Origin of the sequence: Chelatococcus reniformis, assembly GCF_014640075.1 — a bacterium.
In the GTDB taxonomy this organism is placed as follows: domain Bacteria; phylum Pseudomonadota; class Alphaproteobacteria; order Rhizobiales; family Beijerinckiaceae; genus Camelimonas; species Camelimonas reniformis.
In genome coordinates, this window is sequence record NZ_BMGG01000008.1 from 1 (window position 1) to 113,116 (window position 113,116).

Sequence of the window (113,116 nt, forward strand, 5' to 3'; positions counted from 1 at the left end):
CAGGTTGAGCTCGCGCTCGAACAGCCACCGCGCATCATATTCGCGAAAGCCCGTCGGCTTCACCAAAGGCCGCGTCTCATACGCATAGCTGTTGCGCGCAAGCGCGGGGGCAGCAGGGGGGAACATGGCTCTCGCTAGTCTCGCACCGCGCCAGCGGCTTGCGTGGCATCCAGGTTGAAGGCGGCGGCGAACAGTGCGCGCGTGTAGTCCGTCCGCGGCCGGGCGAAGATCTCGTCGGCGGATCCTGCCTCGACCACCTCGCCGTTCTGCATGACGATGATCGAGTTCGCCAGCGCCCGCACGACCTTGAGATCGTGGCTGATGAACAGGTAGGTGAGCTGCTTGCGCTCTTGCAGGTCGCGCAGCAGGTCGACGATCTGCGCCTGCACGGACATGTCGAGGGCGGAGGTGGGCTCGTCCAGCACGACGAAGGCCGGATCGAGCGCCATGGCCCTGGCGATGGCGATACGCTGGCGCTGGCCGCCGGAGAACTCGTGCGGGTAGCGGTCCATGGCGGCGGGGTCGAGGCCGACGTCGACCAGGGCCTGGGCGACGATCTCGCGCCGCTCCGCGTAGGTGAGCCCCCGGGCCTGCACGAGAAGCCCCTCCTCCACGATGTCGGCAACCGACAGCCGCGGCGACAGCGAGCCGTAGGGGTCCTGGAACACCACCTGCATGTTGCGCCGCAAGGGCCGCATCTCGGCCGACCGCAAGCCGTCGAGGCGCCGGCCCAGCACCACGATCGGCCCCTCCGACTTGATCAGCCGCAACAGCGCCAGACCGAGCGTGGTCTTGCCCGAGCCGGATTCGCCGACCACCCCCAGGGTCTCGCCCCGGCGCAGGCTGAGGCTGATGCCGTCCACCGCCTTGACGACGGCCACGGTGCGGCGCAGCAGGCCGCGCTTGATCGGAAACCACACCTTGATCGGGCCCGCCTCGACGACGACGGGCGCCTCCGGCGCCACCGGTCGCGGCTGCCCCTTGGGCTCGGCCGCCAGCAGCTTCTGCGTATAGGGGTGCTGCGGGGCGCCGAACACGTCCGCCACGGCGCCGCGTTCGACGATCCGGCCGTTGGTCATCACGCAGACCCTGTCGGCGATCTTGCGCACGATGCCCAGGTCGTGGGTGATGAACAGCATCGCCATGCCGAGCCGGCTCTTCAGGTCGGCCAGCAATTCCAGGATCTGCGCCTGCACCGTCACGTCGAGAGCCGTGGTGGGCTCGTCGGCGATGAACAGGTCTGGTTCGTTGGCAAGCGCCATGGCGATCATCACCCGCTGGCGCTGGCCGCCGGAGAGCTGGTGCGGCAGGGCGCCGAGGCGCTCGCCCGCGTTGCGGATGCCGACGAGGTCGAGCAATTCGAGGACGCGGGCGCGCACCGCGCTGCCGCGCAGGCCCTTGTGCAGTTCCAGGATCTCACCGATCTGCCGCTCGACCGTGTGCAGCGGGTTGAGCGAGGTCATCGGCTCCTGGAAGACCATGGTGATGTCGTTGCCGCGGATCCGGCGCAGCTCCTCCTCGGACGCCGCGAGCAGGTCCCTGTCCTTGAACAGGATGCGGCCGCTGGGGTGACTCGCGGCTGGATAGGGCAGCAGCTTCAGCACCGAGAGGGCCGAGACCGACTTGCCCGAGCCGGACTCGCCGACCAGCGCCAGGGTCTCGCCCTTGGCGACATCGAACGACACGCGGTCGACCGCAAGCACGTCCCGGCCGTCCTGACGGAAGGCCACCGAGAGGTCCTGGACGGAGAGGAAGGGCCGCGTCGCTGCGGTCGCGGGTTCCATGGGACCGGCCTGCCTCATGCGAATGTCTTGCGCGGGTCGAATGCGTCGCGGACGGCTTCTCCCACGAAGATCAGCAGCGACAGCATCAGCGCGATGACGAAGAAGCCGGCCAGCCCGAGCCACGGCGCCTGCAGGTTGGCCTTGCCTTGGGCCAGCATCTCGCCGAGCGAGGGCGAGCCCGGCGGCAGTCCGAAGCCGAGGAAATCGAGCGACGTCAGCGTGGTGATCGAGCCGTTGAGGATGAATGGCATGAAGGTGATGGTGGCGACCATGGCGTTGGGCAGCAGGTGCTTGAACATGATGGTCAGGTTGCCGAGGCCGAGCGCACGGGCCGCGCGCACATATTCGAAGTTACGGGCGCGCAGGAACTCCGCCCGCACCACGCCGACCAGCGCCACCCACGAGAACAACAGGAGGATGCCGAGCAGCACGAAGAAGCCGGGGGTGATCACCGCCGAGATGATGATCAGCAGATAGAGCGACGGCACCGACGTCCAGATCTCGATGAAGCGCTGGAACAAGAGGTCGACCCAGCCGCCGAAATAGCCTTGCAGGGCGCCGGCGGCGATGCCGACGACCGAGGAGATCGCCGCCAGGGTGAGGCCGAACAGCACCGACAGCCGGAAGCCATAGATCAGCCGGGCCAGCACGTCGCGCCCCTGATCGTCCGTGCCGAGCCAGTTCCACTCCAGATCGCGGCAGGAGGTGCCGCCGATACGCTCGGCCGCCGCCTTGCATTGCTCGCCCGTCAGCATCCATGTCGGCGGCGACGGGGCCGGCACCGGCAGGTCGAGGTTGTGGGTGTTGTAGGAGAAGCGGATGGGCGGCCACAGCGCCCAGCCGTTGGCCGCCAGCTCCTTGCGGATCACCGGGTCACGGTAATCGGTCATGGCGAGGAAGCCGCCGAACTTCTCCTCCGGATAGTCGACGAAGGCCGGGAACAGCAATTCGCCCTTGTAGACGGCGATGATCGGCCTGTCGTTGGCGACGAACTCGGCTCCCAACGTCACCGCGAAGAGAACGACGAAGATCCAGAACGAATAGTAGCCGCGCCGGTTGGCACGAAAGTTCCTGAGCCGGCGCTGGTTCAGCGGCGACAGCCGGATCGGCGCGCCGCGCTGCAGCGGCGGCGCCAGCGCGGTCTTGGGCACCGCGATGGCGCGGATGGGAGCGGCGGCGTCCATTAGATCTCCCGCGTCTCGAAGTCGATCCGCGGATCGACCCAGGTGTAGGTCAGGTCCGAGACCAGGTTCACGACGAGCCCGAGCAGCGAGAAGATGTAGAGCGTCGCGAACACGACGGGATAGTCGCGGTTGACGATCGATTCGAACGACAGAAGGCCGAGGCCGTCCAGCGAGAAGATCGTCTCGATGAGCAGCGAACCGGCGAAGAAGGCGCTGATGAAGGCGCCGGGGAAGCCGGCAATGACGATCAGCATGGCATTGCGGAAGACGTGGCCGTACAGCACGCGGCGCTCGCTGAGGCCCTTCATCCGCGCCGTCAGCACGTACTGTTTGCGGATCTCGTCCATGAACGAGTTCTTGGTCAGCAGCGTCGACGTGGCGAAGGCGCCGAGCGCCATGGCGGTGATCGGCAGCACCAGGTGCCAGAGGTAGTCGGCGAGCTTGCCGGCGAGCGACAGCTGCGCCCAGTTCTCCGACGTCAGCCCGCGCAACGGGAAGAACTGCCAGAACGACCCGCCGGCGAACAGCACGATCAGCAGGATGGCGAACAGGAAGCTCGGAATGGCGTAGCCGACGATGACCACCGCCGAGGTCCACACGTCGAAGCGCGACCCGTCGCGCATGGCCTTGGCGATGCCCAGCGGAATCGAGATGGCGTAGGACAGCACGAGCATCCACAGGCCGAGCGAGATCGACACGGGCAGCTTCTCGCCGATCAGCTGCAAGACCGGCACGTCCCGGAAATAGCTCTTGCCGAAATCGAACGTGGCATAGTCGCCGATCATCTTGAGGAAGCGCTCGGGTGCCGGCTTGTCGAAGCCGTACTGCGCCTCGAGCTGCTTGATGAAGGCGGGGTCGAGGCCCTGCGCGCCGCGATAGGTGGAGGAGCCGGCCTCCCCCCCCTGCCCCCCCTTGGGGCCGCCGCTGAAGTCGCCGCCGCCGCCCCCGCCGATACGGGCCGTGGCGCCGACGTCGGTGCCCTGAAGCTGCGCGATGACGCGCTCGACCGGCCCCCCCGGGGCGAACTGCACAATCACGAACGAGACCAGCATGATCCCCAGGATGGTCGGCACCATCAGGAGGAGGCGTCGCAGGATATAGGCGCTCATGCCACCGCGGCTCCGCTCATCGGCCGTCCCTCGTCGCGCGTGCGGCGGCCTCCTTGGACCACCAGGTGTCCGGCACGCCGCGATCGTACCTGGGCGCGGCCGGGGGGTGTCCGTAGATGTCCCAATAGGCCAGCCAGTAGCTCGGCTTGTGCCACATGGGCACCCAGTAATGCCCGGCGCGCAGGAGCCGGTCCAGCGCCCGGCAGGCGGCGACGAGCTGTCGCCGGCTCGCGGCTGCCAGCGCCGCGTCGATCATCGCGTCCACCGCCGGGCTCGCGACGCCCGAAATGTTGTTGGACCCGGGCGTGCGGGCCGCCTGCGAGCCGAACAGCACCCTCAACAGCTCACCCGGCGTGGGCGACATTCCAAACCGACGCACGATGATGTCGTAGTCGAACGCTTCCGAGCGCCGCTGGAACTGGGCGGCATCGACGATGCGGAAGGAGGCGGCGATGCCGAGCAGGCCGAGGTTGCGGATGAAGGGTTGGGTGTGCGGCTGCAATGTCGGCTGGGATTCGAGGAACTCGATGACCAGTGGCTGGCCGCTCGGCAGCAGCAGACGGCTGCCTTCGCGGCGGCAGCCCGCCGCGCGCAGCAGGTCGTCGGCCCGGCGCAGCAGCTTGCGGTCCTGGCCGGAGCCGTCGCTGCGCGGGGGCAGGTAGGGCTCGCCGAACACCGCGTCCGGCACCCGGCCTCGGAACGGGGCCAGCAGCGCCTCCTCCTCCGCGCCGGGCACCTCGGACGCAGCCAGCTCCGAGCCCACGAAATAGGAGGTCGTGCGCTCGTAGAGGCCGTACATGATGTTGGCGTTGGTCCATTCGAAATCGAAGGCCAGGCCGACCGCCTCACGCACACGAGAGTCGGCGAAGATCTCGCGGCGGCTGTTCAGCCACCAGCCTTGCATGCCCGACGGCGTCTCGTCGGGCTGGGTCTCGCGCTTCACCCGCCCGTCGACCAGGGCCGGGAAGGTGTAGCCTGTCGCCCAGATGCGCGAGACGAACTCCTCCCTGAAGGTGAAGGTGCGCGCCTTGAAGCCCTCGAAGGCGACGTCCCGGTCCCGGAAATACTCGTAGCGGATCTCGTCGAAGTTGCTGCGGCCGCGGTTGACCGGCAGGTCCTGCGCCCAATAGTCCCGCACGCGCTCGAATACGACGAACCGCCCCTGCTCGAACTGGCGCAGACGGTAGGGCCCGGACGCCAGCGGCGTCTCCAGCGTGGCGGCGTCGAAGGGCCTTGCCGCGTAATAGCGAGACGAGAATATCGGCAGCGTGGCGACCACCAGCGGCAGGTCGCGGCTGAAGCCCCGGGCGAGGCGAACCACCACATCGGCACCGTCCACCTCCGCAGCGTCGACCCCGCGGATGGTCTGGGCGATGGTCGGATGGCCCTGCGCCTTCAGCATGGTGATCGAGAAGGCGACGTCTGCCGCCGTCAGCGGCGAACCGTCATGGAAGCGCGCCTCGGGCCGCAGCGCGAAGCGATAGCTCAGGCCGTCCGCCCCCAGAGCGGCCGAACGGGCCACCAGGCCGTAGACCGCGTCGGGTTCGTCGAAGGCCCGCACCATCAGCGAATCGAAAGTGAGGTTCATGCCGGCGGCACCATCGCCGCGCAGCACGTAGATGTTCAGGGTGTTGAAGGTGTCGAAGTTCTGGTTGCCGAGCGTGTTGTCGAGCTGGGCCGAGAACGCGCCGCCCTTGGGCGCCGCCGGGTCGACATAGGAGAAATGGGCGAAATCTGCCGGGTAAGCCAGCTCGCCGAAGCTCGACAGGCCGTGCCGCGGCTGCCCGAGGTCGACGGCCGGGGGGGCCGGCCGCGCGGCCTCGGCCCGGAGCTGACGCGGGCCGACCAACGCGGCAGCGCCGGCGCCGGCGACGAGCCCGCGGCGGGTGAGAGTCAGGGGGACGCTCACCAGATCCCGCCGGTTCAACGGGGCGAGCCCGCCGGGTCCGACCACCAGATCGTTGGGAAAGCGGACGCCGCGTACTCGGGCATCGTCCCGGGGCGGCCGAACCGATTCCAGCGCGCCGTCCGCTCGAAGCGATAGCTCCATTGCGGGACGACATAATTGTGGGCGAGCAGCGTGCGGTCGAGGGCGTGCGTGGCGGCGACGAGTTCCTCGCGCGTCTTGGCATAGATGACGCGATCGATGAGAGCGTCGATGCCGGGGTTGGCGATGCCGACGAGATTGCGCGACCCCGGCCGGTTGGCCGACGCCGAGCCCCAATAGTCGCGCTGCTCGTTGCCGGGTGACAGCGACTGGCCCCAGACCGTGGTGGTCACGTCGAAATCGAAGGCCCGCAGGCGGTTCTGATATTGGGTCGAATCCACCAGCCGCACCGTGACGGCGATACCGAGCCGCTCGAGCGACGCCTTGTAGGGCAGCAGGAACCGCTCGCTGCTGGGATCGAAGCCGAGGAACTCGACCGTGAAGGGCTCGCCCGCGGCGCCGACCAGCTTGCCGCCCTTGAGCTCCCAGCCCGCCGCGCGCAACAACGTGAGCGCCTCGCGCAGGTTGGTCCTGACCGCGTCCGGCGAGCCGTTGACCGGATTGGCATAGGGCGTGGTGAAGACCGCCGGCGGCACCTTGTCCTTGACCGCTTCGAGGATCTCCCGTTCGAGGCCCTCCGGCAGCCCCTTGCTGGCGAGATCGGTGCCGAAGAAGTACGAATCGATGCGCTGGTACTGGCCGTAGAAGAGGCTCTTGTTCACCTCCTCGAAATCGAAGGCGTAGTTGAAGGCCCGGCGCACCCGCTCGTCCTTGAACTTGTCGCGCCGGGTGTTGAACGCGAAAGCCTGCATCACGCCGGCGTTGCGGATAGGGAACTCCTCGAGCACCACCCGCTTCTCCCGCACGGCCGGGAAATCGTAGGCCGTCGCCCAGTTCTTGGCGACGTTCTCCGCCCTGAAGTCGATCCGGTCGGCCTTGAAGGCCTCCAGCAGCACGGTGCTGTCGCGGTAGTACTCGGTGCGGATCTCTTGAAAGTTGCCGGTGCCGATGTTGACCGGCAGAGCCTTGCCCCAATAGTCGGCGACGCGCTCGTAGCTGGCCCAGCGCCCGCCCTCGAAGGCCTTCAGCCGGTAGCGGCCGGATCCCAGCGGCGGCTCCAGCGTGGTCTGCGCAATGTCGCGCTTGCGGCCGGAGGCGTCCGTGCCTTCCCACCAATGCTTGGGCAGCACCGGCATCTGACCCACGATCTGCGGCAGCTCGCGATTGCCGGCCTGGTCGAAGGTGAAGCCGATCGCGCGCTCGCCGACGCGCTCGGCCTTGACCACGTTGCGCCAGTAGAACGCATACATGGGGCTGTTGGCCTTCAAGGCCTCGAACGAGAAGATCACGTCGTCGGGCGTGACCGGGCGCCCGTCGTGCCAGCGCGCCTCGGGCCGCAGGCGGTAGCTCACGGCGGAGAAATCCGGCGGAAAGCTCACGGCTTCGGCGAGCAGCCCATACTCGGTGCCGATCTCGTCGGAAGCGGACGTCATCAGCGTGTCGTAGATGAGGGGCAGCCGGTCCTCCAGCTCCCCCTTCACGCCCGCGACCGCGAAGTTGAAGTTGTCGAAGCCGCCGAGCGAACCCAGACGCACCGTGCCGCCGGCCGGGGCGGCCGGGTTGACGTAGTCGAAATGCGCAAATCCCGGCGGATACTTCGGCGTGCCCATCAGCGACAGGGCGTGCCGCCAGCCCTTGTCCGCCGCCGCCTTGGCGGCGTCGGCCGGCTGCGCCATCGCCCGTGATCCGCCCGAGAGCAGGGCAAGGGGCGAGGCCGCGGACGCGAGGCCGAGCAGCGGCAGGGAGGCAAAGACGCGACGCGAGATCAAGAGCGGTCTCCACTTGAGCGGTCGGTTGAAGTCGCCGAACGGATCTGTGGCGTTCGATTATGTCGGCTTTTCGAGTGGGAGCTAGATGTGGCCTCTCAACAGGCTGTCCATCCGATCGGAGAGAAGCGCTCCGAATTCAAGAAATTACGAGCGCGTCTGCGCCATTGGATCCTCACCCAATGTCACGGACACTCTCTGGTGGCCCGACCCAGTGATTTCGACCCTTCGAGCGGATGCAGGGTCGGGTCAAGCCCCACCATGACGGGGGAGACGGAGAGAGCCTCTAATTTCTCAACGTCGTGCTCGGGCCTCACCCAACCACCAATCGACTTGAGAGGCCGGCCCCCCCGGCATGGCGCAAACGGTCTCGATCTCTGTGCTGCGCCACTGGCCGCCATCGGGCTGTCTGCCGCACGATGCGCGCAAAAAAGGCCGGGCGCGGCGCGCCCGGCCTTTTTCGGCAGGATCGGAAAAGGGCGCGGCGGCTCAGTGCTTGCCGGCCGGCGCCGGTGCGGCTGGCGCGGGCGCCGCGCCAGCCGCCGGAGCGGCGTCGGCGGCGGGAGCCGCCTCGGGCTTCGGCAGCGGCTGCGGGCTGTCGGACAGGCTGTTGAGATAGACGAGAATGTCGGCCCGCTCCTCGGGCTTGCTCACGCCGGCGAAGTTCATGAGCGTGCCGGGCACGTCCTTCTTCGGGTTGGTGATGAACAGGTTGACCTTCTCGAAATCCCAATTGCCACCGGCCCCGAAGGCCTTCAGTGCCTGCGAATAGTTGAATCCCTCGTGCCCAGCGATCGGGCGTCCGACCACGCCGAAGAGGTCCGGACCGATCTTGTTCGGGCCACCCTTCTCGAAGCTGTGGCAGGCCTTGCACTTGGCCACGGCCTTCTCGCCCTTGGCCGCATCGGCCTTGGCGAGCAGCACCGGCAACGGCTCGGCCGGCGCCTGCGGGGCCGCCCCGGCGCCCGCATCCGCTCCCTCGGCCGCCTGCGGCAGGTCGTAGCCCGGGACTGCCGGCGGATGCGCGGTGAACAGCATACCGGCCAGGATGTTCAGCCCGACGGCAAACATGAGCGTGCCCAGAACCGCACCAGCGATCTTGTTGAGCTCGAAGGAATCCATTCGGGGCAACTCCGGAAGGCGTGAACCTGGGCGAGCGGCGGCGCCCGGCCTGTGGGACGGCCGGCGATGATTACCCGCTTTGACGGCGGGTTTGCAACTCGTATAGGTGACCCCGTTTGCTACCTTTTGCCGCCCGCTTCGAGCTCCCATGGCGTGTCCGATCGTTCTCATTCCTGCCCGCCTGGCCTCGACGCGGCTGCCCGACAAGCCACTGGCCGACATCGCCGGCGTGCCGATGATCGTGCGTGTGATGCGTCAGGCGCAGGCGGCAGGCATCGGCCCGGTCGCGGTCGCGACCGACTCCGATGCCGTGGCCGCCGCTGTGACGGCGGCCGGCGGCCACGCCGTCATGACCCGTGACGATCATCCCTCGGGCTCGGACCGCATCTTCGAAGCCCTGGAGTCGATCGATCCGGCTGGGAACCACGATGTCGTCGTCAACGTGCAGGGCGACCTGCCGACCATCGACCCGGCCGTGATCGCGGCGGCCGTCGCCCCGCTGTCCGATCCGGCCGTCGACATCGCAACGTTGGCCACGGTGATCACGCGGGAGGAGGAGCGGCACGAGGCGAGCGTGGTCAAGGCGGTCGGCACGCCGGTCGGGCCCGGCCATCTGCGGGCGCTCTACTTCACCCGGGCGCAGGCGCCCTGGGGCGACGGGCCCCTGCTGCACCACATCGGCCTCTACGCCTACCGGCGGGCGGCCCTGGCCCGCTTCGTGGCATTGCCGCCGTCGCCGCTCGAGCAGCGCGAACGGCTGGAGCAACTGCGGGCGCTCGAGGCGGGCATGCGTATCGACATCGTCATGGTCGACGACGTTCCGCTCGGCGTCGACACGCCCGGCGATCTGGAGCGGGCCCGGCAGCTCTGGGCGGACCGCATCAACAAGGCCAGTACGGCATCGGAGTTGTCATGAGTTCGACGTCACCGGGCGCAGAACGGCAGGCGCCGTCCCGCGCCGTTTCCTTCCAGGGCGAGCCGGGCGCCAACTCCCATATCGCCTGCCAGGAGGTCCTGCCCGATCGTCCCACCCTGCCCTGCCCGACCTTCGAGGACGCCTTCGCGGCGGTCACCGACGGCCAGGCCGAGCTGGCGATGATCCCGATCGAGAACTCGATCGCGGGGCGCGTCGCCGACATCCACCACCTGCTGCCCACGTCGGGCCTGCATATCGTGGGCGAGCATTTCCTGCCGATCCGTTTCCAACTGATGTCGGTCGAGAGCGCGGATCTCGGCACGCTGAAGAGCGTCCACAGCCACATTCACGCGCTGGGGCAATGCCGGCGCATCATTCGCACGCTCGGCCTCAAGCCCACCGTCGCCGGCGATACCGCCGGTGCGGCGCGGGAGGTGGCGCAGTGGGGCGACCCCGCTCAGGCGGCGCTCGCGCCCCGGCTCGCGGCCGAGGTCTATGGCCTCAAGATCCTGGCGGAAGATGTCGACGACGAAGAGCACAACACCACCCGCTTTGTCATTCTGGCGCGCGAGGCGCGTTGGGCGCCGGCCGGCAACGGCCCGACGGTGACGAGCTTCGTGTTCCGGGTGCGCAACCTGCCAGCCGCGCTTTACAAGGCGCTCGGCGGCTTTGCCACCAACGGTATCAACATGACCAAGCTGGAGAGCTACCAGCTTGGCGGCGAGTTCGCCGCCACCCAGTTCTACGCCGAGGTCGACGGGCACCCGGAGGACCGGCCGCTCAAACTCGCCCTGGAGGAACTCGCCTTCTTCTCGCGCGAGTTGCGCGTGCTCGGGGTCTTTCCCGGCCACAGCTATCGCGAGGCCCTCAGCGTCCGCGCGGCGGAGTAAGGCACCCCGCGGATCGCTCGCCAGGTGTTCCATCTCGCCCCGAAGGGCTCTAATGTGCGCTGGCGCACATAGCCCCCGGCGGCGTTTCCCGGGAAATTACAGGAATTGCCAGCGCGATTTCGGTTTTGCCGCATTTCGTGGTGGGAACCGCCCTTTTATCGCCGCCCTGGCGCGCCATGTTCTCCGGCGACGGAGAAAGGAAGCCGCCATGCAGGTGACCATCAGACGGGCCCTTGAAGCGGACGTGCAGGCGATCGCCGAAGTGCATGTGGCTGCCTGGCGAGAGACGTATCGCGGCATCCTTCCCGACGAGACGATCGACCGCCTGACCGTGTCTGCCCGCGCTCGCTACTGGGCGGAGGCGATCATCGATCCCGCCATCTCGGTTTTCGTCGCGGAGGCGGACGGGCGGGTGGTCGGATTCGGATCGTGCGGCGGCGCGCGCCAGCAGCTGCTGACCACCGCCGGCGAGATCTATGCCGTCTATGTGCTGAAGCGCTTCCAGTATCGCGGCGTCGGCAGTCGGCTCATGGCGACTATGGCCCGCGCCCTGGCCGAAGCCGGTCATGTGACGGTCGGGCTTTGGGTGGCCCGAGACAATCTGGCCGCCATCGCGTTTTACCGGACTCTCGGCGCCTGCACCGGCGCCGCCCGGAGCCACGCCCATGGCCGCGGCGACGCGCCGCTGATCGAGCTGGCCATGTTGTGGGACGCCGCGGCGGAGCTGACGTTGTGGGAGGAGCCGGCTAATCAGCCTCTCCCCGGACGAATGCTGCCAGGACGTGGTGAGCGATCGCCATGGGGGGCGGTGCATACAACCGTCCCGGGTGCCTGCCGGCCAGCATCAGGCGTGCTTCCTCGCGGCTGAACCAGCGCGCATCGTCGAGCTCGGTCCTGTCGATCACGATCTCGCTCGACAGCGCCTCGCCCACGCAGCCGATCATCAGCGACGCCGGAAACGGCCAGGGCTGCGAGGCGAGGTAGCGGACGGCGCCGAGCGGCACGCCCGCCTCCTCCATGATCTCGCGCCGCACGGCATCCTCCAGCGTCTCGCCCGGCTCTACGAAGCCGGCGAGGCAGGAGTACATGCCGCGCGGAAACTGCGGTTGCCGGCCGAGCAGGCATTCGTCGCCGCGGACGGCCAGCATGATGACGACCGGATCGGTGCGCGGGAAATGCTGCGCTTTGCAAGCGTCGCAGTCGCGGCGCCAGCCGCCGGAGACGGGCCGGCTCGGCGCGCCGCAATTGGAGCAGAAGCGATGGCGCTGGTGCCAGTAGCCGAGCGCCTTGGCTTCGCCCAGCGGGCCCAGCTCGTCCGGCGGCAAGGCGCCCTGCATCGCCAATGCCCTGAGATCCGCAACGACGAGGTCGTCATAGTCCTTGACCGCCTCCGCCGTCGCCGGGTCGAAGTTCGCCAGGAACAGGGGCCGTCCGGCAATGGTGCCCAGGAACGGCAGCTCCCGCGGCTCGCCCAGACGCTCGACCTCGGCCAGGGCGAAGCGCGAGTCGAAGCCGCCGCGGCCCTTCTTCAGCAGCGGCTTGTCGCCCAGCATGATGACGGCGGATGCGCTGTCGTCGGCCCTGTAGCGGGCGATCTCCGCATCGTCGTGGCGCCGCTCGGAATGACGGAGCAGCGGATTGACGGCGAAGCCGACGCTGGCGGAGAGCTCCGCACGAGAAGTCGATTCTGAGGACATCGAGGCTCCGTTCAGGCAGGTCCTAGAGCATTTTCGCGTTCCTTCGAATCGCCGAAATGCTCTATCTGTTTGATTCGTCGCGTTTTCTTCACGCGAACCGGCGTCCAATTCACTCGAAAACGCTCTGCGCGGTCGGGCGGAATCATCCGGTCGCGGTGCTCCAGGGGGCATCCGTCGGGCGCGACGGCGAAGCCCCGGGGATTTCCGTTTCTGATCTTGCTTAGAACAGGTCGCGCAGCGGTGGCTATCGCTTTGCGGTCTCGACAGCCCTGCGCCGGAGCATGCGCGGCGCATAAACGGGGCATCACCCGCCGCCGACCTGCGGCAGTGCGCGCCGCAGGTCGGCAACGAAGGCCGCGCGCACGGCCTCATCATAGGGTGCGGCCGTACCGACGCCCCAAACCGGCCGCGGCCAGGCGGCATCGTCGCGCGAGCGGGCGATGACGTGGACATGCAGCTGGCGCACGGCGTTGCCGAGGGCAGCGATGTTGAGCTTATGGGGGGCGAGAAGGTCGCGCAGGGCCGCCGCAGCGGCCCGGACCTCCGCCATCAGCGTGCCGAAGCCGACCTCGTCCAGGTCGATCAGCTCGACCAGGTCGGGACGGCGCGGCACCAGGATGAGCCAGGGGAAGCGGCTGTCGTTCATGAGCAGCACGCGCGACAACGGCAGGTCGCCGACCGTGGTCGTGTCCTGCGTCAGTTGGGGATCGATGGCAAAATCCGTCATCGGGGCCGAGCTTGAACCGAACGAGAGGCGGTGTGAAGCGGGTTTTGTGCGAGCCGGCGCTGCTCCACGGTGCGGCTGCGCGATGCCGCTCCGCCCTTGCGCTCGCCGCCGGCTTCGCCGATATAGGGCGCGGGAGGTTGGCGTTGGACGTTCCACTCGCCAACCGGGTCAGATCCGGAAGGAAGCAGCCCTAACGAGACCGGGCGGGTCTTCGTTCAGCCTCCCACCCTCGCCGATGGGCTTGGACCGGCCTTGCTCCGGTATCTCGATCGCAGACGTCGAACCGGGGCGGCATTCGCCTGACGCGCGCCGCGATCGCGGCTTCGGCAGGCTCGGCGACCGGCGTGCTTTGTGCGGGCCGGTGCAGCGCCAACATGCGCGGGTTCGCCCGGGCGAACCATGGTACGATTCAGCCCAACCAGATTCGAGCGCACCCCAGCAAGGCGATGAACGAAACCGCGACCGGAGCTTCGGCATCTGTGGGGGGCGGCCCGGCGGAAGCGCTACAGGGCGCAGCCGGCGTCGACGAGCCCGGCCTCCCGGGTTTCGCGCCGCCGCCGACTCCGCCGCAACCTGCTCAGACCGCACCGGGCTACCGCGTGCTGGCGCGCAAGTACCGGCCACGCACCTTCGACGACCTGATCGGACAGGAGGCGATGGTGCGCACCCTGTCCAATGCCTTCGCCACCGGACGCATCCCGCAGGCCTGGATGCTCACCGGCGTGCGCGGCGTCGGAAAGACGACGACCGCCCGCATCCTGGCGCGGGGCCTGAACTACGAGCTGCCCGGGGACCGGGGCGCTGGCCCGACCATCCGCATGCCCGAGCTCGGCGTCCATTGCCGTGAGATCATCGACGGCAATCACATCGACGTGCTCGAGATCGACGCCGCCTCCAACAACGGCGTCGACAACATCCGCCAGATCAACGACGCGGTCCGCTACGCCCCGGTCTCGGCACGCTACAAGGTCTATATCGTCGACGAAGTCCACATGCTGACCACCGGCGCCTTCAACGCGTTCCTGAAGACGCTGGAGGAGCCGCCGCCGCACGCCAAGTTCATCTTCGCCACGACCGAGATCCGCAAGGTGCCGGTCACCATCCTGTCCCGCTGCCAGCGCTTCGACCTGCGCCGCGTCGGTGCCGACGTCCTGGTGGCGCATCTGGCCGCGATCTGCCGGCAGGAAGAGGTGACGGCCGACGACGGGGCGCTGGCCCTGATCGCGCGCGCGGCCGAGGGATCGGTCCGCGATTCGCTCTCGCTGCTCGACCAGGCGATCGCCCACGGCGCGGGCGACGTCTCGGCCGAAACGGTGCGGGCCATGCTGGGCCTCGCCGACCGCGGCCGGATCATCGACCTGTTCGAGGCGGTCATGCGCGGCGATCTGCCCGCGGCGCTGGCGGAACTCGCCGATCAATACGAGGCCGGTGCCGATCCGGCCGTGGTGCTGGCCGAGCTTGCCAGCTTCACCCACCTCGTCACCCGTCTCAAGCTGGTGCCCGGCGCCGCCAAGGACGGCTCGCTGACCGACGTGGAGCGCGGCCGCGGCACGGCGCTCGGCGAGAAGCTGTCGCTCCGGATGCTCTCGCGAACCTGGCAGATGCTGCTCAAGGGTGTGCCCGAGGTGCAGGAGGCGCCGCGGCCGATGGCAGCGGCGGAAATGGTGCTGGTGCGGCTCGCCTATGCCGCCGACCTGCCGACGCCGGACGAGGCCCTGCGCCTGCTGCGCTCGGCGGGCCCGCCCGGAAGCGCCGGCGCCGGCGCCGGCACCGCTTCGAGCGCGCCGATGCCGACCTCCGGCCGCGAGCCGCCACGCCCCGGCCTTGCTGCGGTGGCCGTAGCCGGCGCCGTGCGCGCGGTGGCCGAAGCCCGGGCCGATCAGCCGCAAGCCCAGGCCTTGGCGCCGCAGGTGGCGCCGCCCGAGCAGATGATCCGCGTCGCGCGCTTCGAGGATCTGGTCGCGCTGGCCGGCGAGAAGCGCGAGATCGGCTTCAAGCTCGCCCTCGAGCGGGACGTGCGCCTGGTCCGGTTCGAGGACGGACAGATCGAATTCGCCCTGGCCGACGGCGCCAGCCGCTCCCTCGCCGCCGACATCTCCCGTTACCTGCAGGACTGGACCGGCCGCCGCTGGATGGTGGCGGTGTCCTCGGGTCCGGGCGAGCCGACGCTGGCCGAGCGTGCCAGAGCGGCGGACCATGAGCGCCGCAGCGATGCAGCCGCCCACCCGCTGGTGCGGGCGGTGCTGGAACGCTTTCCCGGCGCCCAGATTGTCAATGTGAGGGAGGCGCCGACCGCGCCCGATGCGGCGGACGACATCATCGGCGACACGATCGACGAGCCGGACACGGCCTCTGAGGGAGACTGAACACATGCGCGACCTGATGGGACTGATGAAGCAGGCCCAGGCCATGCAGGGCAAGATGGCCGAGGCCCAGGCCGAGTTCGAAGCGCTGGAGGTGCAGGGCACCGCCGGCGGCGGGGCCGTCGGCGTGCGCATGACCGCCAAGGGCAACATGCTCGGCGTCAGCATCGATCCGTCGCTGCTCAATCCGGACGAAAAGGAGATCGTCGAGGATCTGATCGTGGCGGCGGTGAACGATGCCCGCGGCAAGGCCGAGCGCCTGGTCCAGGACAAGATGCAGGACATCACCAAGGGTCTGCCGATCCCGCCGGGGCTGAAGCTCTTCTGATCGCCCGCGGACGATGTCGCTGACCTCGGCCCTCTCGAAGACGCCCATGCGCCGGTTCGCCGGGCGACGCACGCTGCTGGACGCGTTGCGCCGCGCGGCGCAAAGGCTACGGCGACGGCCCCTCGGCACGCCGAAGCCCGTGGTGGTGGCAGCGCGGCAGCCCGATCCGGCCGCCATGCTCTTCGACGCGCCGATCGGACAGGCCATCGGCCATGCCGGCAGCCTGCTGACGGAGTTCGAGACGACGCGCGAGGTGAGCTTTCCGATCGTCTACCGGCTCGAAACCGCCTACGCGGCCTTCGACCGCGCCATCGCGGCGAGCAGCGTCGACATCTATGGCCAGCGCCGGGCCCGGCTGCGCGATGCCCTGCTCCAGGTCGTCCACCTCGCCCAGGTCGCGCGCGAATGGCAGCAGGACATCTACAACCTGCGGCAGGGCCCCTATCACGACGAGCCGCAACCCGAGAACGAGGCGGCGCTGGAGGCGGGCATCGCTCATCTGCGTCAATTCATCCGCCAGAACATGGCCGATCTGGCCAGTTGGCTGAGTGCCGCCGAACGCCTGCGTGGCGAATAGGCCGTGGCATCCCCGATCGGTCCCGAACTCGAGCGCCTGATTCAGCTGCTGGCGCGCCTCCCCGGCCTCGGGCCCCGCTCGGCGCGCCGGGCCGCGCTGCACCTGATCAAGAAGCGCGAGGCACTGCTCGAGCCACTCGCCGATGCGACGCGGGTCGTCAGCGAGCGGGTGGTCGTGTGCTCCGCCTGCGGCAGCGTCGACACCCGTGACCCCTGCACGATCTGCTGCGATCCCAAGCGCGATCCCAGCATCCTGATCGTCGTCGAGGACGTCTCCGACCTGTGGGCGCTGGAGCGCGCCGGCGTGCTCAATGCCCGCTATCACGTGCTCGGCGGGGTGCTCTCGCCGCTCGACGGCGTCGGCCCCGACGACCTCAACCTCGGCCGGCTCGTCGAGCGGGCGGCGACCGGCGTGAGCGAGGTCGTCATCGCGCTCAACGCCACCGTCGACGGGCAGACGACGGCCCACTACATCACCGATCTCCTGCAGCACCTGCCCGTCAAGATCACGCGGCTGGCGCACGGCGTCCCGGTGGGCGGCGAATTGGACTACCTGGACGAGGGCACGCTCGTCGCCGCAATGCGTCAGCGGACCGCGCTGTAGGACATCGGACCAACAGCGGCGGGCGGCCCTTCGCGGGATGGACGGCCCACCGCATCGACCCCATATTATCCTAGTCGATAGCGTGCCCGCGCCGTCCCCTGGAGGCTTCCCGATGCCCGGCCCGAACAAGCCTGCGACCGAGCAGCCTGCCACCGACCTCGAGCGCCACGCGGACGAGCTGCTCGACGAGGCCTTGGAGGAAAGCTTCCCGGCCAGCGATCCGCCGGCCATCCCGTCGCTGCATGATCTGGAGCGGCAGCGCAGGGCCGAGAGGGCCACCCCTGCGGCGCGCGATCGCAAGCCCTGACCGAGCGATCAGCAGTTCAAGCCCTGGCCCAGAGCATCCGGCCTTTCACGCGTGCGAAATCGCGTCGGACTATTCGGCTGCACTCAGCTTGCCGGCAGGCGCGACGGGCGCGTCGTCGAACTCGAGCGCCTCGATCCGGTCAGCGCGCTTGACGATCTTCTCGCTGGACGTCGTCACCGCGGCGACATCCTCCTGGACCTGGCGGAAATGCGTGTCGAGCTTGCCGACGCGGCCGCGCAGCCGCTCCACGTCGTCGAGTAGCAGCCGCACCTCGGCCTGAATCTTGCGCGCTTCCTCGCGCATGCGCGCGTCTCGCACCAAGGCCCGCGTGATCTGGATGGCCAGCGCCAGAAGCGATGGCGAGACGATGACGACGCGGGCGCGATGAGCGCGCTGGACCACGTCGTCGAAATGCTCGTGCAGGTCGGCGTAGAGCGCCTCGGACGGCACGAACAGCAGCGCCATATCCTGGGTTTCGCCCGGCACCAGGTACTTCTCCGCGACATCCTTGATGTGCACGCCGAGGTCCGCCCGCACCCGCTGCGCCGCGCCGCGCCTGGCCTCGTCGCTCTGCGCGCCGCGGAAGGCGGCGAACCCCTCCAGCGGAAACTTGGCGTCGATGACCAGCGGGTGATCGCCGGGCAGGTGGATGAGGCAGTCTGGCCGCCGGTTGTTGGCGAGCGTCGGCTGGAAGCTGTAGGCGCCGGCCGGCAGTCCGTCGCGGACGATCGCCTCCATGCGGCCCTGGCCGTAGGCGCCGCGCGCCTGCTTGTTGGCGAGGATATCCTTGAGGCCGACGACCTGGCCGGTCAGTTCCGACAGGTTGCGCTGGGCGGTATCGATGACGGCCAGCCGCTCGTTCAGCTGCGCGAGGTTCTCCGTCGTCCGCTCCACCGTGTCGGCGAGCCCGCGGCCGACCCGGTGTTGCAGCACCTCGATGCGCTCGGCCACGAAGCGCTGCATGTCGGATTGACGCACGCCGAGCCCGTGCAGGCTCGCCTGCACACCGCCCTTCAGCTCCGCCTGCATGCGCTGCAGCTCGGCCACCCGCCCATCGAGCTCGCGCGCCTGGGCCTCCAGCAGGGCCGCCACGGAACCCCGGTGGCGCGCACCGCGCACGACGCTGACCGCGATGACCATCAGCACGACGAACGAGACGACGGCCAGGATGGCGGCGGCATCCCCATAGGTGACGGCCCGCTCGCCGACGAGCAGCAGGATCTGGTCCATCAGGGCAGAAGATCACGAATCGGCATGAGAACAAAACTAGCACATCATTGACCGTCCTTCGCCGACATCCTATGTCGCGACGGTCATGACCATTCGCCCGATCGTCCTCATCCCCGACCCTATCCTCAGAAAGCCGTCCGAGCCCGCCGGCCCGGCCACGCCCGCCCTTCGGGAGCTGGCGCAGGACATGCTGGAGACGATGTACGATGCGCCCGGCATCGGGCTCGCCGCGATCCAGATCGGCGTTCCCACCCGCATCGTCGTGATCGACCTCGCCAAGGGCGAGGACGAGCCGAAGAATCCGATCGTGCTGCTCGATCCGGAGATCACCTGGTCGTCGGACGAGATGAACGTGCACCAGGAGGGCTGCCTCTCGATTCCCGAGTATTTCGAGGAGGTGGAGCGGCCCAAGCGCGTGCGCGTGCGCTATCGGACGCTGGAGGACGAGGTCAAGGAAATCGAGGCCGACGAACTCCTGGCCACGTGCCTGCAGCACGAGATCGACCACATCAACGGCGTGCTGTTCATCGACCACCTGTCGAAGCTGAAGCGGGATCGCGTGACCCGCAAGTTCGCCAAGGCGGCCAAGCGCGAAGCCAGCGGAGCCTGAGGCTTTGCGGATCATCTTCATGGGCACGCCGGATTTCGCCGTCCCGGCCCTGGCCGAGCTCGTCGGCCACGGGCACGAGCTTTGCGCCGTGTACACGCGAGCGCCCAGGCCCGCGGGTCGCGGCATGGGCGAGCGCAAGACACCGGTCCATGCGCTCGCCGAGCGCTTCGGTCTGCCGGTGCTCACGCCCAAGACCCTGCGCACGCCCGAGGCGGCCGCGGCCTTCCGTGCCCATGGCGCCGATCTTGCGGTCGTCGTCGCCTACGGGCTCATCCTGCCGCCCGAGATCCTGGCCGCGCCGGCGCACGGCTGCTTTAATCTGCATGCTTCGCTGCTGCCGCGCTGGCGGGGCGCCGCGCCGATCCAGCGCGCGGTGATGGCCGGCGACACCGAGAGCGGCGTATGCGTCATGCGGATGGAGGAAGGCCTCGACACCGGCCCGGTGGGCATGGCCGAGCGCGTACCCGTCGGCCCCGACATGACCGCCGGCGAGTTGCATGACCGCCTCGCGCCGCTCGGCGCCGACCTCATGGCGCGCGCGGTGGCAGCGCTCTCGCGCGACGCGCTGGGCTTTACGCCGCAGCCCGACACGGGCGTCACCTACGCCCACAAGATCGCCAACGACGATGCCCGTCTCGACTGGACGGTTCCGGCGGCCGCGGTCCACAACCGGGTGCGCGGCCTCAGCCCGTTTCCCGGCAGCTTCTTCGAGGCCGACCTCGGCCGCGGCCAGCCGGAGCGCGTGAAGGTGCTGCGCACGGCCCTGGCCGACGGGACGGGCGCGCCCGGCACGCTGCTCGGCGCCGATTTCACCGTCGCGTGCGGCAGCGGGGCCGTGCGGCTGCTGCTGGTGCAGCGCGCCGGCAAGGGCGTGGTTCCCGGCGACGAGTTCCTGCGCGGGGCTCGGCTCGCTCTCGGCGCGACGCTATCCTGACACGATCGCATCATCCGGACATCGATCGCCGCGTGCCCCGCTACAAGCTCACCGTCGAATACGACGGCTTCCCCTACGTCGGCTGGCAATGGCAGGACAACGGCCGCGCCGTGCAGCAGGCCATGGAGGAGGCCGTCGAGCGCTTTGCCGGCGAGCGCGTGCGCCTGCAATGCGCCGGACGGACGGATACCGGCGTCCACGCCTTGGGCCAGGTGGCCCACCTGGACCTCGCGGATGCCTGGCGGACCGATACGGTGCGCGATGCCATCAACGCCCACCTGAAGCTCGCCGGCGACCGCGTCGCCGTCGTGACGGCGGAGCAGGTCGGCGCCGGCTTCGACGCGCGCCACAGCGCGCTCAAGCGCCACTATCTCTACCGCATCCTCAACCGGCGCGCGCCGCCGGCGCTCGGCCATGGGCGGCTCTGGCACGTGCCGCGCCGCCTCGATGCCGGCGCGATGCAGGCGGCGGCCCAGCTGGTGCTCGGACAGCACGACTTCACCACCTTCCGGGCGGCCGAATGCCAGGCCAGCAGCCCGGTGCGCACCCTCGACGTGCTCGACGTGGCGCGAAGTGGCGACGAGATCACGGTCCGGGCGTCCGCCCGCTCGTTCCTGCACCATCAGGTGCGGTCGCTGGTGGGTTCACTCGAGCAAGTGGGCTGCGGGCGCTGGCCGCCGGCCGGCATGCGCGCCGCGCTCGATGCCCGAGACCGGCGCCGGTGCGGCCCGCTGGCACCGGCCCACGGGCTCTACTTCGTCAGTGTCGATTATCCGCCGGCCACGCGCGAGTCGGCCGCGAAGTAGCGGTCCAGCACCCGCCGGTAGATCGCCGCCAAGCGATCGAGATCGGTCACCGGGACGCGCTCGTCGACCTGGTGCATGGTCTGCCCCACCAGGCCGAACTCGATCACCGGGCAATAATCCTTGATGAAGCGCGCATCGGAGGTACCACCGGTGGTCGACAGCGCCGGCCGGCGGCCGGTCTCGCCCGCGACCGCCTCGGCCACCAGTTCGACGAACGGGCCCGGTTCGGTGACGAAGGCCGCCGCGTTGGTGGGCAGGAACTCCATGTCGTAGCGGGCGCCGCCGGCGGCTTCGTCGAGCCGCCGCTCGATCTCGCCCCTGAGCGTCGCCGGCGTCCACACGTCGTTGAAGCGGACGTTGAATGCCGCCCGCGCGGACGCCGGAATGACGTTGGTGGCGCCATTGCCGACATCGACGGTGAGCACCTCCAGATTGGAGGGATCGAAGCGCGGCGTGCCGCGATCCAGCGGTGTCTCGAGCAGGGCGCGCAGCAGGCGCAGCAGATGCGGGATCGGGTTGTCGGCCAGGTGCGGGTAGGCGACGTGGCCCTGCGTGCCATGCACCGTCAGGCGCCCGGTCAGTGAGCCGCGGCGGCCGATCTTGATCATGTCGCCCAGCGCGTCCGGGTTGGTCGGTTCGCCCAGCAGGCAGTGATCGAAGCGTTCGCCCTTCGCCTTGGCCCATTCCAGCAGCTTGACGGTGCCGTTGACGGCCGGGCCTTCCTCATCGCCCGTGATGAGAAAGGCGATCGAGCCGGCAAATCCCGGCTCCTTCTGCGTGAAGGCCAGGGCCGCCGCCGCCATGGCGGCGATGGCACCCTTCATGTCGACGGCGCCGCGGCCGTAGAGCAGGCCGTCCGCGACCTCACCTCCGAATGGATCGTGGCTCCAGGCCTCGGCCTCGCCGGGCGGCACCACATCCGTGTGCCCCGCGAGCACAAGGCAGGGGCTGGCCGTGCCGTAGCGGGCGTAGAGATTGGCGACGTCGGGCGTGCCGGGCGCGCTGAAGGTGACGTGCTCGACGGCAAAGCCACCGGCCGCCAGCGCCTCGCCGAGGGCGCGCAACGCCCCGCCCTCCTCGGGCGTCACCGAGGGGCAGCGCAGCAGCGTGCGGGCGAGATCGAGCGGCGTGGTCATGTTCAGCCCATGCGGGGAGCGAGAGCGCTTTCGAGCGAAGTGGACGCCGGTTCGCGTGAAGAAAACGCGACAAAACAAACAGATAGAGCATTTCGGCGATCCGAAGAAACGCGGAAATGCACGAGCGGTCGGTGCCGGGGTGGGCGCAAGGCCCCGCCGCGCCCCCGTCTCAATCCCTCAGCAGCTCGTTGATGGAGGTCTTCGAGCGGGTCTGCGCGTCCACCTGCTTGACGATGACGGCGCAGTAGAGCGACGGCACCGGCTGGCCGCTCGGGTGCGGCTTGCCCGGCAAGCTGCCGGCGACGACGACCGAATAGGGCGGCACGCGGCCGATGTGCACCTCGCCGGTGGCGCGGTCGATGATCTTGGTCGAGGCGCCGAGATAGACGCCCATGGACAGCACCGCGCCTTCACCGACGATCACCCCCTCGGCCACCTCGGAACGGGCGCCGATGAAGCAGTTGTCCTCGATGATGACGGGGTTTGCCTGGAGCGGCTCGAGCACGCCGCCGATGCCGACGCCGCCGGAGAGATGGCAGTTCTTGCCGATCTGGGCGCACGAGCCGACGGTCGTCCAGGTGTCGACCATGGTGCCCTCGCCCACATGGGCGCCGAGGTTGACGAACGACGGCATCAGCACCACACCCGGCGCGATATAGGCGCCGTGGCGGACGGTGCAATTGGGCACGGCGCGAAAGCCCGCCTCGCGGAAGGTGCCGGCGTGCCAGTCGGCGAACTTGGAGGGCACCTTGTCCCACCACGAGCCGCCGCCGGCGCCGCCCGAGATCACGCCCATGTCGTTCAGGCGGAAGGACAGCAACACCGCCTTCTTGAGCCACTGGTTGACGACCCACTCGCCATCGATCTTCTCGGCGACGCGGGCCGAGCCGCGATCGAGCAGCAACAGCGCTTCGTCGACCGCCTCGCGCACCTCGCCGGTGGTCGAAAAGCCGATACCGTCGCGCTTGTCCCAGGCGGCGTCGATGATCGAGGCGAGATAGTCGTGACGATGCATGGCGGCCCTCATTCTGTGGGCCGCTTGTCGTCGCGAAGACGGCGGCGAGTCAAGCGGAGAACCGCGGCCTCGCCGCGCCCGCCCGGCGCCTCAGCGCACGGGCGCGCCCATGGCCCACATCACGCCGAAGGGATCGCGCACCTGGCCGTAGCGGTCGCCCCAGAACATCAGCTGGACCGGCAGCACCACCTCGGCCCCCGCCTCGACGGCGCGCGCGAACCAGGCGTCGATATCGTCCACCTGCAGGTGCAGGGAATAGCCCTGGTGCTCCTTGAAGGGATGCCCGTGGTCTGGGTACGGGTCGGACAGCATGACCGAACCGCCGTTGACGTAGAGGTGGATGTGCATGGTCCGCCCCTGCTCGTCGAGCGGCTGGCGGAACGCCTCCTCGGCTCCGAAGGCCTTCTTGTAGAAGCTGGCGGCCTTATCGGCGCCCTCGACACAGAGGTACGGCGCCACGCCGCCGCGCACCTGGGCGGCGACGGTCCCCTCGGGCATGGCGTCGGCGGGACAGCTGGTGGTCTCGGCGGCATTGGTCGTCATGGTCGTCGTCTCCGGGCGCGTGGTGAGAATGCCGGCGGCTTCGGCCGGTCGTGAACGATGGTCACGCTCAAGGACGACCGCTGGAGGCGCTGGCCGACAGGCAGCCGCATTTTTTTAGGGCGACGCCCGCTCGGCACCGACGGCAGCGTCAGACCGCATGAGTTGGTCGAGGTGCATGCGGATATGGGCCGCCTCGGCCGCCGTATTGGCGAGCGCGATCGCCCGGCCGAACGCCTCCCTCGCCTCGGCCGTGCGGCCGAGCTGGGTGAGCAACGCGCCGCGCACGCCGTGAAAATGGAAGTAGCCGGCCAGCCGGTCCGCCAGCGGCTCGACCATATCGAGCCCCGCCTGCGGGCCCCTGAGCTTCATGACGGCGACGGCGCGGTTGAGCGTGACCACGGGCGAAGGCTGGAGGCGCTCCAGGAGGCCGTAGAGCAGGTCGATCTCGGCCCAGTCCGTATCCTGGGCTTGCTTGGCGCGGGCGTGCAGTGCGGCGATGGCCCCCTGCACCTGGTAGGGGCCGGGCCGGCGGTGCCGCACCGCCTTGTCGATCAACGCCAAGCCCTCGGCGATCATCTTGCCGTCCCAACGGCGGCGATCCTGATCGTCGAGCAGAATGATCGCGCCGGCCGGATCGAACCGCGCCGCGGCGCGGGCGTGCTGGAGCAGCATCAGCGCGGCCAATCCCATGATCTCCGGCTCGGCCGGAAACAGGCGCAGCAGCAGCCGGGCGAGCCGGATCGCCTCGTCGCAGAGCGGCGCCCGCGCCTGCGCCTCCGCCGCCGGGGCGGAATAGCCCTCGTTGAAGATGAGGTAGAGCATGGCGGCCACCGCACCGAGCCGCTCCGCCCGCTCGATGGCGCCCGGCACCTCGAAGGGCACGCCGGCCTTGCCGATGCGACCCTTGGCCCGCGTGATGCGCTGCTCCATGGCGCTTTCACCGACCAGGAAGGCTCGTGCGATCTGCCGGACCGAAAGGCCCGACACGATCCTGAGCGCCAGGGCGACCTGCTGCGTCGCCGGCAGATCCGGATGGCAGCAGATGAACAGCAGGCGCAGGATGTCGTCGCGGTAGTCGGCGGCATCGAGGCGCTCGACCATCGCACCTTCCGCATCCCCCAGATCGGAGACGGCGGCCTCGTCCGGCAGCTCGGTATGCCGCGCCCGGCGGCGCACGCCGTCGATGGCGACGTTGCGGCCGACGAAGATCAGCCAGGCGGCGGGATCCCGCGGCGGGCCGTTCTGCGGCCAGTTCTTCAGGGCCTTGAGGCAGGCCTCCTGGAAGGCCTCCTCGGCCACGTCCAGATCCCGAAAATAGCGCAGCAACGCGCCGACCGCCTGGGGGCGCGCCGCGGTCAGCGCCGCTTCGATCCAGGCCAGATCGCTCATCCGACGGAACCTCCAGGGCGAAACACGGAGACGGGGCGGATCTCGTAGGCGCCGCCGGGATTGGCGCGGCCGAGGTCGCGCGCGGTGTCGAGTGCCTCGTCGAGGGTCGCGCAGTCGACCATGTAGAAGCCGAGCAGTTGCTCCTTGGTCTCGGCGAACGGGCCGTCGATGACCAGCGGCGGCTCGCTATCCTTGCGCAGGGTCGTCGCCGCCGTCGTCGGCAGCAACCGCGCGACCGGGCCGAGGCGCCCCTGCCTGGCGAGCTTGTCCTCCACCGCCTGCACCCGGGCCATGACCGCGTCATCCTGTTCCTTGCTCCAGGAGCAGACGACGTCTTCACTGTGGTAGCAGAGGATGGCGTAGAGCATGACCGTTTACCGTTCCTTCATCCGCATGCGTGGCATCGGTCGCGGGCGGGTGCTCGCGATCGGCATGCGGAGCCTTTCCATAGCCGAGAGCGCATTCTGATCGCAAAATGGGTTCATACTCGGCCCGAATAGCCTGGCCTGCGACGCGCGACGCCTCGTAGCGCCTTGCCCTGTAGGACGAGCGACGGCGGCGGGCGCCGACAGCGCGACGGCAAGAAGTTCGCACCGATGCAACGCCTCGCCCGGGCAGCTACCGTGCGGCCCCGCCGTGGACCCTAAGGAATGAACATGGTCTTCGAGATGAGATTGCGCCGTCCGCTTCGCCATGCCGGCGCGGCGATCGTCTGCGCTGTCGCGCTGCTGGCCGGCGGTGCCCCTGCCGGGGCGCAATCGTCCCAGCCGAGCGGACCGCCCCCGGCGCCGCCGCCGGCGGTGGTGTTCCTGTGCGACGACGGCACGACGATCGTGGCGCGCTTTCCCGATACGGCGACGGCGCTCCTTCAGGTGGGGGACGACCGTTACGAACTGACGACGACCACGGCGGCCTCGGGCGTGCGCTATGCCGGCGCCGGCGTCGTATTCTGGACGCACCACGGCGACGCGCGCTTCGAGCGCCGCGCCACCAGCACCACCTGCAAGGGGCCGGGACACTGAGCGCATCGGCTCTCGCCGCTGCGAGCCCGGCCGCCGATGCACGCTCCGCATCGCTGCCCGTACGCTCGTGGCGGTCGCGCTTGCCACCAAAATTCGTTACGTGCGCTGGGATGGCCGCGGCCCAGACCGTTCGCCCGGCGCCGCGCAGGGAAGCAGACTGATGAAGCCTGAGACGATCGGCTTGAGCGACGGCACCGTGTCGGTGCTGCGGTGGGACGAAGCGGGCCCAGACGCGCCGCTGCTGCACATCGCTCACGCGACGGGTCTGAACGCACAGAGCTATCGCCAGCTCGGCGAGCGCCTGAGCGACCGCTTCCGCGTCATAGCCACCGACGCCCGCGGCCACGGCATGACGGACCTGCCGGCCGACCCCGCCCAACTCACCTCGTGGCTGCGTTACGTCGACGATCTGGCCGCGGTGCTGGAGACGTTCGGCGAGCCCGCCTTCCTGGTCGGCCATTCCATGGGCGCGGCGGTCACCCTGATGCTGGCCGCCACCCGGCCGGACCTTGCCCGCGGCGCCGTGCTGCTCGACCCGGCGGTCGTGCCCTACGCCCAGCTGGAGCAGCGCGAGCGGGACGCCCGAGTCGGCGTGCGCCTCGACGCCGAGATCGCGCGGACCGCCGCCCGACGCCGGGCCGACTGGCCGAGCCGGGACGCCATCCGCAAGGCCTACGACGGGCGCGGCATGTTCGCCTGGTGGCGCCCGGGCACGCTCGACGACTACCTCGACGGCGGCCTGCGCACGTTGCCCGACGGCCGGGTCACGCTGGCCTGCTCGCCCGCCTGGGAAGCGGCGACCTTCAACTCGGTGACGACGCAGCTCTGGCGACTGGCCCCTCAGTGCGAGGTGCCCGTCGCGCTGATGCGGGCCGACATCGCCAGCACCTTTGCAGCAGCCGAGGCGGAGGCGTTGCAGCGCTTGCTCCCCCACACCATCATCGCTCACGCCGAAGGACGGACCCACTTTCTGCCCCAGGAGGATCTGGACCTGGTGGCCGACTTCGTCCTCGAGCAATGCGCCCGCATGGAGCAGACAGAGCCCGTATAGCGCCGACCGGCGCGGCTCAGGGCGGCGAGACGAGGCCGCGCCGCAGTTGGTGGCACGCTATCAGCGCGAGGACGGCGGCCGGACCGGCAAGCGCAAGCACCATCCCGGCCGCCAGAAGAATGGCGGCGCCCAGCGCCGCGCCGAGCGCCAGGGCGAGCCAGGCCATTGCGTGCGGCAGCCAGGCGCCGATGCCGGCGCGGCCGAGCAGATGCCGGGCCAAGCCCTGCCCCAGCGTGACCAGCGTGCCAGTGACGAAGGTGCTGCCGATCCGCGCACCGGCGAGGGTGCGCCGCAGGTTGTTCTGCAGTCCCATGGCGAAGGCGAGCGGCAGCAGGCGCAACTCCGATACGCCATCGACGGCGACGGCGACCGCGGCACCGGCGAGCAACAATGCCTCCAGGCCGAGGATCGCCGCGTAGGACCACCGCGGGCTGGCCTCGACCATGGCGGTACCGGCCGCCACGCCAAGCACGAAGCAGCAGATCAGCAGCCCGGCGGCGGCCACGCCCGTCACGTTGCCGCCGGCGAGCGATGCGGCGAACTGCGTGGTGTTGCCGCTCATGAACGACACGAAGAGCCCGCTCAAGGAAAGGTAGCCGAGGGCGTCGACGAAGCCTGCCACGGCAATCAGCAGCAGGGGCAGGGCAAACAGTCGGGGCGACGGGCGCGGCGAGGAGGAACGGCTCGGCATGCAGCCGGTGTGGCGCGCGGGCGCGGCCGGCGCAAGCTGTGCGTCAGAGCGCGCTCCGGTCCGGCGGAGCCGCTTGATCGGATAAAAACGATCCGAATTCAACAGGCTATGAGAATTTCTGCGCCGTTGGATGAGCTAATCCAATGGCGCAATGTTCTAACTGAACTGCCGGATGAGAATGCGCACGGCGCCGATGCCGACGACGATGAACACGACGCCATAACCGATCAGCCACAGCCGCCGCTCGCGCCGGCTGGCAAAGCCGTCGCCGCGCCGCGGCCGATCCGGCGGCCCTGTCTCGCCATCATCCGATGCACCCGGCACGGCGTCCCCCGTGCGCGACGGCAGAGCGGATCACTCCGCCGCGTCGACGTAGAGCTTGCCGCCGCCGGCCGCGAACTCCTCGCTCTTGGTCTTCATCCCCTCGATCGCGGCACGCTCGTTGTCGCCCATGGCGGCGACCTCGGCGCGCAGGTCCTGGGTGATCTTCATGGAGCAGAATTTGGGCCCGCACATGGAGCAGAAGTGGGCAACCTTGTGCGCGTCCTTCGGCAGGGTCTCGTCGTGGAAGGCGCGCGCCGTGTCCGGGTCGAGCGCCAGGTTGAACTGATCCTCCCAGCGGAAGTCGAAACGAGCACGGGAGAGCGCGTCGTCGCGCAGCTTGGCGGCAGGATGGCCCTTGGCCAGATCAGCGGCATGGGCAGCGATCTTGTAGGTGATCACACCGGTCTTGACGTCGTCCCGGTTGGGCAGCCCCAGGTGCTCCTTCGGTGTGACGTAGCAGAGCATGGCGGTGCCGTACCAGCCGATCATGGCCGCGCCGATCGCCGAGGTGATGTGGTCGTAGCCCGGCGCGATGTCGGTGGTCAGCGGCCCCAGCGTATAGAACGGCGCCTCGCCGCACTCGGCCAGCTGCTTCTCCATGTTCACCTTGATCTTGTGCATGGGCACGTGGCCCGGCCCTTCGATCATCACCTGGCAGCCGCGCGCCCAGGCAATCTTGGTGAGCTCGCCCAGGGTCTCCAGCTCGGCGAACTGGGCGGCGTCGTTGGCATCGGCGATGGAGCCGGGCCGCAGGCCGTCGCCGAGCGAGAAGGACACGTCGTAGCGCCGCATGATCTCGCAGATCTCGTCGAAGCGCTCGTAGAGAAAGCTCTCCCTGTGGTGCGACAGGCACCAGCGGGCCATGATCGAGCCGCCGCGCGAGACAATGCCGGTGACCCGGCGCGCCGTCAGCGGCACGTGGGCAAGGCGCACGCCGGCGTGGATGGTGAAATAGTCGACGCCCTGCTCGGCCTGCTCGATCAGCGTATCCTTGAACACCTCGAAGTCGAGTTTGGCCGGATCGCCGTCCACCTTCTCGAGCGCCTGGTAGATCGGCACGGTGCCGATCGGCACCGGCGAGTTGCGCATGATCCAGCCGCGGATGTTGTGGATGTTGCGCCCGGTCGAGAGGTCCATGACCGTGTCGGCGCCCCAGCGTGTCGCCCACACCAGCTTCTCCACCTCCTCCGCCGCCGACGAGGTGACCGCGGAGTTGCCGATGTTGGCGTTGATCTTCACCAGGAAGTTGCGGCCGATGATGGTCGGCTCGAGCTCGGGGTGGTTGATGTTCGCTGGAATGATGGCGCGGCCGCGTGCGATCTCGTCGCGCACGAACTCGGGCGTGATGAACACCGGAATCTCGGCGCCGAAGTCCTCGCCGTCCGCCCGCCGTTCCGCCGCCCCGGCCGCCATCAGCTGGCGGCCGGCGTTCTCGCGGTGGGCGACGTAGATCATCTCCTCGGTGACGAGGCCGGCGCGGGCAAACTCGTATTGGGTGACGAGTTGGCCGGGCGTGCCCTCGAGCACGCGGCGTTCGGCCGGGCAGGTCGGCACCAGCTTGGCCTCCGAGACGCCGCCGTTGTCCTCGGGCTTGACGGCGCGGGGCTCGACCCCGGCAAAGCCCCGCTGCTTCAGCCAGGGCGCGCGGATCTGCGGCAGCCCACGCTCCAGGTCGATCGCCGCATCAGGGTCCGTGAAGGGCCCGGACGTGTCCGGCACGCGCACCGGCTCCTCCCCTGCCTCGGGCGCCAGGGGGATCTCGCGGAACGGCACGAGGATGTCGGGTCGCTCGAGCGGGCTGGTGTAGACCTTGTGCGACCCGGTGATCGGCCCCGTGGTCACGGCCGCCGGGCGGGCAGCTGCTTGGCCTTGCGGCGGCTTGGCGTGAATCGTCATGGCACTCTCCTGCGAGAGCATTGGCCTATCGGATAGGCTTATCCGATTGGCCGGGAATGCTCCAAATCGTTGAATTCGGAGCGCTTTATTCGCGATGGGAGGCTTCCCAACCGATCGCGAAGCGCTCCCGTGGCTGGACGACGGGTCGATCGACGGGTGGGATCGTGCGGGTGGGCGCGAAAATGGGGCGCGGTCACGTTCCTGTCCCTCCGCCGGTATGACCCGGATCAGGTTCGTAAGGGTCACCGCGGTGCCGTCGCTCGAAACCGAGCCAGGCGAGGCGGAATCTCAGCCCCCTCTCGGGGCCCCCCTCGGAATCGTTGCAGTGTGGGACCGGTGCCGGCACGTGTCAAATCGACGTCACGCCGCTTCGTGCTATGCCTGCGGCATGTCGAACGCCTTCAGCCTCGAGGGCCGCGTCGCCCTGGTCACCGGCGCCGCCCGCGGCCTCGGCCGCGAGATCGCCCGCGGGCTCGCCGCGGGTGGCGCCACCGTCCTGCTCAACGGCCGCGACGCGGTCGCCCTGGAGGCGGCGGCCGCCGCCCTGCGCGCCGGTGGCGACACGGCCCACGTGCTTGTCTTCGACATCGCCGAGCGCGACGCCTCGGCGCGCGCCCTCGCCGACGTTGCGCGCCGCTTCGGGCGGCTCGACATCCTCGTCAACAATGCGGCCATCCGCGACCGACGCCCGCTCGACGAGGTCGAGCCCGGCGCCCTCGGCCGGATGCTCGGCGTCAACCTGGAGGCGCCATTCGAGCTTTGCCGCGAAGCGGCGCAGCTGATGCGGCCGCGTCGGTGGGGACGGATCGTCAACATCACCTCGATCGCCGGCGCCATCGCACGCCCCGGCGATGCCCTCTACGCGACAGCCAAGGGCGGCCTCGACGCCATGACACGGGCGCTCGCGGCCGAGTTCGGGGCGCACGGCATCACCGTCAACGCAGTGGCTCCGGGCTACTTCGCCACCGAGGCGAACGCGCCCATGGTCGCCGACGCCGCCAATGCGGACTGGCTCGCCCGGCGCACGGCGCTGGGGCGCTGGGGCGAGCCGGCCGAGATCGCCGGCGCCGTCGCCTTCCTCGCATCGCCCGCCGCGTCCTACGTGACGGGGCAGAGCCTGGCGGTCGACGGGGGCTATCTCGCCCACTTCTGACGTCCGCAGACGGAGCGCGCCGCGCTTGCGCCGAAACATGGCATGCAGTCGAGCGGAAGGGCCTAACGGCCTGTAGGCCGTGATGGAATCGTCATGCAATTCGATCAAAGATCGATCCGAGCCTTCGGCCTAGGCCGCAGCCGCCGGCATGCTTGTGCGTCGCGGTCGGCATCTCGGAGGATTTTTGGATGTCTTGCCCCGGTGTGCCTGCCGCAGCCACGATTCCTCCGGACATCCGGCCATGAACATCAACACCCCCCTGCCGGCTGGAGAGCAGACGAAACACAGGACGGTTCAGGACTACATCGACGAAACGCCGATGTGGGCCGACGGCACGGCCGTCACGGCGACGCCGATGACGCCGATGCAATGGCGCATCTGGAGCCTCGCCGCGGCCGGCAAGTTCTTCGAGGGCCTGGTCGTCTTCATGACCGGCGTCGCGCTGCCCCTCATCGCCCAGGAATTCTCGATCACGCCCGCCCAGCACGGCCTGGTGGGCGCGGCGAGCCTGTTCGGCATCCTGATCGGAGCGCTCGCCCTCGGCGGCCTCTCGGACGTCTTCGGCCGCAAGTTCATGTTCATCGCCGAGATGCTGATCTTCATGGTGTTCCTCGTGCTGCTCTCGATCAGCCCGAGCTTCCCGTGGCTCATCGTCTTTCTGTTCGGTGTCGGCTTCGCCCTCGGCTGCGACTATCCCACCGCACATCTGATCATTTCCGAGAGCATCCCGAGCAACAGCCGCGGACGCCTGGTGCTCGCCGCGTTCGCCTTCCAGGCCGTGGGCGCCCTTGCCGGAACGGTCATCGGCTACATCATCCTCAAGAACATCAGCGACGTCACCTCATGGCGCTGGATGTACGCCACGGCGATCATCCCGGCGGCCGTCGTGACGGCCGGCCGCTTCTTCATCACCGAGAGTGCGCCCTGGCTGTTCGCCAAGGGGCTCGTGGACCGGGCCGAGCACGAGGTGAGACGACTGCTGGAGCGCCAGCCGCCCTACCCAAAGACGGTCGAGCTGTCCCGCCGTCACCACCATGCGGCGCACGGCCACGAGCCCGCGCACTACGGCGTGCTGTTTCATGCCAAGAATCGGCGGGCCACCATCCTCGCCTCGGTGCCCTGGTTCCTGCAGGATCTCGGCACCTATGGCATCGGCATCTTCACCCCGACCATCCTTGCCGCCTCGCTCGGCCACGCCACCGGTCAGGTGCGCAACCTTGCCGACCTGCTGAACAACGACATCCTGGCGGCCAAGGGCGCCGCCCTGATCGACGTGCTTTTGATCTTTGGCATTCTGTTTGCCGTCGTGCTGGCCGACCGGGTCGGCCGCATCCCGCTCCAGGTGATGGGCTTCGTCGGCTGCGCGGCCGGCCTGCTGCTGGCGTCGTTCTCCGTGGACTATACCGGGACGACCTCGACGCTGCTGATCTTTGCCGGCTTCATGCTGTTCAACTTCATGACCAACCTCGGTCCCAACGCGCAAACCTACCTGCTGGCCGGCGAGGTGTTCCCCACCCATGTGCGCGGCAAGGGGGCGGGCTTTGCCGCCGCCTTTGCCAAGACCGGAGCCGTGATCACAGCCTTCCTGTTCCCGATCCTGCTCGCCGACATCGGCACCAAGAACCTGCTCTACATCCTGGTCGGCACGTCCCTGCTCGGCGCCCTCGTCACCTGGCTGTGCCGCATCGAGACGACCGGGGTCAACCTGGACGAGATCGGGCGGTAGGGTGCTTCGCGGTTTCGCCCGCCCGGAGCGCACCTTAGCCCTGCGCGGTCACCACCCAGGTGCCCGAGCCGAGATAGACGCCATCAGGCCGGGTGTGAGCGGCGAGCACGTCCCGCACGGCCTCGGTCACCTGGGCCGTCACCGACGGCTGCTCGCGCAGAAGACGGGCCAGCGGCCCGATTTGCAGGGCCAGATGCAGCGCGCGATCGGGCGCGTGGCCGCCGATCGGCTCGTCGTGCGGGGTCAGCGCGATATCGGTGAAGCCGGCATTGGCCAGAATGCCCTCGACCCGCTCCGGATCGGCGAAGGCGAAGGGGCCGGGTGCCAGGGGGTCGGCCTTCTCCGGCGGCACCGGAAACAAATCGACGGCAGCCCTGTAGGGCGCCATCAGGCAGGGATTATCGGTCGGCTTGCGCCAGCACAGGAAGGTGAGCCGCCCGCCGGGACGCAGCGCCGCCCGCAGATTGGCGAACGCCGCCACCGGGTCCGCGAAGAACATCACGCCGAAGCGGGAGAAGACGGCGTCGAACGCGCCCCGGTCGATCGCCCGGGTCTGCGCGTCGGCCTCGATGAAGGAGACGCCTGCGACCCTCTCCGCCGCAGCCCGGCGGCGCGCCACGGCAAGCATCGGCGCCGAGATGTCGAGACCGACGACCGTGCCCCCCGGAGCGACCCGGGCGGCCAGTTGCAACGTGGTGTCGCCGCAGCCGCAGCCCACGTCGAGGATGCGCTCGCCCGCCTGCGGCGCCAGCGCGGCGATGGCGGCGGCGCTCAGCGGTGCCAACTGCCGGTCGATGTCCTCATGCAGGGAAGTCCACGACTCGGCCGCCGGCGAGGCGTTCCAGTAGTCGCTCTGCTCCGCATTCGGGTCGCCGTCCGCGCCCTGCTCAGCAAACGTGGTCACCATGCTGCCCTCCCCGATGCGCGGGTCGGGCTCGCGGCCCGCTTTCGTGCGATCTTAGGCCGACTTGTCGATCACGCCCACGAGGAAGTTGGCCAGATCGTTGGTGATATAATCCACGTGCGGGGCGACCACCGGCTCCTGCTCGAAGGCCTCGCGGAACGGATCGACCGTCTTGGGCACTACCAGCGTCGTCGTCATGCCGATGGCGTGCGGCACCATCAGATTGACGGCCATGTCCTCGAACAGCGCCGCGCGGGCCGGATCGATGCCGTGCCTGTCGAGGAACAGATCGTAGGCCCGCTGCTCCGGCTTCGGCACGAAACCGGCAGCGGCGATGTCGAAGACGTCCTCGAAATGCTCGCGGATGCCGAGCTTGCGGCAGACATTCTCCGCGTGCTGGCGCGAGCCATTGGTGAGGATGAGCTTGCGGCCCGCCAGTGCGGCGATGGCGTTGCTCAGCTCGGCGTTCGCCTCGAGCAACGTGAGATCGACTTCGTGGGCGAAGGCCAGGAACTCCTCCGCGTCGATGCCGTGCTCTGCCATCAGGCCGCGCAAGGTCGTGCCGTAGCGGTGATAGTAATATTTCTGCAGTGCCTGCGCGGAGAGACCGTCCAGTCCGAACAGTTCGGCAACGTAAAGTGTAATGCGCTGCCCGACCTGCGGCCAGACCTGCGCCTCATGCGAATAGAGCGTGTTGTCGAGGTCGAATATCCAGGCATCGACATGCGCAAAACCGCGCGGCGCGATCTCGACCAAGTCTTCAGTCGGCTTAATCAGCTCGTTCATACCATGCCGCCCAGAAGCGGAGGGGCGGAGATAATCCCTCCGGCGCGATCCTGCAAGGGTTGCGCTGGCGGAGAGCACACGCCGCCGTCTTGACCGGGCTGCATCCGGCCAAGGCGACGGCCGCGTTCCGGGGCGATGGGCGGCCGGACCAAGCCCGGCCACGGCGCCGATGGCAAGGCGAGACGTGCATGAACCGGAGTTGCCGGTCTCGTCTCGCACCTGTGGACCGGCCATCGCCCGACGAGCGCCCGCGTCAGCGGTACTTGGGCTCGTCGTACCAGGGGAAGTAGGGCGGCATGTCGCTCGACACCTTGTCGGTGAAGTTCGGCTGCCGCTTCTCCAGGAAGGACGTCACGCCCTCCTTCACGTCATTGCTCTTGCCGCGATGGAAGATGCCGCGACTATCGACGCGGTGGGCCTCCATCGGGTGATCGGCGCCCAGCATGCGCCACATCATCTGCCGCATCAGGGCGATCGAGACGGGCGCCGTCTTCTTCGTGTACTCCAAGGCCAGGGCGCGGGCGGTGGGGAGCAGGTCGTCCTTGGGCACCACACGCTTGACCAGGCCGCCCTCCAGCGCCTCCTGGGCGGAGAAGACGCGGCCGGAATAGGCCCAGTCCGCCGCCTGCTGGATGCCGACGAGGCGCGGCAGGAACCAGCTCGAGCAGGCCTCCATGACGATGCCGCGCTGGGAGAACACGAAGCCGAAGCGCGCGTCCTCCGAGGCGATGCGGATGTCCATGGGCAACTGCATGGTGGCGCCGATACCGACCGCCGGGCCGTTCACGGCGGCGATGACGGGTTTCAGGCTGTTGAAGATGCGCAGCGTCACGCGCCCGCCGCCGTCGCGCGCCGCCTCGTGCGACACGTCCGGCTGACCATCCGCTCCGAGCGGAATAGGCTCGCGGTCCGCGCGCGAATTGCGGTCGAAGGTGGCTCCGCCCGCGGCCAGGTCGGCACCGGCACAGAAGCCGCGGCCGGCGCCGGTCACGATGACCGCCTTCACCGCATCGTCCGCATCCGACTTGTCGAACGCGTCGATCATTTCGTACATCATCTCGCCGGTGAAGGCGTTGAGACGGTCCGGGCGGTTCAGCGTCAGCGTCAGGATTCCGTCCGACAGCTCGGTCTGGATGGTGGAATAGGCCATGCTCTTCCCTGCGTTTTCTCCCGCCGCACGTGGCGGCCTCCCAGGATCTTTTGGCAGATCAAGCGTTAGATAGGAAGGCGCCCGTGGCGGTGCCGCGCGCGGTAGCTGCGCGATGGGCTCATGACTGCCGAGCGGCTGCGCCTGGGTGGCGAGCGCCTCGATCTGACCGCTGATGTCCAACGTGTCGGTCAGCGAGCCGACCCGACCCCGAGGTCGGTCGATGCTCGCGGTGGGGCGGCTTCAGCCGGCTGCATGAATGTGCGCTCGGTGGCGACGGCCTGTGTTTTCAAGGCGGATCGTCAGGCGCATGAGACCGTCTCGTCACACGAGCCGCGAGCGCGATTCAAGCCTTGATACGCCAGGATTGTAAAAGGCGCATTATTTTGCCAGCCTTCTGACCGTTCACGCGAACCCGCTCCTCCTCGGCCTCGGCATGGTCAACTGGACAGCGCATGGGAGAGACAACGGTGACGCGGCTCGAACGTATGGTAGGATCGCCTCTGAGTACGGACGTCGGTCTGGAGATCGGCCCGCGCGATGCGCCGCTTCTCCACAAGCCGCATCATAATGTTCGTTATGTCGACTATGCTCCCACCGAGATAATAAAGGCAAGCCAGTTCGACCCCTCGGTGAAGATAGAGAACATCGTCGACGTAGACATTGTCTGGGGAGATGTTCGTCTACGTTCGACCGTTGGAGAACCCGTCGATTACGTTGTGGCGAGCCATGTCATCGAGCATGTTCCGGACCTAATAGGGTGGCTGATTGAAATCGCCGAGGTCCTTCGTCCCGGCGGAACGCTCGGCCTCGCCATCCCGGATAAGCGCTTTACCTTCGATGCTTTGCGGCAGGTGAGCACCCTGTCTCAGGCCGTCGAGGCCTACCTGCTGCGGTCGAAACAACCATCGCTCCGTCAAGTGTTCGATACGGCCGCCCTTGGGGTCGCAATCGATCTCGCGGAGGCATGGGAGGGGCGGCTCGACCCGAGCGCCCGCCGAAGCGAGGTGCTGAGCAGGTTGCAGCCTGCACTTCAGCTCGCCACGTCACTTCACGAGTCGCCGCGCTACAACGATGCACATTGCTGGGTATTCACGCCAGCGAGCTTCCTTGATCTCGTCGAGGAGTTCGCCACGCTGGGCCTCTTCCCGTTCATGATCGCGGATCTCGAACCAACCCGCCGTGGCGCGCTGGAATTCCTGGTCCGGCTCGAACGGCCGGGCAGCGCCTCTGACGATGCCATATTCATGTCCATCGAGATGGCCCGATCGCGACTTGCATCTGCCCCTGGGGTGGAGGCCGGCAGGGAAGAAGCCGAGAAGGCGGAGGCCGAAAGAGGGAAGGTCGAGAGAGAGCACCGAACTGCGCTCGAACAAGCTCGGCTTGAGATCCACCACCTCAAGACGCAAATTGCTGCACTGGAAGCATCGACCTCCTGGAAGATTACCGCCCCGCTCCGCAAGATGGGACGCGTGCTAAGACGCAAGAGCTAAGGCATGATCCCAAAAAGTGGCTACCGGATTTTCGTCGGGATCATGCCCAGAGACTTAGGGCGGGATTATTCAACGTAAGATCATCCCGCTCTGGTCTAGTCGGCTGCCTCGGCTTGTTCCCGGGCGAGGGCATCCGTGGGGACCACGTGCTCGGCCAGCCCATCTCGGGGCGTCCTGGGCCGAATTGGCGCGGCCGGAGGAGACCCTCCCATGGCCTGCTGGACGGCTATCGGACGCGGCAGAAAACGAGCTTGCCCTTGCCTGCCTTCCATCCCCGCCGTCTCAAGGCCGTCTTTTGGCCGCTGCTCGCGGATCAAGCGTTAGATCGGAAGACTTCCTTGGCATAGCCGGTTCGTGGTAGCTGCGCGACGAACTCATGACTGAAAACCGGTAAAGGGAGGAGCCCATGAACAGCGATTTCGATCTGACCGGCCGTGTGGCCGTGATCACCGGCGGCAACGGCGGCATCGGCCTCGGCATGGCGGATGCCCTGGTGCGCGCCGGCTGCACCGTGTCGATCTGGGGGCGCAACGAGGAGAAGAACAAGAAGGCGCTGGAGCAGCTTAAGTCGCATAACGGCGGCAAGGCCGAGGCGCGCGTCTGCGACGTGACCAAGCGCGCCTCCATCGAGGACGCCATGAAGGCGACGCTGGATGCTCAGGGCCGCGTCGACGGTTGCTTCGCCAACGCGGGCATCGGCGGCGGCGGGCGCCGCCCGTTCATCGATCGCAGCGAGGACGAATGGCGCACCATGTTCCAGACCAACCTGGACGGCGTCTTCCATGTCTTCCAGGTGGCGGCCCGGCATATGGTCGAGCGCGCCAAGGCCGGCGACCCGTTCGGCCGGCTGGTGCCGACCTCCAGCCTCGCGTCGATCTTCGGCACCGCCCAGAACGAGCACTATGCGGCGACCAAGGCCTCGCTCAACGCCCTGTCCCGGGCGCTCGCCGTGGAGCTTGCCCGCTACGGCATCACCGCCAACTCCATCCTGCCCGGCTGGATCCGCAGCGACATGACGGCAGGCGTGCTGGGTAACGACAAATTCGTCAATGCCGTGCTGCCGCGCGTGCCCGTCCGCCGTTTCGGTGAACCGTCCGACTTCGGCGGCATCGCCGTCTACCTGATGAGCAAGGCCTCGTCCTACCACACGGCCGACACGTTCGTAATCGACGGCGGCTACACGGCGTTCTGAGCAGGCGGATCCTGGACGGGACGCTCGCCACCGGCCCGTCCAGGCTCTCAGAGCCTGTTTGGAAATGTCGGGCGGGTCGGTCCGACGGGTCTTTTCACGCTCTGGAGCGTCGGCGATCTTGCCAATATCGACCGATATCGGCTGCGATCGCCTCCTGCCAGCGCGCGAAAATCCCTCGCCGGCCCTCCGCCGCCGAATTCCCAAACAGGCTCTCAGCTCTTCTTGCCGGCGTCGGCGACAGGCTGCGGCGCGGTCTTGGTGGCGACACGCACCTTGTCGCCCGTCGCCATTGTCTCCAACGGCCCGTTGACGATGCGCTCGCCCGGCGAGATGCCCGTCAGGATTTCCACGTCGCTGCCGATGTCCTGGCCGATCTTCACCGGCTTCAGCACGATCGCGTCGGCGTCGTCGACGGTCGCCACCCGGATGCCGTGCTCGCCGAAGATCAGCGCGGTTGCCGGCACGCGCAGGGCATCGGGGTTCGGACTGATGTGGAAGTGGACCTCCGCGTAGGTCCCGGGCCACAACTTGCCGTTAGGATTGTCCGCCTCCAGCTGCACCAAGGCGGTGCGCGATTCCAGCGTGATCGCATTCGCCGTGCGCACAAGGGTCGCTTCGAAGTGCCGGCCCGGGTACTGAATGAGGTCGAGCGTCGCCTTGGTGCCCGGCACGAGCCCCGCCACATAGGCCTGCGGCACGCGGACGTAGACCCGGACCTTGTGGATGTCGGCAACCTGGAACAGGGCGGTGCCCGTCGTTCCGCCCGCGTTCACCAGCGCGCCGATGTCCAGCGAGCGTACCGTGACGACCCCGTCGAAGGGCGCGACGAGCGATTTGAAGGCGACCAGCGCCTCGATGCGGGCGAGGTTGGCGCGAGCCGAGTCGAGCGTCGCCTTCTTGGCGCGGGCATCGCCCATCTTCTCGTCGTCGGTCTGCTGCGACACGATCTGGCGCCCCACGAGGGCGTGGTAGCGCCGCGCCGTCGCCTCGGCGAGGACGAAGTTGGCCTCGGAGGTCGCCACGTCGGCCTTGGCCTGGGCGTATTGCTGGTCGAGCTCGGGCGTGTCGATCGTGGCCAGCACGTCGCCCTTCCTCACCCTGTCGCCAATGTCCTTGTTGAAGCCCCTCACGTAGCCGCTGGCCCGCGCGTAGATCGGCGCTGAGGAGAACGCTTCGATGTTGCCGGGCAGCACCAGCTCCTGGGCGCCGCTGCCGCGCTGCGGCGTCACCAGCTCGACCGACGGCACCGCCTGCTCGCGCGTCCAGCTGGCCAGCTCCTGCTCCGTCTTGGCGCGGCCACGGATGCCGCTGACGGCGACCACCGCCGCTCCGGCGACGACGGCAACGCCGATCAGCAGCAGGCGTCGCGGCCTGGGCTCGCGGACGTCGGGATCGCGGACGTCAAGTCCGTCGGTCTGGGGCATGTTGCCACCGGGCGCGCGCGCTTCGTCCGGCTTCACTTCGTCGGAAGACATTGACGGCTCCTTGGCGGCGGAGGCGCGGACGGCACGAGCGCCGCACCGTTCGATCCCGTGCCCGTGCTGATGGGTCGGCGCGTCATGCGGGCGCCGCGCCGTCGGCAAGACGTGGCTGCGCCTCGGCCTTCCTGGCGTGATCGCGCGCGTGGACGAGACTGAACAGGGCCGGCACGAAGAACAGGGTGGCGAAGGTGGCAAAGACGAGGCCGCCGATGACGGCGCGGCCCAGCGGTGCATTCTGCCCCGGCTCGATCGCCATGGGCGCCATGCCGATGACCATCGCCAGGGCCGTCATCAGCACCGGACGGAACCGGGTCGAGCCCGCCGCCAGCGCGGCCTGGAACGATGTCATTCCCGTCGCCAGCTGATCGCGCGCGAAGCTGATCACCAGGATCGAGTTGGCGGTCGCCACGCCCATGCACATGATGGCGCCGGTCAGGGCCGGCACGGATAGCGTCGTGCCCGTCCCGAACAGCATCCAGACGATGCCGGCGAGCGCGGTGGGCAGCGCCAGCACGATGACGAAGGGGTCGAGCCAGGACTGGAAGTTCACGACGATCAGCAGGTAGATCAGCACGATGGCGAAGCCGATGCCGATGAACAGCTGCTGGTAGGCGGACAGCATCGTCGCCACCTGGCCGCGCAGCACCATGCGCGAGCCGCGCGGCAGCTGCGGCGTCATCTCGTCCATGATCGTGCGCACGTCGGTGGCGACGGCGCCGAGGTCGCGCACCGTCGGCGTGCCGTAGATGTCGATGACGGGCTGGATGTTGTAGTGGCTGATCACCGCATTCGACGAGGTGGGCTCGAAGCGGGCCAGGCCGCCCAGCAACTGGGAGTTGCCATTGGCGGCGAGCGGCAGGTTGCGCAGGCCCTCGAGGCGGTCCATGGCGTATTGGGGCGTCTGGATCGACACCGGGTAGGAAACCTGGTTGTCGGGATTGAGCCAGTAGATGGGGTTGGTCTGGCTGCTTCCGGCCAGCGTCTGGAGCATGCTGGTCGCCGCATTCTGCTCGGTCAGCCCAACCAGGCCGGCGAGCGTGCGGTTGAAGCCGACGTAGAGCGTCGGCTGCTGGAAGGCCTGCTGGACGCGGACATCGGCCAGGCCCGTCACCGTGCGCATGCGCGACGCCAGTGTGTTCGCGAAGGCGCGGTTGGCCTCCAGGTTGGGCCCGGCGATCTGCAGGTCGATCGGCGCGGGCGAGCCGAAGTTGAGGATCTGCGAGACGATATCGGCGGGCAGGAACGAGAACACCGTGCCTGGGAACTGCCGCGGCAGCTGCTCGCGCAGGGTGCGGACGTAACCGGCGGTCGGTCCGTGCTCCTCGTTCATGCTGATGAGGATGTCCGCATCGCCGACACCGATCGTGCCCGAGTTTCCGTACGCAACGTTGATGCCGCTGATCGGCAGCCCGATGTTGGCGACGATGCTGCGCAGCTCGACGGGCGGGATGACGGCGCGGATTGCCCCCTCGATGCGGCTGGCGAGCGCCGTCGTCGCCTCGACCCGCGTGCCGGTCTGCGCCCGGATGTGCAGCTTGATCTCGCCGGAATCGATATCGGGAAAAAAATTCGAGCCGAGGTACGGCACCAGCGCGAACGAGCCGCCGGAGACGACGAGGAAGCCCACGTTCAGCCAGACGCGCTTGCGCAGGCCCAGATGCAGCAGCCCGACATAGCCGCTGCGGATCGCCTCGAAGCCGCGCTCGAACGCCCGCTGGAAAGCGACGAGCGGGTTGCGGCTGGACTTGGCCGGCGCCTCGCCGTGAGCGCCGTGATGGCCTTGGTTCCTGAGCAGGAAGTTGGCCATGGTCGGCACCAGGGTGCGCGACAGGATGTAGGACGCGATCATGGCGAAGACGACCGCCTCGGCCAGCGGCCGGAACAGGTAGCCCGCCACCCCACCGAGGCCGAACATCGGCACGAAGGCGATGCAGATGCAGAGCAGCGACACGGTCGCCGGCACGACGATCTGCTGCGCGCCGTCGAGGATCGCCGTCTCGATCGGCTTGCCCTGCTCCATGTGCCAGTTGATGTTCTCGATGGTCACCGTGGCATCGTCGACCAGAATGCCGACGGCGAGCGCCAGCCCACCCAGCGTCATCACGTTGATGGTCTCGCCCAGCATCGACAGCACGGTGATCGAGGCCAGGATGGCGAGCGGGATCGACACGGTGATGATCAGCGTGGAGCGCCAGCTGCCCAGGAAGATCAGGATCATCAGCCCGGTGAGCGCGGCGGCGATGATGCCTTCGCGAATGACGCCGGACACCGCCTCCTCGACGAAAGCCGACTGGTCACCGACCAACTTGAGGTCGAGCCCGGGCGGCAGGATCTCCTTCACCGCCGGCAGCGCCGCCTTGATGCCGGCGATGATGTCGAGCGTCGAAGCCGATCCCGTCTTCAGGATCGACATGAGCACGCCCTTCTGGCCGTCGAGCTGCACCACGTTCATCTGCGGCGGGCTCGCGTCGTGCACGTTGGCCACGTCGCGCATGTAGACGACGGTGCCGTTGACCACCTTGATCGGCAGGTCCCTGAACTCGACGAGCCGCTTGGGCGCATCGTTGAGGCTGATGGTATATTCGAACTTGCCGATCTTCTGGGTGCCAACCGGCGTGATCAGGTTCTGCACCGTGAGCGCCTGCACCACGTCCTGGGCGGCGAGGCCGTAGGAGCGCAGCGCGCTCTGGTCCAGATCGATCTGCATCTGCCGGCTCTTGCCGCCGTACGGATACGGAAGGGCGGCGCCGGGCACCGTGACGAGCGGCGGCCTGATGACGTTGAGCGCCGTGTCGGCCAGGCGCTGCTCCGACAGGGTCTTGCTCGACAGCGCCACCTGCAGGATCGGAACGCTCGACGCGCTGAAGTTGAGGATGATCGGCGGCGTGATGCCGGCCGGCATCTGCTTCAGCACCGTTTGCGAGATCGCGGTAACCTGAGCATTCGCCGTGTTGATATTGACGTTTGGCTGGAAGAAGATCTTGACGATGCCGTAGCCGGCAAGCGACTGCGACTCGATATGCTCGATGTCGTTCACGGTCGTCGTCAGAGAACGCTCGTAGACCGAGATGATCCGGCCGGACATTTCGTCCGGCGGCAAGCCGCTGTAGCTCCACACCGCGGCGATGACCGGAATCTTGATGTCGGGGAAGATGTCGGTCGGCGTGCGCAGCGCCGCCATGACGCCGAAGATCATGATCAGCATGGCCATCACGACGAACGTGTAGGGCCGTGCCAGGGCTAGCCGGACAATTCCGATCATCGGCGCTGGGCTCCGCGCGCAGGGCCGCAGGCCCGCCGCCGCTGACGACGCACCGCAGACCCGCTCTCGCTCTTCGACGATGGCCGAGTGCCGGCCACCGCCGGCCCTCTATGGCGCCCACAACTGCGGCGTTGCAACGGCGAAGCCGCTCGGGCCAGGCAGGCGAGCCAGTCACTCAGCGCATGGCTCGGCCGCCGGCCTATGCCGTGGGGCGCGCGCGAAGCGCTGCTATCTGCGGATCAGCGTGCCGGCGCCATGGTCCGTGAGCAGTTCGAGCAGGCAGGCGTGCGGCACCTTGCCGTCGAGGATGACGACGCCCTCCACACCCTGCTCCAGCGCGTAGATGCAGGTCTCGACCTTGGGGATCATGCCGGCGGTGATGGTGCCGTCGGCGATCAGTTCGCGGCACTGCTCGACCGTCAGTTCGGGCAGCAACCGCTTATCCTTGTCGAGCACGCCCGGCACGTCGGTGAGCAGCAGGAGGCGCTTGGCACGCATGGCGCCGGCGATGGCGCCGGCGAAGGTGTCCGCGTTGATGTTGTAGGTCGCCCCGTCCTCGCCGACCGCGACCGGCGCCAACACCGGCGTCAGCTCGGCGGCCAGCACCGCATCGAGGACCGCGCGGTTGACCCGCTCCGGCTCGCCCACGAAACCCAGATCCACGTGCCGCTCGATGTTGGAGTCCGGATCCACCGTGGTGCGCGTCACCTTGCGCGCGATCACCATGCTGCCGTCCTTGCCGCACAGGCCGATCGCCTTGCCGCCTTCGGCGGAAATGGTACCGACGATCTGCTTGTTGATGGAGCCGGCGAGCACCATCTCGACGACCTCGACGGTCGCTTTGTCGGTCACGCGCAGACCGTTGGCGAACTCCGACTTGATGCCGAGCTTGTCCAGCATGGCGCCGATCTGCGGGCCGCCGCCGTGCACCACGATCGGCTTCACGCCCGCCTGTTCCAGCAGCACGATGTCCTCGGCGAAATCCTCGGCCGCGGCCGGGTCGCCCATGGCGTGGCCGCCGTACTTGACCACCACGATTTCCTGGTCGTAGCGCTGCATGTGCGGCAGCGCCTGCACGAGGATTTCGGCGCGGGTGAAGATATCGGGAAGGTCGGTCATGACGCCTGTCGGAATTGGGCCTCTCGATCGGGCGGTTCTAGAACGGCGATGAAGCCGGGGGAAGCCGCTTTCGCAGGCGCGCCTCGAGCATGATCCCAAAAAGCGGACATGGGTTTTTGGACAAGATCATGCTCAAAACAAAGACTTAGGCGGGATGGCTCAAAGAGGGATCATCCCGCGCTAGCCCGCGGAGCGGCCGGCGGGGACCAGGGCCGCGACCGCCAGCAGCAGCCAGCCGGCCATCAGGACCACACCGCCCGTCGGTGCCGCCATCGGGAACAGCGGCGCATGCGCCAGGGCGCGCAGGGCGAGGTCGCCGCAGAATAGAATGGCGCCGAGCGCGATCAGCATGATCGCGAGCCGGGCAATGCCGCGGCGAACGAGGCCCTGGCCCATGACGGCCGTCGCTGCGATCAGCACCGGCGCATGGAACAGCAGAAAATTGGCCGCCGTACCCAGGTTGCCCTCGCCGGTCACGTGCGCCGCGGCCGCCGCTGCGGCCACTCCGGCCAGACCGAACAGCGCCCCCAGCACCACGAAAAGACGGTCGAGCATCGATGCGCCTCCTAAAGCACTTCGCCATTGGATGACATCATCCCATGGCGGACAAATTCTCCGACTCGGTGAATCAGGAGCGCTTCCATTTTGCGATGGAGCGCCTCCACCCGATCGCCAAGCGCTCCGGAGCGCTTCTCAAAGGTACGAAACCGAACGGTGAGAAACGCTCCAGGTCCAAAGGTTTGCACGCCCCGATCAGCTGCGCTCGGCCAGCAACTGAACGACGGCCGCCCGCAGCTCGGGCACGCCCGCGCCGGAACGGCTGGAGGTGACCGCGACGGTCGGGAACGCGGCGGCGCGCCGGGCCAGGCCCCGCTCGACCTCCGCCACGCGCTGCGCCAGGTCCTCTTGCTTGACCGCGTCGGCCTTGGTCAGCACCACCTGATAGGAGACGGCGCTCTTGTCGAGCCCGTCGAGCACGTTGAGGTCGATGTCCTTGAGGCCGTGGCGGGCGTCGACCAGCACGTAGACCCGCGCGAGATTGGCGCGCCCGCGCAGGTAGTCCTGTATCAGCTTGGTCCAGGCGGCCACCTTCTCCTTGCCCACGGCGGCAAAGCCGTAGCCCGGCATGTCGACCAGCGTGAACCCGTCGCCGCCGGCCGGCCCGACGCGAAAGAAATTGAGCTGCTGCGTGCGGCCGGGCGTGTTGGAGGTGCGCGCGAGGGTCTTGCGCCCGGTCAGCGCGTTGACCAGGCTCGACTTCCCGACATTGGAGCGGCCGGCGAAGGCGATCTCCAAGCCGTGCATGGGCGGCAGGCCGGCGATCGACGCCGTCGCCCAGATGAAGTCCGCCGGCCCGGCAAACAGCTTGCGGCCGGCCTCCAGCAGGGCCCGGTCGATGGCCGGCGCCGCGGGAGCGCCCTCCCCGTCGTTTGCCGTCTCGTCGTTCATCGGCTCGCCTGTGGGCACGCTACGCCGCGTCCCGATGTCAGGACGTCGGCTTGGCGGCCTGGGCCTTGCGCCGGAAGAGGCCGAACAGATTGTCCCAAAGTTCCACCTTCACGCCCTGGCGCCGCATGATGAAATACTGCTGCAGCACGCCGAGGAAGTTGTTCCAGCTCCAATAGATGACCAAGCCGGCCGGGAAGGAGCCCAGGGTGAAGGTGAAGATCACCGGCATCCAGCTGAACATCGCCTTCTGGATGGGATCCGGCGGCTCCGGATTCATCTTCATCTGCAGGAACATCGTGATGCCCATGATGATGGGCCAGATGCCGAGGTGCAGCATGGTCGGCGGGGTCCAGGGAATGAGGCCGAACAGCGTGAACAGGTTGGTCGGATCCGGGGCCGCCAGGTCGCGGATCCAGCCGAAGAACGGCGCGTGCCGCATCTCGATGGTGATCAGCAGCACCTTGTAGAGCGCGAAGAATACCGGGATCTGGATCAGCATCGGCAGGCAGCCGGCGATCGGATTGATCTTCTCGCGCTTGTAGAGCTCCATCGTGGCCTGCTGCTGCTTCACCGAATCGCCGGTGTAGCGCTCGCGGATGGCCATGATCTCGGGCTGCACCGCCTTCATCTTGGCCATGGAGGCGTAGGAGCGGTTGGCCAGCGGGAAGAAGACCAGCTTGACCAGCACGGTGACCAGCAGGATCGCCACGCCGAAGTTGCCGGTGAACCGGAAGATCAAGTCCAGCAGGCGGAACAGCGGCTTGGTGATGAAGTGAAACCAGCCCCAATCGATGAGCAGGTCGAACTTCAGGATGCCGAGCGTCTCCTGGTACCGGTTGAGGGCGTCGACCTCCTTGGCGCCGGCGAAGAGCCGCGTCTGGGCGCTCGCCGTGGCGCCAGGGGCAACGGTGACCGCGTCGGCCCGAACGTCGGTCTGGAAGATCGGGGTCGGCGTGCTGGTGACCGTGAAACGGCCTTCGAACGGCTTGTCCTGATCGGGCACGACGGCCGTCGCCCAGTATTTGTCGGTGATGCCGACCCAGCCACCGACGGTATTGGAAAAGGCGCGGCCCTTGACGTTGCCGTAGAGGATCGGATCCTTGAGCAGCTTGTCGTAGGTCGGCTCCTGCAAGCCTTCCGCACCCAGGACCCCGAGGGGGCCTTCGTGCAGCACGAAATAGCCGAGGGTCGCCGGCTTGCCCCAGCGGGCGACGAGCGCAAACGGATACAGCGTCACCGGCTGGCCGCCGGTGTTGCTGACCGACTGCTTGACCGTGAACATGGCGTTGTCGTCGACGGAGATGACCCGCGTGAAGACGAGCCCCTGGCCATTGTCCCAGGTCAGCGTCAATGGCTTGTCGACGGTCAGGCGATCGGAAGCGGGCTTCCACTCAGTGGTCGCGCTCGGTAACGCCGTGTTGGCGCCGGCCGCGGCGATCCAGCCGAAATCCGCGTAATAGGGCTCGGGCGCCCCCACCGGCGACAGCAGCACGATGATCGGGCTCTTGGGATCGACGGTCTCGCGGAAGGCCTTGAGCGAGACGTCGTCGATCCGTGCCCCCTGCAGCGCGACGGAGCCGGCGATCCTCGGCGTGTCGATGACCACGCGCGGGCTGCGCTTGAGCGCCGCTTCGCGCGACTCGGCGGCCGGCATGCCGGGGGCTTGCGGCAGCCCGCCCGGCGCCGGCTGCCCCGGCGCGCCCGGCGGCTGCTGGCCTGTCTGCGCCGTCGTCTGCTGGCCGTTCGGCGGCTGGTGCGACGGCGGCGGCGGCGGCGGCGGCGCGAAGAAGTACTGCCATCCCAGCAGCACCGCCATCGACAGGGCTATCGCGAAGATGAGATTGCGATTGTCAGTCATGGAACGTGTCCGTGGCGGAGGCATCGGGCTGAGAGGGCATGATCGCCTGCGCGCCGGGTAGCGGGGCCACGGCCGGCGACCGAGGCGCACGACCGCGCCCGCCGCGCGGCGGATGTGCCGAACCCTTGCCGGCCGCCAGCAACGGCAGGGCGCGCGAAAGGTCCTCGATCAGGAGCGGAAATGGAGCGGACAAAGCGTCCCGACGCGCGACGACGACGACGTCGAGCGTCGCGCACGGCCACCCGTGGTGGGCCGCGATCACCGCTTCGCGCAGACGCCGCCTGATGCGGTTGCGCTCGGTCGCGTGCCCAACCTTTTTCGTCACCGTGAGGCCGATGCGTACGCCACCAAACGCACCGGGTGCCTGGGAGCGCATGATCGATTGCACCGTCATTCGGGGCGTATGGAACCGACGCCCTGCGGCGACTGCGAGAAATTCAGCCCTCTTGGTCAGGCGCCCGATGCGGCCGAGCGCACGGCCGGCAAACCGCTCGCCGCCAGGAGGCTCAGGCAGTGAGGCGCTTGCGGCCACGGGCGCGCCGCGCAGCCACGACCTTACGGCCACCCGTCGTTGCCATGCGCGCGCGATAGCCATGACGGCGCTTGCGCACGAGCTTGCTCGGTTGATACGTCCTCTTCACCGTTCGTCTCCGGTCGTCGGTGGAGCGGCAGGCGGCGCCCGCGCTCTCCGGGCCTGCACGGTCCGAGACCGTTGGCACCGAGTTGTTAAGTGGGGTCGCCAAAAAGCAAGCGGCGCCCTCGCGGGCGCCGGCCAACCCATGGGGGGCTTATGGCGGATGCGCCGGCCAAAGTCAACGTGTGGGAAGGGCCTTCGGTCGCTCCTGCTGCGCCATCCTGGTCGCACCGGGCCGCCAAGCGGCGACGGATGGCCAAGCTCCTCGGCGACAGCCCGCGGCCGGCCGTGGCCGCCTCCGCGCGGCCGCCGGGCGGGCGTCCTTGCGATCGCCTCCGCTTCACCACGCCGCGAGCTCGGTGGCAAGCGGCGCGCCGCCGCCCTCCAGGCGCGGACGCATGGCGCGCATCACCGCGAATCGGGAATAATCCCAGCCGTTCGTCGTCCGTATGGCGACCCGGGTTCCGCGCTTCCCATTGCTCGACCGCGTACGCACAGGTGCGCTGCCGCGCAGAACACCAAAAGAGGGAAGGGCCAATTGCTTTCAGGAAACGAAACACGGCGCTAGCTTCTTTCTGAGTGAGTCCATGCGCTGGTGGCAAGTGTTGGGTAGCGCAACCGATGGCGACCGTATTGACCGAGCAGCGCACGCACCGCGCCCCGAACAGCAGACCATTCGGCCTGTCGACGCGGTTGCTGGTGCTCACCGTGCTTTTCGTGATGCTCGCCGAGGTGCTCATCTACCTGCCCTCGGTCGCGAGCTTTCGCCGCAACTGGCTGACGGACCGGCTGGCGGCCGGGCGGGTTGCCGCCATGGTGCTCGAGACGACGCCCGAGGGCCAGTTGCCCAGGGGCTTGAAATGGCGGCTGCTCGACGAAGCCGGGCTGCGCGCCATCGCGGTGCGCGGCAGCAACGGCACGCAGATGCTCTCGGCCCAGCCGATGCCCCAGGACGTGCGGCTGCTCGACATGCGCAATCCCGGCTGGATGGCGCTGATGCGCGACGCGATCACCGACATGTTCTGGCCCGACCCGCGGCCGCTTCAGGTGATCGGTCACGCCATGACCACGTCCGAACGCGTCGAGATCGTCGTTCTGCCCGCCCCGCTGCGCCGCGCCATGCTGGAGTTCTCCAGCAACATCCTGCTGTTCTCGCTGCTGATCTCGGTCATCACCGCCGCATTCGTATTCTTTACCCTGAACCAGATGATCGTGCGCCCCGTGCGGCGGCTGGCGGAAAACGTCACCAGCTTCCAGCAGGATCCTGAAGACGCCGACCGCGTCATTCAGCCGTCGCCACGGGAGGACGAGATCGGCCAGCTCGAGCACGTCCTCCAGCGCATGCAGCTGGCGCTCGGCGAGGAGCTGCGACAGAAAAAGCGCTTGGCCGCCCTGGGTCTCGCCGTCTCCAAGATCAACCACGACCTGCGCAACATGCTGGCATCGGCCCGGCTGATCTCCGACCGCATCTCGGAACTATCCGACCCGACGGTGCAACGGTTCGCACCGAAGCTGATCGCCACGCTGGGCCGGGCCAGCCAGTTCTGCGAAGCGACTCTGGCCTATGGACGGGCCAGCGAGCCCGCGCCGCGCCGTTCGCTCATCGCGCTGGCGCACGTGGTGGAGGACGCAGCCGAACTCGCCGGCATCGGCCAGGGCTCGGATGTCGAGTTCGCCCTGACGTGCGATCCCGGCCTCAAGATCGATGCCGATCAGGACCAGCTGTCACGGGTGCTGCTCAATCTGTTCCGCAACAGCCTGCAGGCGCTCCAGTCCGGCCGCGACGGCGCGCCCTGCCTGCGGGTGGACGCCAAGCGCGCCGCGAGCACCGTCGTGATCTACGTGAGCGACAACGGGCCGGGCGTCCCGGACCGGCTGAAGCCCGTGCTGTTCCAGGCGTTCGTCCACTCGAGCCGCCCTGGCGGCTCGGGCCTGGGCCTGGCCATCGCCGCCGAGCTGGTGAGTATGCACGGGGGCACCATCACGCTCGTCGAACGGGGGCCCGGCGCCTGCTTCCGCATCCAGTTGCCCGACCGAGCGAAGACCTGACGGGCGGCTGCCGGGCCTGTGCGCCGATCAGACGACGCCGACGATGATCGCGCAGATCAACAGGAACGCCGCGCCGAACGCCGCCAACTGGCCGTGCTGGGCGAGCATGAACTTGGCTGTCTCGCTCATGGTGCACTCCCTGAACGGGTACCGACCTGCAATCTAGCAGAGTGCGCCCGCCACTCCAAGGCGATTACTTATCGCGGTGCACCAAACGGATGGGAATTCATAGAATAAAATCTCTCTCGACGTTGATCTGGCAGATTATTCATTCTCCCGCGGCGTTCTGCGGCCAGATGGTCGAACAAGACAGCCATCCGATTACCACAGATTGTGCGTCGCACGCGTTGTCGGCCGCTACGGTGGAGCGCTGCGGCCGGCCCCGCTTGGCGCCCATCACTGGAAGGCGGCGGATGCAGGTTCCGACGTGGTTGGCAGCAGGTTTTGGTGCCAGGACGACAGACTCGAGCGCTCGCGAGCCGCCTGGCGGTCGCGGCGCCGAAACGCTTTGCTAACCATACAGGACAAGTTGCGGCCCGTCGGCGGGCCGGCGTTCAGACGGCGTTAGGAGACCCGGCGCCATCCCTCATGTGTTCTTGGGGAGTGGTGCCGATGCTGCGCCGGTTCGGCTGCATCGTAGGTTTGTTGGTGACCAGTTTGCTCGCCGGCTGCGGGCTGCAGCCCGGCCCGCAGCGGGAGCCTTGGCGTGGCAAGGCGGAAGCCGCGTGCCTGGCGCGTGGTCAGGTGCGAGCCACAGCCTACACCGAGCCCATGAAGCCGATCAGCGGCCCGGGCGTTTGCGGCATGGACAACCCGTTCCGCGTCATGGCCTTCGACAAGGGCAGCGTGATGCTGCGCTCACGCGGCGTCCTGGCCTGTCCGATGATCACGATGTTCGATCGCTGGCTGGACGACGTGGTACAGCCGGCTGCTGCCACCTACTACGGCACGCGTGTCGCGGAGGTGCAGATCGGCACCTACAACTGCCGCCGGATGAACAACGCGCGCAGAGGCCATATCTCCGAGCACGCCTACGGCAACGCCGTCGACCTGATGGGGCTGAAGCTCGTCGACGGCCGCACCGTGAGCGTCGAGCGCGGCTGGCGCGGCGACATCGCCGACCAAGAGTTCCTGCGCACCATCTTCGTGGGCGCCTGCGAGTATTTCACCACCGTGTTGGCGCCCGGCTCCAACATCTACCACTACAACCATATTCACATGGATCTGGCGCAGCACGCCAAGGGCCGGCACTATTGCAAGCCGGTGCTCAAGTGGACGCCGCAGACGCCAGCGCCGATGCAGCCAGGCCCGTCGGCCCAAGCACCGCAGGCGGCCGATCCGTACGAGCACCGGACGATTCCGGCGGCCGCCGGCGCCATGGGCGCCGCGCCGGCGCAACCGTCAGCCGGCGAAGACGACGCTTCGGCTGAGGGTGAGCCGCCGGGCGATGGAACCGACGCGCAGGACGGCACCGAGCCCGACGGCCTGCCTCAGTTGCGGCCGGCCACCACGCCCGCCGACCGGATCGCCCGCGAGCGGTGGCAAGCCAGCACGGCGCGCCCATCGAACCAGCCGACATCGATCAACGACCTGCTACACTGACCCTGCGGCCGTGTCAGACGGCTTCGTCCGGTCTTGGGGGTGCCTGCCCGAACCCACCCGGAGTGGGCGTCTCGATAATCACCGCCTCGCCCGCCTCGATCACGGTCTGGTCACAACCGCCGAGCGGCTCGATGCGGCCGTCCAGCCGGCGTGCCGCGTTGCGGCCGGTCTGGCCGGAGGCGCCGCCGGCGAGCCCGAACGGCGGTACGCGACGATGGCCGGACAAGAGTGCGCAGTCCATCCGCTCCCGAAAGCGCAGCGTGCGGCTGGTGCCGCCGCCGCCGTGCCATCGTCCTCGGCCGCCGGAGCCGCCGCGAATATGGAAGTCCTCCAGAACAACCGGGAATCGCGTCTCCAGGATCTCCGGATCGGTGAGGCGCGAGTTGGTCATGTGGGTGTGGACACCGTCGACCCCATCGAAGCCCTCCCCCGCCGGGGCGCCGGAGCAGATGGTCTCGTAATACTGGTAGGCGTCGTTGCCGAAAGTGAGATTGTTCATGGTGCCCTGGGCGGCCGAGAGGGCGCCCAGCGCGCCGAACAGGCAGTTGGTCACCGCCTGGCTCACCTCCACGTTGCCGGCGACCACCGCGGCGGGATAGCGCGGTGACAGCATCGAGCCCTCTGGCACGACGATGTGGATCGGCCGCAGGCAGCCCGCGTTCATCGGAATCTCGTCGTCGACCATGACCCGGAAGACGTAGAGCACGGCGGCACGGGTGACCGGCGCCGGCGCGTTGAAGTTGTCGTCCCGCTGCGGCGAGGTGCCGGTGAAGTCGACGGTGGCCTCGCGGCCGGCCTTGTCGACGGTGATCTTCACTTGAATGATGCAGCCCTGGTCCATCTCCAGCGCGAACGCCGCATCGTGCAGCCGGTCGAGCACCCGCCGCACGCTCTCGGCGGCATTGTCCTGCACGTGGCCCATGTAGGCGCGCACCGCCGGCAGGCCGAAATGCGCGACCATGCGGCCGAGCTCGCTGACACCCTTCTCGTTGGCGGCGATCTGCGCCTTCAGGTCGTTGACGTTCTGGGTCAGGTTGCGGACCGGGTAGCGGGCGCCGAGCAGCAGCTCGGCCAGCTCGCTCTCGCGGAAGCGGCCCTCGTCGACCAGCTTGAAGTTGTCGATGTAGACCCCCTCCTCCTCGATGGTGGTGGCCAGCGGCGACATGGACCCGGGCGCCAGGCCGCCCACGTCGGCGTGGTGGCCGCGGGAGGCGACCCAGAACAAGAGCTCGCGCCCGGCCGCGTCGAACACCGGCGTACAGACGGTGATGTCGGGCAGATGGGTGCCGCCGTTGTAGGGGGCGTTGAGGCAGAACACGTCCCCCGGTCGAATGACGTCGTTCTGGCGAATGACGGTCTCGACCGACTTGTCCATCGACCCCAGGTGCACCGGCATGTGCGGCGCGTTGGCGACGAGGTTGCCCTCCGCGTCGAACACGGCACAGGAAAAATCGAGCCGTTCCTTGATGTTCACGGAGTAGGCGGTGTTCTGGAGCGTGACGCCCATCTGTTCGGCGATGGACATGAACAGATTGTTGAAGATCTCCAGCATCACCGGATCGGCTTCCGTGCCAAGCGCGATGCGCTTGGGCAGCGGAGCGACGCGGGCGAGGACAAGGTCGCCTGACGCGACCAGCGTCGCCTGCCAGCCCGCCTCCACCATTACCGTCTGGTTGGGCTCCACGATGATGGCCGGCCCGTCCACGGACTGGCTCGAAGCGATCGCCTCGCGCATCACCACCGCCGCATCGTGCCAGCCGCCCTGGCTGAACACGCGAGTCGAGCGGGCGACGGCCGGGCGACCGGCGACCGGCTCCGCCCGCGGCGCCTGAGGAAGGCGCGCGCCGCCGCCCACGGCTTCCACCTCGACCGCCTCGACGACGAGCGCCTTCGCCGCGTCGATGAAGCCGAAGCGCCGGCGATGCGCGTCTTCGAAGGCGTCCTTCAGTCCGTCGAGAGAGCTCCCCTCCTCGCCGTGCCTCCCGGCCCGGCCCGCCGCCACCGGCAGCGCCGTATCGGTGCCGGCATAACGGATGTGGGCGCGCACGCCGGTCGTCACGGCCTCCGGCGCGATGCCCTGCGCCGCCAGTTCGGCCAGGCAGTCGCCTGCAAGCCCCTGCGCGAGCGCCGCGATGGCGGCGGGCGCGCCGGCGTCGAGCGGCACGTCGAGCGCCTTAGTGCGCGCCGCCGAGACGTCGGCGAGGCCCATTCCGTAGGCCGACAGCAGGCCGGAGAATGGGTGGATCAGCACGCGCGTCATGCCGAGCGCATCCGCCACCAGGCAGGCGTGCTGGCCGCCGGCGCCGCCGAAGCAGTTCAGCACGTAGCCGGTCACGTCGTGGCCGCGCTGCACCGAGATGCGCTTGATGGCTTCCGCCATGTTGGCGACGGCAATGGCGATGAAGCCGTCGGCGACCTCCTCGGCGGTGCGCCCGTCACCGACCTCCGCCGCCAGCGCGGCGAAGCCGGCGCGTACGGCCTCGCCGTCCAGCGGCTCGTCGCGGCCGGGGCCGAAGATGCGCGGAAACAGGTCGGGATCGAGCTTGCCGACCATGACGTTGGCATCGGTCACCGCCAGCGGGCCGCCGCGGCGGTAGCAGCGCGGACCGGGATCGGCCCCGGCCGAATCGGGCCCGACGCGAAATCGCGCCCCGTCGAAATGCAGGATCGAGCCGCCGCCGGCGGCGACCGTGTGGATCAGCATCATCGGCGCGCGCATGCGCACGCCCGCGACCTCGGTCTCGAAGGCCCGCTCGTACGCGCCGTCGAAATGCGCCACGTCGGTGGAGGTGCCGCCCATGTCGAAGCCGATGACCTCGCCGAAGCCCGCCGCCTTCGCCGTTTGCGCCATGCCGACCACGCCGCCCGCCGGTCCCGAGAGGATGGCGTCCTTGCCCTGGAACAGGTCGGCTGCGGTCAGCCCCCCGGCGGAGGTCATGAACATCAGCCTCGGGCCGACGTGATCCCGCTCCTGGCCGTCACGCGCATCCTCCGATGCGCCGATGCCAAGCTCGCCGGCGACCTGGGCGACGTAGCGGGCGAGAATCGGGGACAGGTAGGCGTCGACGACCGTGGTGTCGCCGCGGCCGACGAGCTTGATCAGCGGTGACACCTCATGGCTGGCGGACACCTGGGCGAAACCCATGGCGCGCGCCAGGCCGGCCACCAGCTGTTCGTGGTCGGGGTAGCGAAAGCCGTGCATGAAGACGATGGCCAGGCCGGCGACGCCCTCCTCCCTGAGGGCGTGCAATGCCGCGCGCACCGCCGCCTCGTCGGGCGCTCGCTCGATCGTGCCGTCAGCCAGCACGCGCTCGTCGACCTCGACCACGCGCTCGTACAGCTCGGCCGGCTTGACGATCTGGCGGGCGAAGATCTTGGGCCGCGCCTGGTAGCCGATGCGCAGCGCGTCGCGGAAGCCGCGGGTCACGATCAGTGCGGTGCGCTCGCCCTTGCGTTCCAGCAACGCGTTGGTGGCCACGGTCGTGCCCATGCGCACGTCGCCGACGAGCCCCGGCGGCAGCGGCCCGCGGGGATCGAGGCCGGCGTGCTCCGCGAGGTGCTCGCGGATGCCCTGCACGGCCGCGTCGCGATAGGCGCCGGGGTTCTCCGACAGCAGCTTGCGGGCGAGGAGCCGCCCATCGGGGGCGCGGGCGATGACGTCGGTGAAGGTGCCGCCGCGATCGATCCAGAAATCCCACCGCGCCGGCGGGTGCGCTACCGCGGCCTCGTCCATGTGGCCTCACCCTTGCTTCGATCGTGCGCCGGAGCGCCACCGCCCGGGGCGCCCCGGCCAGAGATCCACTGCATGGACCTAAAGTCTAAGCCCCACCCGTCACGGATCCCCTGGATAGCCGAATTGGCGCCATCGACAAATCGTCGCGGGAGCGAAATGCTCTTCTCCGCGCCCGGCGTCTCATGGGAGCTTCGATGATCCGCCGCGTCCTCGATGGACTGTATCTCTTCGCCGGCTATGCCGCGGGCGGTTTCCTCGTCGCCATCTTCCTGCTGATGATGGTCATGTCGGTGGGCCGGGAGGTCGGCCTCAACCTACCCGCAGGGGACGACATCGCGTCCTGGTGCATGGCGGCGATGGCCTTCCTCGGCCTCGCCCACACGTTCAAGCGCGGCGACATGATCCGCGTCGGGCTGCTGCTCGAGCGGCTGACGGGTCGCGCCCGCCAATTGGCCGAGCTGTTCGCCCTCGCGGTTGCGGCCGCCTTCGCGCTCTATTTCACCGGTTACGCCGTGGGCATGACCTGGGATTCCTATCGCTTCGGCGACATGGCCCAGGGCGTGCTCGCCATCCCGCTGTGGATTCCGCAGACCGGCTTTGCCCTGGGGCTCGCCATCCTGGGCCTTGCGCTGCTCGACGAACTCGTGCGCGTGGCGCGCGGGCTCAAGCCGTCCTACGAGAAAGACAGGCCGACGAGCCCGGACGAACTGGTCGAGCGCATCGCCTCGGGCGAGAGCCTCTGATGGCCCTGGACCTGCCCACGCTCTCCATCCTGCTCCTGGGCTTCCTCGTCGTCGTGCTGGCGACGGGCGTGTGGATTGCCGTCGCCCTCGGCCTCGTCGGCCTGCTCGCCATGGTGCTGACGACGAGCGTGCCGGTGGGTGCCGTGCTCGCCACCTCGGTGTGGAGCGCCACCGCGTCGTGGACGCTCGCCGCACTGCCCCTGTTCATCTGGATGGGCGAGATCCTGTTCCGCACCCGCCTGTCGGAACAGATGTTTCGCGGCCTGGCGCCCTGGCTGCAATGGCTGCCGGGCCGGCTGATGCACGTCAACGTCGTCGGCTGCGGTATCTTCGCGGCGGTATCGGGCTCGTCGGCCGCGACCTGCGCCACCATCGGCAAGATCGCCCTGCCGGAGCTGGAGAAGCGCGGCTACGACCAGAGGATGAGCCTGGGTTCGCTCGCTGGCTCCGGCACATTGGGGCTGCTCATCCCGCCCTCGATCCCCATGGTCGTTTATGCGGTGACGGCCAACGTCTCGGTGCTGCAGGTATTCCTGGGCGGCTTCCTGCCGGGCCTGCTCGTGATGGCGCTCTACTCGGGCTACATCATCGTCTGGTCGCTGCTCAATCCGGCGAAGACGCCGCCGCGCGACCCGCCCATGGCGTTCCGGCGGAAGCTGCGCGAATCCGCCAAGCTGCTGCCCTGCGTGGCGTTGATCCTCGCCGTCTTCCTGGCGCTGATCCTGGGGCTCGCGACGGCCACGGAATGCGCGGCCTGGGGCGTCACCGGCGCCCTGCTCCTCGCCTGGTTCAGCGGCACGCTCACCCGGCGCACGCTGCTCGAGAGCATCATGAGCGCCACCCGTCTCAGCTGCATGATCATGCTGATCCTGGCAGGCGCCGCGTTCACCACCGCCGCCATGGCCTACACGGGCATCCCCAACGCCCTCGCCGCCTGGGTCGAGGGGCAGAACCTCACCCCGCACAAGCTCGTCTTCGCGCTGACCATTATGTACATCATCCTGGGGTGCCTCATCGACGGCATATCGATGATCGTGCTGACCGCCGTCATCGTGCTGCCCATGGTCAAGCAGGCCGGCTTCGACCTGATCTGGTTCGGCGTCTATCTCGTCATCCACGTGGAGATGGCGCAGATCACCCCACCGGTCGGCTTCAACCTGTTCGTGCTGCAGAACATGAGCGGACGCGACACGCTGACCGTCGCCAAGGCGGCGCTGCCGTTCTTCCTGCTGCTGAACGTCGCCGTCATCATCATCACCGCGTTTCCGGAGATCGTGCTCGTCCTGCCCAGGCTGGCCTTTCCCGAATGATCAGCTCCGCCCGGCAACCATGGAGTGAGACCATGCCCATCCGACGCCTCGCCCCCCTCGGCCTGATCGCCGCCATGCTCCTGCCCGCGTCAGCCATGGCGCAGACCAAGTGGAACCTGCCGGCGGCCTACCCGGCCGACAATCCCCACACCGTCAATCTCAACGCCTTCGCCAAGGACGTGGCGGACGCCAGCAAGGGCGAGCTCGCCATCACCGTCCACTCCGGCGCTTCCCTGTTCAAGGCGCCTGACATCAAGCGCGCCGTGCAGACGGGGCAGGCCCAGGCCGGCGAGGTGCTGCTGTCGCTGCACGAGAACGAGGACCCGATCTTCGGTATCGACGTCGTGCCGTTCCTCGCCACCAGCTTCCCGCAGGCCCACAAGCTCTACCAGGCCTCGCGGCCGGCGATCGAGAGAAAGCTCGGACAGCAGGGACTGATGCTGCTTTTCGCCGTCCCCTGGGCGCCGCAGGGCATCTACGCCAGGAAGGACATCGACAAGGTCGAGGATCTCAAGGGGCTGAAGTGGCGGGCCTACAACGTCGGCACCGCGCGCATCGGCGAGCTGGCCGGGGCCCAGTCGGTGACGGTGCAGGCGGCCGAGTTGCCCCAGGCGCTGGCGACCGGCGTCGTCAACGCGCTGATGACCTCGGGCGCGACGGGCTACGACAGCAAGATCTGGGAGTCGCTGGACCACTTCTACGACACCCAGGCCTGGGTGCCCAAGAACGTCGTCTTCGTCAACAAGGCCGCCTTCGAGGCCTTGCCCAAACCGACACAGGAGGTCGTCCTGAAGGCGGCAGCGGCCGCCGAGCAGCGGGGCTGGAAGCTCTGGGAAGAGAAATCACAGTGGTACCTCGAGCAACTCGCCGCGAAGGGCATGAAGGTCGCGCCGCCCAGCCCGCAGCTCAAGGACGGGCTCGCCAAGATCGGCGAGCAACTCACTGCCGATTGGGTCAAGAAGGCCGGCCCGAACGGCGAGGCGGTGATCGCTGCCTATAAGAAAATGTGAGTCGGTCCGCACCAGCGGCGCAGATCGGGCGATCCCACCGCATTGCGTCGGTACCTGTTGCATAGCTGCGCTTGACCGGGGCGGCGCGCATGGCCATCGTCGCCTGGTTCAAGTTGCCCAAACGGACCGGTAGTCATGCGCGCTCGCGTCATCTGCTTCCTTCTCTCGCTCGTCGTCCTGGCCGGATCTGCGGGGCTGGCGACGGCCCGCGACCAGGTGCCGGCCGAGGAGCGCGACGTGCCGTGGACCGGCATAATCCCCGACTGCAACTCGGACATGGTGCTGCTCAACGTTTCAGAGCGGTTTGCGCGGACCGAATCAACTTTCTGGAATTCGTCGCTGACCATCACGGCCTATGATCACGTGAAGCCCATCGCGTTCAGGCCCTGGGGCCTCGACTACATCCCGCGCCGCTTCTGCAGCGCGCGGGCACTGATGTCCGACGGCTACAAGCGCACCGTCTACTATTCGGTGCGCGAGGCGTTGGGCGACCCCGGGCTGTTCCGGACCGAGTGGGGCATCGAGTATTGCGTCGTCGGCCTCGACCGCGAATGGCAAGACGCGCCTCTGTGCAAGATGGCCAAGCCCTGAGCCGGGCGCTGCCGACCGGCACCGGACCCATGCAGGCTGCATCATCGGCGGACGGCGTCGCGCCGGCCCGGCGCACTCCGCGCATCATCGGCGCCGCGCTGCTGGCCATCGCCCTGGCGCTCGGCCTCGCCGCTCCAGTGGCCGCGCAGCGCTCCAGCGCCAGCCGCGGCGCGCCGGCCGGGCAGTTCGACTACTACCTGCTGGCGCTCTCCTGGTCGCCCGGGTTCTGCGCGGCCGGCGGCGCGGAGAAGGGACGCTCCCAATGCGACCTCGGGCGGCAGCTCGGCTTCGTCGTCCACGGGCTCTGGCCCCAATACGCCGGCAACGGCTATCCGAGCGAGTGCGCGCCGGCCGCTCGCTTCCCCTCGCGCCTGGCGCTGGAGGGGGCGGACGGCGTGTTCCCGGACCGGGGGCTCGCCCGGCACGAATGGCGCATCCACGGCACCTGCTCAGGCAAGAGCCCGACCGACTTCTTCGCCGACGTGCGGCGCGCCCGCGATGCGGTGACCATCCCAGCGGCCTTCAAGACCTCGCCGGACACGCAGCGCTGGACGGTACTCGACCTGAAGCGAGCCTTCGTCGCCGCCAACCCGGGCCTGCGCACGGACATGATGGACGTCTCCTGCCGCCGCGGTGCGCTGCAGGAGGTGCTGATCTGCTTCTCCAAGGATCTGCGCGCTTTCACGCCATGCGGAGAACGGGGTCCGCCGCGCTGCCGCGCCGCCTTCCGCGTCGACCCCATGCGCTGACTGGGCTTGCGCACGAACGGGACAGGCGCGGGCAGCCGCGACTAGAGCATTTCCGCGTTTCTTCGAATCGCCGAAATGCTCTATCTGTTTGATTTGTCGCGTTTTCTTCACGCGAACCGGCGTCCACTTCGCTCGAAAACGCTCGAGCGCATTCCTCGATCAGTTGACATCGTCTCATCGGATTGAAGGCGCATACCCAATCGCGAAGAGGCGCTCCAGATGCAAAGACCTGGAGCATGTCTGTGCCATTGGAGGATCGACCAATGGCGAGAGGCTCCAGGCACCGGCCCGGCAGGACCCGATGAACTACCGCCACGCCTACCATGCCGGCAATTTCGCCGACGTGATGAAGCATGCCCTGCTCACCCGGATCCTGGTGCACCTCCAGCACAAGGGGACCCCATTCTTCGCGCTCGACACCCACGGCGGCATCGGTCTCTACGACCTCACCGGCGGCGAGGCCGACCGCACCGGCGAATGGCGGGACGGCATCGGGCGCCTCGCGACCCCCACGACGCCCGAGGCCGAAGCGCTGCTGGCGCCGTATCGCGCCGTTCTGGCCGCGACCCGCGCCCGGCACGGCCCTGCCGCCTATCCTGGCTCGCCGCTGATCGTCGGCCATTTCCTGCGACCGCAGGACCGGGCGCTCGCCGTCGAGCTGCATCCGCTCGACGCCGCCGTCCTCAAAGCGGCACTCGTTCCAATTCCCGGCATTCGCGCCCTGCCGCTGGACGGCTGGACGGCGCTCCGCGCCAACATCCCGCCCAAGGAGCGGCGCGGCCTCATCCTTATCGATCCGCCCTACGAGGCCAGGAACGAGCTGACGACGGCGGTCGACGAGGTCGTGGCAGCCCTGCGCAAGTGGCCGACCGGCATCATGGCGCTCTGGTATCCGATCAAGGACCGGGCAGTCGTCGACGAAGCGGCCGAGCGCCTGGCGCGGAGCGAACTGCGCAAACTGCTGCGGCTCGAGCTGCTGGTCGAGCCGGATGGGCCGGCTGAACGCCTCAACGGCTGCGGCCTCATCGTCGCCAACCCGCCATGGATGCTCGCGAACGAGGCGAAGATTCTGCTGCCGGCGCTGGCCGAGCGTCTGGGCCGCGACAAACCCGGCGAAGCCAGATGTCATTGGATCGCGGGAGAGTAGCAGCCCGCCGTTGCGGGGCGGGGTCGATCCAAGACCGGTTCCTTCGCCACGTCGATGCTCTAGATCATTTGTTTTGTCACGTTTTCTTCACGCGAACCGGCATCCACTTCGCTCGAAAACGCTCTATGAGTCGCGACGACCAACCAAGCTCGAGCTGCCCGGACCCGCCCGCATGATGATGATCCTTCGCGCCTCGCCGCCCTCCCCCTACAGCCGCCTCGTGCGCATCGCCGCCGAGGTTCTCGGCCTCGGGGACCGCATCACCATGGTGCCGCCCGACCTCACCGACGATTCAGAGGTGCTGTGGCAGCAGAACCCGCTCGGCAAGATCCCGACTCTGATCACGGAGGACGGCACGGCCCTGTTCGATTCCCGGGTGATCGTCGACTATCTCGACCATCTGGCCGGTGGCAGTCGGATCATTCCCGCTGGACCCGAGCGCTTCCAGGTGCTGAGACGCCAGGCGCTGGCCATCGGGCTGCTCGATGCGGCGCTGCTGCAGGTCTACGAGGGCCGCTATCGTCCGCAGGAGCGGCGGCATGACGGCTGGCTCGCCATGCAGGCGAAGAAGGTCACTGGTGCCCTGGCGGAGCTGGAGGCGGCGCCGCCGGCGCTCACCTCGCCGCCGGACGTCGGCCAGATCGCGGTGGCCTGCGCCCTGGGGTACCTCGACCTGCGCTTCGGCGGCCGCTGGCGCGCCGGTCATCCCGCGCTGGTGGATTGGCTGGATCGTTTCGCCGCCAGCGTTCCGGCCTACGGTGCGACCCACGTCAATCCGTGACAGAGCGTTGGAGCGCTTCGGCGGGGCCTTGCAGCTCACGCCATAGAAAAAGGGCCCGGTGGCGAACCACCGGGCCCCAATCGAACGAGTCGTTTCGTCTTATTAGAACTTGTAGTTCAGGCCGACGCGGACGACGCCGAACTCGTTGTTCTTGCTGCCATTGCTGTAGTAGGAGGTGGCCAGCGCAGCGCCCGGGAGATAGACGTCGCTGTTGCCGCGGTCGAGGCTGACATACAGGCCTTCGACCTTGGCAGTGATGTTGTCGGTGAAGGCGTACTCGAGACCGCCGCCGACCGTCCAGCCGGTCGCCGTGTTGTCGCCGTTGCCGCCGTAGTAGGCGCCACCGTAGCCGTAGTTGTTGCCGAAGTAGGCGCTGTTGTTGTTGCCGCCGCCGCCGTAAGCGAAACCGCCGGTGGCGTAGATCAGGGCGCGGTCGAAGGCGAAACCGGCGCGGGCACGCACGGTGCCGAACCAATCCATGCCCTGGTTGCCGTAGCCGTAGTTGTTCTTGCCGCCGAGGTCAGCGTACTGGATGTCCGCTTCGGCGCCGATCACGAACTGGCCGATCTGGTAGTTGTAGCCGATCTGGCCACCACCAGCGAAGCCACCGTCGCTGCCGCTGTCACCGTAGTAGCCGTAACCAGCGTAGCCCGGATAACCGTAGCCGTAAGCGTTGTTGTCGTTGTTGGTGTTCCAGGCGTAGCCGGCGTTCACGCCGACGTAGAAGCCGGTCCAGGTGAACACGGGAACGATCACAGCCGGAGCGACCGGCGCGTACTTGCGCGACGGCAGGTCGGCCGCGAATGCAGAACCGGCAGTCAGCAGGCTTGCGGCAGCGACGCCGGCAAGAAGGAACTTCTTCATCACTCACTCACTCCGTTTTATTCTTGCGAGACCGGCCGAGGCGGCCCCCGCGAGTTGTTGGCAAGTAGCCCACCCGCTGGCCGGTGTCTGTAGCACTACGGCCACATGGGCACCAGCCTTTGAGGCGGAACTGTGATGGCCGCTGGCGGAACCATGGCGGCTCATCACGACGCAACACAGGACGCGAACAGTGGTGGTCGAACCCCCACCGGCGTCCTCCTATCCCCGCTTCTGGGAGATGGGAGGACGTCGCTCAGCCTAACCGCTGCCGTTCGAATCCGTTCCGTTCGCGGGGAGATTGATACCTGATTTTGGACGAGAAACGAGCGAAAGCTCCGATCGTGGCTAAAGAGACTTTAACAGTGAAGCCGACGCACTGCCATGCGTCAGGACGCGCCCGTCCGCATGGCGTGGACGCCCTTCAGCCCGTTGCGCCCGAGGAGGTTCCCGGTCGACGCGGAAGACAGCAGGCGCATGACGGCGGGAGCCGGGGCGGGCGGCCACCGGCCGACAAGCTGACCCCGGCGGCGCCGACGCTTGCCGCGGCGCCCCAAGACATGTCAAAGCCACGGCCGCCCCACCGGTTGCCAGAAGTGTCACACGTTTCCCAGCTGTCCGTCTTCATCATCGCCGTGAACGAGGTCGACCGCATCGGCCGGACGATCGAGGCGGTGCGCCCGCTCACCGATGATCTCGTGGTGATCGATTCGGGCTCGACCGACGGCACGCAGGAACTCGCCGCGCGGCTCGGCGCGCGCGTGATCCACAACGCCTGGCCAGGCTATGGCGAACAGAAGCGCTTCGGTGAGGAGCAGTGCCGCCATGCCTGGCTGCTGAATGTCGACGCCGACGAGGTGGTCCCGCCCGATCTGGCGGACGAGATCGCCAGCCTGTTCGCCCGGGGCGAGCCCGAGGCGGACGCCTACCGCATCCGCATCGCAGAGATCTTTCCGGGTGAGGGCGCCCCTCACCCGCTCGGCTTCGCCCTCGCGCCGGTGCGGCTCTATCGCCACGACAAGGGACGCTACTCCCGCTCGCCCGTGCACGATCGGGTCGACCTCGTCCCTGGAAGCCGTGTTCGTCGCCTCAAGGGCACCATCCACCATTTCTCGGTGCGCTCGATCGGCGATCAGCTGGCCAAGCTCAACAATTACACCGACGCGCTCGTCGAGGACCTGGACGCCCGCGGCGAGCGCGTGTCGACGCTGCGGCTGGTGCTCGAATTCCCCGCCAACTTCATCAAGGCCTATGTCGGGCGGCGCCACGCGGTTCGCGGTATCTATGGATTCATGACGGCCATGAACTTCGCCTTCTATCGCTACCTGCGCGTCGCCAAACACGTGGAGCGTCGGCTCGCCGAGCGGGCACGCAAGGAGGGGAGGCTGTGACCGCTGCGCCCAGCCATACCGAGGTCGCGCTCGTCACCGGCAGCGCCAAGCGCATCGGTGCGACGGTCACCGAGGCGCTGTCGCGGGCCGGCTACGGCGTGGTGATCCACTGCCACCGCTCGCGTGACGCCGCCGAGGCCCTCGCCGCCAGACTCACGGCCGAAGGCGGGCGCTGCGCGGTGGCGGCGGCCGACCTGGAGGAGGCGGCGGCCGCTGCCGGCCTCGTCACCGTGGCGGCGAGCCTGCTGGGGCCGATCACGCTCCTGGTCAACAGCGCCGCGATCTTTGAACCGGACGACATCACCGACTTCGACGTCGCCCTCTGGGACCGTCATTTCGCCGTCAACCTGCGCGCCCCGGCGTTGCTCTCGCAGGCCTTCGCCCACGCCCTGCCGGACGGGCACTCGGGCGCGATCGTCAACATCGTCGACCAGCGGGTGTGGAAGCCCACGCCGCGGTGCTTTTCCTACACCCTGACCAAGTCGGCCCTGTTCACGGCAACGCGCACGATGGCGCAAGCGCTCGCGCCGCGCATCCGCGTCAACGCCGTCGGTCCCGGGCCCATCTTCAGGAGCGAGCGGCAGACGCCCGACGACTTCCGTCTTCAGGCTGCCGCCGTGCCGCTCGGCCACGCCGTCGCCCCAGCAGAGATCGCCGACGCGGTGCTCTACCTCGCGCGCGCGCGCAGCGTCACGGGCCAGATGATCGCGGTCGACGGAGGCCAGCACCTGGCCTGGCAGACGCCCGACGCCGTGGTCGCCGAATAGCGGGGCGGCGGAGACGCCACCGGCACCTGCGGAGGAGGCGCGCCCCCGCCGTCGGCCTCACCCCTTGATGCAGATGGCCGAGATCAGGCGGCCGTAGTCGGGCTCGCTGCGGTGGGTGGTCCGGCGGTAGCTGTAGAAGCGCGCCTCGTCGCCGTAGGTGCAGAGCCCCAGGCTCTCCGCATGGCCGATGCCGGCCCTGCCGAGCCGCATGACGATGTAGCTTGGCAGATCGAACATGGCGTGGCCGGTGCGCGCCGACGGAGCGAAGAACGCCTCGTTGGCCGGTTCCGCCTCGATGAAGCGGGCAACGAACTCGGGGCCGACCTCGTAGGCCGTCGGGCCGATGGTCGGCCCGAGCACGGCGACGATCTGCTCGCGGCGAGCGCCAAGACCCTCCATCGCCGCGACCGTCGCCTCGAGCACGCCGGTGAAGGCGCCGCGCCAGCCGGCGTGCGCAGCGCCCACCACCCCGGCGCCGCCGTCGGCGAACAGCACCGGCCCGCAATCTGCGCTGGCCACCCCGAGCGCCAGATCCGGCACGCGGGTGACCACCGCATCGACCTTCGGCCGCTCGGGCCAGGGCGCCACGGCGACGGCGACGTCCGGTGAATGGACCTGATGAATGCCGAGCAGCCGCTCGGGCGGCAGGCCGAAGCGCGCCGCCATGCGCCGCCGGTTTTCCATGACGGCGGCTGCCTCGTCATCGGACCCGAGGCCGCCGTTGAGCGAGGCGAAGATGCCTTCCGACACCCCGCCCTGCCGGGTGAAGAAGGCGTGGGCAACGCCCGGCAACTGCTTCAACCGCTCGGCTTCGATGACCATGGATGCCGCCTCGTGCGCTGGTGGGATCAGGATTGCGACAGCCATATCGGGTGGCGACGATGGCGGCGCCAGGGCGCTCTCGCTCGGGCCCGGGTACCCGAGCGCAAGGAAGCTGCAGGCTTGCGAACCTGGAGCGGTCGGTCGCGGCCGCATGACGTCATCCGATCGCGCCTTGCTCCAACCCAGGCAGCGCAGGCAGCGCCGGCGCGGCGATCGCCATCACCTTGAACAACTCGCCCATCTCGCCGGGACCGCCACCGGTCAGCCGCGCGACGGCGGCGGCGATCGCCGCCCGGGTGCCCGCGTCGCGGCCGGCGGCCAGCCGTGCGGCCCGCGCGGGCGCTCCGAGCGCATCGAGGAACGCACCCTGGGGCACCGGGCCATGCACGGCTGCGCCCGCCCCGAGCGCGGTCCGCCTCAGCGCCCCGAAGTCGACGTGCGTGGTCAGGTCGGCCAGGCCCGGCTCGGCCAGCGGATCGACATAGGCGTGCCGCCGCACCGCCTGGAGCGTATCCCCCAGCCCGGTCGCGGTATGGCCATAGTCGATGAGGAGCGCCGCGCCGCCCTGCCGCAGCAGCCGGCCGGCGAGTTCGCGGGCGACGGCGGCGGCGGCGCGGCCCACCTCCAGCACCGCGCCCGGAGCGCCCGTGCTGGTTGCCAAGGTGGGCTCGGCCGCCTCGGCAAGACCGAAGACGAGCTCGCCCTCCTGCGACAGGCCCACCAGCCGCTCGTGCCAGCCGCGTGAGCCGCGCACGAACTGTCGGACCGGCAGCGCGTCGACGAACTCGTTGGCGACCACCAGCAGCGGCCCGTCGTCCGGCACCTCCTCCAGGCGCTGTCGCCACGTCACGGCAGCGCCCGCGCCGAGCCCGGCCACGGCCAGGGTGGCCTGCTGCCGCTGCCGCAGGACCGGGCTCACTTCGACCAGGTCGACGCGAAGGGCATCACGGAAGCGTGGCAGCACGCGCGTGGCGCGCCAGGCGTCGGCCATCAGCGTGCCCCGGCCCGGCCCCAGTTCGACCAGGCGCACCAGGGCCGGCTCGCCCATTGTCTGCCAGACCGCCGCGACCCACAGCCCGATCAATTCGCCGAAGATCTGCGACACCTCGGGGGCGGTGGTGAAGTCGCCCGCCGCCCCGAGCGGGTCGCGGCCCGTGTAGTAGCCATGACGCGGATGCGTCAGGCACAGCCCCATGTAGCGCTCGACGGAGATCGGCCCCTCGGCGGCGATGAGCCGGCACAGCTCATCTCCGAGCGGCGTCCTGGGCCTGACCGTCACGCTGCCGCCCGCTCCAGCGTCAACCGCGGCCGGGTGCGCCCGCTGGCGGCGGCGATCAGCAGGATCACGCCGGCAATGAACAGCGGCACGCAGAGCAGCATGCCCATGGTGAGGCCGCCGCCGAGGGCGGCGATTTTCGTCCCGAGCAGGAAGCCGAGCTGCGGATCGGGTTCGCGGAAGAACTCGCAGACGGTGCGCGCCAGCGCATAGCCGATGGCGAAGACAGCGCTCACCAGACCCGGCCGGCGAAAGCCGAACAGGCGCACCGCGATGGTCACCGCGACGAACAGCAGGAGGCCCTCGGCGAAGGCCTCGTAGAGCTGGCTCGGATGGCGCGGCAGCGGACCGCCGTTGGGGAACACCATGGCGTAGGGAAAATCGGGCGCGGCGCGGCCCCAGAGCTCGCCATTGACGAAATTGGCCAGCCGGCCGAGGAACAGGCCGATCGGAGCCACGGCGGCGGCGACGTCGAACATGGCGAGCACGGACAGCTTGCGGGATCGGGCAAGCAGGAAGATGCCCAGCACGGCGCCGAGGAAGCCGCCATGGAACGACATGCCGCCGCGCCATACGGCCAGAATATCGAGCGGATGCTCCAGATACTGCTTCAGATCATAGAACAGCACGTAACCCAACCGGCCGCCGAGGACGACGCCCAGCGCCACGTAGACCAGGAGATCGTCGAGATCGGCCGGGGTCGGGCGCTTGAGCGGCCCCCACAGCCGCTCCGTGGCCGCCAGCCGGCGCGCGTAGAGCCAACCGCCGACCAGGCCGACGATGTAGGCGAGCGCGTACCAGCGGATGGCAAACGGCCCGATCGACACCAGGACCGGGTCTATGACGGGAAAGGGTATGGCGAGGACCGGCATGTTCTCGGGCCTTGATTTCTCTGGCCTTGATCGGAGGGCACTCTGCGCACCGGTCGCCGCAGGTCAAGCGGCTTGCCGCGACGGATCGCAGCCGCGCCGCGCGCCCTTCGCCCTGCGCCGCGCAGCCCAGGGGCGCGGCGGCGTTGATCTCGCCGTCCGCAGAGGCCATGTCACGGGGTGCGGCCAAGCGTGCCGCGTCCGCCGGAGGAGACCATGTCGCAGACCTCGAACCGCCTCTTGGACGATCTGGCCCGCCTGGCAACCGACGCCATGGGGGCGGCGCAGGGAGTTCGCCGCGAGGCCGAGACCGTGATGCGTGGCCAGCTCGAGCGCCTCATGCAGTCCATGGACATGGTCTCACGTGAGGAGTTCGAGGCCGTGCGCGAGATGGCGATCGCGGCGCGTGACGAGAACGACCGCCTTGCCAAGCGCATCGCGGCGCTCGAAGAGCGGCTAAGCGCCGCACCGGCGGCCGGCGGGCCGGCCAAGCCGCCGGGATCGGGGCCCCACGGCGACTAGCGACGCCGGCAGCCGGCCCTCCCGTCCGATCCGCGTGCCGCGACTGTGGACAGCGACGCGAGTGCCGTTGTCGGCCCCGCGCGAATCTTCGAGGGTCGCGAGTGTATTCGCGGCGAGAGTCCTGCGCGGTATAGTCGAACCGACAGGTGATTCGTCCGGAGCGGAGGCCGAAAAAAGCTTTCTGCTTGATGAATAGCTCGGGCTTCGGAGCCTAGAGCGCTTCGCGATGGGGTGACTGACCCGATCGCGGACGAAGCGCTCCAGCTTCAAGGCGTTGGGCATTTCTGTCCGATCGGAAGGACACGTCTGATCGGGAAATGCTCGCGTCCGCCGTTTGCTCGAGTTGGTCGTTGCGTCGCTGCGAGCTTTGCATGCCGGCTGCATGCGGAGCTCACAACCTGGCCTCCAGCCGAGGGTTCGGCATGACCCACATCGATTTCGAGATTGTACGCAGCGAGCATCCGCTCGATGTGCTGGAACGGCTCGCGTCCACCAATGACTGGAGCTTCGACAGGGCGGACGATGACGAGCTGTCCGTGACCATCAGCGGCAGCTGGACCGAGTACCACATCGCCTTCACCTGGATCGAGGAGGTCGAGGCGATGCATATCGCCTGCGCCTTCGACCTGAAGGTGTCGGATCGGCGGCGGAGCGAGATGCTGACGCTCGTCTCCCTTATCAACGAGCAGCTTTGGCTGGGGCATTTCGATCTCTGGGCCAAGGAAAGCGTCGTCATGTATCGGCACGGCCTGCTGCTGGCCGGCGGCGCCGAGCCGACGCTGGGCCAGTGCGAGGTGCTGATGACAAGCGCCATCGAAGCCTGTGAGCGTTACTATCAGGCCTTCCAGTTCGTGCTCTGGGCCGGCAAGCCGGCGCGGGAAGCGCTGGACGCGGTTCTGTTCGAGACCGCAGGCGAGGCGTGAGGCGCGGTATCCGGCCCGACCGGGAGCCTGCCCGATCGAATCAGGCCGCCTGATCGGGCAGACAGCTCCAACGTGTTGAATCTGGAACGTTTCTTCTGCAATTGAGGGAAACAACCCGTCGAGCAGCGCTCCAGCGCCGCGCGCCCGGCGGGAATCGAGACGCCATAGCCGGACGCCAATCATGCAGCCACTTCCCTCCCCCCTCGTCCTTGTCGGTGCCGGCCGCATGGGCGGTGCCATGCTGAATGGCTGGCTCGAGGGCGGCCTCGCCGCCGACGCGACCTGCGTGCTGGAGCCGCATGCGACGGAGGAGTTGCGCGCGCTCTGCGCTGCCCGCGGCATCCGCCTCAATCCGCCGGTGACGACGCTGCCGGCGCCGGCGGCGCTGGTGCTGGCGATCAAGCCGCAGATGCTGGCCGACGTAGCGCCCGAGCTGGGCGGCCTGGTCCGTGCCGAGACGCTCGTCGTCTCGATCCTGGCCGGCAAGCGCCTGGACGACCTCGGCTCGGCGCTGCCGGGGGCCCGAGCCGTCGTCCGGGCCATGCCGAACCTGGCCGCCTCGATTCGCCGCGGCATCACGGTGGCAATCGCGAACGCGGCCGTCACGCCGGCCCAGCGTGCGGCGGCCGATGGCCTGCTGGCGGCGGTCGGTGCCGTGGAGTGGGTGGAGGACGAAGGCCTGATCGACGCGGTCACGGCGGTTTCCGGGTCGGGACCGGCCTACGTGTTCCATCTTGCCGAAGCCCTGGCGCAGGCCGGCCGCGCCGCAGGCCTGCCGCAGGCCCTCGCGGACAGGCTGGCCCGCGAGACGGTCGTCGGCGCGGGCGAGTTGCTGGCGCGTTCGGCACAGGATCCTGCGGCCCTGCGTGAAGCCGTCACCTCGCCCGGCGGCACCACGGCTGCGGCGCTCGCGGTGCTGATGGGCGCGAACGGGCTGACGCCTCTCCTGAGCGACGCGGTGGCGGCGGCGGCGCGCCGCTCGCGGGAGCTGTCGGGCTGAAGCGTCGCGGCCGCGGCGCGGCCGCCCCGACCGGCCAGCGGCATCCGCCGCACTGGAACCCGCCGCATTCGCTGCTACTTTCAGCCGTAGGAGCCCGACTGAAGCATCGGGGCGAATCGGCCTTCGATGGGGCTCCTCCCGCCGAACCGATGTGCAGGGGCGTGATCATGGCGAGGAAGCCGACGAGCGAGACCAGCGGCGAAGGCGCGGCCGAGCGGCCCGTCGGCGCGGCCGAGACGGCGGCGCCTGCACCATTCGCCGTCGCTCCACCCCGCGAGCGGATCGTTGAGGCACTCATGACGCTCGCCGCCGAGCGCCGGTGGCGTGAGATCACGATCCCGGACATTGCCCGGCAGGCGAACGTCAATCTCGCGGACTTCCGCGATGCCTTTCCGTCCAAGGGCGCCATCCTGGGCGGCTTCGCCCGTATGATCGACCGCAAAGTGCTGGAGGCCTCTGCCGACGATCTGGCGGGCGAGCCGGCGCGCGAGAGGCTCTTCGACGTGATGATGCGGCGCATCGACGCGATGGCGCCGTACAAGGAGGCGCTACGGCAAATTGCCGCCGCGATGCGTAGCGACCCTCTGGCGCTTGCCGCGCTGCATCAGGTCGCCGCCAACTCCATGCGCTTCATGCTGGCGGCGGCGGACATCGAGACAGAAGGAGCGCCCGGCCTGCTGCGCCTGGAGGGTGCCGTCGCCGTCTTCGCCCGCACCATGGAGACGTGGTTCGAGGATGATGATCCGGGACTCGCCCGCACGATGGCCCGGCTCGACCGGGAGCTCGGCCGCGGTGAGCGGCTGCTGAACTTCGCCGATGATCTCTACCGGGTCACCAAGCCGCTCCGGTCCTTCGGCCGCGCGCTCGCCGGCGGACCGCGGGAGTTCAGCCGCCGTATGCGCGAGCGCAGCCGCGAGACCCCGCGCGACGAACCCTACCCCACCGATCAGCCCTGAGCTGCGGCGGTGCCATCGTGTCCGCTCGGGCAGCCCGCCCGCGCGGGCGGGATAAAGGCACAGACACCCATCAGCCGCCTTGGCTTGGATCAGGACAACCTATTGAGAGCTTACATCTAGACGGGAACACGCACGGTGGCCCGCAGACCGCCGAGCGGGCTGTCCTGCAGGATCACGTCGCCGCCGTGGGCCCGCGCGATGTCACGGGCGATCGCCAAGCCGAGGCCGGAGCCACCCTCATCCTGGTTGCGCGCCTCGTCGAGGCGGACGAAGGGCTTGAAGACCTCCTCGCGCAGCTCCGCCGGAATGCCCGGCCCGTCGTCGTCGATGCTGATGGTCAGCCAGCGGGCGTCGTGACTGACGGCGAGAGCGATCGTCTCGCCGTGGCGGGCGGCATTCGACACCAGGTTGAGGACGAGCCGGCGGAAGGCGTCGGGCCGGACCGTCGCCAGAGGATCGCCATTGATCTCGACCGTCGTCGGATGCCCTTGCCGCTCCAGATCGACCTGCATGTCCTCGAGCAGGTCGCCGATGTCGGTCTCGATCGCCACCTCGCCGGTGTCGCCGCGTGCAAAGGCGAGGTAGGCCTCCAGCATGCGCGACATTTCGTCCACGTCCTTGCGCAGCGCGTCGACCTCCGGATCGTCGTCCGGCAGGAGGGCGAGCGAGAGCCTGAAGCGGGTCAGAATCGTGCGCAGGTCGTGGCTGACGCCGTTGAGCATGGTGGTTCGCTGCTCGATGGCCCGCTCGATGCGGCGCTTCATCTCCAGGAAGGCCAGCCCGGCGCGACGCACCTCGCGCGCGCCCCGCGGATGAAAGTCCGGCGTGCGCCCCTTGCCGAAGTCCTCCGCCGCGTCCGCCAGACGCAGAATCGGGCGGATCTGGTTGCGCAGGAACAGGATGGCAATACCCATGAGGACCAGGGAGGTGCCGACCATCCAGACCAGAAAGATGTGCGAATTGGAGGCGTAGGCCAGGCTGCGGCGGGCAATGACGCGCATCACTCCCTTGTCGAGCTGGATGCGGATCTCCACCAGGTTCGAGCGGCCCACCGTGTCGATCCAGAACGGCCGCGCCACCTGCTTGCGGATCTCGTCGGACAGTACGCTGTCGAGGATCGAGAAGAACGGCTTGGGCTGGGGCGACGGCAGAGGATCGGGCGGCAGGATATCCACGTCGAGACCCAGCCGCTCGGCGGCGATACGGGTCAGCGTCGCCGCGTCGGCGTCCTGCGGATAGCTCTGATAGACGTCGACCAGCGCGGCGATGTCGGCCGAGACCGCCGACGACAGCCGCCGCGTCACGTTCTGGTACTGCCGCTCCAGGAAGATGTAGGCGATCACCGATTGCAGCAGGACGATCGGCGCGATGATGATGATCAGCGCGCGCGCGTAGAGTCCCTTCGGCATCGCCGATCCGAGCCAGCGCGCGAAGCGGGTGTAGAGAGCGACCGGCGTGCGAACGACACGCCCCGCCCCGTCTAGCGAAGGCGGCGTCGGCCATCCGCCGCGCCCGCCCGCGGGCGGGGTTCCGCGCCCACCGCTACGGCGCATGGCCAGCCATCCCTGGCGGCCGCGCCGCCAGCGCGCCGCGTCAGCCATCGATGAGCAGACGGTAGCCGATGCCGCGGACCGTCTGCAGATACGCCGGATTGGCGGGATCGACCTCGATCTTGCGCCGCAGGCGGTTGATCTGCACGTCCACGGTCCGCTCGTTCGCCGCCGCTCCCTGCCCTGCCAGCACATCGCGCGGCACGTTGTCCCCGCGCCGCGCCGAGAGAATGACCAGGATCTCGCGTTCGCGATCGGTGAGGCGCAGGATGTCGCCGTCCTTGCGCAATTCGCCGCGGTCGAGCCGGAACAGGAAGGGCCCGAAGCGGACCTGCTCGACATCGGCGGGCGTGGCCGTGCGCTCGGCGCTGCGGCGCAGGATGTTGCCCAACCGCAGCAGGAGCTCGCGCGGCTCGAACGGCTTCGACAGATAGTCCTCGACCCCGGTCTCCAGGCCCTGGACGCGATCCGCCGGCTCGGTGCGGGCGGTGAGCATCAGGATCGGCACCTCCTTGTCCCGCCGCAGCCGCACGGCGAAATCGAAGCCATTCTCCCCAGGCATCATGACGTCGAGCACCAGCACATCGAACATGACGTTGCTCAGCTTGGTATCCGCCTCCGCGGCATCCGCCGCGACCGTGACGCGATAACCGTTGTCGCCCAAAAAGCGCGCCAGCAGGTCGCGCAGCCGGCGGTCGTCGTCGACGACGAGCACGTGCGGCGCATCGTCGGGCAGCGGGGCGCGCATGCGATCGGCGTTCATCGCTCCAGCCCCCGCCGCGGCGGCCGCGAGCCGTCGGGCCCCATCGGGTCGATCATGGCCGCCAGGAAGCCCGCCGCCGCAGCTCGGGTGCCCGGCTCGCAGCGCGCCAGAGCCCGGTTGATGCGGGCGCTTTGCAGTTCCGACAGCTCGAGCGCCAGGGCTCGCCCCCGCGGCGATACGAACAACAGCCGCTGGCGCCGGTCGCTCAGACCGGCACGCTGCTCGACGAAGCCCGTGTCGATCAGCTCCTTCAGCACCCGGTTGAGGCTCTGCTTGGTGATCCGCAGCAGGTCGAGCAATTCAGCGATGGTGAGCCCCGGCCGCCGGCTGACGAAATGCATGACCCGATGGTGAGCGCGACCGAAGCCGTAGTCGGCCAGCAGCCGATCGGCGTCGCCCACGAAGTCACGATAAGCGAAGAACAGCAGCTCGATCAGATCATATTCCGGCAACGGCGGCTCCCCCGCCGCTGCATCGGCCTGGACGAGTACGTCGGGCAATCGCATCTCCATTATGTCAGCCCTGTTGACATATCTCAGGCTCACTGCTACCCGTCAATCATCGACGGGTTGGTCCCGCGTTGGCCCCTGCGCCTTGTGCTGGGGGGCAAAAAGCCCGACCATCGTTCCCGACATGAGGACGTGCGTCGGCCGGCTTGGCAAGTTGGGCGTTCGTCTGTCCCGGCCCGGTGATGAGAGCTGAAGCGCCCTGAAGGGCGGTGAAGAGCATAGCGTAGGAGGAACTGAGATGTCCGCGATTCCCTTCGATCGCCAAGACGGCGTGATCTGGTTCGACGGACAACTGGTTCCCTGGGCCGACGCCAAGGTTCATGTCCTGACCCATGGGCTGCATTATGCCTCCTGCGTCTTCGAGGGCGAGCGGGCCTATGGCGGCAGCATCTTCAAGTCGACGGAGCACTCCGAGCGGCTGAAGCACTCCGCCGAGCTGCTCGATTTCACCATTCCCTTCTCGGTCGCGGAGATCGACGCCGCCAAACATCTGGTGGTGGAGAAGAATGGCCGCGCCGATGCTTATGTGCGTCCCGTCGCCTGGCGTGGCTCGGAAATGATGGGCGTGTCGGCGCAGAACAATAAGATCCATCTGGCAATCGCCGCCTGGGAGTGGCCGAGCTACTTCGACCCGGCCGAGCGACTCAAGGGCATCCGCCTGGATCTGGCCGATTTCCGCCGTCCCGACCCGGCCACCATTCCGGCCAAGGCGAAAGCCTCGGGCCTCTACATGATCTGCACCATCTCCAAGCACAAAGCGGAGCGGCGCGGCTATGCGGACGCCCTCATGCTGGACTGGCGCGGCCACGTGGCGGAATGCACCGGCGCCAACATCTTCTTCGTGAAGGACGGCGTCCTTCATACGCCCACCGCCGACGCCTTCCTCAATGGCATCACCCGCCGGACAGTGATCGAACTGGCCCGGCGCCGCGGCATCGAGGTCAACGAGCGCACCATCCTGCCGGACGAACTCTCCGCCTTCAGCGAATGCTTCATCACCGGCACCGCCGCCGAGGTCACGCCCGTGTCCGAGATCGCCGATTGGCGTTTCACGCCGGGCCAGATCAGCAAGACGCTGATGGAGGATTACACCGCCGAGGTGCGGCCGCACGCCAAGGCGGCGTAACCAGGCGGACGCCATGCGGAGCGCGTCACCAGCGCTCCGCCGCCGTATCGTCGGCCACCGTCGCGGCGACCCAGCCGCCGGCCCCGCGCTCCTTCAGATGCTCCTTCTTCCAGAAGGGCGCCCGTGTCTTCAGATAGTCCATCAAAAATTCGGCCGCTTCGAAGGCGGCACGGCGGTGTGAGGATGCCGCCACCACCAGCACGATCGACTCGCCCGGCCTGATCAGCCCGTAGCGATGGATGATCGTGAGGCCAAGCAGCGGCCAGCGCTGGCGCGCCTGGTCGGCGACGCGGCCGATCTCCTCTTCCGCCATCCCGGGATAATGCTCGAGCTCCAGCGCCTCCAGCCGGCCGCCCTCGTCACGGCACAGCCCGGTGAAGGTGACCACGGCGCCAATGTCACACCGACCGGCGGCAAGCGCGTGGGCCTCGGCGCCGGCGTCGAACGGATCGGCCTGCACACGCACCTTCGCGGGTGGGTCGTCGGACGGTTTCGCGCTCACGATGCAGCCTCACGGTTTCACTGCGGGCCGCGGAACCCTGAACCATGCCCAGGCCAAATGAAATCATCGGATTGGGATGTTCCGGGCTTCGGGCTTGTCTCGCTTCTTCTCGGTTGGATGATTCCGCCGGGTCGGGACGCGCTCTGGAGCGTTTTCGAGCGAAGTGGACGCCGGTTCGCGTGGAGAAAACGCGACAAATCAAACAGATAGAGCATCTCGGCGATTCGAAGAAATGCGGAAATGCTCTAACCGCCTGTCATCGGCGGAAAGAACGCTATCTCGCGCGCGCCGGCGATCGGTGCGCCCGGCTGGACGTGGCGCCGGTCGATCGCCGCACGCACCACGTCGGGATCGGCGAAGGCGTTGGCGTATTCCTCGCCGCGGCCGGCGAGCCAACGGGCCAGGTCGGCGACCGTCACCACGGCCGCGGGCGGGAAGATCTCCTCCTCGTTGCGCCCGATCCGTTCCCTGACCCAGGCAAAATAGATCAGCTTCACATCCACCACCGTTCGCTATGGCCGAAGACCGATCGCGACGGTCCGCCTCCGATCGACGGCTCCGGCCGATCGCACGCGCTCAAGGACCGGGCCGATCCTCGTCCACCATGTGCCGCAGGCCGGCCCGCAGGTAGTCCCAGCCCGTATAGAGGGTGAGCAGCGCGGCGACCCACAACAGGATCACGCCCACCGTCGAGGTGCCGGAAAAGACGCGGTCACCGGCAGGACCGGCAATGAGAAAACCGATGGCGACGAGTTGGAGCGTCGTCTTCCACTTGGCGACGGTGGAGACCGGCACGCTGACGCGCAGCTCGGCCAGGAACTCCCGCAGGCCCGAGACCAGGATCTCGCGGCAGAGAATGATGATGGCCGCCCACAGGGCCCAGCCGCGGATATCACCGTCCGCGACCAGCATGAGCAGCGACGCCGCCACCAGCACCTTGTCGGCGATCGGATCCAGCATGCGGCCGATGGCCGACTGCTGCGCCCAGGCGCGCGCGAGATAGCCGTCGAGGAAATCGGTGACGCCCGCCGCGACGAAGATCGCGAGCGCGAGCCATCGCATGAGATGCTCGCCCGGCCAGAACAGGCACGCGACCAGAGCGGGCACGGCGAGCAGCCGCCCATACGTGAGTATGTTGGGGATGCTCCAGGCGTGGGATCGGCGCATGGCAGGGGCGATGCTCATGTTCCGGCAGGAAACACAGCCCGCCCCCCAGCGTCAACCAAGCCGACCGAACGGTTTCGGCGCCGACCCAGCGGCACAACCGCACGCCTGCTCCGCTTAGCCGGCTTTGTCGTGAAAGAAATCGTAGACCGCCTTCGCCGTCGCCGCGTTGACGCCGGGCGCGCGCATCAGGTCGTCGAGCGAGGCGCGGGTCACGGCCTTGGCCGTGCCGAAGTGCAGGAGCAGCGCCCGTTTGCGCGAGGGCCCGACGCCGGGCACCTCGTCGAGTGGATTCTTGACCATCTCGCGCTTGCGCCGCGCCCGGTGGGTACCGATCGCGAAGCGGTGCGCCTCGTCGCGGAGCCGCTGGACGAAATAGAGCGCCGGGTCGCGCGGCGGCAGCTTGAACGGGGTGCGACCCTCGATGAAGAAGGTCTCACGTCCGGCATCGCGGTCGAGCCCCTTGGCGATAGCGACCAGCGGCACGTCGGCGATGCCGAGCTCCGCCAGCGCGCCGCGGGCCGCCTCCAGCTGGCCGCGCCCGCCGTCGATGAGCACCAGATCGGGCCAGGCCGGGAAGGCGTCCGAATCGCCTTCGAACGCCTCGTCGGCATCATCGACAGTGGCCTCGGGGATATCGGCCGCGCGCGGCGCCTCCTTGGCCAGCCGGGCGAACCGCCGCCGCAGCATCTCCCGCATCATGCCATAGTCGTCGCCGGGGGTGAGATCCTCTGAGCGCATGTTGAACGTGCGATAGTGGGTCTTCATGAACCCGGCCGCGCCGGCGACGATGAGCCCCCCCACGGCGTTCGTACCCATGATGTGGGAGTTGTCGTACACCTCGATGCGCTGCGGCGTCCGCGCCAGCCCGAACGCCTTGCCCAGCGCGGCCATCAGCTTCTCCTGCGACGCGGTCTCCGCCAGCCGCCGCGCCAGCGCCTCACGCGCGTTCTGCGCCGCGTGGGCGACGAGGTCGCGCTTCTCGCCGCGCTGCGGCGTGGCGAGCTCGATGCGACGTCCCGCCTTGGTCGACAGGGCAGCCTCCAGCAGGGCGCATTCGTCCGGCTCGTGCGACACGAGAATCAGGCGTGCGCACGGCTTGTCGTCGTAGAACTGGGCCATGAACGAGCCCAGCACCTCGGCGGTCGCCAACGATCGATCGGCCTTGGGGAAGTAGGCGCGGTTGCCCCAGTTCTGGCCGTTGCGGAAGAAGAAGACCTGGACGCAGAACTGCCCAGCCTGTTCCTCGATGGCAAAGACGTCCGCCTCCTCCACCGAGCGGGGATTGATGTCCTGACTCGCCTGGATCGCCGACAGCGCCGCCAGGCGGTCGCGATAGCGGGCGGCCCGCTCGAACTCCAGTTGCTCGGCGGCAACCTGCATGTCCGCGGCGAGCCGCTGCCGCACGGCGTTGCTCTTGCCCGACAGAAAGGCCTTGGCCTGCTCGACCAGCGCCGCGTAGTCGCCGTGGCCGATCTCGCCGGTGCAAGGCCCGGCGCAGCGCTTGATCTGGAAGAGCAGGCACGGCCGGGTGCGGTTCTCGTAATAGCTGTCCGAGCACGAGCGCAGCAGGAAGGCCCGCTCCAGTGCGTTGATGGTGCGGTTGACGGCGCCGGCGTTGGCGAAGGGGCCGAAATAGTCTCCCGGCCGGGTGCGCGCGCCCCGGTGCTTGAGGATCTGCGGCGACCCGTGATCGCCCGTGAGCAGGATGTAGGGGAACGACTTGTCGTCGCGAAGCAGGACATTGTAGCGCGGGCGCAGCTGCTTGATGAGATTGGCTTCGAGCAGCAGCGCCTCGGTCTCCGTCTGCGTCGTGACGAACTCCATGGCCGCCGTCTCGGCGATCATCCGCGCCGTGCGGTTGCCGCCATGGCCGACGCCGCGGGTGTAGTTCGCCACCCGGTTCTTGAGATTGCGCGCCTTGCCGACGTAGAGCACTTCTCCGGCCGCATCGATCATGCGGTAGACGCCGGGGGCATTGGGCAGCGTCTTCCAGAAGCGCCTGATGACGTCGGCGCCGGCGCGCAGCGACGCGGGCACGTCGGCGCCGAAATCGAGCTCCATGCCGGAGCCTGCGCCGTCGTCCTCGGCCGCCGCCACAGCGGACGCTCCGGTCCCGGCGAGCTCCCGGGCGGGCGGATCTATCGGTTGGCCGTTCATTGTGCTTGATCTAATCAGCCCGGGCGCGTTGCGCAAAACCCCAGGCGGCTGTCCACAGCAGCAGTCGCACCTCCCATGTCGTGACGGCGGCTTCCACTAAGGCGGAACTTGATCTAAGAGCCGCGCGACATTTGTGTTACAGACGCGCGACCTGATCGGCCGTAGGTGAGCGACGGCCGAGGCGGCGCGGGACGGCGCTCCTCAGGAGGACGACTGGCAGGATGAAATCCTCCATCAAGCTCGTAGCAGGCAATTCCAACCGGCAGTTGGCCGACGCGATCTCCGCCTATCTGGAGATGCCGCTCGCCAGCTGTCAGGTGAAGCGCTTCGCGGACATGGAAGTGTTCGTCGAAATTTTGGAGAACGTGCGCGGCGAGGACGTGTTCGTTGTCCAGTCCACCTCCTATCCGGCGAACGACCACCTGATGGAGCTTCTCATCATCATTGATGCGCTGCGCCGCTCTTCGGCCCGGCGCGTGACAGCGGTGCTCCCCTATTTCGGTTACGCCCGGCAGGACCGCAAGCCCGGCCCGCGCACGCCGATCTCAGCCAAGCTCGTCGCCAATATGATCACGCGCGCCGGAGCCGACCGGGTGATGACGCTGGACCTGCACGCGGCCCAGATCCAGGGCTTCTTCGATATCCCGACCGACAACCTCTATGCGGCGCCGGTGATGGTGCGTGACATCAAGGAGCGCTTCGACGCCGACGACATGGTGGTGGTGTCGCCGGACGTGGGCGGCGTGGTGCGCGCCAGGCAGCTGGCCAAGCGCATCGACGCGCCGCTGGCGATCGTCGACAAGCGCCGCGAGCGGCCGGGCGAGAGCGAGGTGATGAACATCATCGGCGATGTGAGGGGCCGCTCCTGCATCCTCATCGACGACATCGTCGATTCGGGCGGCACGCTCTGCAACGCCGCCGACGCGCTGCTCGCCGAGGGGGCCAAGGAGGTCTACGCCTATTGCACCCACGGCGTGCTGTCAGGCGGGGCGGTGGCCCGCATTGCCTCCTCGCAGCTCAAGGAGATGGTGATCACGGATTCCATCCAGCCGACCGAAGCGGTCCGCGTGGCCAAGAACCTGCGCGTGCTGTCGATCGCACCGCTGATTGGCGAAGCCATCGGCCGCACGGCGTCGGAATCGAGCGTCTCCAGCCTGTTCGACTAACGCGGGAGCAGCGAAGGTGGGGCGCCAGCCCACTGAGCATGCCATGACGGAACGGACCGTCCGATCCGGCGGGCGTGCGTCGACACCCCTTGCATCTGGAGCGCCGCCCGACCGGACTGCGTTCCGGGCCGGATCTGCGCTGCCATGAGCTCCCTCTCCGATCACCGCGCCCTTGTCCTGCTTTCGGGTGGACAGGATTCGACCACCTGCCTCGCCTGGGCACTCGCGCGCTTCTCCGAAGTGGAGACGGTGGGCTTCGACTACGGTCAGCGTCACAAGATCGAGCTCGCCTGCCGCGAGGTGGTGCGCCAGGCCCTGGCACAGCCGACGCCCAAGCTGCCCGGCCGCCTCGGGGCAGATCACCTGATCGCCCTCGATGCCCTGGGCGCGCTCTCCGATACCGCCATGACGCGCGACGTCGCCATCGCCATGGACGACAATGGCCTGCCCAACACTTTCGTGCCTGGGCGAAACCTGGCGTTCATGGTGTTCGCCGGCGCCCTGGCCTACCGCCGCGGCTGCAAGCACATCGTCCTCGGCGTCTGTGAGACCGACTATTCGGGCTATCCCGACTGCCGCGACGACACCGTCAAGGCCATGCAGATCGCGCTCAATCTCGGCATGGAGGCGCGCTTCGTCCTCCATACGCCGCTGATGTGGCGCGACAAGGCGGCGACCTTCGCACTCGCCGAGGCGTTGGGCGGGGCGGCGCTGCTCGATCTCGTCGTCGCCGAAACGCACACCTGCTATCTGGGCGACCGCAGCCAGCGCCATGCCTGGGGCTATGGCTGCGGCCACTGCCCGGCCTGCCAGTTGCGTGCCGACGGCTGGAGCCGCTTCCGTGCGGAGCCGCCGCGCGGTTGATCGGGCCTTGCCTCCGGCACGGCGGCCCGGCAAGGAGAGCCTTCCAAGAACAAGACCAAGGGTGGAGACCATATGTCCAGCGAAAGCCAGGCCGACGTCCTGCTGATCGACACGCCGCGCCCGGGGATCAGGCGCCTCACCATGAACCGGCCGCACAAGCGCAACGCCCTCAACAATGCCTTGCGCGCCGCCATCATGACGGCGCTCGAGGAGGCCGACGGCGACCCGCAGGTGCACGTCTCCATCCTGCGCGGGGCCGGTCCCTGCTTTTCGTCCGGCTACGACCTGTCGAGCGACAACACCGTGGGCCAGCCCTTCCACACGGCCGGCGGGCCGGGCCAATGGCCACGCCATGTGGTCGATGGGTGGACGCGCATCTGGGATCTGCAAAAGCCGGTCATCGCACAGGTGCACGGCTACTGCCTGGCCGGCGGCAGCGAGCTCGCCACGTGCTGCGACCTCGTCTACGTGGCCGAGGACGCCCAGATCGGCTACCCGCCGACCCGGCTGATGAGCCCGCCGGACAACCAGTTCCACCCGTGGCTGATGGGCCTGCGCCGAGCCATGGAGATGTATCTCACCGGCGATTCGATCAGCGGCATCGAGGCGGCGCAGGATGGCTTCGCCAACCGCGCCTATCCGGCCACGGAGTTGGAGCAGCGTGTGCTGGCGCTGGCCGACCGCATCGCCATGGTGCCGATCGAGTTGCAGCAGATCAACAAGCGCAGCGTCCACCGCGCCATGGAGATCATGGGCCTGCGTACAGCCATCCGTGCCGGCACCGAGCTGCAGGCGCTCGCCTTTTCCACCGAGGCGAGCCGCGCCTACCTCAACCGCTTCAAGCGCGACGGCGCCAGTGTCGCCAAGCTGCTGAGCGAGCGCGACGCGCCGTTCAAGGACTATCGGGAGGACCAGGCGGAGTAGGCGGCGGCGGCACCACCCATCCGGCTCGATTGAGCGCCGCCGCCGCCTCGGCTATGGTGCGCGGGGGCGTCCCCGGCGGAGATGGTTGATGCGGACGAAGGCTGCTTGTATCGCGGCGGCGGTATTGCTCGGCGGTGCCGTGCAGGCGAGCGCTGCCGACAACATGCCGTTGACGGTGCCACGCCTCGCGCTCGACCCGCAGGAGAGCCCCTCTCTCTGGAGTGGCCTGCGCATCGGCTCGGACGTTTTTGCGGTATCGGGTGGAAAGGGCATGAAGGGGGGCATCGGGGCCACCCTCAGGGTCGGCTATGACTACGAATTCGAGAACAACGTGGTGCTCGGCGTGCAAGCCTCGACCGGCTTCACGCCGGCCAGCTTTGTCGGCAGCCGCCTCCGCGGCTTCGATTTCGCCACGGCGGACGTGAAGGTGGGCTACGACATGGGCCGCGTCATGCCTTACATGATCGGCAGCGTGGCCTTGTTGAAGCCCAATTACGATACCGGCCTCGCCGGCTTCGCCTCGGGCGCCTCGTTCAGCAATCTGGTCAGCGGCGGCCGCGACCTCGACGTGGCGGGCCGGGTGGGCGCAGGCGTCGAATATGCCATCACCGACAGGCTCCACGTCGGGCTCGAGGTGTCGGTGTCGCGCGGGCAGAACTGGCTCTACCCCTACTGATTGCCCGGTTGAGACGCGGGCGCCACGTGGGACATTGCCACCGCCTTGCCGCCGCGGGCGGACGACGCTATAAGGCGCGCTTGCCCGCCTGACACCCTTGGAGGCACGGGCATATCGAGAGGCCGCCGTGAGGCGGCCATTTGCACGAGAGGCCGCCGTGAGGCGGCCGTTTGCATTTGTCTGAAGGACTAGTCATGACCGCCGTCAAGCAACTCAAGGCCGAGGTGCGCGACCGGGTCGGCAAGGGGGCCGCCCGCGCAATCCGCCGCCAGGGCCTCGTGCCCGCCGTGATCTACGGCGCCGGCAAACCGGCCCAGTCGATCGCTTTGGATTTCAACCACACGCGCCAGCTGATCTACGCCGGCCACTTCCTGACCACGATCTTCGAGGTCGAAGTGGGCACGGAGAAGACCCGCGTCATCCCGCGCGACTTCCAGCTCGACCCGGTGCGCGACACACCCGTGCACGTCGACTTCCTGCGCATCGGCCGCGACGCCACCATCGACGTCGAGGTGCCGGTCCACTTCATCAACCAGGACGCGTCGCCGGGCTTGAAGCAGGGCGGCTCGCTCAACGTCGTGAGCCACCACGTGGGTCTCACCGTGCGCGCCGACTCCATCCCCGAGGCCATCACCGTCGACCTGAAGGGCCTGGAGTTCAACGACACGGTTCACATCTCCGACGTCAGGCTGCCCGTCGGAGCGGTGCCGACGATCACCGACCGCGACTTCACCATTGCGACCATTGCGCCGCCGACGGTGGCCGAGGCCGCTGCCGATGGGGCCGCAGCCGACGCACCCGCGGACGCCAAGAAGGCCTGAGGCCTGCCCGGTTCACGGCGGCGTCCGCGCCGTCGTGAACCGGATCCGGCGCAGACTGGAGGCTGCCGTGCTGCTCTTCGTCGGCCTCGGCAATCCGGGCGCTCGCTACGCCCGCAATCGCCACAATATCGGTTTCATGGTCGTCGACGCCATCGCAGCGGCGCACCGGGCCGGCCCCTGGCGCGCGCGCTTCCAGGCCGCGTCCGCTAAAGCGGTGATCGGCGGCGAGCGGGCAATCCTGCTGAAGCCACAGACCTTCATGAACGATTCCGGTCGCGCAGTGGCCGAGGCCGCCCGCTTCTACAAGATCGCGCCGGGCGACATCGTGGTGTTCCACGACGAGCTCGATCTGCCCGCCGGCAAGGTGCGTGTGAAGACCGGCGGCGGCAATGCCGGCCACAACGGCCTGCGCTCGATCACTGCCCATGTGGGCAACGATTATCGCCGCGTCCGCTTCGGCATCGGCCATCCCGGTCACAAGGACCGCGTCCACGCCTATGTGCTGAATGATTTCGCCAAGGCCGAGGAGCCCTGGGTGACGCGGCTCTGCGAAGTGATCGCCGACGAGGCCGCCCTCCTGGCCAAGGGAGAGGACGCAAGCTTCGCCAATCGCATCCATCTGGCTTGCGCGGACTCGGCCTGACCGGTGCTCCCATGAGCGCGATGCCGGCGCTTCGCGATTGGACGGAGCCCCCCCAATCGCAGAGAAGCGCAGGCATCGCCGGCATAAGCCGATCAGCTGCGCCCCTCGCCACTGATGATGGGTCCGAACAGGTCCCACTTGTCCCCATTGAAGCGCTGCAGCTGCATCTGCTCGATCGGGAAGTAGTCGGTCGCGCTGGTGTTGATGGCGATTCCCGGCAGCAGCATGCCGAGATCGAGGTCTTTCAGGCCGGCCGCCTGCCGCATGACATTCTCGCGTGTCAGATTGTCACCAGCCTGCTTGAGCACCTGCACCATGGTCTGCGCGGCGATGAAGCCGTAGACCGTGAAGGTGCTCGTCTTGTCGCCCTCGGGGTAATAGGTGTTCATGAACGCGAGCCACTCCTTGTAGGCCGGATCGTCCCGCCACTGCGGATCGGTCGGGTCCTTGCCATAGGCGGCGGACAGGACGCCCTTTGCGTTGGCGGGCCCGGCCGGCGTCATCACCGCGCCGACCGAGTTCGAGACGCTGTTGAGCAGGTGCACCGGCTTCCAGCCGATCTCCGCCATCTTCTTGATGGCCTGGGCCGAGAACTTGGCCGTCGTGACGTTGAAGAACACGTCAGCACCCGAGGCCTGCAGCCTCAGGATCTGGCTGTCGACGGTCGTGTCGGTCCCTTCGTAGGTCGCCTCGGCGACGATCTGGCTCTTGGCCTTGTCGCCGAGCCCGTCCTTGAACCCGTTCAGGTAGTCCCGGCCGTAGTCGTCGTTCTGGTAGAGAATGGCGATCTTGCCAACGGGGTGCTTGTCGAGCACGTATCTGGCGTAGATGCGCCCCTCGCCCTCGTAGGTCGGGCCAAACCCCATGGTCCAGGGGAACTCCCTGGGATTGCCCCACTTGCTGGCACCGGTGGCGACGAACAGCTGCGGCACGCCCCTGCTGTTCAGATACTTCTGCACCGCCGTCTGTGGCGGGGTGCCCAGGCCATTGAAGATCAGCAGGACCCCGTCGCTTTCGACGAGCTTACGCGTCTGCTCCACCGTCTTGGGCGGGCTGTAGGCGTCGTCGTAGGAGATGAAATTGATCTTGCGTCCATTGATCCCGCCCTTCTCGTTGGTCATGCGGAAGTAGGCGGCCGCGGTCTTGCCGATGACGCCATAGGGCGATACCGGCCCGCTGTAGGCCATCGTATTGCCGATCTTGATCTCCGTGTCGGAGACGCCGGGGCCGTACTGCTTCTGCGCAAGGGCCGGAGCGACGACGAAACCCGCGGCGAGGCCGACGAGGACAGCCCCGATCGCGGGCAGCGAAGGCGAATAGGTCATGGGAAGTCCACCTGCTTGTCACGCAGCCGGGGTCATGCCGACGGGCAGTGACGCAGCCGACCGCTGCAATCGTCGGGAGAATGTCTGACGTCCACTTGGGCGTGGCAGCCATCCGCAGCCGTCGGCCGCGGATGGCGCGGAATGCCGGAGCGCTTGCCGGCCGGGCGGAATCGCCCGACCGGAGTGAAGCGCTCCGGACCCCGAAATGCGCCGTCGGCGCGATGTTCAGCTACGCACTTCGCCGCTGTAGATCGGGCCGAACAACTCCCAACGCTCGCCATTGAAGCGCTGCAGCTGCTCCTGCTCGACCGGGTAGAAGTCCGTGGCACTGGTGTTGATGGCGATTCCCGGCAGCAGCATCCCAAGCTCAAGGTCCTTGAGGCTCGCCGCCTGCTTCATGATGTTGTCGCGCGTCAGGTTGTCGCCGGCCCGCTTGATCACCTCCGCCATGGTCTGCGAGACGAGATAACCGAAGACGGTGAAGGTGCTCGTCTTGTCGCCTTCGGGATAATACTTGTCCATGAAGGCGAGCCAGTCCTTGTAGGCCGGATCGTTCTGCCACTGCGGGTCGGTCGGGTCCTTGAGGTAGTTGACCGAGATGATGCCCTTGGCGTTGTCCAGCCCGGCGGGCTTCAGCACGGCACCGACCGAATTCGAAACGCTGTTCAGGAAATGCACTGGCCGCCAGTTCACCTCGGCCAACTTCTTGATGGCCTGCGCGGCGAACTTCGGGGTCGTGACATTGTAGAGGATGTCGGCACCAGCCGACTGAAGCTTCAGGATCTGCGAATCGATGGTGGGGTCGGTCACCTCGTAGGGGGCCTCCGCGACGATCATCGACAGCTGATCGCCGAGCCCGTCCTTCAGGCCCTTGACGTAGTCCTTACCGTAGTCGTCGTTCTGGTAGAGGATGCCGATCTTGCCCTTCGGGTGGTTCTTCAGGATGTAGCTCGCATAGATCCGGCCTTCGCCCTGGTAGGTGGGCTGCCAGCCCATCGTCCAGGGAAACTGCTTGGGATCACCCCACTTTGTGGCGCCGGTGGCGACGAACAGTTGCGGCACCTGCTTCTGGTTCAGATACTTCTGAATCGCGGTGTTCGAGGGCGTGCCGAGCGGCTGGAACATGGCAAGGACGTTGTCACTCTCGACCAGCTTGCGCGTCTGCTCGACGGCCTTGGGCGGACTGTATCCGTCGTCGTAGCTGATGAAGTTGATCTTGCGGCCGTTGATCCCGCCTTGATCGTTGATCATGCGGAAGAAGGCCGCTTCCGTCCTGCCGATGGTGCCGTAGGCGGAGGCAGGTCCGCTGTAAGGATTGATATTGCCGATCTTGACCTCGGTGTCGCTCGCGCCTGGCCCATATTGCTTCTGCGCGACGGCCGGCCCGGCGGCCAGCCCAAGACACACGAACGCGGCCGCAGCCGCGCCGCGGAGCATTGACGTCATCATGTTCCCTCCTCTGGGCGTGTTCGCCCTTGTCGTCCGTTTGCGGACTGATGCGATCTCGTTCACTGGTCGCACCTGCAACCAACGTGTCGCGTTTCGGCCGCCTCCGCAAGAGGGTTGCGCCAAGTACCCGATATTTGATCCGCTGCATTGCGGCGCGCGCGGCAAGAATTCGACGCGGCACAATACGTTTGACTATGCTGCCGAGGAGATGCGGCGGCGTTTTGGGCGGTGCTTCGCCTGGCGAAAACTTGCGCGCAGGGCGCACAGCAAAGCCCGCCGAGCGGGCCCGGCGGGCTATTGAGCAGCTAAGTCCTCAGCTCAGCAGTGAGCCCTGGGCTCTCTCGTGCACGACCCGGCGGCCGGACACGCCCGACCGCGGGCTTCGCTGGGCTTCAGCTTCTGATTTCCCCGCTGATGACCGGCCCGAAGAATTCCCAGCGATCCCCCTGGAAGCGCATCATCTGTTCCTGCTCGATCGGGTAGAAGTCCGCCGCACCGGTGTTGATGGTGATGCCCGGCAGGAGCATGCCCGTGTCGAAGCCCTTGAGGCTCGCCGCCTGCTTCATGATGTTCTCACGGGTCAGGTTGTCGCCGGCTTGCCGGAGCACCTGCACCAGCGTCCTTGCAACGCCATAGCCGTACACGTAGTTGCTGTTCGTCTTGTCGACGCCCGGCATGTATTTGTCGATGAAGGCCTCCCATTCCTTCACGCCCGGATCGTCCTTCCACTTGGGATCGGTGGGGTCCTTGATGTAGTTGACGCTCATCACGCCCTGTGCCGCCTCGAACCCCGCCGGCTTGATCACCGAGCCGATGGACGTGGACACGTTGACGAGCAGATGGACCGGCTTCCAGCCGATCTCATGCAGCTTGCGGATGGCCTGCGCGGCGAACTTGGGCGTGGTGACGTCGTAGAAGACGTCGGCGCCACTCGATTTGAGCTTGAGGATCTCGGCGTCGATGGTGGGCGACGAGATCTCGTAGGGAACCTCGGCGACGATCATGCTCTTGGCCTTGTCGCCGAGACCGTCCTTCAGCCCCTGCACGTAGTCCTTACCGAAGTCGTCGTTCTGGTAGAGAATGCCGATCTTGGCATTGGGCGTGTTCTCCAGAACGTACTTGGCGTAGACGCGGCCCTCGCCCTGGTAGGTCGGCTGCCAGCCCATCGTCCAGGGGAAGCCCTTCGGATCGCCCCACTTGGTCGCGCCGGTGGCCACGAAGAGCTGCGGCACCTGCTTTGCGTTCAGATACTTCTGAATGGCCGTGTTTGACGGCGTTCCAAGAGGATTGAAGACGAACAGCACGCCGTCGTTCTCGACCAGTTTACGGGTCTGCTCGACCGCCTTGGGCGGGCTGTAGCCGTCGTCGTAGCTGATGAAGTTGATCTTGCGTCCGTTGATGCCACCCTGGTCGTTGACCATCTTGAAGTAGGCTTCCTCGGTCTTGCCGATCGAGCCGTAGGCGGAGGCAGGCCCGCTGTAGGGCATGATATTGCCGACCTTGATCTCGGTATCGTTGGCGCCGGTGTCATACGCCTTTTGGGCAAGTGCCGGCCCCGATCCGAGGACCGCGAGCGCGGCAACGGCCGCGCCGAACAGCGATGGCTTCAACATTTCCCCTCCTCTCGTCGTCGCGCTTTGCGGCCCCCGATGGCCGCCCGCCGCGATCTCTTGGTAATTGTCGCACCTGCAACCAAGCCTGTCGCGTCCGGCTGCCGCTTGCAAGTCATCCTCTCGGCTAACCCCGGCCACTGCCCGAAATTTGCGCTGCGCCTGCCAATACGAGCGAAAGTGGGTGACTGACGCGAGGCACAAAAAAGAGGCCTGTCGCATATCTCGCGGCAGGCCTCGACTAGTCGGCTGTTCAGGCCAGGCCCGGCGGCCCGGAATGCGGGGGCGTCAGTTGTTCTGGACGGAGCCGACCAGCACGGGCCCGAACGGCACCCACTTTTCTCCGTCGAAGCGCAGCGGTTGCAGCTCCTCGATGGGATAGAAATCCGTTGGGGTGGTCTTGATCTTGATGCCCGGCAGCAAGGTGTCGAGGGTCAGATCGTTGATGTTCGCCGCCTGCTTCATGACATTCGCCCGGGTCAGATCGTCGCCGGCCTGCTTGAGCACGTGGACCAGAGTCTGTGCCGCGGCGTAGCCATAAACGTTGAGGACGTTGGTGCGGTCGGCCTCCGGCCAATACTTGTCGATAAAGGCGTGCCACGCCTTGATGCCGGCGTCGTCCTTCCACATCGGGTCGGCCGGATCCTTCAGATAGTAGCTGCTGATGATGTCCTTGCCGTTCTCGAGGCCCGCAGGCTTCAGCACGCCGCCGACCGATTGCGAGACGCTGGACAGGTAGTGCACCGGCTTCCAGTTCATTTCCGCGACCTTGCGGATCGTCTGGGCGGCGAATTTCGGCGTGGTGATGTCGACGAGCACGTCGACGCCCGCCGCCTTGAGCTTCAGCAGGGGCGAATCGATGGTGGCGTCGGCCAGTTCGTAGGCGGCCTCGGCGACGATCATCGACTTGGCTTTGTCGCCGAGCCCCAGCTTGATGCCGGTGACGTAGTCCTTCCCGAAGTCGTCGTTCTGGTAGAGGATGCCAATCTTGGCGTTCGGCTGGTCCTTGAGGATCATCTTGGCGTAGATGATGCCCTCACTCTGATAGGTCGGCTGCCAACCCATCGTCCACGGGAACTTCTGCGGCTCGCCCCACTTCGTCGCGCCGGTGGCCACGAACAGCTGCGGCACTTTCTTGGCGTTCAGATATTTCTGGATGGCCGTGTTCGAGGGCGTGCCGAGCGGGTTGAAGATCAGCAGCACCTCGTCGCTCTCGACCAGCTTGCGCGTCTGCTCGACAGCCTTGGGCGGGCTGTAGGCATCGTCGTAGCTGATGAAGTTGATCCTGCGGCCGTTGATCCCCCCCTGGTCGTTGATCATCTGGAAGAAGGCCTGCTCCACCTTGCCGATGGTGCCGTAGCCCGAGGCCGGCCCGCTGTAGGGGAACATGTTGCCGATCTTGATCTCGGTGTCGCTGGCACCTGGGTCGTACTTCTTCTGGGCCTGCGCTGGCGCGACGCTGGTCACGGCCAGCAGCGCGCCCGCGGCCACGGCCGCGCGCCATTCGTTGCTCAACAGCATGAAAGTTCCCCAATCGAACGCTTGCTTGAGCGGCGACCGTAGAGCATATTCCGCAGAGTTGGCTACCGCTTTCGCGCCGCCGCCGCGCGTGAAGACGCGCCCATTTGCCGCGCACGCCGATCGGCCGACGTTACTCAATCGGACAAATATCATTACATTTCAATAATTTGCCGGTTTGCCAGCTCGGATTGTTCCGCCCGGTCTGAGCACGCGGGGTTCGGTGCATCGACGAGGGGCGCGCCGGTCGTTGCGCGGCGTGCTCGCCTCCTCCGGCCGATCGGAGGACCTCGTTCAATGGGACGGTCGGCAGGCGCGGGGCCAGCACCAGCCCCGCGCCGCCGCTCAGTTTGCGGTCGTCTCGCTGTCGATGAGCGGGCCAAACGGCTCCCAGCGATCCTTGTCGAAGCGCATCATGCGCAATTGCTCGATGACGAGGTAGTCGGTCGGGCTGGTGTTGATGCTCATCCCCGGCAGGAACAGGTCGAGTTGCACGTTCTTCAGGTTGGTCGCCTGCCGCATGATGTTCGCGCGAGTCAGGTCGTCGCCTGCCTGCCGGAGCACGTGCTCGAGGGTTTGCGCGGTCGCATATCCATAGAAATAGACCGCATTGTTCTTGTCGGCATCGGGCATATACTTGTCCATGAAGGTGATCCATTTCTTGACGCCGGGATCATCCTTCCAAGTCGGATCCGTATAGTCCTTGAGGTAGCTGACGCTGAGGACGCCCTGGGCGTTTTCGAAGCCGGCCGGCTGCATCACCTGTCCGACGGACACGGAATTGACGCTGAGGATATGCACGGGCTTCCAGCCCAATTCGCCGGCCTTGCGGATCGCCTGCGCCGCAAATTTCGGCGTGGTGATGTTCAGGAACAGATCCGCGCCCGACGACTTCAGCTTGACCATCTGCGAGTCGACGGTCGGATCGGTCGCCTCGTAGGACGCCTCCGCGATGATCTGCTTGGCCGCGCCGGCGCCGAGACCCTCGCGCACGCCGGCGATGACCTCTCGCCCGAAGTCGTCGTTCTGGTAAAGGATGGCGATCTTGGCGCCGGGATGGTTCTGCTGGATATAGCGCCCGTAGATGCGCCCTTCCGTCAGGTAGGTTGGGTTCCAGCCCATCGTCCACGGGAAGTTCTTCGGATCGGAGAACCGGGTGGCGCCGGTGGAAACGAATAGCTGCGGCACCTTCTTCTGGTTCAGGTATTTCTGGACCGCCGCGTTCGGCGCGGTCCCCAGGGTCTGGAAGGTGAACAGCACCTCGTCGCTTTCAACCAGCTTGCGGATCTGCTCCACGGTCTTGGGCGGGCTGTAGCCATCGTCGTAGCTGATCAGTTTCAGCTTGCGGCCGTTGATGCCACCCTGGTCGTTGAGCATCTGGAAATAGGCGGCCTGGGTCTTGCCGATGACCCCGTAGGACGAGGCCGGGCCGCTGTACGGCATGGTCTGGCCGAACTTGATCTCGGCGTCGCTGGCACCCGGATCGTAAGTCTTCTGCGCGTGAGCCGGCGCGCCGGCGAGAAGGGCAAGCAGGCCGCCCAAGGCCGCCGCCAAGCAGGCGTGGCGCCGCGATACATCCCTCATTGAACTCCTCCTGACGCAGCCGTGCGAATGGCGGCGCCTGAGGCGTCCGCGCTGGAACATTCCCTCGGGATATTGTGATTGGCCCGCCGCTCAGCCCCGGCCGGGCGATGCCGGCGTTGGCGCCGACACATACGAGAAGGACGGCCCTAGCGAGCCGTCCCGTCCTTGTTGAAACGAGGGCTTGCGGCGGCACGATCCCCGTCACCTGGAGCGCTGCGCGATGGGGTGGTATCACCCGATCGCGGAAGAGGCGCTCCAGATTTGACGGGGTGGAGCAAAGGCTGTCGGATCAGATGACTGCATCCGATCCGGCGTTGCCCTATCCCTCGTGGCGCAGCACCTTACGGCGCAGCATGGCGATGAACCCCGCGACGCCCGCGGGCATCAGGAACATCAGGCCCATCAAGATGATGCCGTAGAAGGCACCCGACAGGCCCTTGGAGAACTGCTCGGCGATATTGGGCACGAACAGCACGAACAGGCCGCCGAAGAAAGCGCCCGGAATCCAGCCCACGCCGCCGACGACCAGGCCCACGAGCAGCGCGATCGACAAAATCACCGTGAAGCTGTCGGGCGCCACGAACTGAACGACGATGGCGCCCAGCGCTCCGGCGATGCCGGTATACGAAGCGCTGAGACCGAAGGTCAGAGCCTTGTAGATGGAATTGTTGATGCCCATCGAACGCGACGCGATCGGATTGTCGCGGATCGCCATCATGGCCCGCCCAGTGCGGCTCTTCAGCAGGTTGTGCGCCAGCCAGAACAGCAGCACCGTGACGATCAGGGTGAAGAAATAGAGCCACTGGTCCTGATTGAGCGGCAGCCCGAAGGGGGCATCCGGCTTCATGATGACGATGCCCTGCACACCTCCGGTCCAGTGCTCAAGCGGCGACAACTTCAGAATCTGCGGCGTCGCCACCGAGAGCGCGAAGGTGGCGAGCGCCAGGTAGATGCCCTCCAGCCTGAGCGCCGGCAGCCCGAACACGAATCCGAAGGCGAAGCATACGATGCCGGCCACCGGCAGCGTCCAAACGTAGGAGATTTCGGCTTTGTCCATGAGGATCGCCGCCGTGTAGGCACCGATCGCGTAGAACGCCGCGTGGCCCAGCGAGAACTGCCCGTTGAAGCCGGTGAGCAGGTTCAGCCCCAGGATGGCGATGGCGTAGATCAACACCATCGTCACCTGGAAGACGAAGAAGCTCTTGGTCACGAAGGGCAGCGCGATGGCGGCAACGAAAAGAATGACGCCAATCGCGATGCCGATCGTTCGATCGCGGCCGAACGGCTTGGTCACCATATCTGCCGCGAGAGCTGGATGCTCGGCAGCCGTTTCAAGGTTTTCGGTTTGCACGGACATGGTTACACCCGCTGGACGGTTGCGCGGCCGAACAGACCGCCCGGCTTCAGGACGAGCACCAGGACGATGATGCAGAGGGCGATGGTGAGCTTGAGCTCACCGCCGATGACCGGGATGAACGTTCCTGCCAGGTTCTCGATGATGCCTACCAGGAAGCCGCCGAGGACGGCCCCGCCCGGGCTGGTGAGACCGCCGAGCACGGCGCCGGCAAAGCCGTACACCAGGATGCCGAGCATCATGTTGGGCTCGAGGAACACGACCGGCGCGACCAGCATGCCGGCGACGGCGCCGATGGCAGCCGCCATGCCCCAGCCGAGCGCGATCATCCACGAGACGCGCACACCGACCAGCCTGGCCGAGACCGGGTTATCCGCCGCCGCCCGCATGGCCAAGCCGACTCGCGTAAAGCGGAAGAAGAAGAACAGCGCGATCAGCAGGACGAGCGTGATGCCCATCATGCCCGCCTGGTGGGCGCTGATCAGACTTGAGCCGAACAACGGGGCCGAGCCGAAGGGCGACGGGAAGGTCTTGATCGAGAAATCCCAGATGAAGCCCGCGGTGCTGGTCAGGATGGTAAGCAACGCGATGAACAGCACGACGTGGCTGAGGATCGGTGCATTGGCGAGTGGATGGAAGATCAGCCGCTCGATCACCACGCCGCCGACGAAGGAGATCGCCACGGTGAGCGCAAAAGCGACCCAATAGGGGACGCCCCAGGTGATGAGCTGCCAGGCGATGAAGGTCGAAAACATCGCCATTTCGCCCTGGGCGAAATTGAGGTGGCCGATGGCCGTGTAGATCATGACGACTGCGAGCGCGACGCAGGCGTAGATCGCCCCCGTCGCGATCCCGGCCACGACTTGTTGGATCAGGAGTTCCATTGGGTCCGCCTCAATAGCCGAGATAAGCGCGACGGATGCTCTCGTCCTCGCGGATAGCTTCCGCGCGGCCCGAGAATACGACGCGCCCCGTTTCCAGAAGGTAGGCGTGGTCGGCGAGTTCGAGTGCCAGTGAGGCGTTCTGCTCGACCAGCAGCATGCTGACCTTCTCGTTACGGTTGAGCGAACGGAAGATCTCGAAGATCTCCCGCGTGATCATGGGTGCGAGACCGAACGACGGCTCGTCCAGCAGCATCAGCTTGGGGCGCAGCATCAGGGCCCGGCCCACGGCCAGCATCTGTTGCTCGCCGCCTGAGAGCAGCCCCGCGATCTGCGTGCGCCGCTTCTTCAGGATCGGGAAATAGCTGTAGACGAGCTCCATGTCGGAGGCGATGCCAGCCTTGTCCCGGCGCGCCATGGCACCGAGCTGCAGGTTCTCCTCGACGGTCTGGCGTAGGAACGTGCCACGTCCGTCGGGTACATGCGCGACCCCGAGGCGGACGATGTCCTCTGTCTGATTGCGGTTGATCTGCTGGCCGTTGAGCAGGATGTCGCCGGTGCGCTTGACCATGCCGCAAATGGCCCTGAGCGTGGTCGTCTTGCCGGCGCCGTTGGCGCCCAGGAGCGTGGTGACACTGCCGGGCTCGATCTCGAAGTCGAGCCCGTGCAGGACGCGCGTCTGGCCGTAGGCCGCATGCAGCCCCTTGATTTCAAGCAGCTTGTTCATTGTTTCTCGGTCCCGAGATAGGCGGCGATCACGTCCGGGCTGCGCTGCACCTCGGCCGGCGTGCCTTCGGCGATCTTGCGGCCGAAGTTGAGCGCGACGACCTGGTCGGACACGGACATGACCAAGCTCATGTGATGCTCGACGAGCAGCACCGTCAGGTTGCGATCGTCGCGAATGTGGCGGATGCGCTCGCCAAGTTCCTCGATCTCCTCATGATTGAGGCCGCAGGCCGGCTCGTCGAGGAGGAGGAGCTTGGGATTGGTGGCGAGCGCCCGGGCCAGCTCGACGCGCTTCTGAGTGCCGAACGGCAGATCTCCGACCCGGCGTTGGGCCACGCCCCTCAAGTCGAGATAGTCGATGATGCTGCGCGCGCTCTCGTCGATCTGCTTTTCGTTGCGGCGGCTCCACGGCAAGTTCAGCGCGTCGCTGACGTAGTCGCTGCGGGTCCGGCAATGGCCGCCGATGCGCACATTGTCCAGCACAGTCAGATTCTGGAACAGCGCCAAATTCTGGAAGGTGCGGCCGATGCCGATCTCAGCGATCCGGTGAGCCGGGCGCGTCAGGATCGACTTGCCCTCGAACAGGATATCGCCGTCGCTCGGCACGTAGAGCCGGCTCAGGCAATTGAACAACGTAGTCTTGCCCGCGCCGTTCGGCCCGATCAGGCCGACAATCTTGCGAACGGGCATATCAAACGAGATGCCGTCGAGGGCGACGATGCCGCCGAAACGAACAGCGACGTCACGGACGGACAGAATTGGCTCAGACATAATGGGGACCGTCGCGGCTAAAGCGAAATCGAAACGCGATTCGGCGGCGGGCGGTGCATCGCCTTTCGCGTGACGGATAGATGAGTTGAGTTTGACACGTGCACCTCCCTGGGCCGGAATTGGTTTTCGTTTTCGGCGGCCCATCTTCCTCAGATCGGGCCGGTTTGGCAACGGGCCGTCACCGGCCGACCGGCGATTTTCATATTTTATTTGTTGTCAGATCCGCGACAAACGCGGCACCCGACACAACCGCAGCGCACAATGCTCACATCATGAGCATTGCGCGCAACGCATGCGCGGCCAGTCCATATGGCATACGTGTGACGCTGTCAAAGCCTTGTCTCCCGGATCGCTCGGAACTTGGCCCGGGCCTGCGTGTTCCCTTAGGTCCGATGTTCTCGGCCGATCGAGTGGGGAGGTGGGACAGATGAGACTTGCAATCGCCGCGCTTGTTCTAGCGACAACGGCCGCGCCGCTCGCCGCCCAGGTCCCATCCGGGCCAGGCTATGTCCCCCAGGCGCCTGTCGGCCATCGCCAGCCTCGGCAGGCGGATCTCCTGTCCGGCAGCAGTCAGGTCAGCGACCCGATCGGCGCGCAGCAGTCGCGACGAAACCAGGAAGACAACCGAATCGTCGGCAGCATCTGCAGCGACTGCGGGGTCGGTGCGAGGCGCTGAGACAGCGCGGGACGTAAAGGCATTGTGCCATTGGATGGGATGATCCAATGGCACAGACATGCTCATGGACGTTGCGCTTGGGAGTTGCCCCAAAGCGCAAGCGTCCATGGGCGCTTCCCAATCAGACGGACTCATCCGTTCGAACAGAAGCCTGGAACGCCTTTGCCGGCCCGCTCCGAACGCGAGCCCAAGCGCCTCAGGTGTCATTCTGCGCGTTGAGCTGGTCGGGCTCCACGCTGCCGACAGCCGCTTCCAGGCGAGCACCGCCGCCGTCCTGGAAATGCACGCCGTGGGCGCGCAACGTGCGGATCACGACACCATACGCTTCGTCGCCATCCTGAACAGCAGCGCCCCGCTCGACCGTCGCAATCGTTGCCGCCGAGAGGCCGCAATGGGCGGCGAGTTCCTCGGCGCTCCATTGCAGCAGAGCCCGGCCGGCCTTGATCTGGGCACCCGTCACCTCGCCCGACATCGCTTGCTCCTCTCATCGCTCGTCAGCCTCAAAGCGCTTCCACCGATGCATTGGTTCGACCCGATCGGAAGAAGCGTTCCAGGTACGGTAGGTTGAAGCATCACTACCGGATCGGACGTCTCCATCTGACCGGAAAAACGTGCCAGCGGCGCTGCGGCCGACCTATCTGCGATACTGACTGGCGACCACGAGGCCAGGGGGCGATTGCCAGACCTCGTCCGCGGTGCCGAGCCGGATGATCTGCGTGACGAAGCTCATCGTCGCCTTGAACATCGCGCTGGTGAACGGCTTGGGCAGGCAGCCGATGACATGCGGATCATCGAGCCTGGCAAGTTGCCGTTCGCTGGTGATGAAGACGACCTGGGTATCGTAATCGCGCATGATGTCATGGGCGACCTGGAGGCCGGTCAGGCCATCGCGCAGATTGAGGTCCACCAGGGCGACGTCGGGGAGATGCACTCTGGCGAGCGCCACGGCGGCGGCGGAATCGGCGGCGACCCCGATGGGCGCGTGGCCGAGGGCTTCCAGCAGGCTTTCGTATTCCAGGGCGAGAAGAGGCTCATCTTCGACGATCAGGACCCGCAAGCCTCCGACAACGCCCATTGCACGATCCATTCCCATGATGCCGCGACCGCCGCGCGCATCGGATGCTATGTCGGCCACCACACAAATGCCTCTAGATCATCCACGGTTCCCTTAACAGTGCGAAAAAGCCGGTGAGCCTTCCGACGGTCGGCACTCGCAGCCCACAGCACAACCATCAGAACGGGTCGCTCGCGAGCTCGGCCACGGCCACCTCGCTGTCGAGAATCGGCGGCAGGATCGACTTGCTGCGCCGCCACTCCTCCTCATGGCAACCGCACGCGCGCCGCCGGAGAATGTCGACATCGACGACATCGAGCCGGCCGCGGCTGTAGCGAAGCGCCCCGGCTCGCTGCAGCGCCTGGGCTGCGAGGGTGACGGTGGTCCGCTGGACGCAGAGCATCGCCGCCAGGAATTCCTGGGTGAGCGGAAACCGGCGCGTGTCGCAACGGTCGCAGCACATCAGCAGCCAGCGCGCCAGGCGCTCTTCGGCGCTGTGCTGCGCGACGCAGGCAACCGACTGCATGGCCTGAGACAAGGCAAGGTCGGTGCAGCGCACGAGCAACTCGTTGGCTTCGGGATCGGTGCCGATCGTCGACCGCAAGGCCGCTGCGCCGACGCAGTGGGCGTAGCCCGGCACCTGAATCACCGCCCGCTGCAGGGCGGTCCGGCCTTCCCACCAGGCAGGCAGGCCGAGCGCCTCGCGCCGTCCGACGATCGCGGTTTCCACATCGGCCCCGGCCGACAGGCGCGTGATCAGCGAGATGATCCCCTCCGACGGAAAATAGATCAGGTCGATGACATCGCCCGGCTCATACAGGATCTCGCCTTGCCTCAGCTCGACACGGACGAGCTGGCCTGCAAGGCGGTCGAACACCTCAGACGGCAGCAGGCGAAGGATACGGTTCTTTACTGCTGTCCCGATCTCGATTGGCTTGGTCATGCAAACGCAACGCCCAGTCTCCGCTGCGCGTTCCAAGCAAGAATAATCGGGCTGCGGGCCGACGGTCCGGCACCCCCGCAAAAAGACGTCCGCGGACCGGCCGGAGGCATCCCGCCCCGGGCCACAGCCTGCCAAGTGGCCAGAGCGCCAATGGTTAGATACTTTAGCGGCGGCAAGGCGCTCGGCCTCGCCGCCCGATCGAGATGGTGCCCTTAAAGCTGGTGCAGCTTCTTGCCTTCCGCCGCCACCTTCTCAAGTAGCGCCGACGGCTTGAAGTCGTCACCCATGGTGCGCTCGAACTCGCGCATCTTGGCGAGCACCTTGTCCGCCCCGATCACGTCGCCGTAGAACATCGGGCCGCCGTGGTAGACGGGCCAGCCGTAGCCGTTGATCCAGACGATATCGATGTCGGAGGCGCGGATCGCCTTGCCTTCCTCGAGGATCTTGGCGCCCTCGTTGATCATCGGATAGATGCAGCGCTCGATAATCTCCTCGTCGGAGATCGTCCGCCGGTTGATGCCCTTCTTGGCGGCGAAGTCGAGGATGACCTTCTCCACCTCGGCGGACGGCTTGGCGTTGCGGTTCTCGTCGTAGTCGTAGAAGCCCTTGCCGTTCTTCTGGCCGCGGCGGTCCATCTCGCAGAGCACCTCGCGGATCGTGGAGCTCGAGCTCGTCTCCTTCGACCAACCGATGTCGAGGCCGGCGAGGTCGGACATGGCAAATGGGCCCATGGGCATGCCGAAGTCGTAGAGGACGCGATCGACGTCCCACGGCATGGCGCCTTCCAGCACGAGCTTGTTCGCCTCGCGCTGGCGCTGGGCGAGCATGCGGTTGCCGACGAAGCCGTGGCAGACACCGACCAGCACCGCGACCTTGCCGATCTTCTTGGAGAGCTGCATGAGTGTGGCGATGACCTCTTTGGAGGTCTTGTCGCCGCGCACCACCTCGAGCAGGCGCATGACATTGGCCGGCGAGAAGAAGTGGGTGCCGATCACCCACTCCGGCCGCTTGGTGGCCGCGGCGATCTCGTTGACGTCGAGATAGGATGTGTTGCTGGCGAGGATCGCGCCTGGCTTGGCGATGGCGTCGAGCTTGGCGAACACCTCCTTCTTGATCGCCATATTCTCGTAGACCGCCTCGATGATGAGATCGCAGTCCGCGAGTTTCTCCAGCTCGAGCGAGCCGGTCAGCAGACCCATGCGGGTTTCGACGTCCTCCTGGCGCAGCCGGCCCTTCTTGGCAGTGTTCTCATAGTTCTTGCGGATGACACCGAGCCCGCGCTCGAGCGCCGCCGGCTGCATCTCGACGATGGTCACGGGGATGCCGACATTGGCGAAGTTCATGGAGATGCCGCCGCCCATGGTGCCGGCGCCGATGACACCGACCTTCTTGATGGGCAGGACCGGCGTGCTGTCCGGCACGTCCGGGATTTTGGCAGCCTGACGCTCGGCGAAGAAGATGTAGCGCTGGGCGGCCGACTGGGTGCCGTTGACCAAGCCCAGGAACAGGTCGCGCTCGGCTTTCATGCCCTCGTCGAACGGCAGGTTCACCGCCGCTTCGATGCACTTGATGTTGGCCTCCGGCGCCTCGAAGCCGCGGAACCGGCGGGCGTTGGCCTTGCGGAAGTCGGCGAAGATCGCAGGCTTGCCACGCGCCGCCTCGACCTTGTCCTGAAGGTCGCGCACCTTCTTCAACGGGCGCCCCTCGGCCACCAGCTTGCGCGCGAAGGCGATGGCGCCGTCACGCAGCTTGCCTTCGTCCACCAGTTCGTCGACGAGGCCGGACTTGTTGGCGGCCGCGGCGCCGACGAAATCGCCGGACGTGACCATGTTGAGCGCGACCTCGGGCCCCACAAGGCGCGGCAGGCGCTGGGTGCCGCCGGCACCCGGCAGCAGACCGAGCTTGACCTCCGGAAGTCCAACCTTGGCCGAGGGGACCGCGACGCGATAATGCGCGGTCAGCGCCACCTCGAAGCCGCCACCCAGCGCCGTGCCGTGGATCGCGGCGACGACGGGCTTGGGCGAGTTCTCCATCATGTCCTGCACGGCCGGCAGGTCGGCGCCTTTGCGCTCCTTGCCGAACTCGCTGATGTCGGCGCCGGCGATGAAGGTGCGGCCGTCGCAGATGAGCACGATGGCCTTCACCGCGTCATTGGCGATCGCAGCCTTGAAACCCTCGTACAGGCCGTCGCGCACCGGCGCAGACAGGGCGTTCACCGGCGGCGAGTTCAACGTGATCACGGCGACGTCGCCTTCGATCGTCAGATCGGTCACTGGGTTGATAGCGGTCATCTGCGTCTCCTTGGCCGGCTGCCCATCTTCTTTGGCGTCTTGATCGCCAACCGCTTTAGGCAATGAGCGGGCGGAAGTCGAGAGTAGCGGGCGGCCGCGCTCACGGTGGTCCGCAGCACCGATGCGCCGGACGCGACGGCGCCGCAAGTGCACGGCCGATGGGGCTTTTTCGGCCCGGCTTTTTGGTGGCCCGTCGCCGTAAAACTTTCCGCGCCGCGTCGAAAACTTGCTGCCGATGGATTGAGCGGAGAGGTATTGCGCTGACCCGGCGTAGCGCCCTACACTCTTTGGTGTCACGGCGGTGTTTATCCTCTTTCAACTGACGCGGTCTGGGGGTACTAATGAACTGCCGTTCCAAAACCGACCGCGCCTCGATCTGTAACCACGCCTGAGCATCCGGATGAGCCGAGACAACGATTTTCGCGACCGTCGCCGTTCACGTGACCATGCGCCTGACCCCTGGGCCAACGAACTGCCTCCCCTTCCATCGCGTCCGTCGCCGTCCTTCCAGCGGCCCGTGCAGGCCAGCGGTCCCGAGATCGGGGCAACGGTCAAATGGTTCAACGCGCAGAAGGGATTCGGTTTCGTTCAGCTGACGGACGGGTCCGGCGAGGCATTCCTGCATATTCGTCCCGTCGAGGCCGCCGGGCACACCTCGCTCGAGCCGGGCACCACGCTGACGGTGCGTATCGGGCAGGGCCAGAAGGGCTCGCAGGTCACTCAGATCCTCAACGTCGACACCAGTACAGCCGAGGCTCCGCGGCCGCGGAGCGGCGGCTTCGGCGGTGGTGGTGGTGGCGGCGGCTATGGTGATCGCGGCCCACGGAGCGGCGGCGGTGGCTACGGCGGCGGGGGTGGTGGCGGCTTCGGCGGCAGCGCCGGCCCGCGCCGGCCGTTCGGACGCCAGTTCGACCCGGCCACGCTTGAGGGCGTGCCCGAAGAGGCCGGCACCGTGAAGTGGTTCAACCCTGAGCGGGGCTTTGGCTTCATCGCGCTGGAGCGCGGCGGCAAGGACGTGTTCGTGCATCAGTCCGCTCTGGCCCGCTCGGGCATCAACGATCTGCGCGAGGGACAGCAAGTTCTGGTGCGCCTCGTCGAAGGCCCCAAGGGTCCGGAAGCCGGTTCCATCCAGCTCGGCTGAGCACGTTCGCCGGCCAGACGACGGACGACGACACAGCACAAAAGCGGCGCGGTCTCCGGACCGCGCCGCTTTTGTTTGCCACGCCAATGCATCCCTTCGATCCGGCGGCCCCACCCGATCGAATGATATTGCTCCAAACACCAACCCTTAAGCGCTCGCGGTGCGTCCGCGATACGCGCGCGCCCGCGGTCGCCTCCGACCGGCGCATCAGGCCCGATTCTGGCCGGGGAGACGGCCTTCCGCCAGCCACGCCGCCAGGACGGCGCCGAGCAGCAGGCCGAGCGCGATGAGGCCGATGCCGAGGGGGAAGACCGAGACACCGCGCACAACGGCGCTGTCGCTCGGGCGGATGCCGATCCAGTCCGCCCCGGTGAAGCGCGAGCCGGAGCGGACCTCGACGATGCGGGGCACGCTGACGCCGCTGGCGGCGGCCTCGATGCGGCGCACGCTGCCGCCGGTCGCTTCCGCCAGCGGCTGGAGACGGCCGGTGTCGCTGAAGACGTCGGCCAACTCCCGCGGGTTCTCCGGGCCGACCGAGACGAAGGCCATCAGTTCGCCCGAGCGCAGCCGGTAGAGGCCCTGCTCGCGCGCCGTGGCCGCTGCGCGGAACAGCCCGGGCTTGTCGGGCGACAGGGCAACTGTGGTTTCGCTGCCGCTCGGTGCGGTGATCGTCACCGAGCCCGGATCATCGCCCATGGTCTGGCGCTCGATGCTGATCTCGCGGCCGTGGCCGGTGGCCCTCAACGCCTCCTCTTCCAGCTCCGGCTCCTTCATCAACCAGTGACTGGTGCGTCGAAGCAGGTCGAGATAGGGGCCGCCCCCGCGGTAGTTGCGGGCCCACAGCCAAGCGTGGTCGGAGAGCAGCAGCGCCACACGGCCCTTCTGCTCGCGTGCGAGCACGACGAGCGGCCGTTCGCCGATGCCATCCATCACCACCGACCCCTGCGACACGCGCGCACCGATCAACCGCGCCCACTCGCCCCACCGGGGCGGCTCGGTCTCGGAGCCCGGCAGTTCGCGCGTCACCGGGTGGCGCTGACCGAGCGGCGTCACCGCGGCGCGGAACGGATTTTCCTCGATGCGGCCGTCGGGGATGGCCGGGAGTACGGAGACGAGCGGCGTGCGCGCCAGGCTCGCCGCGCTGGCATACTCGGGCCCGGCCGCGACAAGCAGCGCCCCGCCGTCGCGCACGTAGCGCACGATGTTCTCGTAGTAGAGGCTCGGCAGCACGCTCTGATTGGCGTAGCGGTCGAAGATGATGAGATCGAATTCCTTAATCTTCTGCTGGAACAGCTCCCGCGTCGGGAAGGCGATCAGCGACAGCTCGTTGATCGGCGTGCCGTCCTGCTTCTCTGGCGGCCGCAGAATGGTGAAGTGAACGAGATCGACGTTGGCGTCCGACTTGAGCAGGTTGCGCCACGTCCGCTCGCCCGGATGCGGCTCGCCCGAGACGAGCAGGACCCGGAGCTTCTCGCGAATGCCTTCGATGGTCAGGACGGCGCGGTTGTTGGCCGCGGTGAGTTCGCCGTCGAGCGGACCGACCTCGATCTCCACCACGTTGGGGCCGCCATGCTCGATGTGCACCGGCAGCGGCACCGGCCTGTTGGTGGCGACTTCGACGGTGCCGAGGCTGACGCCGTCGCGCCGCAGCGTCAGCCGAGCGCGGCCGGTCCCCCCCCGTTCGGCGACCTCGACACGGACGACCTGGTCCTTGCCCACGATGCCAAAGCGCGGCGCCTCGAGCAGGGTCACGCGGCGGTCGACCTCTTCGACGTGGCCGGTGATCAGGGCGTGCAGCGGTGCCTTGAAGCCGAGCAAGGAGGCCTGCGCGGGCACGTCGTGAACGACGCCGTCGGTGACCACGATGGCGCCGGCGATCCGCTCGGCCGGCACGTCGGAGAGCAGGTCAGACAGCGCGGCGAACAGCCGGGTTCCGTCGCCCCCGCCCTCGCTGTCGGTCACATCCGCGGTGCGGACCTCGATGTCCGGCAACGCGGCGAGCCGCCGCTCCACCTCCGCTTTGGCCCGATCGGTCTGTGTGGCCCGGTCGCTCAGCGTCTGCGACGTGGTGCGGTCGACAAGCACGGCGACCACGTCCTTCACCGGCTCGCGCTGCTCCTGCAGCAGGGACGGATTGGCGAGGCCGGCGAGCACCAGGGCGAGCGCCACGCCGCGGACCAGCGCCGTCGGTCCGCGCGCCAGCAGCGACACGAGCACGACGACGACCGCCAGGGCGGCGAGCACGCCCAGGACCCAGAGCGGAACGAGTGGTGAGAAGCTGACCGACATCGTTACTGCCCCAAGCGTTCGAGCAACGCCGGCACGTGCACCTGGTCGGCCTTGTAGTTGCCGGTCAGCGCGTACATGACGATGTTGACGCCGCCGCGGATGGCCATCTCGCGCTGCCGCGCCTCGCCGTGGCCGACGACGGGATAGAGCGGCTCGCCGCGGCGCCCCACCGCCCACGCCGCCGCCAGATCATTCGACGTGATGATGATGGGCGACACGCCATCTCCGGCGCGCGCCGGCGCGCGCTCGCCCTCCGGCTCGGCCGGCAGCGCCTCCACCCAGGTCTGTCCCGAACCGTAGCGGCCGGGAAACGTGTCGACGAGGTAGAATGCCTTGGTGAGCACATGGTCGCGCGGCACCGGCTCGAGCTGCGGAACGTCGAGGGTGGCGAGCATTCGGCGCAGTTGCTGGCCCTCCGGCGACGTCGCCCCCGACGCCCGGCCCGAGAGGGCGTCACGGGTGTCGAAAACGACCGTGCCGCCGCCTTTCATGTAGGAATCGAGCCTCCGCAGGGCCGCCTCCGACGGCAGCGGTCGCCCCGCCACCACGGGCCAGTAGAGTACGGGGTAGAACGCCAGCTCGTCCCTGGCCGGGTCGACCCCGGCGGGCTCGCCCGGCTCCATCGCCGTGCGCTGGGCGAGCGCCTGCGACAGGCCGACGAGCCCCGCGCGGCTGGTTGCGTCGACCTGCGTATCGCCCGTCGTCACGTAAGCCAGCCGCGTCACCAGGGCAGCCTCCACCTCGGCCTTGCGCAGGGGCGCCTCCGCCGGCGAGCGCGCGACGGCCGCCGGTGGCGCGCCTGGTGGAGCCGGCTGCGCCCGCGCCTCACGCGGCGGGGCCGCCCACACGGCGAACGTCGCCGCCATCACCACCGCTGCCGTCGCGGTCGGACGGCTCCGGCGGCCGAGGCGCGGCCGGTAGCCGCCGAGCAGGAGGCTGGCGATGCTGTCGACCAGCACCAGAAGGGCCGCCGCCAGCAGCAGCGGCATGCGCAGATCGATCACGGCCGGCCGGCCGATCCCCTCCAGCCGAGCGTTGAGCGGCGCCATATCGATGGCGCCGAACCGGTCGCCGGGCACCAGCGCGTTGACCGCCATCAACGCTTCGTTCGGCCCGTAGAAGCCCGGAGGATGGTCCTCGGTGCCGCGGCCGGCGAAGGAGCGGGCCACCGGCTTCGCTGTCGCCGGCGGCGCCCGAAAGGTGCCGAAACCGTCGAGCGTGCGCTGCGGCGCCGCCGTCTCAACCCGGCCGGTTGCCGGATCGGCCGCCTCGGTCGGCTTGCCCGACAGGGCAACGATGCGTCTCAACATATCGACGAAGATGCCGGACAGCGGCAGATTCGACCAGGACGGATCGGCGGTCACATGGAACAGCACGAGCAGCCCATCCCCGCGCTTGTCCGCGGTAACGATGGGCGTGCCGTCGGCCAGCGCCGCCCAGGTCTTACCCGCCAGCTCGCCGTCCGGCTCGGCCAGGATCTGCCGACGCACGGTAATCTCCCCGGGCACCGCCAGGCCGAAGAACGGGCTCTCGCGCGGAAACGGTGCCAGCGTCTTGGGCGCGTCCCAGCTGAGTGAGCCGCCGAGACTGCGGCCGCCGCGCCGCAGGCGAACCGGCACCAGCTCGTCGTTGCCGGCGGCCAGGCGCGACCCGGCGAAGCGGATCAGCACGCCGCCGCCGGCCACGAAGGCATCGAGCTTCTCAGCGGTGTCGCGGTCGAGCGAGCCCACGTCAGCCAGTACGATCACGGACACTTTCTCGCCGATCAGCGTGTTGATCGTGTCGATCGTGCCGGCACGCGGCTCGCGCACGTCGGCGAAGGGCGCCAGCGCGCGGCCGACATAATATGTGGGCGACAGCAGCGGCTGCGCCACGTCGACGGTCGCGCCGGTGACGACGCCGATCCGGCGGCGTTGGCTGCTCTCGTCCACGAGCGCCACGGCCCCTGCGGAGGGCTCGTCGACGATGTCGATGCGCGCCACGGCGTTGCGCAGCTCGATCGGCAGCTCAAAGCGTGCGGTCGTCTCGGTCGTGCCCGCCGGGAAGCCGAACCGGGCCTCGCCCAGCGGCAGTCCCTTGATGTCGAGCGCCCGGGCGATGCCGCTGTCGCGACCGCTCGGCGGCGGGGGCCGGATCACCGTCACCTCCAGGCCGTGGGCGGCGTTGTTGGTGCCGGCAAGCGCCAGCGCGAGCGAGCGCGGCGTCCGATAGACCGTCACTCCCGGCTTGGCGCCGGCCGCGTCCGCCAGCTGTGACAGGCCAGTGACGAAGGCAGCCGCATCGTCGACAGACGGCACGGTTTGCGGGCCCTGGGCTACGCCGGCCGGCGTGGCGGGTGGCGCCGATGTGACCGTGACGCCGTCGCTGATCCATTCGATCTCGACGCCCGGCGTCGCGGCGACCAGCCGCTCGATGGCGGCGAGGTGGACGCGCCGATCGGGCGTGTAGGGCGCAGGCACGATGGCGCGCAGGCGCTGCTGGGCGGCCCCCGCCTCCTGCGGCGTGAGTTCGCCCGGCCGGTCGGCCGTCGCCAACACCACCACGGCGCGGCCGCTACGGCCGGCGGCTGCCATGCGATCGGCAGCAAGCGCGGTGCGCTCACGCCAGTCACGCGCAGATGCAAAACCGTTGTCGAGCACGAGCAACAGCGGCCCGCGCGCGCCTGCCGGCGCATCGGGAACGGGATTCCACAGCGGGCCGGCCGCCGCCAGGATCACGCAAGCCGCGATCAGCAGCCGCAACGCCAGCAGCCACCAGGGCGTGCGCGCCGGCGTCTCGCGGCGGGCAGCGAGGTCGGCGAACAGCCTGAGCGGGGGGAAGACGATGCGGCGCGGCTGCGGTGGCGTCACGCGGAGCAACAGCCAGATCGCCGGCAGCGCGGCCAGGGCGATCAGCGCCATCGGCGCGGCGAAGCCTAGGGCGGAGGGGATCATGGGGCCCACGCTCCGACGGACGGCCCGGCCGCCGCGCCGCGGCTGGCGGCGATCAGTGTCAGGGCGCGCAGCAGGCCTTCGCTGGCCGGGCGGTCCGTGCGATGGATGCTCATCGTCCAGCCGCGCCCCGCCGTGATGGCAGTGATGGCGGCGCGGTGCTGCGCCAGCCGGGCCCGGTAGTCCTCTCCCCACGAGGCGGCGTCGCCGACCCGCAGGCGCAGGCCGGCCTCGGGATCCGCCAGCTCGGCCTGGCCGGTGAACGGAAAGGTCTCCTCGACCGGGTCGGCGACGAGGATCAGGTGGCCGCGCGCGCCCCGGCTGGCCAGGCCCTCCACCGAAGCCGCAAGCGCGGCCGGAGGCACCAGAAAGTCGCTGACCAGAACAGCCTCGTTCAGCGGCGGCAGCGACTCTCGCGGCGGCAGATCCCGCTCCTCGCCGGCCTTGTCGAGGACCATGGCTTCTGCGAGATCCTCCACGATGCGACGCGAGGCCCTGGGCGGCAGCAGGCCGAGCAAACCGACGCGCTCCCCGGCCTCGACCAGGGCATCGGCAAGAGCGAAGCCCACGACGATGGCGCGCTCCACCTTCGACGTCTGTGCCAGCGACGAGGCGAATGCCATCGATGCGGAGCGGTCGATCCACAGCCATACCGACTGGGCCGCCTCCCACTCCCGCTGACGTACGTAAAGGCGCTGATCACGGGCCGAGCGGCGCCAGTCGATGCGCGCCGCCGCTTCGCCCGGCGAAAACGGACGGAACTGCCAGAAGCTCTCGCCCTGTCCGGCGCGCCGGCGCCCGTGGACGCCGTGGGCCGCCGCCGCTACCCGGCGCGATTCGAGCATGATCCGCGGCAGGCGCGCCGCGAGCGACAGCGCCGCTTCGGTCTCGCCGCGGCCAGGGGTGCGGTTCCCGGTTTGAAGCGCCGTGACGTGCGCCATCCGAACCTCAGGCCAACCGTGAGACGAGCTGGCCGATGATACCGGCCACCGTCTCGCCTTCGGCGCGGGCTGCGAAGGTCAGCGCCATGCGGTGCTTCAGCACCGGCTCCGCCAGGGCCGCGACGTCGTCGATCGACGGCGCCAGCCGGCCGCCGACCAGGGCGCGGGCACGGGCCGCCAGCATCAGCGCCTGACTGGCGCGCGGGCCGGGCCCCCAGGCCAGCTTGTCGAGGATCGCCTTGTCGCCATCGCCGGGCCGCGCGGCACGGACCAGATCGAGAATGGCCTCGACCACGCTGTCGCCCACTGGCAGGCGGCGGACCAGCCGCTGCGCCGCCATCAGGGCCTCGGCGGTCATCGCCGGAGCCGGCCGCTTCTCATCGAGCCCGGTGGTCTCCAGCAGGATCCGCCGCTCCGCGACCCGGTCGGGATAGCCGATGTCGATCTCCAGCAGGAAGCGGTCGAGTTGCGCCTCGGGCAACGGATAGGTGCCCTCCTGCTCCAGCGGGTTCTGGGTCGCCAGCACGTGGAAGGGAGCGGGCAGGTCGTGCCGCTCGCCGGCGACGGTCACGTGATGCTCCTGCATGGCCTGCAGCAGCGCCGACTGGGTGCGCGGGCTCGCCCGGTTGATCTCGTCGGCCATCAGGAGTTGCGCGAACACCGGCCCGCGCACGAAGCGGAAGCTGCGGCGGCCCTCGGGGCTCTCCTCCAGGATCTCGCTGCCCAAGATGTCGGAGGGCATCAGGTCCGGGGTGAACTGGACGCGCCGCGCATCAAGCCCGAGCACGGTGCCCATGGCATCGACCAGGCGGGTCTTGGCGAGGCCGGGAACACCGACAAGGAGGCCGTGGCCGCCGGCGAGGACTGTCACCAAAGCCAGCTCGACGACCGCCTCCTGGCCGAAAATGACCGTCCCGATGGCGTCACGCGCCTTGCCGATGGTGGCGAGCGCCGCTTCCGCCTGGGCGACGACGGCATCGTCGAGGGCGGTGGCCGGCGTGATCGAGGCGCCGGCGGAGGCGGCCGTGGCGGAGGCGGTGCTCATCTACTCAATCTCCTCTTCGCCCCCCCGAGGCGGCGAAAGTGCCGTCTAATGGCTCCGCCGGAACAAACAATCCCGCGGGACGGGCCGGCGTCGACGACCGTCAGCAAAAGCAGATGATGAGCAAATGGCGTGCCGAGCGCCATCCGAAAAGGCCGCGCCCGCGGACGGGTCCTTCGCATCGATGCCGTGCCGCGCCTTTCCCGTGGCGCGTGATGTCATTACATCGTGCAAAAATGGACGTCGTGAGGCGGCTGACTGCGGCGTCCCGTCTCCAACCGGTCGTCGCGGCGGGACCGATCGCCGCAGCCGCAGCGGCACCATGGGCGAAGGAGGGATGTCGTGGTCGAGAGCGCACAATCGGGTGGCGATGCAGACCCGGCCAAGGCGACGCCGGCCGGGCTCGACTCGCTCTTTGCCGCCCTGGGCGGCGCCAACGCGGCGGCCAAGCCCCGTCCGGTCGAGCGGTGGAACCCGGAGTTCTGCGGCGACATCGACATGCGCATCGCCGCCGACGGCACCTGGTTCTACATGGGGACGCCGATCGGGCGCCCCGCCCTGGTCAAGTTGTTCGCCTCTATCCTGCGCAAGGATCCGGAGCGCTACGTGCTGGTGACGCCGGTCGAGCGGGTCGGCATCGCCGTCGACGACGTGCCTTTCTTGGCCGTGGAGATGGCGGTGAGTGACGCAGGCCAGGACCGCACGCTGCACTTCCGCACCAACGTGGACGACGTGGTGGCGGTCGGTCCCGAGCACCCGCTGCGCTTCGAGCGCGGCGAGGGCGATGCCCTCAAGCCCTACGTCCATGTGCGCGGCGACCTGTGGGCACGGCTGACCCGCCCCCTGCTCTACGATCTGGTCGAACTCGGCGAGGAACGGCCGAGCGGCGGCGAAGCCATGTTCGGCGTGCAGTCGGCCGGTCGCTTCTTCCCGATCGCCTCGGCCCGCACGATCCGCTAAAGCAACGGTCGTGATCGCCGAACCCTTCGACATCGACACCTTCCTCGACCGCGCGCGCCAGCGCCTGGAGCCGGAGCCGCCACCCGTCGGCAGCCCCCTGTCCAATCCGCGCGGCGACCACGACCTGAATGAGCACGTGGGGCCGCCGCCGGCAGAACGGGGCGCCAAGCCCGCCGCGGTGCTGATCCCGGTGGTGCGTCATCCGGAAGCCACGGTGCTGCTCACGCAGCGCGCCACCGCGCTCCGTGACCACGCGGGCCAGGTCGCCTTTCCGGGCGGCAAGATCGACCGGGAGGACGCTTCTGCACTGGCTGCGGCCCTTCGCGAGGCGGAGGAGGAGATAGGCCTCGATCGCCGCTTCGTCACCCCGATCGGTTACCTCGACCCCTACATCTCCGGCACCGGCTACCGCATCATGCCGGTCGTCGCCCTGGTGGAGCCGGGCTTCAACCTGACGCTCAATCCGGTTGAGGTCGACGCCGCCTTCGAAGTGCCGCTGTCGTTCCTGATGGAGCCTCTCAATCACCAGCGCCACGCGCGCGAGTGGCACGGACAGCTGCGACACTACTATGCGATGCCCTTCGGCGAACGCTATATCTGGGGCGCGACCGCGGGCATCATCCGCAATCTTTATCAGAGGCTGTACGGGACATGAGCCGAGCTCTGTTCGAAGAGCTGATGCTGTTCCTGATCCCATTCGCCGCGTTTGCGCTCTATCTGGCCGTGCGCCGGCGCAATCCGTTGACCCGCGAGCCGTGGCGCGGACACGTGCCTTGGCTCGCCCTCGTCGGGTTGGGCTTCGCCATCGGCTCGCTCGTGCTCACCGGCCTGCTCGAGCCGCGCCGCAGCGGCAGCTACGTGCCGCCGCACGTGGAGAACGGCAAGCTTGTTCCCGGCCAGTTCCAATGACGGCGATGGTGTCGGCCGCGCAGGCCGCGCGCCTCGCGGCCCTGCTGGCGAGGCCGCCGCTCGCCACCCTGCTCGATCTGCTCGATTGCGACGGTGAGGAGACCCGGGTCGTCGGCGGCGCGGTGCGCAACGCGCTCGTGGGCGCCGAGGTGCACGAAGTGGACGTGGCGACGACCGCCGTGCCGGCCGAAACCGTGCGGCGCGCCCGGCGAGCGAAGCTCAAGGCCGTGCCCACCGGCATCGAGCACGGCACCGTCACGGTGGTCGTCGCCGGCACGCCGTTCGAGGTGACGACCCTGCGCCACGACGTCGTGACCGACGGGCGCCACGCAAAGGTTCGCTTTGGCCGCGACTTTGCCGAGGACGCGGCGCGACGCGACTTCACCATCAACGCCCTGTCGCTCAGCCGCGACGGCACCGTGCACGACACGACCGGCGGTCTCGCCGATCTCGCCGCCCGCCGGGTCCGCTTCATCGGCGACCCGACGACGCGCATCCGCGAGGACTACCTGCGCACGCTGCGCTTCTTCCGCTTTCACGCGCAATACGCGACCGGCCCCATCGACGTCGCCGGCCTGCATGCGGCAATCCGTGAGCGGGCGGGGCTTGCGCGCCTGTCGCGCGAGCGGCTCCGTGCGGAGCTGTTGAAGCTGGTCGCGGCGCCCGGGGCAGCCGCGACGGTCGCGGAACTCTCGCACGCCGGCCTGCTGCTGGCGGTGACCGGCGCCGTGGCCGAACCCGGCCGGCTCACGGCCCTCGCCGGCCGCAGCGACACGCACGCTCATGATCCCATGTTGCGGCTCGCCGCCCTGCTCGTGCGAGTGCGGGAAGATGCCGACAATCTGCGTGAGCGGCTACGCCTCACCAACGCCGAGTACGCCAGGCTGCTGGACCTCGCCGCCTTACAGTCACGGCTGCGCAGCACCGACGGCCCGCTCGACCGAAGGGCGATCCGACGCCTGGCGGTGGACCATGGCGCACAGCCGGTGGCGGATGCCGCAGCCTTGCTTGCGGGCTGCGCGCGGCCCGCGCTGACCGCGGGCGGAACGGCGGCCCTTGCCGCCCTGGCCGCGGGCACGGAGGCCGTGCCGTCGTTCCCGCTCGGCGGGGCTGACGTGATCAATGCCGGCGTGCCGCCGGGCGCCGGCGTAGGCCGCGTACTCGCCCGCGCCCGGGGACTCTGGCTCGACGCGGATTGCCCGCTCGACGCAGAGACGATCGCCGATCTGCTCACGCAGAGTTTGCCTGCCCGCGACTCGCACTGATCCGGCCGCCGGACTACATTAAGCGCGTCCGGCCACCTCCATCCGTGCCGGAGCCGGAGCATGCGATGACTGACCGCGCCGACCGTCCGGCCGACGTCGCGAGGCGTCTGGCGGAGCGCCGCGACCGCTTCCTGCAGCGGCCGCCCAGGCGCGCGGCGGACGACGGCTGGCGGCGCGAGACCTTCACGCTGCCCCGCGGCGAAGCACGCGAGAAGGCACGGGAATGGTTCGCGCGCTTTCCCAAGGCCGCCTACATGTCGGAGGTGGAGAGCTGGCGCGAGCTCGCCGACGGGTCGATCGAGTTCACCATGCGGCGGCTGCCCACGGCGGATTGACCGGGCGACTTGCCCGCCCGCCATCGCAAGCCGCTTCAGTTGGCGAATCGGAAATGCAGGACGTCGCCATCGGCCACGACATAGTCCTTGCCCTCCAGGCGCAGCTTGCCGGCATCGCGCGCGCCGGCCTCGCCCTTGAGCCCGACGTAATCGTCGTAAGCGATGGTCTCGGCGCGGATGAAGCCCTTCTCGAAGTCCGTATGGATAACGCCGGCTGCCTGGGGCGCGCGGGTGCCGCGCGTGATCGTCCAGGCCCGGGCCTCCTTCGGCCCGACCGTGAAATACGTGACCAGGCCGAGCAGCTCGTAGCCGGCGCGGATGACCCGGTTGAGGCCCGGCTCGTCGAGTTCGATCGCCTCCAGATAGTCGCGCTGCTCATCGGCTGGCAGCACAGCGATCTCGCTTTCGATCTTGGCCGAGACCACCACTGCCTTGGCACCTTCGGCCGCGGCGCGCTCGAAAACCTTAGCCGACTGTGTGTTGCCGTCGTGGGCGGATGCCTCCTCGACGTTGCAGACGTAGAGGACGGGCTTGGCGCTGAGCAAGCCGAGCAGACGGAAGCTGCGCTCCTCCTCCGGCTTGAGCTCCACCAAGCGGGCAGGCTGCCCTTCGCGCAGCAGCACCAGAGCCCGCTGGATCAGGTCGAGCTGCTCCTTCGCCTCCTTGTCGGCGCCGCGCGCCTTTTTCTCCAAGGCGACGACGCGCTTCTCAAGGCTCTCCAGGTCGGCGAGCATCAGCTCGGTCTCGACGGTCTCGATGTCGGCGAGGGGGTCGATGCGGCCTTCGACATGGGTCACGTCCCCGTCCTCGAAGCAGCGCACCACGTGAGCGATGGCGTCGCACTCACGGATGTTGGCGAGGAACTGATTGCCGAGCCCTTC

Annotated in this window: 102 protein-coding genes, 1 other RNA gene, 1 pseudogene and 1 riboswitch (1 of these 105 cut by a window edge); of the genes and pseudogenes, 46 read left to right on the forward strand and 58 right to left on the reverse strand. The window is 68.1% G+C overall.

Annotation, left to right across the window (positions count from 1 at the left end; genetic code table 11):
- Positions 1–134: 134 nt before the first annotated feature.
- From IEW34_RS20880 to IEW34_RS20905, 6 genes are all read right to left on the reverse strand, one after another.
- Entirely contained in the window at positions 135–1,784 is a 1,650-nt protein-coding gene (locus tag IEW34_RS20880; RefSeq protein ID WP_188611173.1) for an ABC transporter ATP-binding protein, read from the reverse strand.
- A 14-nt stretch (positions 1,785–1,798) separates the two neighbouring features.
- Complete coding sequence (locus IEW34_RS20885) at positions 1,799–2,968, reverse strand: ABC transporter permease (RefSeq protein WP_188611174.1); 1,170 nt, start codon at positions 2,966–2,968, stop codon at positions 1,799–1,801.
- A complete protein-coding gene (locus IEW34_RS20890) occupies positions 2,968–4,077 on the reverse strand; it encodes a microcin C ABC transporter permease YejB (protein ID WP_188611175.1) in 1,110 nt (369 codons plus the stop codon). The genes IEW34_RS20885 and IEW34_RS20890 overlap by 1 nt, the downstream gene beginning before the upstream one ends.
- A 16-nt stretch (positions 4,078–4,093) precedes the next feature.
- Positions 4,094–5,986: an extracellular solute-binding protein gene (locus IEW34_RS20895; RefSeq protein WP_244642118.1), complete on the reverse strand. Its 1,893-nt coding sequence runs from the start codon at positions 5,984–5,986 to the stop codon at positions 4,094–4,096.
- 14 nt (positions 5,987–6,000) lie between these two features.
- Positions 6,001–7,800: an extracellular solute-binding protein gene (locus tag IEW34_RS20900; protein ID WP_188611499.1), complete on the reverse strand. Its 1,800-nt coding sequence runs from the start codon at positions 7,798–7,800 to the stop codon at positions 6,001–6,003.
- A gap of 579 nt (positions 7,801–8,379) precedes the next feature.
- Positions 8,380–9,012, reverse strand: a complete 633-nt coding sequence (locus tag IEW34_RS20905) for a c-type cytochrome (protein ID WP_188611176.1) — start codon at positions 9,010–9,012, stop codon at positions 8,380–8,382.
- Positions 9,013–9,160: 148 nt separating this feature from the next.
- On the opposite strand from IEW34_RS20905, the gene IEW34_RS20910 reads away from it, so the two are divergent.
- From IEW34_RS20910 to IEW34_RS30665, 3 genes and pseudogenes are all read left to right on the forward strand, one after another.
- Positions 9,161–9,928, forward strand: a complete 768-nt coding sequence (locus IEW34_RS20910) for a 3-deoxy-manno-octulosonate cytidylyltransferase (RefSeq protein WP_188611177.1) — start codon at positions 9,161–9,163, stop codon at positions 9,926–9,928.
- On the forward strand, positions 9,925–10,818 hold the full coding sequence (locus IEW34_RS20915; protein ID WP_188611178.1) for a prephenate dehydratase: 894 nt from the start codon (positions 9,925–9,927) through the stop codon (positions 10,816–10,818). Before IEW34_RS20910 ends, IEW34_RS20915 begins: the two co-directional genes overlap by 4 nt.
- A 208-nt stretch (positions 10,819–11,026) precedes the next feature.
- Positions 11,027–11,440: pseudogene (locus IEW34_RS30665) on the forward strand (GNAT family N-acetyltransferase); the annotation flags it as partial.
- Positions 11,441–11,564: 124 nt separating this feature from the next.
- Here the strand turns inward: IEW34_RS30665 and nudC are convergent.
- Positions 11,565–12,515 (reverse strand): NAD(+) diphosphatase, encoded by a 951-nt coding sequence (nudC, locus tag IEW34_RS20920; protein WP_188611179.1) that lies wholly within the window; start codon positions 12,513–12,515, stop codon positions 11,565–11,567.
- Between the two features lie 304 nt (positions 12,516–12,819).
- Positions 12,820–13,242 (reverse strand): HIT domain-containing protein, encoded by a 423-nt coding sequence (locus IEW34_RS20925; RefSeq protein WP_188611180.1) that lies wholly within the window; start codon positions 13,240–13,242, stop codon positions 12,820–12,822.
- A 131-nt stretch (positions 13,243–13,373) separates the two neighbouring features.
- Here IEW34_RS20925 and ffs point away from each other — a divergent pair.
- The 6 genes from ffs to IEW34_RS20955 all read left to right on the forward strand — a co-directional run bounded on the left by ffs (position 13,374) and on the right by IEW34_RS20955 (position 17,420).
- Positions 13,374–13,470, forward strand: an RNA gene (ffs, locus tag IEW34_RS20930) — signal recognition particle sRNA small type.
- A 218-nt stretch (positions 13,471–13,688) separates the two neighbouring features.
- Positions 13,689–15,608 carry a DNA polymerase III subunit gamma/tau gene (locus tag IEW34_RS20935; protein WP_188611181.1) on the forward strand — a complete coding sequence of 640 codons (1,920 nt, stop codon included), beginning with the start codon at positions 13,689–13,691 and terminating at the stop codon, positions 15,606–15,608.
- Between the two features lie 4 nt (positions 15,609–15,612).
- Positions 15,613–15,933 carry a YbaB/EbfC family nucleoid-associated protein gene (locus IEW34_RS20940; protein WP_188611182.1) on the forward strand — a complete coding sequence of 107 codons (321 nt, stop codon included), beginning with the start codon at positions 15,613–15,615 and terminating at the stop codon, positions 15,931–15,933.
- 46 nt (positions 15,934–15,979) lie between these two features.
- Positions 15,980–16,510, forward strand: coding sequence for a hypothetical protein (locus IEW34_RS20945; protein ID WP_188611183.1), 531 nt, complete (start codon positions 15,980–15,982; stop codon positions 16,508–16,510).
- A 3-nt stretch (positions 16,511–16,513) separates the two neighbouring features.
- Positions 16,514–17,113, forward strand: a complete 600-nt coding sequence (gene recR / locus IEW34_RS20950; protein WP_188611184.1) for a recombination mediator RecR — start codon at positions 16,514–16,516, stop codon at positions 17,111–17,113.
- A 112-nt stretch (positions 17,114–17,225) separates the two neighbouring features.
- Positions 17,226–17,420: a hypothetical protein gene (locus IEW34_RS20955; RefSeq protein WP_188611185.1), complete on the forward strand. Its 195-nt coding sequence runs from the start codon at positions 17,226–17,228 to the stop codon at positions 17,418–17,420.
- A 69-nt stretch (positions 17,421–17,489) separates the two neighbouring features.
- On the opposite strand, the gene IEW34_RS20960 is transcribed toward IEW34_RS20955, so the two are convergent.
- Positions 17,490–18,650, reverse strand: a complete 1,161-nt coding sequence (locus IEW34_RS20960; RefSeq protein WP_188611186.1) for a DNA recombination protein RmuC — start codon at positions 18,648–18,650, stop codon at positions 17,490–17,492.
- 85 nt (positions 18,651–18,735) lie between these two features.
- On the opposite strand from IEW34_RS20960, the gene def reads away from it, so the two are divergent.
- The 3 genes from def to truA are packed head-to-tail and all read left to right on the forward strand — an operon-like array spanning position 18,736 to position 21,000.
- Complete coding sequence (gene def / locus IEW34_RS20965) at positions 18,736–19,260, forward strand: peptide deformylase (RefSeq protein WP_188611187.1); 525 nt, start codon at positions 18,736–18,738, stop codon at positions 19,258–19,260.
- Between the two features lie 4 nt (positions 19,261–19,264).
- Positions 19,265–20,194 (forward strand): methionyl-tRNA formyltransferase, encoded by a 930-nt coding sequence (gene fmt / locus IEW34_RS20970; RefSeq protein WP_280516321.1) that lies wholly within the window; start codon positions 19,265–19,267, stop codon positions 20,192–20,194.
- A 32-nt stretch (positions 20,195–20,226) separates the two neighbouring features.
- On the forward strand, positions 20,227–21,000 hold the full coding sequence (gene truA / locus IEW34_RS20975) for a tRNA pseudouridine(38-40) synthase TruA (RefSeq protein ID WP_188611189.1): 774 nt from the start codon (positions 20,227–20,229) through the stop codon (positions 20,998–21,000).
- On the opposite strand, the gene dapE is transcribed toward truA, so the two are convergent.
- The 5 genes from dapE to IEW34_RS21000 form a co-directional block, all read right to left on the reverse strand.
- Positions 20,964–22,136 (reverse strand): succinyl-diaminopimelate desuccinylase, encoded by a 1,173-nt coding sequence (gene dapE, locus IEW34_RS20980; protein ID WP_188611190.1) that lies wholly within the window; start codon positions 22,134–22,136, stop codon positions 20,964–20,966. The two genes, truA and dapE, sit on opposite strands and share 37 nt — an antisense overlap.
- Before the next feature lie 169 nt (positions 22,137–22,305).
- Positions 22,306–23,151 (reverse strand): 2,3,4,5-tetrahydropyridine-2,6-dicarboxylate N-succinyltransferase, encoded by an 846-nt coding sequence (dapD, locus tag IEW34_RS20985; protein WP_188611191.1) that lies wholly within the window; start codon positions 23,149–23,151, stop codon positions 22,306–22,308.
- Between the two features lie 90 nt (positions 23,152–23,241).
- Positions 23,242–23,649: a VOC family protein gene (locus IEW34_RS20990; RefSeq protein WP_188611500.1), complete on the reverse strand. Its 408-nt coding sequence runs from the start codon at positions 23,647–23,649 to the stop codon at positions 23,242–23,244.
- 159 nt (positions 23,650–23,808) lie between these two features.
- Positions 23,809–25,083 (reverse strand): RNA polymerase sigma factor, encoded by a 1,275-nt coding sequence (locus tag IEW34_RS20995; RefSeq protein ID WP_188611192.1) that lies wholly within the window; start codon positions 25,081–25,083, stop codon positions 23,809–23,811.
- A complete protein-coding gene (locus tag IEW34_RS21000; RefSeq protein WP_188611193.1) occupies positions 25,080–25,451 on the reverse strand; it encodes a YciI family protein in 372 nt (123 codons plus the stop codon). Before IEW34_RS21000 ends, IEW34_RS20995 begins: the two co-directional genes overlap by 4 nt.
- A 282-nt stretch (positions 25,452–25,733) precedes the next feature.
- Here IEW34_RS21000 and IEW34_RS21005 point away from each other — a divergent pair, with 282 nt between their 5' ends.
- A complete protein-coding gene (locus IEW34_RS21005) occupies positions 25,734–26,105 on the forward strand; it encodes an MliC family protein (RefSeq protein ID WP_188611194.1) in 372 nt (123 codons plus the stop codon).
- A gap of 160 nt (positions 26,106–26,265) precedes the next feature.
- Positions 26,266–27,156: an alpha/beta fold hydrolase gene (locus IEW34_RS21010; RefSeq protein WP_188611195.1), complete on the forward strand. Its 891-nt coding sequence runs from the start codon at positions 26,266–26,268 to the stop codon at positions 27,154–27,156.
- Positions 27,157–27,172: 16 nt separating this feature from the next.
- On the opposite strand, the gene IEW34_RS21015 is transcribed toward IEW34_RS21010, so the two are convergent.
- The 3 genes from IEW34_RS21015 to thiC all read right to left on the reverse strand — a co-directional run bounded on the left by IEW34_RS21015 (position 27,173) and on the right by thiC (position 30,067).
- Positions 27,173–27,847, reverse strand: coding sequence for a YoaK family protein (locus IEW34_RS21015; protein WP_188611196.1), 675 nt, complete (start codon positions 27,845–27,847; stop codon positions 27,173–27,175).
- A 156-nt stretch (positions 27,848–28,003) separates the two neighbouring features.
- The gene (locus IEW34_RS21020; protein ID WP_188611197.1) at positions 28,004–28,171 is read right to left on the reverse strand and encodes a hypothetical protein; all 168 of its coding nucleotides are present in this window, start codon (positions 28,169–28,171) and stop codon (positions 28,004–28,006) included.
- Positions 28,172–28,201: 30 nt separating this feature from the next.
- Positions 28,202–30,067, reverse strand: a complete 1,866-nt coding sequence (gene thiC, locus IEW34_RS21025) for a phosphomethylpyrimidine synthase ThiC (protein ID WP_188611198.1) — start codon at positions 30,065–30,067, stop codon at positions 28,202–28,204.
- Positions 30,068–30,254: 187 nt separating this feature from the next.
- Positions 30,255–30,389, reverse strand: a riboswitch (TPP riboswitch).
- Between the two features lie 66 nt (positions 30,390–30,455).
- On the opposite strand from thiC, the gene IEW34_RS21030 reads away from it, so the two are divergent.
- The gene (locus IEW34_RS21030) at positions 30,456–31,220 is read left to right on the forward strand and encodes an SDR family oxidoreductase (protein ID WP_188611501.1); all 765 of its coding nucleotides are present in this window, start codon (positions 30,456–30,458) and stop codon (positions 31,218–31,220) included.
- Positions 31,221–31,461: 241 nt separating this feature from the next.
- On the forward strand, positions 31,462–32,946 hold the full coding sequence (locus IEW34_RS21035; protein ID WP_244642119.1) for an MFS transporter: 1,485 nt from the start codon (positions 31,462–31,464) through the stop codon (positions 32,944–32,946).
- Between the two features lie 34 nt (positions 32,947–32,980).
- Here the strand turns inward: IEW34_RS21035 and IEW34_RS21040 are convergent, their stop codons facing one another.
- The 3 genes from IEW34_RS21040 to IEW34_RS21050 form a co-directional block, all read right to left on the reverse strand.
- A complete protein-coding gene (locus IEW34_RS21040) occupies positions 32,981–33,853 on the reverse strand; it encodes a class I SAM-dependent methyltransferase (RefSeq protein WP_188611199.1) in 873 nt (290 codons plus the stop codon).
- Positions 33,854–33,904: 51 nt separating this feature from the next.
- Complete coding sequence (locus IEW34_RS21045) at positions 33,905–34,636, reverse strand: pyrimidine 5'-nucleotidase (protein WP_188611200.1); 732 nt, start codon at positions 34,634–34,636, stop codon at positions 33,905–33,907.
- Between the two features lie 253 nt (positions 34,637–34,889).
- Positions 34,890–35,786, reverse strand: coding sequence for a crotonase/enoyl-CoA hydratase family protein (locus IEW34_RS21050; RefSeq protein ID WP_188611201.1), 897 nt, complete (start codon positions 35,784–35,786; stop codon positions 34,890–34,892).
- Positions 35,787–36,253: 467 nt separating this feature from the next.
- Here IEW34_RS21050 and IEW34_RS21055 point away from each other — a divergent pair, with 467 nt between their 5' ends.
- Positions 36,254–37,276 carry a methyltransferase domain-containing protein gene (locus IEW34_RS21055; RefSeq protein ID WP_188611202.1) on the forward strand — a complete coding sequence of 341 codons (1,023 nt, stop codon included), beginning with the start codon at positions 36,254–36,256 and terminating at the stop codon, positions 37,274–37,276.
- Positions 37,277–37,682: 406 nt separating this feature from the next.
- Complete coding sequence (locus IEW34_RS21060; RefSeq protein ID WP_188611203.1) at positions 37,683–38,468, forward strand: SDR family NAD(P)-dependent oxidoreductase; 786 nt, start codon at positions 37,683–37,685, stop codon at positions 38,466–38,468.
- Positions 38,469–38,680: 212 nt separating this feature from the next.
- On the opposite strand, the gene IEW34_RS21065 is transcribed toward IEW34_RS21060, so the two are convergent.
- The 8 genes from IEW34_RS21065 to rpmH all read right to left on the reverse strand — a co-directional run bounded on the left by IEW34_RS21065 (position 38,681) and on the right by rpmH (position 48,278).
- Positions 38,681–39,943: an efflux RND transporter periplasmic adaptor subunit gene (locus IEW34_RS21065; RefSeq protein WP_188611204.1), complete on the reverse strand. Its 1,263-nt coding sequence runs from the start codon at positions 39,941–39,943 to the stop codon at positions 38,681–38,683.
- Between the two features lie 82 nt (positions 39,944–40,025).
- Positions 40,026–43,211, reverse strand: a complete 3,186-nt coding sequence (locus IEW34_RS21070) for an efflux RND transporter permease subunit (protein WP_188611205.1) — start codon at positions 43,209–43,211, stop codon at positions 40,026–40,028.
- Between the two features lie 228 nt (positions 43,212–43,439).
- Positions 43,440–44,330, reverse strand: coding sequence for an acetylglutamate kinase (gene argB, locus IEW34_RS21075; RefSeq protein ID WP_188611206.1), 891 nt, complete (start codon positions 44,328–44,330; stop codon positions 43,440–43,442).
- 180 nt (positions 44,331–44,510) lie between these two features.
- On the reverse strand, positions 44,511–44,885 hold the full coding sequence (locus IEW34_RS21080) for a DUF423 domain-containing protein (protein WP_188611207.1): 375 nt from the start codon (positions 44,883–44,885) through the stop codon (positions 44,511–44,513).
- Between the two features lie 198 nt (positions 44,886–45,083).
- Positions 45,084–45,779, reverse strand: coding sequence for a ribosome biogenesis GTP-binding protein YihA/YsxC (gene yihA / locus IEW34_RS21085; protein WP_188611208.1), 696 nt, complete (start codon positions 45,777–45,779; stop codon positions 45,084–45,086).
- 37 nt (positions 45,780–45,816) lie between these two features.
- Positions 45,817–47,637 carry a membrane protein insertase YidC gene (gene yidC / locus IEW34_RS21090; RefSeq protein WP_188611209.1) on the reverse strand — a complete coding sequence of 607 codons (1,821 nt, stop codon included), beginning with the start codon at positions 47,635–47,637 and terminating at the stop codon, positions 45,817–45,819.
- Positions 47,630–48,202, reverse strand: coding sequence for a ribonuclease P protein component (gene rnpA / locus IEW34_RS21095; protein WP_244642147.1), 573 nt, complete (start codon positions 48,200–48,202; stop codon positions 47,630–47,632). The genes yidC and rnpA overlap by 8 nt, the downstream gene beginning before the upstream one ends.
- The gene (gene rpmH / locus IEW34_RS30670; protein ID WP_244642120.1) at positions 48,144–48,278 is read right to left on the reverse strand and encodes a 50S ribosomal protein L34; all 135 of its coding nucleotides are present in this window, start codon (positions 48,276–48,278) and stop codon (positions 48,144–48,146) included. Before rpmH ends, rnpA begins: the two co-directional genes overlap by 59 nt.
- 614 nt (positions 48,279–48,892) lie before the next feature.
- Between rpmH and IEW34_RS21100 the strand changes: the two genes are divergently transcribed.
- Both IEW34_RS21100 and IEW34_RS21105 read left to right on the forward strand, forming a co-directional pair.
- Positions 48,893–50,320, forward strand: a complete 1,428-nt coding sequence (locus IEW34_RS21100; RefSeq protein WP_188611211.1) for a sensor histidine kinase — start codon at positions 48,893–48,895, stop codon at positions 50,318–50,320.
- A gap of 648 nt (positions 50,321–50,968) precedes the next feature.
- Positions 50,969–51,922, forward strand: coding sequence for an extensin-like domain-containing protein (locus tag IEW34_RS21105; protein WP_188611212.1), 954 nt, complete (start codon positions 50,969–50,971; stop codon positions 51,920–51,922).
- 13 nt (positions 51,923–51,935) lie between these two features.
- Here the strand turns inward: IEW34_RS21105 and IEW34_RS21110 are convergent, their stop codons facing one another.
- A complete protein-coding gene (locus IEW34_RS21110; protein ID WP_188611213.1) occupies positions 51,936–55,655 on the reverse strand; it encodes a hydantoinase B/oxoprolinase family protein in 3,720 nt (1,239 codons plus the stop codon).
- A 194-nt stretch (positions 55,656–55,849) separates the two neighbouring features.
- Between IEW34_RS21110 and IEW34_RS21115 the strand changes: the two genes are divergently transcribed.
- The 7 genes from IEW34_RS21115 (at position 55,850) to IEW34_RS21145 (ending at position 61,986) form a co-directional block, all read left to right on the forward strand.
- Positions 55,850–56,398 carry a TRAP transporter small permease gene (locus IEW34_RS21115; RefSeq protein WP_188611214.1) on the forward strand — a complete coding sequence of 183 codons (549 nt, stop codon included), beginning with the start codon at positions 55,850–55,852 and terminating at the stop codon, positions 56,396–56,398.
- Positions 56,398–57,708, forward strand: a complete 1,311-nt coding sequence (locus IEW34_RS21120; protein ID WP_188611215.1) for a TRAP transporter large permease — start codon at positions 56,398–56,400, stop codon at positions 57,706–57,708. Before IEW34_RS21115 ends, IEW34_RS21120 begins: the two co-directional genes overlap by 1 nt.
- A gap of 32 nt (positions 57,709–57,740) precedes the next feature.
- Complete coding sequence (locus tag IEW34_RS21125) at positions 57,741–58,718, forward strand: TRAP transporter substrate-binding protein (RefSeq protein ID WP_244642121.1); 978 nt, start codon at positions 57,741–57,743, stop codon at positions 58,716–58,718.
- Between the two features lie 135 nt (positions 58,719–58,853).
- Positions 58,854–59,309 (forward strand): hypothetical protein, encoded by a 456-nt coding sequence (locus IEW34_RS21130; RefSeq protein ID WP_188611216.1) that lies wholly within the window; start codon positions 58,854–58,856, stop codon positions 59,307–59,309.
- A 29-nt stretch (positions 59,310–59,338) separates the two neighbouring features.
- Positions 59,339–60,058 carry a ribonuclease T2 family protein gene (locus IEW34_RS21135; protein ID WP_188611217.1) on the forward strand — a complete coding sequence of 240 codons (720 nt, stop codon included), beginning with the start codon at positions 59,339–59,341 and terminating at the stop codon, positions 60,056–60,058.
- Positions 60,059–60,359: 301 nt separating this feature from the next.
- Entirely contained in the window at positions 60,360–61,205 is an 846-nt protein-coding gene (locus IEW34_RS21140; RefSeq protein WP_188611218.1) for a 23S rRNA (adenine(2030)-N(6))-methyltransferase RlmJ, read from the forward strand.
- Between the two features lie 175 nt (positions 61,206–61,380).
- The gene (locus IEW34_RS21145; RefSeq protein ID WP_188611504.1) at positions 61,381–61,986 is read left to right on the forward strand and encodes a glutathione S-transferase family protein; all 606 of its coding nucleotides are present in this window, start codon (positions 61,381–61,383) and stop codon (positions 61,984–61,986) included.
- A 102-nt stretch (positions 61,987–62,088) separates the two neighbouring features.
- Here IEW34_RS21145 and IEW34_RS21150 read toward each other — a convergent pair whose 3' ends face one another.
- Positions 62,089–62,850 carry an outer membrane protein gene (locus IEW34_RS21150; RefSeq protein ID WP_188611219.1) on the reverse strand — a complete coding sequence of 254 codons (762 nt, stop codon included), beginning with the start codon at positions 62,848–62,850 and terminating at the stop codon, positions 62,089–62,091.
- Positions 62,851–63,407: 557 nt separating this feature from the next.
- Here IEW34_RS21150 and IEW34_RS21155 point away from each other — a divergent pair.
- Complete coding sequence (locus IEW34_RS21155; protein WP_188611220.1) at positions 63,408–64,238, forward strand: glycosyltransferase family 2 protein; 831 nt, start codon at positions 63,408–63,410, stop codon at positions 64,236–64,238.
- Complete coding sequence (locus IEW34_RS21160) at positions 64,235–65,005, forward strand: SDR family oxidoreductase (protein WP_188611221.1); 771 nt, start codon at positions 64,235–64,237, stop codon at positions 65,003–65,005. Before IEW34_RS21155 ends, IEW34_RS21160 begins: the two co-directional genes overlap by 4 nt.
- A 57-nt stretch (positions 65,006–65,062) precedes the next feature.
- On the opposite strand, the gene pgeF is transcribed toward IEW34_RS21160, so the two are convergent.
- The 3 genes from pgeF to lgt form a co-directional block, all read right to left on the reverse strand.
- Positions 65,063–65,827, reverse strand: a complete 765-nt coding sequence (gene pgeF / locus IEW34_RS21165) for a peptidoglycan editing factor PgeF (RefSeq protein ID WP_188611222.1) — start codon at positions 65,825–65,827, stop codon at positions 65,063–65,065.
- Positions 65,828–65,984: 157 nt separating this feature from the next.
- A complete protein-coding gene (locus IEW34_RS21170) occupies positions 65,985–67,106 on the reverse strand; it encodes a class I SAM-dependent methyltransferase (protein WP_244642122.1) in 1,122 nt (373 codons plus the stop codon).
- Positions 67,103–67,975 (reverse strand): prolipoprotein diacylglyceryl transferase, encoded by an 873-nt coding sequence (gene lgt / locus IEW34_RS21175; RefSeq protein ID WP_188611223.1) that lies wholly within the window; start codon positions 67,973–67,975, stop codon positions 67,103–67,105. Before lgt ends, IEW34_RS21170 begins: the two co-directional genes overlap by 4 nt.
- 213 nt (positions 67,976–68,188) lie before the next feature.
- Between lgt and IEW34_RS21180 the strand changes: the two genes are divergently transcribed.
- The 4 genes from IEW34_RS21180 (at position 68,189) to IEW34_RS21195 (ending at position 71,373) form a co-directional block, all read left to right on the forward strand.
- On the forward strand, positions 68,189–68,494 hold the full coding sequence (locus IEW34_RS21180; protein WP_188611224.1) for an accessory factor UbiK family protein: 306 nt from the start codon (positions 68,189–68,191) through the stop codon (positions 68,492–68,494).
- Positions 68,495–68,916: 422 nt separating this feature from the next.
- Positions 68,917–69,417 (forward strand): type III secretion system chaperone family protein, encoded by a 501-nt coding sequence (locus tag IEW34_RS21185; protein WP_188611225.1) that lies wholly within the window; start codon positions 68,917–68,919, stop codon positions 69,415–69,417.
- A 181-nt stretch (positions 69,418–69,598) separates the two neighbouring features.
- On the forward strand, positions 69,599–70,417 hold the full coding sequence (proC, locus tag IEW34_RS21190; RefSeq protein ID WP_188611226.1) for a pyrroline-5-carboxylate reductase: 819 nt from the start codon (positions 69,599–69,601) through the stop codon (positions 70,415–70,417).
- Between the two features lie 167 nt (positions 70,418–70,584).
- On the forward strand, positions 70,585–71,373 hold the full coding sequence (locus IEW34_RS21195) for a TetR/AcrR family transcriptional regulator (protein ID WP_188611227.1): 789 nt from the start codon (positions 70,585–70,587) through the stop codon (positions 71,371–71,373).
- A gap of 116 nt (positions 71,374–71,489) precedes the next feature.
- On the opposite strand, the gene IEW34_RS21200 is transcribed toward IEW34_RS21195, so the two are convergent.
- From IEW34_RS21200 to IEW34_RS21210, 3 genes are read right to left on the reverse strand one after another with little or no spacing between them, the layout of a single operon-like run.
- Positions 71,490–72,926 carry an ATP-binding protein gene (locus tag IEW34_RS21200; RefSeq protein WP_188611228.1) on the reverse strand — a complete coding sequence of 479 codons (1,437 nt, stop codon included), beginning with the start codon at positions 72,924–72,926 and terminating at the stop codon, positions 71,490–71,492.
- A gap of 40 nt (positions 72,927–72,966) precedes the next feature.
- On the reverse strand, positions 72,967–73,686 hold the full coding sequence (locus IEW34_RS21205; RefSeq protein ID WP_188611229.1) for a response regulator: 720 nt from the start codon (positions 73,684–73,686) through the stop codon (positions 72,967–72,969).
- Positions 73,683–74,192, reverse strand: a complete 510-nt coding sequence (locus IEW34_RS21210; RefSeq protein WP_308424393.1) for a MarR family winged helix-turn-helix transcriptional regulator — start codon at positions 74,190–74,192, stop codon at positions 73,683–73,685. The genes IEW34_RS21205 and IEW34_RS21210 overlap by 4 nt, the downstream gene beginning before the upstream one ends.
- A 241-nt stretch (positions 74,193–74,433) precedes the next feature.
- On the opposite strand from IEW34_RS21210, the gene IEW34_RS21215 reads away from it, so the two are divergent.
- A complete protein-coding gene (locus tag IEW34_RS21215) occupies positions 74,434–75,321 on the forward strand; it encodes a branched-chain amino acid aminotransferase (protein ID WP_188611231.1) in 888 nt (295 codons plus the stop codon).
- Positions 75,322–75,346: 25 nt separating this feature from the next.
- On the opposite strand, the gene IEW34_RS21220 is transcribed toward IEW34_RS21215, so the two are convergent.
- The 4 genes from IEW34_RS21220 to uvrC form a co-directional block, all read right to left on the reverse strand.
- A complete protein-coding gene (locus IEW34_RS21220) occupies positions 75,347–75,823 on the reverse strand; it encodes a molybdenum cofactor biosynthesis protein MoaE (RefSeq protein ID WP_188611232.1) in 477 nt (158 codons plus the stop codon).
- Between the two features lie 245 nt (positions 75,824–76,068).
- Positions 76,069–76,320: a molybdopterin converting factor subunit 1 gene (gene moaD, locus IEW34_RS21225; protein ID WP_188611233.1), complete on the reverse strand. Its 252-nt coding sequence runs from the start codon at positions 76,318–76,320 to the stop codon at positions 76,069–76,071.
- Positions 76,321–76,399: 79 nt separating this feature from the next.
- On the reverse strand, positions 76,400–76,990 hold the full coding sequence (gene pgsA, locus IEW34_RS21230) for a CDP-diacylglycerol--glycerol-3-phosphate 3-phosphatidyltransferase (protein ID WP_244642124.1): 591 nt from the start codon (positions 76,988–76,990) through the stop codon (positions 76,400–76,402).
- Positions 76,991–77,104: 114 nt separating this feature from the next.
- Entirely contained in the window at positions 77,105–79,147 is a 2,043-nt protein-coding gene (gene uvrC / locus IEW34_RS21235; RefSeq protein ID WP_188611235.1) for an excinuclease ABC subunit UvrC, read from the reverse strand.
- A gap of 221 nt (positions 79,148–79,368) precedes the next feature.
- Between uvrC and IEW34_RS21240 the strand changes: the two genes are divergently transcribed.
- From IEW34_RS21240 to pth, 6 genes are all read left to right on the forward strand, one after another.
- Complete coding sequence (locus IEW34_RS21240) at positions 79,369–80,313, forward strand: ribose-phosphate pyrophosphokinase (protein ID WP_188611236.1); 945 nt, start codon at positions 79,369–79,371, stop codon at positions 80,311–80,313.
- 144 nt (positions 80,314–80,457) lie between these two features.
- Complete coding sequence (queC, locus tag IEW34_RS21245; RefSeq protein WP_188611237.1) at positions 80,458–81,177, forward strand: 7-cyano-7-deazaguanine synthase QueC; 720 nt, start codon at positions 80,458–80,460, stop codon at positions 81,175–81,177.
- 72 nt (positions 81,178–81,249) lie between these two features.
- A complete protein-coding gene (locus IEW34_RS21250) occupies positions 81,250–82,101 on the forward strand; it encodes an enoyl-CoA hydratase-related protein (protein WP_188611238.1) in 852 nt (283 codons plus the stop codon).
- Between the two features lie 88 nt (positions 82,102–82,189).
- A complete protein-coding gene (locus IEW34_RS21255) occupies positions 82,190–82,777 on the forward strand; it encodes an outer membrane protein (protein WP_188611239.1) in 588 nt (195 codons plus the stop codon).
- A 194-nt stretch (positions 82,778–82,971) separates the two neighbouring features.
- A complete protein-coding gene (locus IEW34_RS21260) occupies positions 82,972–83,598 on the forward strand; it encodes a 50S ribosomal protein L25/general stress protein Ctc (RefSeq protein WP_188611240.1) in 627 nt (208 codons plus the stop codon).
- 67 nt (positions 83,599–83,665) lie between these two features.
- The gene (pth, locus tag IEW34_RS21265) at positions 83,666–84,241 is read left to right on the forward strand and encodes an aminoacyl-tRNA hydrolase (RefSeq protein WP_188611241.1); all 576 of its coding nucleotides are present in this window, start codon (positions 83,666–83,668) and stop codon (positions 84,239–84,241) included.
- Positions 84,242–84,333: 92 nt separating this feature from the next.
- Here the strand turns inward: pth and IEW34_RS21270 are convergent, their stop codons facing one another.
- From IEW34_RS21270 to IEW34_RS21330, 13 genes are all read right to left on the reverse strand, one after another.
- A complete protein-coding gene (locus tag IEW34_RS21270; RefSeq protein ID WP_188611242.1) occupies positions 84,334–85,566 on the reverse strand; it encodes an ABC transporter substrate-binding protein in 1,233 nt (410 codons plus the stop codon).
- 225 nt (positions 85,567–85,791) lie between these two features.
- Positions 85,792–87,015 (reverse strand): ABC transporter substrate-binding protein, encoded by a 1,224-nt coding sequence (locus tag IEW34_RS21275; protein WP_373288287.1) that lies wholly within the window; start codon positions 87,013–87,015, stop codon positions 85,792–85,794.
- 392 nt (positions 87,016–87,407) lie between these two features.
- The gene (locus IEW34_RS21280; protein WP_188611244.1) at positions 87,408–88,628 is read right to left on the reverse strand and encodes an ABC transporter substrate-binding protein; all 1,221 of its coding nucleotides are present in this window, start codon (positions 88,626–88,628) and stop codon (positions 87,408–87,410) included.
- A 285-nt stretch (positions 88,629–88,913) separates the two neighbouring features.
- The gene (locus IEW34_RS21285) at positions 88,914–90,146 is read right to left on the reverse strand and encodes an ABC transporter substrate-binding protein (RefSeq protein WP_188611245.1); all 1,233 of its coding nucleotides are present in this window, start codon (positions 90,144–90,146) and stop codon (positions 88,914–88,916) included.
- Between the two features lie 342 nt (positions 90,147–90,488).
- A complete protein-coding gene (locus IEW34_RS21290; RefSeq protein ID WP_188611246.1) occupies positions 90,489–91,727 on the reverse strand; it encodes an ABC transporter substrate-binding protein in 1,239 nt (412 codons plus the stop codon).
- A 319-nt stretch (positions 91,728–92,046) separates the two neighbouring features.
- Positions 92,047–93,024, reverse strand: a complete 978-nt coding sequence (locus IEW34_RS21295; protein WP_373288302.1) for a branched-chain amino acid ABC transporter permease — start codon at positions 93,022–93,024, stop codon at positions 92,047–92,049.
- A gap of 62 nt (positions 93,025–93,086) precedes the next feature.
- Positions 93,087–93,965 (reverse strand): branched-chain amino acid ABC transporter permease, encoded by an 879-nt coding sequence (locus IEW34_RS21300; protein WP_188611248.1) that lies wholly within the window; start codon positions 93,963–93,965, stop codon positions 93,087–93,089.
- Between the two features lie 10 nt (positions 93,966–93,975).
- Positions 93,976–94,689: an ABC transporter ATP-binding protein gene (locus IEW34_RS21305; protein WP_188611249.1), complete on the reverse strand. Its 714-nt coding sequence runs from the start codon at positions 94,687–94,689 to the stop codon at positions 93,976–93,978.
- Positions 94,686–95,459 (reverse strand): ABC transporter ATP-binding protein, encoded by a 774-nt coding sequence (locus IEW34_RS21310; RefSeq protein ID WP_188611506.1) that lies wholly within the window; start codon positions 95,457–95,459, stop codon positions 94,686–94,688. The genes IEW34_RS21305 and IEW34_RS21310 overlap by 4 nt, the downstream gene beginning before the upstream one ends.
- A gap of 872 nt (positions 95,460–96,331) precedes the next feature.
- Positions 96,332–96,607, reverse strand: a complete 276-nt coding sequence (locus IEW34_RS21315; RefSeq protein WP_188611250.1) for a helix-turn-helix domain-containing protein — start codon at positions 96,605–96,607, stop codon at positions 96,332–96,334.
- A gap of 162 nt (positions 96,608–96,769) precedes the next feature.
- Positions 96,770–97,210 (reverse strand): response regulator, encoded by a 441-nt coding sequence (locus IEW34_RS21320; RefSeq protein WP_188611251.1) that lies wholly within the window; start codon positions 97,208–97,210, stop codon positions 96,770–96,772.
- Between the two features lie 157 nt (positions 97,211–97,367).
- Positions 97,368–98,132 carry a Crp/Fnr family transcriptional regulator gene (locus IEW34_RS21325; RefSeq protein WP_188611252.1) on the reverse strand — a complete coding sequence of 255 codons (765 nt, stop codon included), beginning with the start codon at positions 98,130–98,132 and terminating at the stop codon, positions 97,368–97,370.
- A 212-nt stretch (positions 98,133–98,344) separates the two neighbouring features.
- Entirely contained in the window at positions 98,345–100,423 is a 2,079-nt protein-coding gene (locus IEW34_RS21330) for a 3-hydroxyacyl-CoA dehydrogenase NAD-binding domain-containing protein (protein WP_188611253.1), read from the reverse strand.
- A gap of 400 nt (positions 100,424–100,823) precedes the next feature.
- Between IEW34_RS21330 and IEW34_RS30955 the strand changes: the two genes are divergently transcribed.
- On the forward strand, positions 100,824–101,564 hold the full coding sequence (locus tag IEW34_RS30955; protein WP_188611254.1) for a cold-shock protein: 741 nt from the start codon (positions 100,824–100,826) through the stop codon (positions 101,562–101,564).
- Positions 101,565–101,771: 207 nt separating this feature from the next.
- Here the strand turns inward: IEW34_RS30955 and IEW34_RS21340 are convergent, their stop codons facing one another.
- The 4 genes from IEW34_RS21340 to IEW34_RS21355 are packed head-to-tail and all read right to left on the reverse strand — an operon-like array spanning position 101,772 to position 108,769.
- Positions 101,772–103,853, reverse strand: coding sequence for a hypothetical protein (locus IEW34_RS21340; RefSeq protein ID WP_188611255.1), 2,082 nt, complete (start codon positions 103,851–103,853; stop codon positions 101,772–101,774).
- A gap of 2 nt (positions 103,854–103,855) precedes the next feature.
- Positions 103,856–106,786: a DUF4159 domain-containing protein gene (locus IEW34_RS21345; protein ID WP_188611256.1), complete on the reverse strand. Its 2,931-nt coding sequence runs from the start codon at positions 106,784–106,786 to the stop codon at positions 103,856–103,858.
- Entirely contained in the window at positions 106,783–107,724 is a 942-nt protein-coding gene (locus tag IEW34_RS21350; RefSeq protein WP_188611257.1) for a DUF58 domain-containing protein, read from the reverse strand. The genes IEW34_RS21345 and IEW34_RS21350 overlap by 4 nt, the downstream gene beginning before the upstream one ends.
- Positions 107,725–107,731: 7 nt before the next feature.
- Positions 107,732–108,769: an AAA family ATPase gene (locus IEW34_RS21355; protein WP_188611258.1), complete on the reverse strand. Its 1,038-nt coding sequence runs from the start codon at positions 108,767–108,769 to the stop codon at positions 107,732–107,734.
- Between the two features lie 339 nt (positions 108,770–109,108).
- Between IEW34_RS21355 and IEW34_RS21360 the strand changes: the two genes are divergently transcribed.
- The 5 genes from IEW34_RS21360 (at position 109,109) to IEW34_RS21380 (ending at position 112,235) form a co-directional block, all read left to right on the forward strand.
- On the forward strand, positions 109,109–109,726 hold the full coding sequence (locus IEW34_RS21360) for a DUF1285 domain-containing protein (protein ID WP_373288288.1): 618 nt from the start codon (positions 109,109–109,111) through the stop codon (positions 109,724–109,726).
- Between the two features lie 10 nt (positions 109,727–109,736).
- On the forward strand, positions 109,737–110,381 hold the full coding sequence (locus IEW34_RS21365; protein WP_188611259.1) for a CoA pyrophosphatase: 645 nt from the start codon (positions 109,737–109,739) through the stop codon (positions 110,379–110,381).
- Entirely contained in the window at positions 110,378–110,635 is a 258-nt protein-coding gene (locus IEW34_RS21370; protein WP_188611260.1) for a DUF6111 family protein, read from the forward strand. Before IEW34_RS21365 ends, IEW34_RS21370 begins: the two co-directional genes overlap by 4 nt.
- A 5-nt stretch (positions 110,636–110,640) precedes the next feature.
- Positions 110,641–111,900, forward strand: coding sequence for a CCA tRNA nucleotidyltransferase (locus IEW34_RS21375; protein WP_188611508.1), 1,260 nt, complete (start codon positions 110,641–110,643; stop codon positions 111,898–111,900).
- Between the two features lie 65 nt (positions 111,901–111,965).
- Positions 111,966–112,235, forward strand: coding sequence for a hypothetical protein (locus IEW34_RS21380; RefSeq protein WP_188611261.1), 270 nt, complete (start codon positions 111,966–111,968; stop codon positions 112,233–112,235).
- Positions 112,236–112,270: 35 nt separating this feature from the next.
- On the opposite strand, the gene ychF is transcribed toward IEW34_RS21380, so the two are convergent.
- On the reverse strand, positions 112,271–113,116 hold the 3' portion of the coding sequence (gene ychF / locus IEW34_RS21385; protein ID WP_188611262.1) for a redox-regulated ATPase YchF. 252 nt of this gene lie beyond the right edge of the window; 846 of the gene's 1,098 nt are visible here — the last part of the coding sequence; its start codon lies off the right edge, out of view; it ends in the stop codon at positions 112,271–112,273.

What these genes read in the sequence shown, in the direction of transcription:
- IEW34_RS20925 (WP_188611180.1), bottom strand. Translation starts at nt 13,242, where the DNA reads ATGACGGATTTTGCCATCGATCCCCAACTGACGCAGGACACGACCACG.
- IEW34_RS20905 (WP_188611176.1), bottom strand. Translation starts at nt 9,012, where the DNA reads ATGGATTCCTTCGAGCTCAACAAGATCGCTGGTGCGGTTCTGGGCACG.
- IEW34_RS21330 (WP_188611253.1), bottom strand. Translation starts at nt 100,423, where the DNA reads ATGACCGCTATCAACCCAGTGACCGATCTGACGATCGAAGGCGACGTC.
- IEW34_RS21125 (WP_244642121.1), top strand. Translation starts at nt 57,741, where the DNA reads ATGCCCATCCGACGCCTCGCCCCCCTCGGCCTGATCGCCGCCATGCTC.
- IEW34_RS21135 (WP_188611217.1), top strand. Translation starts at nt 59,339, where the DNA reads ATGCAGGCTGCATCATCGGCGGACGGCGTCGCGCCGGCCCGGCGCACT.
- IEW34_RS21140 (WP_188611218.1), top strand. Translation starts at nt 60,360, where the DNA reads ATGAACTACCGCCACGCCTACCATGCCGGCAATTTCGCCGACGTGATG.
- IEW34_RS21115 (WP_188611214.1), top strand. Translation starts at nt 55,850, where the DNA reads ATGATCCGCCGCGTCCTCGATGGACTGTATCTCTTCGCCGGCTATGCC.
- IEW34_RS20900 (WP_188611499.1), bottom strand. Translation starts at nt 7,800, where the DNA reads ATGGCGCAGCCGGCCGACGCCGCCAAGGCGGCGGCGGACAAGGGCTGG.
- IEW34_RS21010 (WP_188611195.1), top strand. Translation starts at nt 26,266, where the DNA reads ATGAAGCCTGAGACGATCGGCTTGAGCGACGGCACCGTGTCGGTGCTG.
- IEW34_RS21370 (WP_188611260.1), top strand. Translation starts at nt 110,378, where the DNA reads ATGAGCCGAGCTCTGTTCGAAGAGCTGATGCTGTTCCTGATCCCATTC.
- IEW34_RS20915 (WP_188611178.1), top strand. Translation starts at nt 9,925, where the DNA reads ATGAGTTCGACGTCACCGGGCGCAGAACGGCAGGCGCCGTCCCGCGCC.
- IEW34_RS21015 (WP_188611196.1), bottom strand. Translation starts at nt 27,847, where the DNA reads ATGCCGAGCCGTTCCTCCTCGCCGCGCCCGTCGCCCCGACTGTTTGCC.
- IEW34_RS20955 (WP_188611185.1), top strand. Translation starts at nt 17,226, where the DNA reads ATGCCCGGCCCGAACAAGCCTGCGACCGAGCAGCCTGCCACCGACCTC.
- IEW34_RS21305 (WP_188611249.1), bottom strand. Translation starts at nt 94,689, where the DNA reads ATGAACAAGCTGCTTGAAATCAAGGGGCTGCATGCGGCCTACGGCCAG.
- IEW34_RS21375 (WP_188611508.1), top strand. Translation starts at nt 110,641, where the DNA reads ATGGTGTCGGCCGCGCAGGCCGCGCGCCTCGCGGCCCTGCTGGCGAGG.
- IEW34_RS21215 (WP_188611231.1), top strand. Translation starts at nt 74,434, where the DNA reads ATGTCCGCGATTCCCTTCGATCGCCAAGACGGCGTGATCTGGTTCGAC.
- IEW34_RS21340 (WP_188611255.1), bottom strand. Translation starts at nt 103,853, where the DNA reads ATGTCGGTCAGCTTCTCACCACTCGTTCCGCTCTGGGTCCTGGGCGTG.
- IEW34_RS21040 (WP_188611199.1), bottom strand. Translation starts at nt 33,853, where the DNA reads ATGGTGACCACGTTTGCTGAGCAGGGCGCGGACGGCGACCCGAATGCG.
- uvrC (WP_188611235.1), bottom strand. Translation starts at nt 79,147, where the DNA reads ATGAACGGCCAACCGATAGATCCGCCCGCCCGGGAGCTCGCCGGGACC.
- IEW34_RS20990 (WP_188611500.1), bottom strand. Translation starts at nt 23,649, where the DNA reads ATGCCCGAGGGGACCGTCGCCGCCCAGGTGCGCGGCGGCGTGGCGCCG.
- IEW34_RS30955 (WP_188611254.1), top strand. Translation starts at nt 100,824, where the DNA reads ATGAGCCGAGACAACGATTTTCGCGACCGTCGCCGTTCACGTGACCAT.
- IEW34_RS20960 (WP_188611186.1), bottom strand. Translation starts at nt 18,650, where the DNA reads ATGGACCAGATCCTGCTGCTCGTCGGCGAGCGGGCCGTCACCTATGGG.
- IEW34_RS21325 (WP_188611252.1), bottom strand. Translation starts at nt 98,132, where the DNA reads ATGACCAAGCCAATCGAGATCGGGACAGCAGTAAAGAACCGTATCCTT.
- IEW34_RS21315 (WP_188611250.1), bottom strand. Translation starts at nt 96,607, where the DNA reads ATGTCGGGCGAGGTGACGGGTGCCCAGATCAAGGCCGGCCGGGCTCTG.
- yihA (WP_188611208.1), bottom strand. Translation starts at nt 45,779, where the DNA reads ATGAACGACGAGACGGCAAACGACGGGGAGGGCGCTCCCGCGGCGCCG.
- IEW34_RS21045 (WP_188611200.1), bottom strand. Translation starts at nt 34,636, where the DNA reads ATGAACGAGCTGATTAAGCCGACTGAAGACTTGGTCGAGATCGCGCCG.
- queC (WP_188611237.1), top strand. Translation starts at nt 80,458, where the DNA reads ATGAGCTCCCTCTCCGATCACCGCGCCCTTGTCCTGCTTTCGGGTGGA.
- IEW34_RS21205 (WP_188611229.1), bottom strand. Translation starts at nt 73,686, where the DNA reads ATGAACGCCGATCGCATGCGCGCCCCGCTGCCCGACGATGCGCCGCAC.
- IEW34_RS21110 (WP_188611213.1), bottom strand. Translation starts at nt 55,655, where the DNA reads ATGGACGAGGCCGCGGTAGCGCACCCGCCGGCGCGGTGGGATTTCTGG.
- IEW34_RS21120 (WP_188611215.1), top strand. Translation starts at nt 56,398, where the DNA reads ATGGCCCTGGACCTGCCCACGCTCTCCATCCTGCTCCTGGGCTTCCTC.
- IEW34_RS20890 (WP_188611175.1), bottom strand. Translation starts at nt 4,077, where the DNA reads ATGAGCGCCTATATCCTGCGACGCCTCCTCCTGATGGTGCCGACCATC.
- lgt (WP_188611223.1), bottom strand. Translation starts at nt 67,975, where the DNA reads ATGCCGGTCCTCGCCATACCCTTTCCCGTCATAGACCCGGTCCTGGTG.
- IEW34_RS21270 (WP_188611242.1), bottom strand. Translation starts at nt 85,566, where the DNA reads ATGACCTATTCGCCTTCGCTGCCCGCGATCGGGGCTGTCCTCGTCGGC.
- pgsA (WP_244642124.1), bottom strand. Translation starts at nt 76,990, where the DNA reads ATGCGCCGATCCCACGCCTGGAGCATCCCCAACATACTCACGTATGGG.
- proC (WP_188611226.1), top strand. Translation starts at nt 69,599, where the DNA reads ATGCAGCCACTTCCCTCCCCCCTCGTCCTTGTCGGTGCCGGCCGCATG.
- IEW34_RS21295 (WP_373288302.1), bottom strand. Translation starts at nt 93,024, where the DNA reads ATGGTGACCAAGCCGTTCGGCCGCGATCGAACGATCGGCATCGCGATT.
- IEW34_RS21255 (WP_188611239.1), top strand. Translation starts at nt 82,190, where the DNA reads ATGCGGACGAAGGCTGCTTGTATCGCGGCGGCGGTATTGCTCGGCGGT.
- IEW34_RS20995 (WP_188611192.1), bottom strand. Translation starts at nt 25,083, where the DNA reads ATGAGCGATCTGGCCTGGATCGAAGCGGCGCTGACCGCGGCGCGCCCC.
- IEW34_RS20885 (WP_188611174.1), bottom strand. Translation starts at nt 2,968, where the DNA reads ATGGACGCCGCCGCTCCCATCCGCGCCATCGCGGTGCCCAAGACCGCG.
- IEW34_RS21310 (WP_188611506.1), bottom strand. Translation starts at nt 95,459, where the DNA reads ATGTCTGAGCCAATTCTGTCCGTCCGTGACGTCGCTGTTCGTTTCGGC.
- IEW34_RS21080 (WP_188611207.1), bottom strand. Translation starts at nt 44,885, where the DNA reads ATGCTCGACCGTCTTTTCGTGGTGCTGGGGGCGCTGTTCGGTCTGGCC.
- IEW34_RS21240 (WP_188611236.1), top strand. Translation starts at nt 79,369, where the DNA reads ATGAAATCCTCCATCAAGCTCGTAGCAGGCAATTCCAACCGGCAGTTG.
- IEW34_RS21290 (WP_188611246.1), bottom strand. Translation starts at nt 91,727, where the DNA reads ATGAGGGATGTATCGCGGCGCCACGCCTGCTTGGCGGCGGCCTTGGGC.
- yidC (WP_188611209.1), bottom strand. Translation starts at nt 47,637, where the DNA reads ATGACTGACAATCGCAATCTCATCTTCGCGATAGCCCTGTCGATGGCG.
- IEW34_RS21280 (WP_188611244.1), bottom strand. Translation starts at nt 88,628, where the DNA reads ATGTTGAAGCCATCGCTGTTCGGCGCGGCCGTTGCCGCGCTCGCGGTC.
- IEW34_RS20940 (WP_188611182.1), top strand. Translation starts at nt 15,613, where the DNA reads ATGCGCGACCTGATGGGACTGATGAAGCAGGCCCAGGCCATGCAGGGC.
- IEW34_RS21100 (WP_188611211.1), top strand. Translation starts at nt 48,893, where the DNA reads ATGGCGACCGTATTGACCGAGCAGCGCACGCACCGCGCCCCGAACAGC.
- IEW34_RS21300 (WP_188611248.1), bottom strand. Translation starts at nt 93,965, where the DNA reads ATGGAACTCCTGATCCAACAAGTCGTGGCCGGGATCGCGACGGGGGCG.
- IEW34_RS20880 (WP_188611173.1), bottom strand. Translation starts at nt 1,784, where the DNA reads ATGGAACCCGCGACCGCAGCGACGCGGCCCTTCCTCTCCGTCCAGGAC.
- pgeF (WP_188611222.1), bottom strand. Translation starts at nt 65,827, where the DNA reads ATGGTCATCGAAGCCGAGCGGTTGAAGCAGTTGCCGGGCGTTGCCCAC.
- IEW34_RS21380 (WP_188611261.1), top strand. Translation starts at nt 111,966, where the DNA reads ATGACTGACCGCGCCGACCGTCCGGCCGACGTCGCGAGGCGTCTGGCG.
- IEW34_RS21195 (WP_188611227.1), top strand. Translation starts at nt 70,585, where the DNA reads ATGGCGAGGAAGCCGACGAGCGAGACCAGCGGCGAAGGCGCGGCCGAG.
- def (WP_188611187.1), top strand. Translation starts at nt 18,736, where the DNA reads ATGACCATTCGCCCGATCGTCCTCATCCCCGACCCTATCCTCAGAAAG.
- IEW34_RS21065 (WP_188611204.1), bottom strand. Translation starts at nt 39,943, where the DNA reads ATGTCTTCCGACGAAGTGAAGCCGGACGAAGCGCGCGCGCCCGGTGGC.
- IEW34_RS21355 (WP_188611258.1), bottom strand. Translation starts at nt 108,769, where the DNA reads ATGAGCACCGCCTCCGCCACGGCCGCCTCCGCCGGCGCCTCGATCACG.
- IEW34_RS21250 (WP_188611238.1), top strand. Translation starts at nt 81,250, where the DNA reads ATGTCCAGCGAAAGCCAGGCCGACGTCCTGCTGATCGACACGCCGCGC.
- IEW34_RS21145 (WP_188611504.1), top strand. Translation starts at nt 61,381, where the DNA reads ATGATGATCCTTCGCGCCTCGCCGCCCTCCCCCTACAGCCGCCTCGTG.
- IEW34_RS21035 (WP_244642119.1), top strand. Translation starts at nt 31,462, where the DNA reads ATGAACATCAACACCCCCCTGCCGGCTGGAGAGCAGACGAAACACAGG.
- thiC (WP_188611198.1), bottom strand. Translation starts at nt 30,067, where the DNA reads ATGACGATTCACGCCAAGCCGCCGCAAGGCCAAGCAGCTGCCCGCCCG.
- IEW34_RS21200 (WP_188611228.1), bottom strand. Translation starts at nt 72,926, where the DNA reads ATGCGCCGTAGCGGTGGGCGCGGAACCCCGCCCGCGGGCGGGCGCGGC.
- dapE (WP_188611190.1), bottom strand. Translation starts at nt 22,136, where the DNA reads ATGACCACGCCGCTCGATCTCGCCCGCACGCTGCTGCGCTGCCCCTCG.
- IEW34_RS21030 (WP_188611501.1), top strand. Translation starts at nt 30,456, where the DNA reads ATGTCGAACGCCTTCAGCCTCGAGGGCCGCGTCGCCCTGGTCACCGGC.
- dapD (WP_188611191.1), bottom strand. Translation starts at nt 23,151, where the DNA reads ATGCATCGTCACGACTATCTCGCCTCGATCATCGACGCCGCCTGGGAC.
- IEW34_RS21000 (WP_188611193.1), bottom strand. Translation starts at nt 25,451, where the DNA reads ATGCTCTACGCCATCCTCTGCTACCACAGTGAAGACGTCGTCTGCTCC.
- IEW34_RS21350 (WP_188611257.1), bottom strand. Translation starts at nt 107,724, where the DNA reads ATGGCGCACGTCACGGCGCTTCAAACCGGGAACCGCACCCCTGGCCGC.
- IEW34_RS21185 (WP_188611225.1), top strand. Translation starts at nt 68,917, where the DNA reads ATGACCCACATCGATTTCGAGATTGTACGCAGCGAGCATCCGCTCGAT.
- IEW34_RS21155 (WP_188611220.1), top strand. Translation starts at nt 63,408, where the DNA reads ATGTCAAAGCCACGGCCGCCCCACCGGTTGCCAGAAGTGTCACACGTT.
- IEW34_RS21060 (WP_188611203.1), top strand. Translation starts at nt 37,683, where the DNA reads ATGAACAGCGATTTCGATCTGACCGGCCGTGTGGCCGTGATCACCGGC.
- IEW34_RS21320 (WP_188611251.1), bottom strand. Translation starts at nt 97,210, where the DNA reads ATGGGCGTTGTCGGAGGCTTGCGGGTCCTGATCGTCGAAGATGAGCCT.
- IEW34_RS21275 (WP_373288287.1), bottom strand. Translation starts at nt 87,015, where the DNA reads ATGATGACGTCAATGCTCCGCGGCGCGGCTGCGGCCGCGTTCGTGTGT.
- IEW34_RS20910 (WP_188611177.1), top strand. Translation starts at nt 9,161, where the DNA reads ATGGCGTGTCCGATCGTTCTCATTCCTGCCCGCCTGGCCTCGACGCGG.
- IEW34_RS21345 (WP_188611256.1), bottom strand. Translation starts at nt 106,786, where the DNA reads ATGATCCCCTCCGCCCTAGGCTTCGCCGCGCCGATGGCGCTGATCGCC.
- nudC (WP_188611179.1), bottom strand. Translation starts at nt 12,515, where the DNA reads ATGTCCTCAGAATCGACTTCTCGTGCGGAGCTCTCCGCCAGCGTCGGC.
- IEW34_RS21130 (WP_188611216.1), top strand. Translation starts at nt 58,854, where the DNA reads ATGCGCGCTCGCGTCATCTGCTTCCTTCTCTCGCTCGTCGTCCTGGCC.
- IEW34_RS21050 (WP_188611201.1), bottom strand. Translation starts at nt 35,786, where the DNA reads ATGGCCTATTCCACCATCCAGACCGAGCTGTCGGACGGAATCCTGACG.
- IEW34_RS21005 (WP_188611194.1), top strand. Translation starts at nt 25,734, where the DNA reads ATGAACATGGTCTTCGAGATGAGATTGCGCCGTCCGCTTCGCCATGCC.
- IEW34_RS21285 (WP_188611245.1), bottom strand. Translation starts at nt 90,146, where the DNA reads ATGCTGTTGAGCAACGAATGGCGCGCGGCCGTGGCCGCGGGCGCGCTG.
- IEW34_RS20945 (WP_188611183.1), top strand. Translation starts at nt 15,980, where the DNA reads ATGCGCCGGTTCGCCGGGCGACGCACGCTGCTGGACGCGTTGCGCCGC.
- IEW34_RS21210 (WP_308424393.1), bottom strand. Translation starts at nt 74,192, where the DNA reads ATGCGATTGCCCGACGTACTCGTCCAGGCCGATGCAGCGGCGGGGGAG.
- IEW34_RS21150 (WP_188611219.1), bottom strand. Translation starts at nt 62,850, where the DNA reads ATGAAGAAGTTCCTTCTTGCCGGCGTCGCTGCCGCAAGCCTGCTGACT.
- IEW34_RS21260 (WP_188611240.1), top strand. Translation starts at nt 82,972, where the DNA reads ATGACCGCCGTCAAGCAACTCAAGGCCGAGGTGCGCGACCGGGTCGGC.
- IEW34_RS20935 (WP_188611181.1), top strand. Translation starts at nt 13,689, where the DNA reads ATGAACGAAACCGCGACCGGAGCTTCGGCATCTGTGGGGGGCGGCCCG.
- IEW34_RS21070 (WP_188611205.1), bottom strand. Translation starts at nt 43,211, where the DNA reads ATGATCGGAATTGTCCGGCTAGCCCTGGCACGGCCCTACACGTTCGTC.
- argB (WP_188611206.1), bottom strand. Translation starts at nt 44,330, where the DNA reads ATGACCGACCTTCCCGATATCTTCACCCGCGCCGAAATCCTCGTGCAG.
- IEW34_RS21180 (WP_188611224.1), top strand. Translation starts at nt 68,189, where the DNA reads ATGTCGCAGACCTCGAACCGCCTCTTGGACGATCTGGCCCGCCTGGCA.